Genomic DNA, 112854 nt, shown 5'->3' with positions numbered 1-112854 from the left:
CCGCCTGCTGCTCCGGGCGGGCTTCGTCCGGCAGCTGACCGCCGGCCACTACTCGCTGCTGCCGCTGGCCGTGCGCGTCCGCTCGAAGATCATCGGGATCGTCCGCGCGGAGATGGACGCGATCGGGGCGCAGGAGATGCTGCTGCCCGCGCTGCACCCGGCGGAGCCGTGGCGGCGGTCGGGCCGCTGGGAGCTGATGGGCCAGGAGATGTTCCGGCTCCGCGACCGGCGCGGCGCCGACCTCGCCCTCGGCATGACGCACGAGGAGATCTTCGCGACGGTCGCCCGCGAGCTGAGCTCCTACAAGCAACTGCCGCAGCAGTGGTACCAGTTCCAGACCAAGTTCCGGGACGAGCCGCGCCCCAAGGGCGGCCTCATGCGGACCCGCGAGTTCACCATGAAGGACGCCTACAGCTTCGACATCGACCGTCCCGGCCTGGACGCGTCGTTCGAGTCCTACCACGGCGCCTACACGCGGATCTTCGCCCGGCTGGGGCTGCCGGCGCTGGCGTGCGAGGCGTCCAGCGGGACGATGGGCGGCTCCGGCTCGACGGAGTTCATGTGCCCGGCCGACGTCGGCGAGGACCTGGTCGCCCGCTCCCCGGCCTGCGGGTACGCGGCGAACATCGAGCGGGCGACGTCGGCGCTGCCGCCCGCGTCCGACGGCCCCGGCCTCGCGTCGCCCGAGCGTTTCGACACGCCCGGCGTCCGCACCATCGAGGACCTCCTCGCCTACGGCGCGCCCGGCGACCGGCAGGTCAAGACGCTCGTCTACCTCCTGGACGGGACGCCGACGCTCGTCCTGCTGCGCGGCGACCACCCGCTGAACGAGCAGAAGCTGGTGGACGCGACGGGCGCGGCCGAGATCCGCCCCGCCGAGCCGGCCGAGATCCAGGCGGCGCTGGGCGCGCTCCCCGGCAGCCTCGGCGCGGTCGGCGCGGCGCTCCCCGTGATCGCCGACGAGGCGCTGCGCGGCCGCCGCGGCATGTTCACCGGCGCGAACACCGACGACGTCCACCTGCGCGGCGTCGACGTCGACCGCGACATCGAGGTGGGCCTGTGGGCGGACCTGCGCGAGGTCGCCGCCGGGGAGCCCTGCGTCCGCTGCGGCGAACCGCTGGAGATCGTGCGGGCGATCGAGGTCGGGCACATCTTCAAGCTCGGCGACCGCTACGCCCGCGCGCTCGGCGTCGAGGTCCTGGACCCGGACGGCAGGCTCGTCCCGGTGGTCATGGGCAGCTACGGGATCGGCGTCGAGCGCGCGATGGCCGCGATCGTCGAGACCCACCACGACGAGCGCGGCATCGTCTGGCCGGTGTCCGTGGCCCCGTTCGAGGTCGTGGTCGTCGCGGCCCAGTCCGACGACGCCGAGGTGGCGCGGGCGGCCGAGGACGTCTACGCCGCGCTCGGGTCGGCGGGGGCCGAGGTCGTGATCGACGACCGTCCCGAGCGGGCGGGCGTCAAGTTCCGCGACGCGGAGCTGACCGGCATCCCGTTCCGCGTGACGATCGGCCGGCGCGGCCTGGCCGAGGGCGTCGCGGAGGTCACCGCCCGCGCCACCGGCGAGACGTCCAAGATCGCCCTGGACGGGGTCGCCGCGCACGTCGGGTCGCTGCTCGCGAAAACCCGTTGACGCCCGCGTCCTCCCTTCCGGAGACTCGGTGGGTCATCGAGGGGGAACCGTGGGACACGTCGAAGTCGGCCATATCGGCCATGTGCTGCCGGACGGCCGGAGGCTGCTGGACGACGTCTCCTTCCGTGTCGGCGAAGGCGTCACGGCCGCCCTCGTCGGCCCGAACGGCGCGGGCAAGACGACGCTCCTGCGCCTGATCGCCGGGGATCTCGCGCCCCAGTCCGGGACGGTGGGGCACAGCGGCGGCATCGGCGTGATGCGCCAGTTCGTCGGCAGCGTGCGGGACGACTCGTCCGTCCACGACCTGCTGCTGTCCCTGGCCCCGCCCCGTGTCCGCGAGGCGGCGGCCGCCGTGGAGTCGGCCGAGCTGGCGATGATGGAGCGCGACGACGAGCCCACGCAGCTCCGCTACGCCACGGCCCTCACGGGCTGGGGCGACGCGGGCGGGTACGAGATCGAGGTGCTCTGGGACGCCTGCTGCGTCGCGGCCCTCGGCGTCTCCTACGACGGGTGCCGCTGGCGCGAGGTGCGCACCCTCTCCGGCGGAGAGCAGAAACGCCTGGCGCTCGAAGCCCTCCTTCGCGGCCCCGACGAGGTCCTCCTCCTGGACGAGCCCGACAACTACCTCGACGTCCCGGGCAAGCGGTGGCTCGAAGAGCGGCTCCGGGAGACGCCCAAGACCGTCCTGCTGGTCTCCCACGACCGTGAACTCCTCGACCGCGCCGCCGACCGGATCGTCACCGTCGAGGCGTCCCGCGTCTGGATCCACGGCGGCCGCTTCGCCACCTATGCCGCCGCCCGCCGCGACCGCAACGAGCGGCTGGAGGAACTGCGCCGCCGCTGGGACGAGGAGCACGCGAAGCTCAAGGAGCTCGTCAACACCCTGCGGAACAAGGCGGCCTTCAACGACGGCCTCGCGTCCCGCTACCAGGCCGCCCAGACCCGCCTGCGCAAGTTCGAGGAGGCGGGCCCGCCGGAGATCCCGCCCCGCGACCAGAACCTCACGATGCGCCTGCGCGGCGGCCGGACCGGCAAACGCGCGGTGATCTGCGAGAACCTCGAACTGACCGGCCTGATGAAGCCCTTCGACACCGAGGTCTGGTACGGCGAGCGCGTCGCGGTCCTCGGCTCCAACGGCTCCGGCAAGTCGCACTTCCTGCGCCTCCTCACGGCCGTCGCCGAGGCGCTCCCGCGCGGCGCGACCCCGGCGAGGCCCGTCGCCCACACCGGTGTCGCGCGGCTGGGCGCCCGCGTCGTCCCCGGCCTCTTCGCGCAGACCCACGCGCGCCCCGACCTGGCCGGACGCACAGCGTGCGAGATCGTCATGACCGAGCACGCGCGCCTCCGCAACGACGCCATGAGCGCCCTGAGCCGCTACGAGCTGAACGTCTGCGCCGAGCAGCCCTTCGAGACGCTCTCCGGCGGCCAGCAGGCGCGCCTGCAGATCCTGCTCCTGGAGCTCGGCGGCGCCACGCTCCTCCTCCTGGACGAGCCGACCGACAACCTCGACCTGGCCAGCGCCGAAGCCCTGCAGGAGGGCCTGGAGTCCTACGAGGGCACGGTCGTCTCCGTGACCCACGACCGCTGGTTCGCCCGCGCCTTCGACCGCCACCTCATCTTCGGCTCCGACGGCACCGTCTACGAGTCCCCCGACCCCGTCTGGGACGAGACCCGGGTGTCCCGCCCCCGCTGACCGGGGACGGGCGGCCGCCGATGAGTTTCGCGGCGGGCGGGAGTCCGTATCGGGGCGAAGGTATGCCCGAGGCTCTCGGAGGGAGCGGTCATGAGCGGAGTGCGGGTCCTGGTCGGGACGCGGAAGGGCGCGTTCATTCTCACGGCGGACGGTGCGCGCAAGGACTGGGCGGTCAGCGGCCCGCACTTCGGCGGGTGGGAGATCTACCACGTGGCGGGGTCGTCCGCCGACCCGTCGCGGCTGTACGCGTCGCAGTCGACGGGGTGGTTCGGGCAGGTGATCCAGCGGTCCGACGACGGCGGCGGGACGTGGCGGCCGGTCGGGAACGAGTTCGCCTACGAGGGCGTGCCCGGCACGCACCAGTGGTACGACGGGACGCCGAAGCCGTGGGAGTTCAAGCGGGTCTGGCATCTGGAGGCGTCGCCGAACGATCCGGACACCGTGCACGCCGGGATCGAGGACGCCGCCCTGTTCCGCACGGTCGACGGCGGGGCGTCCTGGCAGGAGCTGCCGGGGCTGCGCGAGCACGGGTCGGGGCCGTCCTGGCAGCCGGGCGCGGGCGGCATGTGCCTGCACACCATCGTGCGGGATCCGGTGGACGCCGCCCGGATGTACGTCGCGATCTCGGCGGCGGGCGTGTTCCGGACGGACGACTCCGGCACGTCGTGGCGCGCGATCAACCGCGGGCTCCGGTCGGAGGGCATCCCCGACCCGGACGCGGAGGTCGGGCACTGCGTGCACCGCATCACGATGCACCCGTCGCGTCCCGAGGTGCTGTTCATGCAGAAGCACTGGGACGTCATGCGCAGCGACGACGCGGGCGAGACGTGGCACGAGATCAGCGGCGACCTGCCGAGCGACTTCGGGTTCCCGATCGCGGTCCACGCGCACGAGCCCGACACCGTGTACGTCGTCCCGATCAAGAGCGACTCCGAGCACTACCCGCCGGAGGGCAGGCTGCGCGTGTACCGCAGCCGCACCGGCGGCCACGAGTGGGAGCCGCTGACCCGCGGGCTGCCGCAGAGCCACTGCTACGTGAACGTGCTGCGGGACGCGATGGCCGTCGACTCGCTCGACGCGTGCGGCGTCTACTTCGGCACGACGGGCGGGCAGGTGTACGTGTCGGCCGACGCAGGGAACGGCTGGGAGCCGATCGTCCGCGACCTCCCGGCCGTCCTGTCGGTGGAAGTCCAGACGCTGCCATGATCCGCGTCGTGCTGCCCGCGCATCTGCGGGTGCTCGCCGGTGCGCGGGGCGAGGTGGAGCTGGACGTCCCCGAGCCGGTCACGCTGGGCGCCGTCCTGGACGTCCTGGAGGTCCGGTTCCCGGTGCTGCGCGGGACGATCCGCGACCGCGACACCGGGCGGCGCCGCGCGTTCGTCCGGTTCTACGCCTGCGAGGAGGACCTCTCGCACGACCCGCCAGGCACGGCGCTCCCGGAGCCGGTGGTCCGGGGGGCCGAGCCCTTCATGGTGGTCGGCGCCATGGCGGGCGGCTGACATCGCGGACGGCTGGCATCGCGGACGGCCGGGGGCCCGGGGGCGGCGACCGCCCCCGGGCCCCGGATCGGGCCCGGTCAGCAGCGGCTGACCTTGCCCTTCACGATCTTGACGTAGGCGCCCGAGACGTAGTCCTTCGGGCTGCTGTAGCCCATGCGGTACCAGACGCGGGTGTGGCGGACCTTCTGCCCGCGCGTCCAGCACTTGATGTAGAACCTCTGGCCGGGCTTCAGCCAGCCGACCCGCTTCGAATGCGTGGTCGGCTTCGACCGGATCGCGAGCTTGTGGCGGCTGGTCACCTTGCCGGTCGCGTACTGGTAGCCGGCCGCGTACTGGTGGCCGGCCGCCGAGGCGCTCGGCCCCGCGGCGGCCGGCGGAGCCGACGCCTGTGCGGCGGGCACGCCGGCGAGTGAGGCGCCGACGGCGCCCACGAGCACCAGGGTTGCGAAACTATCGCGCAGTTTCACGAACTCTCCTCTTCAAGAGTGTGTTGACAGGCATGAACCTCCTGCCCGTCTGTAACTGAAAACTAACCCTAAGTAACGACAACGGAGAGCTGTGTCCGCTTTATCCGCCGGAGCGCCGGAGCGTCCCAGAGCGTCCTGGAAAAAGTCCTGGTTGAGCTGGGACGGGAGTCCTCTCCCGATTCGGGGCCGTGCCGGATAAAGTGCCCGCGTGCGGGTGGTCGTTACGGGTGCGGCGGGGTTCATCGGGAGCCACGTGGCCGATGCGCTTTCGGGCGCGGGCCACGAGGTGCTCGCCGTCGACGCGCCCGCGCGCTCGCTGGCGCCCGCGGTGGCGCGGCGGGCGTGGGCGGAGGTCGCGGCACGGCCCGGGGTCGCCGCCGCCGAGATCGACCTCGCGGTCGACGCGCTCGACGCCGTCGCCGCCGCCGACGTCGTCGTCCATCTGGCGGGACGTCCGGGCGTGCGGGACTCGTGGGGGCCGGGACGGGCCGTCGCCGAGCGGGACAACGTGACGGCGACGCGGCGGCTGCTCGCGGCCTGCGCGCGGGCCCGGCGCAGGCCGAAGGTCGTGATCGCGTCCAGCTCGTCGGTGTACGGGTCGGCGAGGAGGCGGCCGAACCGGGAGGGCGATCCGCTGAACCCGGCCAGTCCGTACGCGGTCAGCAAGGTCGAGGTGGAGCGGCTCGGCCGGCTCGCGGCCGATGACGGGCTCCGTGTCGTCCTGCTCAGGTACTTCTCGGTCTACGGGCCCCGCCAGCGGCCCGACATGGCGTTCCACCGTTTCGTGGAGGCCGCGCTGGACGGGCGGCCGCTGCCGGTGTTCGGGGACGGGCTCAGGTCGCGCAGCTTCACGCATGTGCGGGACGTGGTCACGGCGACGCTCGCCGCGGCGGCGGCGGATCTGCCGCCCGGCATCGCCGTCAACGTCGGCCATCCCGACCATGTCGCCGTGCGGGACGCGATCGCGATGCTGACGGACGCGCTGGGCGTGCGGCCGGAGATCCAGCGGGCGGCGCCCGTGGCCGGTGACGCCACCCGGACGTGGGCCGACATCGCCCGCGCCCGCGATCTGCTGGGCTGGACGCCCTCGATCGGCCTCCGGGACGGGCTCGAAGACCAGATCTCCTGGCACCGGGCGCTGCGGACGACGGCGGAGGTGCGGGTCGGGTGAGGCACAGGGCGGCCTATGTCGCGTTCGACCGGTTCCCGTCCAGCAAGGGCTCGGCGGTGCACATCGCGCAGATGGCCGACGAGCTGTTCGCGCACTACGGCGGCGGGCTCCTCGGCGTGCTCGGCGGCGGCGACCTGCCCCGCTACCAGCGGGAGGGGACGCGGGAGATCGCGCGGTTCGGCGCGCGGATCCCGAATCTGATCGACCGGGCCGAGGCGTTCTCCGAGTGGGTCGCGGACCATCTGGCGCCGCACTGGGAGACGCTCGAGGTCTGCCACGTCCGCGATCCGTGGAGCGCGCTCCCGGCGGTCGCGGACGGACGCCGCCACAAGGTCGTCTACGAGGTCAACGGCCTGCCGTCCATCGAGATGGGCCACACGTGGCCGTGGGCGGCGCCGACCACGCTCGGCAAGATCCGCGAGCTGGAGCGGCGCTGCCTGGAGCGCAGCGACGCCGTCGTGGTGCCGTCGCGGGTGATCGGCGACGCCGTCCGGGAGCGGGGCGTCCCCGAGCACAGGATCCACCTGGTGCCCAACGGGGCCGGCGTGCCCGGTGAAACCGGACGGCCGCCGGGCGCGCCTGAACGGTATGTCGTCTATGTCGGCGCGATGCAGCCGTGGCAGGGCCTGGACGTGCTGATGCGCGCGTTCGCCCGCCTCGCCGACCTGCCCGAGCTGCGGCTGGTGATCTGCGCGTCCGTCCCGGAGCGGCGGGCGAAGCCGGTGCGGCGGCTGGCCGAGCGGCTCGGCGTCGACGGCCGGATCGAGTGGCGGTTCACGCTGCCGCACCACGAGGTCGCCGCGTGGCTGGCGCACGCCGAGGCGTCGCTCGCGCCGCTGACCGGCTGCGCCCGCAACCTCGACCAGGGCTGCGCGCCGCTGAAGGTGATCGAGTCGATGGCGGCGGGCGTGCCGGTCGTCGCCTCGGACCTGCCGGCCGTCCGCGAGCTGATGGCGGACGGGGTGCACGGCCGGCTCGTCCCGGCCGACCGTCCGGCCGAGCTGGCGAGGGCCGTCCGCATCCTGCTGGAGTACCCGGAGGAGGCCGCCGCGATGGGGCGGAGGGGCCGCGAGCACATCGAGGAGAGCCTGACCTGGGCGCGGTCGCGCGCCCGGCTGGCCGAGGTCTACCGCACGCTAGATCGATAGGTGGTGCGCCATGTTCTGGCGTAGGCAGAAGGCCGCGATCGAGCGGTTCCATCCGCTGCACAAGGCGCTGACCCTGGACAGGGGCTTCTCGGTGTCGCTGCGGCGCGACGACTGGGAGCCGGTGATCCAGAGCCTCGCGGGGCACCGCGCCGCCGTCAAGCGGCGCAAGTGGCAGCTGTCCGGGCGGGTGCCCGCGGTCCTCGTGCCGCTGCTGCGGGTGCTGGCCGCCGACATGCCGCCGGACGGGGTGCTGTCCGTCGCGGCGGACCTGCGCGGCTCCGGGCTCCCCGAGAAGTGCGGGCCGCAGCAGGACGTGCCCGTCCAGCGGCCGGTCATCTCGCTGAAGCAGTGGTACGCGGTCGACCCGTGGCTGCGGGTCCGGGCCGAGCTGCGGGACGGCAGCGTCCTGGAGCTCGCCATCACCGACCGGGTCCGCTACCGCAGGCGCAAGAAGCGCAACCCGCGCGGCAAGATCAAGGTGAAGACGAAGACGAAGACCACGCAGCTGGTGCGGGTCACGCGGCGGCTGGGCAAGGACGCGGCCGTCCAGCGGCCCGCGTCGCCGCCGCCGCGCTGGCTCAAGGTGCAGGTCAAACCCGGGAGGCGCACGGTGATCCGGGTGAACGGGAAGCTCAGCGGCGTGCAGGAGGGCAAGGCCATGCTCGACCGGATCCTGGACGTGTCGACGGAACCGTTCCGGTGGACGCCGCCCGGCACGGCCGCGAGGAGGGCGAAGTGACCCGCTGCACCGTGACCACCGGCTTCTTCGTGCTCGGACGCTGCGGGCAGGCCGCGACGGCGTCCTGCCCGCACTGCGCGCGTCCCGTCTGCGCGGCGCACGCGGCGCCGGGCGGGCTGTGCCCCGAGTGCGCGGCGGCGCGCGGCTACCGGACGCAGGACCCGCACGACCCGTCGTGGGTGGGCGGCCGCCGGCGCGAGTACTACCAGCGCAGCTCGCGGACCTACCAGGACACGTACTGGTACTCGTCGTTCGACGCCTACGACCGCGGGGCGTTCAACCCCGGCGACGACTACTCGTACGGAGGCGACTGGGGGCCGGACGACGACACCGGCTTCGTGGACAGCTGATGCCCCGCGTCCTGTGGATCACCGAGCACTACCCGCCGAGCCAGGGCGGCATGGCGCAGTCCTGCGACCGGATCGTGCGGGGCCTGCGCGGCGCGGGCGCCGACGTCGACGTCGCCCACCTGACGCGCCGGGCCCGCCCGTGGGGGGTGCGGCGCGAGCACGGCGGGCGGCTGCTGACGGCGCCGCTCGGCGACGACTCCGAGCACGCGCTGCGCCGGCTGTGGACGACGATCACCGCCGAGGGGCTCACCGGCTACAGCCATGTCGTCGCGTTCGGCGGGGTGCACGCGATGCTCGCCGCGCCCGTCCTGTCCGCGCTGCTGGACGCGCCGCTCGTCACGCTGCTGCGCGGCAACGACATCGACGTCGGCGCCTTCTCGATGCGGCGGCGCGGGGTGCTGGCGGACGCGCTGCGCGCCTCGTCCCGCGTCTGCGTCGTCGCCCGGTCGCACGCGCCGCTGGTGTCGGCGCTGGCCCCGGACGCCGCCGTCACGTTCGTCGCGAACAGCGTCGACACGGCGCAGTGGCGGATCCTGCCGTCCGAGCGGGAGCAGGGCCGGGCGTGGCGGGCGGCGAACGTCGAGCCGGGACGCCGGACGATCGGCCTCATCGGGCAGCTCAAGGTCAAGAAGGGCGTCGGCTTCTTCCTGGACGCGCTGGCCGCGTCGGGGCACGCCGGGGCGTTCCATCCGCTGCTGGTCGGCGAGGTCGAGGAGTCCGTGCGCGCGACGCTGGCCGAGCGGGAGATCACGCACTCGCTCCTGCCGTTCATGGAGCGCTACGACCTGCCGGCCGTCTACGCGAGCTGCGACCTCGTGGCCCTGCCGTCGTTCTACGACGGGATGCCGAACGTGGCGCTGGAGGCGGCGGCGCTCGGCGTGCCGCTGATCGCCTCGGACGGCGGCGGGCTCGCGGACGTCGCCGACGACGAGATCGGGTTCACCTTCCCGGCCGGGGACGCGCACGGCTGCCGCGCGGCGATCGACCGGGCCGCGCGGGCGGGCGCCGAGGAGCTGGCGAAGCTCGGCGCGGCGGGCGCGGAGCGGATCCGCCGCGACCTCACCCCGGCCGCCGAGACCGCCGGGTACCTGGCCGTCCTCGACGCGGTCCGGTGATCGTCTGCTTCGCGGCCGGCGACGGGCTGGGGCACCTGACGCGGCTCCGGTCCGTCCTGCACACCCTGGCCCTGGACGGGCCGGTGACCGTGGTGACTGGGTCGCCCTTCAAGGACGATCCGCGCGTCACGGGCGGCTGGCGGGTCGTGGAGAGCGCGGCGGACGCGGCGGGCCCGGCGCCGGACGAGGTGATCGTGGACGCGTTCCCGGCCGGCCTCAAGGGCGAACTCGCCCGCTTCCCGTCCGGGACGAGGGTCACGCATCTGGCGCGGCTGCTGCGCTGGGACGCGTACGCGCCCCTCCTGCCCGCCGATCCGCCCCGCTTCGACCGGACGTTCGTCCTGGAACCGCTGCACCCCGCCCATGAAGCGTTCCTGCGCGAGGTCTCGGACGAGGTCTCCCCGCTGGCCCTGACCGATCCCCCCGCAGAGCCGATCGACGTGGACGGCTGGCTCATCGTCCACAGCGGCCCCGCCCCAGAGACACTCGAACTGGTCGCCTACGCACAGGACATGGCGTCCGCCGAACGGGTCTCCCCGCCCATGACCCTGGTGTCGCCCCAAAGGCCGGACGGCCTGCCCCCGGGCATCACCCACCTGGACGTCTACCCCGCCCACACGCCGGGCCCGAACGTCGAACGCATCGTCACGGCGGCCGGTTTCAACGCCGTCCGCCAGTACGCGCCCTGGCGCGAGCGTCACCGCATGCTGCCGTTCCCTCGCAGCCTCGACGACCAGTACGCGCGCGCGGCCCGCGCTAAGCGGGGAGCTTGAGGTCGAACTCGACCTCGACGTCGTCGGCCAGCCGCAGCGCCCCGAAGAACGCCGTGTACGGCTTGATGCCCCAGCGGGTCTGCGTCACCGTCACCGAGCCCCGCACGCGCCCGTCCTCCAGCGCGGCGGCGATCCGCACCGGCTTCGTCCGGCCCATGATCGTCAGGTCGCCCTCGACGAAGCCGTCGCCGACCGCGGTCGAGGCGAACGTGATCCGCGGGTGCCGCGCCGCGTCCAGCGTCTTGCGCAGGTTCTTCCCGATCTCGGCGCGGTCCCGGTCGGACAGCGGCATCGCGCCGCCCGTCCCCTCCCGGACCTCCAGCGCGTCCACCTCGACGGTCACCGCGACCGACGACGCGCTCAGCGGCTCGCGCGCCTCGGCCTCCGCCGACCACCGGGCCGCCTCGATGGTCAGGTCGTGCCCCGCCCGCCGGCCGAGCCCGCTGCGGCCCGTGCGGAGCAGCAGCCGCCCGTCGCCCGGTCCCAGCTGAAAATTTCCCTCCATGCGTCCCACCCTGCCACGCGGTCCGCGCGGCCCTACAGGCACTCCACCTTCGGCTGCGGGCTGTACTCGGTGTGGAACTTCTCGCGGCGCACCTCGCGGCCGGCGGCGTACAGCGTCCGCCAGACGTCGATCTCGAAGCCTTCTCTGCCGACCGTGGGGACGCACCTGCGGCCGTGGCCGACGCCCGTCCCGTAGGGCTCGAACGCGTACCGCCCCGACGCCAGCGACCGCACCTCGTACTTGCGTTCGCCCCACAGGTTCACCGTCAGCGACGACCCCGTGTGGACGACCTGGACGCGCACCGGGCGGTCGGTGTCGTTCCTCCAGGTGAAGTCGAGCTTGGGATAGGAGACGGCGGCCTCCCGCCCCTCCGGGTACTCCGGCATCCACATGGTGTGCGCGCGAGACCTCCGGATGTCCAGCCCGGCCCGGAACACCGCGTTGAACAGCGTCGTGGACACCTGGCAGATGCCGCCGCCCACGTCCTTCACCAGCCGCTCCCCCATGATGGCCGGGGCGGGCACGTAGCCGCGGCTCCTGGTGCGCGGACCCACGACGTCGTTGAACGAGAACGTCGTCCCCGGCGCGACGACGTGGCCGTCCAGGATCCGGGCCGCGAGCTCGATGTTGCGGACGCGCGGCTCCCCCGGGGCGAAACGCGTCGTATAGCTGCTCATCGGCGGCTCCGCCGGCCGCTCGGCGGGACGGTCCGGGACGGCCAGCTCCGCCGACGCGCCCCGCTCGCGCGGAAGCTCCAGGTAGGCGCCGAGCAGCAGCCCGGTCGTCGCGAGGACCGCCGCCACGATCGGCCACCACTGCCGGACGCACTGGCGCAGCTGCGGCTGATGCCCGCGGCATCGCCGGCGCCGGTCCGGCCGGGTCCGCCCCACGACTCACACCCCCCGAAGATCCCCCACGGGATCCTCCACCGGACTCTGCCGTCCGCCGGGGGCCGGCCCCCGCGTTTTACCCGAAGAAGACCGGCACCCGGCCGTCCCGGGCACCGGCCTTGACCTCCGGCCGCGGGCGGGCCGCTATCCGGCGGCGGGGCGGAACACCGCGAGCGCCCCCGCGTGCTTGCCGAACCGGACCGCGGGCGGCAGCGTGGAGACCTCGCCGTCGCGCGCCAGCCGCAGCTCGCCGTCCGAGGCGACGACCTCCAGCCCGCTCGTCCGCCACGCGCGGTAGCCGGGCGTGACGTGCAGGTGCCCGGCCAGGATCGCGGCGACCGCGCGGACCCGCGGCACGCGCCGCCCGGTGACGATCATCCGGACGTCGAGCCGACCGTCGTCGAGCCGGCCGCGCCACGTCGGGGCGGCGCCCCGCGAGCCGAACACGCCGTTGCCGACGAACGCCAGCCAGACGCGCCGCGGGTGCCCGTCGACCCGCAGCTCGACCGGCTCGGAGTGCCGCAGCGTGCGGACGGCGGCGACCGCGAGCGCCGGCCACTTCCCGATCCGCCCCTCCAGCCGCTCGCGCCGGTCGACCAGCTCGGTGTAGGCGCCGAAGCTCGCGGTGTTCAGGAACAGCCGCTCCTCGTCGCGGCCCGCGCCGCCGTCCGCCGGGGCGGCGTAGGCGACGTCCACCCGGCCCAGCTCGCCGCTCCGGTACGCGGCGACCGCCTGCGCCGCCGACTCCACGCCGAGCGCGCGGGCGAAGTGGTCGAACGTCCCGCCGGGGACGACCAGCAGCGGGACGCCGTGCCGCAGCGCGGCGCCCGCGGCCGCGTTCACGGTGCCGTCCCCGCCGACGACGCCGAGCACGTCGGCCCGCTCGGCGGCCTCGTCGAACGCCTTGTCGACGTCCGCGTCCGGGTCCAGCCGGACGATCTCCGCCGCCGGCAGCTCCCGGCCGAGCAGGGCCAGCGCCACCTCCGGGCGGCCGGGGAGGGAGATCCCGGCGGGCGCCTCACCGCCCGCGCCCGAGCCCGAGTTGGCGACCACGACGAGCCCGCGCCCGTCATCGGCGGCCCTGGCCCGCTCGCCGGACCGCCCGACCTGGGCCACCGGAGGCCGCGCGGGCCACACCACGCGCGTCCCGAGCCCCGCGAGCGCGCCGATCCCGAGGCCGGCGAGGACGTCGCCCGGGTAGTGGGCGCCGGTGTAGACGCGGGCGAAGGCCACCGCGGCGGCCGTCGCCGCGACCGGGCCCGCCACCGGGCGGGGCGCCTCCAGCGCGACGCCCGTCGCGAACGCGGCGGCGGACGCCGAGTGGCCGGACGGGAAGGCGTGCGAGGTCGGCAGCTTCCACCGGATCCGGATCGGCGGCACCAGGTCCACGACCGGGCGCTTGCGGCGGAACGCCTGCTTGCCGAGGATGTTCACGGCCGGGCTCGCCACCGCGATCGCGATCGAGCCGCGCAGCGCCGCGCGCCGCAGCCGGGCCCGTCCGGTGAGGCCCATCACCCCGGCGGCGGTGAACCAGAGCACCCCGTGGTCGGCGAACCGCGACAGCCTCGGCAGGACGTACTCCAGCCCGCGCAGCCGCGCCGCCGCCACCCGGTCGAACGCCCACCGGTCGGCCCGCCCCAGCCGGCGGAGCACGCGGGCCCCGGGGGGCGGGACCGGCTCGTGACGACGCCTTATGGCGATACGCGACGGCACGACTCTGCTTCGTGAGTGGTTGACCCGCATGTCCGGGGTATCCCCAGGGACGCCGACATGATTCCGTAAAGATCTCAAATCGGGGGTCACATGCGGGCGAACGTCACTCTCGACTCACCGACTGCAATAGGCTTCGCGACATGAGTCACCCGGAACGGCTCGGTTCCCCGGGTGGCGAGTCGGTCGGGACGATCGCGGAGCCATTTCACGTGAACGGGACCCTGGCCGACTACGCCGCACGACACGGGCTGAGGCAGAGCGCTGCGCGCCCCCCGCTGCGCAAGTACGTCCAGGATGTGTGGGCTCGCCGCAACTTCATCTGGGCGTTCGCGTCCGCCAAGAACATCTCGATGTACACCGACTCGCGCCTGGGTCAGGTATGGCAGCTGCTGACGCCGCTGCTGAACGCGGCGGTGTACTACCTGATCTTCGGGCTGCTGCTCAACACCAGCCGCGGCGTCCCGGACTTCATCCCGTTCCTGGTGACCGGCGTCTTCCTGTTCGGCTTCACGCAGCGGTCCGTCACCTCGGGCTCCAAGTCGGTCGGCAACAACCTCTCGCTGATCCGGGCGCTGCACTTCCCCCGGGCCACGCTGCCGCTCGCGATCGCGATCGTCGAGTTCCAGCAGCTGCTGCTCGCGCTGGTCGTGCTGTTCGCGATCATCTTCGCGTTCGGCGAGCCGCTCACCTTCAACATGGCGCTCTTCGTCCCCGTGGTGGCGCTGCAGCTCATGTTCAACGTCGGCATCAGCATGGTGATGGCGCGGCTGGGCGCGTTCAACCGCGACATCACCCAGCTCCTGCCGTTCGTCATGCGGACGTGGCTCTACATGTCCGGCGTCATCTTCAGCCTGCCGTCGCTGATGAAGCCCGGCTCCAAGCTCGCCGAGTACCCCATCCTGGGTGAGCTGCTGAAGGCCAACCCGGCGTACGTGTACGTCGAGCTGAGCCGGCACGTCCTGCTCGGGGAGTACCGCGACCACGTCGAGAAGGATCTCGGCATACACTCGACGGGCCAGCTGTGGCTTTACGCCGTCCTCTGGGCCGCGGTGATGCTGGTCGGGGGATTCACGTTCTTCTACCGTGCCGAGGAGCGATACGGCCGTGGCTGACACGAAGGTGCGCATGAACCCCGCCACGAACAAGGTCCAGATCGACCCCTCCCGGGAGCCGATCGTCGTCGTGGACGACCTCCACATCGTCTACCGCGTGTACGGCGCCGGCGGGAAGGGGAACGCCGCGAGCGCGTTCTCCCGGGTCCTCCGCCGCCGGCACCGTCCCACGATGACCGAGGTCCACGCGATCAAGGGCCTGTCGTTCGTCGCGTACCGGGGCGAGGCCGTCGGGATCATCGGCACCAACGGCTCCGGCAAGTCGACGCTGCTGAAGGCCATCGCCGGGCTGCTGCCCCCGCACCGCGGCGGCGTCTACACCAACGGCCAGCCGTCCCTGCTGGGCGTGAACGCCGCCCTCATGAAGGACCTCACCGGCGAGCGCAACATCGTCCTCGGCTGCCTGGCCATGGGCATGTCCCAGGCGGAGACCAGGGCCAAGTACCAGGAGATCGTGAGCTTCGCCGGGCTCAAGGAGGGGTTCATCCAGTACCCGATGCGGACGTACTCGTCCGGCATGGGGGCCCGGCTCCGGTTCGCGATCGCGGCGGCCAAGACCCACGACGTGCTGCTGATCGACGAGGCCCTCGCCACCGGCGACGCCAAGTTCCGGCGCAAGAGCAAGGCCCGCATCGACGAGTTGCGCAAGGACGCCGGCGCGGTGTTCCTCGTCGCGCACCAGCTCGACACGGTCAAGGACATGTGCGACCGCGTCATCTGGATCGACGAGGGCCGCATGCACATGGACGGCGACCCCGAAGAGGTCATCGCCGCCTACACCGAGGCCACCGGCAAGTAGGGCCCGCAGGCGGCCGCCGCGCGTCACGGGGGGACACCGCCGTGACCGCTGTGGCCGGTGAGGGCAATGTGACGCGGAGTTACCGGATCGTCTCTGGATGAGACGTCCTCGCCGATCTACCTTCGAGGGGAGACCTTCAGCGGCGAGGGAGACCCCCATGGCCGAGCGGCGTGCCCCCCGAGGGGGGACGACCCCCCACATCCCCCGGACCGACTCCGTCGGGATCAGCAGACGAGGCTTCCTGTCCTCCACGGCGCTCGCGGCGGGCGCGGCCGGCGTCCTCGCGGGATGCGCCAGCGAGTCCAGCGGCCCGCAGGCGAAGAACACCGGGGACGCCCCGAAGGAGGTGTTCACCGCCCCCGCGAAGAAGCTGAGCGGCTCGCTCAGCATCCTGATGTGGAGCCATTTCGTCCCCCGGCACGACAAATGGTTCGACAAGTTCGTCGCCGACTGGGGCAAGAAGGTCGGAGTCGAGGTCCGGGTCGACCACATCAACACCGTGGACGTCCCCCGGCGGGCCGCGTCGGAGATCCAGGCGGGGCGCGGCCACGACCTCATCCAGCACATCGCGCCGTTCTCGCAGTACGAGCCGTCCGTCCTCGACATGGCCGACGTCGTGCAGGAGGCGACGCGGCGCTGGGGGCAGCAGCTGGAGCTGTGCCGCAAGTCGAGCTACAACCCCAACACGAAGAAGTTCTACGCCTACTGCCCCGGCTGGGCGCCCGACCCGGGCGACTACCGCAAGTCGATGTGGCAGCAGGCCGGGCTGCCGAACGGCCCCGCGAGCTGGGACGACCTGCTCCGCGGCGCCGCCGAGATCAAGAAGCGGACCGGGGTGCCGTGCGGCATCGGGCTGTCGCCGGAGACCGACTCGAACATGGCGGCGCGGGCGCTGCTGTGGTCCTACGGCGGCTCCGTCCAGGACCAGAACGAGCGGGTCGTGATCAACTCGGACGCGACCGTCGCGGCCGTGGAGTACATGGCGCGCCTGTTCAAGGAGGCGGAGACCAGCGAGGTCTTCTCCTGGACGCCCGCGTCCAACAACCAGGCGCTCATCGCCGGCAAGTCGTCCTACATCCTGAACTCGATCTCGGCGTGGCGCACCGCGATGGGCACCAACCGGACGATCGGCGACGACATCTTCTTCGTGCCCGCGCTGCGCGGCCCGAAGGCGGCGATGGCGGCGCAGCACGTGATCCAGCAGTGGATCGTGCCGAAGTACGCGGGCAACGCGGACGCGGCGAAGGAGTTCCTGCTGCACTACACGGCGAACTTCCGGTCGGCGACGTACTTCTCGGAGATGTACGACCTGCCGGGCTGGCCGTCGCTCGTCCCGCAGCTGAACGGCTGGCTGGACGACGACCCGTGGGGCGCGAAACCGGCGGACAAGCTGAGCCTGCTGAAGACGGCGACGTCGTGGAGCGCGAACATCGGCTATCCGGGGCCGTCCAACCCGGCGATCGGCGAGATCTTCAACACCAACGTGCTGCCGACGATGTTCGGCCGGGCGGCGCGCGGCCGGACGTCCCCCGGGCAGGCCGTGGCGGAGGCCGAGGACCGCATCAACGCGATCTTCGAGAACTGGCGCGGACGCGGCCTGGTGGGTGGCTGAGCCTTGAACACCGTTGAGGTGAAGGGCCTGGTCAAGACCTTCGACGGGCATGTGCGGGCGCGGCGGGGCCGGGCGGAGCACGTGCGGGCGCTGGACGGCGTCGATCTCGCGGCGGAGCCCGGCGAGTACCTGGTGCTGCTGGGGCCGTCCGGGTGCGGGAAGACGACGCTGCTGCGCACGATCGCGGGCCTGGAGCAGCCCACCGAGGGCGAGGTGCTGATCGGCGGGAACGTCGTGAACGGGCTTCCGCCGCGGGTGCGGCAGATCGCGATGGTGTTCCAGTCGTACGCGCTCTACCCGCACAAGACGGTGCTGGACAACATCGTCTTCCCGTTGCGGGCGGAGGGCATGGCCCGCGACGAGCGGGAGAAGAAGGCGCGCTGGGCCGCGGAACTGCTGGAGATCGAGCCGCTGCTGCGCCGCAAGCCGCGCCAGCTGTCGGGCGGCGAGCGGCAGCGGGTGGCGCTGGCCCGCGCGCTGGTGCGCGACCCGGCGGTGTTCCTGCTGGACGAGCCGCTGTCGAACCTCGACGCGAAGATGCGCGCGACGGCGCGGGACGAGCTGAAGCGCTTCCAGGAGCGCGTCGGCACCACCACCATCTACGTCACCCACGACCAGGCGGAGGCGATGGGCCTGGGCGACCGGATCGCGGTGCTGGAGCGCGGCCGCGTCCGGCAGGTCGGGACGCCGCGGGAGGTGTACGACGACCCGTCCGACACGTTCGTGGCGACGTTCATCGGGTCGCCGCCGATGAACCTGGTCGAGCGCGGCGACGTGCTGGTGGGGTTCCGTCCCGAGCACCTGCTGCCCGTCGAGGACGTCGCGTCGCGGGAGCGGCTGGCGATGCCGCTGCGGGTGGAGCGGATGGAGTACCTGTCCGGCGACCGGCACGTGTACGGGACGGTGACGGGGATCGGCGCGGAGACCCGCGTCATCGCCCGCCTGCCCGCGACCGTGGGCACGCCGCTGGAGGCCGGGGAGACCCGCGAGTTCGCGGTGCCGACGGGGCGGCTCCGGTTCTTCGACGCCGCGGCGGGTACCCGGCGGGCCGCCGTCCCGATCGGGGAGGCCCGATGACCGCGGCGAGGCGAGGATCATCGGGCCCGCCCGGGGGTCTGGGGGTCGCCCCCCGGAAAGGCGGGACGCCGTGACGCAGGCGCGGACGGCCCCGGAGCCAGCCGCCGCCCGGACCACGCCGAGGCCGAAGGCGGGGCTCGCCGACCGGGACGGCTTCCTCGCCTGGGCGATGCTGCTGCCGTCCGTCGTCTACATCGCCGCGCTGGTCGGCGTCCCGTTCCTGCTCGCCATCGCGTTCGCGTTCTCGGACGTGACGACCGGCGACCCGTCGTTCGACTTCGCCGGGTTCCGGAACTTCGACGCGGTGTTCGCGGACGACGTGTTCTGGCGGGCGCTGCGCAACACGCTGCTGTTCACGCTCGTGAGCATGGTGCTGATCGTCCTGTTCGGGAAGATCCTCGCCAACATCCTGGTCGCCGACTTCCGCGGCAAGTGGTTCGTCCGGTTCCTGGTGCTGCTGCCGTGGACGACGCCGGTGGCGCTGTCCACGATCTCGTGGCTGTGGTTCCTCGACTCGATCTACTCGCCGGTCGACTGGGTGCTGCGCCATCTGGGGCTGATCGACGCGAACATCGTGTGGCTCGGGCAGCCGGGGACCGCGATGGCGTCGGTGATCGCCGTGCAGACGTGGCGGCTGACCCCGCTCGCCGCCGTGATCGTGATGGCCGGGCTGGTCGCGATCCCCCGCGACATCGACGAGGCGGCGCGGATCGACGGCGCGGGGTTCTGGCGGCGGATGTTCGAGGTGACGATCCCGCTGACGCTCCCGGTGATCGCGGTCGCCGGGCTGTTCGGCGCGATCATGACGTTCACCGACATGACCGTCCCGTACGTGCTGACGCGGGGCGGCCCGACGCACTCGACGGACGTCCTCGCCTCGTGGGCGTACTTCCGCGGCATCGAGGGCGGGGACGTCGGCCAGGGCGCGGCGATCGCGCTGTTCCTGTTCCCGCTGCTGCTCGCCGGCGCGGTCGCGATCCTGCGCGCCGTCCGAAGGCTGGAGGCCGGATGAGTACCGATGTCGCGGCGTTGCGGCGGAAGTACGCGCGGCGGCACGCCGCGGCGCGGTGCGGGGTGTACGGGGCGGCGGTCCTGGCGGCGCTGGTGTGCGCGCTTCCGTTCCTGTGGAGCGTGATCAGCGCGTTCAAGCAGAACCAGGACCTCTACGACCCGGAGAGCAACCCGTTCTTCTTCAACAAGCCGGCGACGCCCGACCATGTGACGTTCCTGTTCACCGACACGCCGTTCCTGACGTTCGTGGTGAACACGCTGGTCGTGGGCGCGGCGGTGGTGGCGGTCACGCTGGTGCTGGCGCTGCCGGCCGCGTACTCGCTGGCCCGGCTGGACCGGCCGTGGGGCACCCCGATGGGCATCGCGATCTTCATGGTGTACCTGGTGCCGCCGTCGCTGCTGTTCCTGTCGCTGACCCGCGTCGTGGTGGCGCTGCACCTGGAGGACACGCTCTGGTCGATGATCGTCGTGTATCCGACGATCACGGTCCCGGTGTCGGTGTGGCTGCTGATCGGGTTCCTGAAGGCCGTCCCGAAGGACGTCGAGGAGCAGGCCATGGTGGACGGCCACAGCCGTCTCGGCGCCTTCCTGCGGATCGTCCTGCCGCTGGTGTTCCCGGGGATCGTCGCCGTCGTGGTGTTCAGCTTCACGCTCACGTCCAGCGAGTTCGTGTACGCGCTGGCGTTCGTGTCGGCGAGCCCGGAGATGGTGGTGAGCACCGGCGTGCCGACGCAGCTCGTCCGGGGGGACGTGTTCTTCTGGCAGTCGCTCCAGGCGTCCACGGTCATCACGGCGGTGCCGATCGCGTTCCTGTTCAACCTGTTCCTCGACCGTTTCGTCACCGGATTCACGATGGGCGCCGTCAAGACGTGATCCGCCCCTGATAGAGATGGGAGTGGCAGTCCGATCCGTGACTCCGATCCCCGATGAGGAGGCCGACATGCCCGGCAAGCCGCCGCTTCCGAGCGAGTTCCTGCCCGAGGTCCCGTCGTTCACCGTCACCAGCGACGACGTCGCCGAGGGCGAGATCTTCGGCGACAAGCACGTGTACAACGACTGGGGCTTCGACGGCGCCAACCTGTCCCCGCAGCTGAGCTGGTCGGGGTTCCCGGCGGAGACCAAGAGCTTCGCGGTGACCTGCTTCGACCCGGACGCCCCGACCGGCAGCGGCTTCTGGCACTGGCTGCTGTTCGACATCCCGGCGGACGTCACCGAGCTGGCCACCGGCGCCGGCGCCGCCGACAGCAAGATCGGCGTGCACACCCGCAACGACTTCGGCACGAAGGAGTGGGGCGGCGCGGCCCCGCCGCCCGGCGCCCCGCACCGCTACGTCTTCACCGTCCACGCGCTGGACGTGGAGTCGCTCGGCCTCGGTTCCGACGCGATGCCGGGCGCCGTCGGCTTCAACATCACGGCGCACACCCTGGCCCGCGCCACGATCGTCCCGCTCTTCGGCCTCTGACCCGGCTCACCCCGCGGCGTCCGGGACGATCATCGGGGTGCCGGTGACCGGGTCGGGGACGATGACGCACGACAGCTCGAACACCTCCTTGATCAGGGCCGTGTCGACGACGTCGGCGGGCGCGCCCGCGGCGACGACCCGGCCGTCGCGCATCGCGATGAGGTGGTCGGCGTAGCGGCACGCCTGGTTGACGTCGTGCAGGACGGCGACGATCGTCCGCCCTTCGTCGCGGAGCCGGGCCAGCAGGGCGAGCAGCTGGTACTGGTGGGTGATGTCGAGGAACGTGGTGGGCTCGTCCAGGAGGAGGTAGGACGTCTCCTGGGCGAGCACCATCGCGACCCACGCGCGCTGCCGCTGCCCGCCGGACAGGCTCTCCACCGGCCGTTCGGCGAGGTCGGCGACGCCGGCGGCCTCCATCGCCGCGGCGACGGCCCGCTCGTCCTCCCGCGACCAGGTGGACAGCAGCGTCTGGTGCGGGTAGCGGCCGCGGGCGACGAGCTGCCGCACCGCGATGTTCTCGGGCGCGACGAGGCCCTGCGGCAGGAACCCGACCTCGCGGGCGATGGCCTTCGGCCGGTAGTCGCGGACGTCGCGGCCGTCGAAGGCCACCCGGCCGGACGACGGCGCCAGCAGCCGCGCGAACGAGCGCAGCAGCGTCGACTTGCCGCAGGCGTTGGCCCCGACGACGGCGGTGAACGCCCGGTCGGGGACGTCCACGGTCAGGTCCGCCGACACGACCCGGTCGCCGTAGGCGAGGGTGACGGCGGCGGCGGTCAGACGTCCGTTCACGGCCTTCTCATCTCCATGATCAGCAGCCAGATGAGGTAGCTGCCGCCGATCGCCGTGGTGACGACGCCGACGGGCAGCTGGACGGGGGCCAGCACCGTCTGGGCGGCGAGGTCGGCGGCGAGCAGCAGCAGCGCCCCGGTCAGCGCGGCGGGCAGCGCCGGGGTCCCGGCCGCGGCGGCGAGGCGGCGGCCGATCTGCGGCGCGGCGAGCGCGACGAACACGATGGGCCCGGTCGCGGACGTGACGGTCGCGGTGAGGCCCACGCCCGCGAGGACGACCAGCAGCCGGTAGCGGTTCAGCGCGACGCCCGACGTGGCGGCGACCTCGTCGCCGAGCGCGGCCTGGCCCATGGTCCGGGCCAGCGCCGCCAGCAGCAGGCCCAGCGCGGCGATGACGAGGAACGGGATGCGGACCTCGTCCCAGTCCAGGCCGTTGAGCGAGCCGGCGCTCCAGCCGGTCGCGGCGATCGCCACGTCCAGCTGCACGCGCAGGATGATCCACGAGTTGACGGCGGTCAGCATCGCGTTCACCGCGACCCCGATGACGACGAGCCGCAGCCCGCTGAGCCCGGACCGCAGCGACAGCGCGTAGACCGCGGCGGCCGCCGCGAGCCCGCCGGCGAGGGACCCGGCGGCCAGGCCCCCGGCGGTCCCGCCGAACGCGGTGATCGCGATGAGGACGCCGGTGTAGGCGCCCGCGTCCAGGCCGATGACGTCGGGGCTGCCGAGCGCGTTGCGGGTGACGTTCTGGAAGATCGCCCCGGCGGCGCCGAGGGCGGCGCCGAACACGAGCGCGGCGGCGACCCGGGGCAGCCGCCACTCCTGGACGACCAGCACCGCGTCCCCCCGTCCGGCGAGCGCCGCGAGGACGTCGCCGGGCGCGTCCCAGGTGTCCCCGCGGCACAGCGCGGCGAAGGCGAGCACGAGCGCCGCGCCGGCCAGCGCGAGCGACGCCGCGGCGGTCCGCCGCTCGACCTGCGCGGACGCCCGGCCCGCGCGCAGCACCAGCGGGGTCACAGCCGCACCGCCCCGTACCGCCGGACGACCCGGATCAGCGCCGGTCCGCCGAGGAACGCGGTGACGACGGCCACCGGCACCTCGCCGGTCGGCAGCAGCACGCGCGACCCGATGTCGGAGACGAGCAGCAGGGCGGGGCCGAGCAGCATCGTGTAGGCGATCAGCCACGGGACCGACCCGCGGGCGGCGCCGCGCGCCAGATGCGGCACGATCAGCCCGACGAACGCGATCGGCCCGGCGACGGCGGTCGCGGCGGCGGCGAGGACGGTGACGAGCGCGAACACCGCCGTCCTGATCCGCGCGACGCGGGCGCCGAGCGCGTGCGCGACGTCCTCGCCGAGCGCCAGCCCGGACAGCGGGCGGGCGACCAGCAGGGCCCCGGCGAGGGCGACGGCGATGACCAGCATCAGCGCCGCGCTGGGCGCCTGCTCGCGCCCGGCGAGCGACCCGACCGCCCAGAACCGGTACCGGTCCAGGACGTCGGGGTACAGCAGCCGCAGCGCGAGCGACAGCCCCGACAGCACGAAGCCGAAGGCGACGCCGGCGAGGACGAGCCGCAGCGGGACGGTCCTGCCGACGCCGTAGACGACCAGCGCCGCGGTCACCGCCCCGGCGAGCGCGAGCGCCAGCCGCGCCGGCTGGGACCCGCTGACGCCGAGCACGGTGCCGGCGGCGATCGCGAACCCGGAGCCGGCGGTCCAGCCGAGGAGGCCGGGCTCGGCCAGCGGGTTGCGGGTCAGCGTCTGGACCAGGGCGCCCGCGGTGCCGAGGGCGGCGCCGACGCCGACGGCGAGGATCGTCCGCGGCAGCCGGATGTCGCGGACGATCACCTGCTCGTTCGTTCCGGTGTAGCCGGTCAGCGCGTCCCAGACCGCGGACGGCGGGGCCGTCCCCGCGCCGACGGCCAGGCTCGCGCCCATGAGGACCACGAGGAGCACGGCGGCCCCCAGCAGGAGCGCGGCCCGTCCCCCGGCGGGGCCGGGCCGCGTCCCCTCCTTGACCGGGCCCGGATCCTTGACCGGGCCCGGACGTGCCGGAGCGTTCATTCCTCGAGCCCGGCCACGCCGAGTTTCCAGTATCCGGTGAACAGCGCGTCCACCCCGGTCGCGGCCTTGAGGTCGCGGGCCCAGGACCGCAACGGCTTGATCGCGCCCGTCTCGCCCGCCGCGAACAGGAACGTCCGGCCCGCGGGCAGGTCGAGCGAGCGGACGGCGGCGGCGAGCGGCGACCGCCCGCCGTCCCGGACGAGCCAGGTGACCTCCGCCCCGGCGCGGGGGGCGAGCGGGTAGGCGTGGTCGGCGGCGTCCGCGGTCTCGACGACCAGCTGGGCGGACACGTCCTGCGGGGACTCCTCCAGCCACCGCGCGGCGGCGGGCAGGGCGGTGGCGTCGACCGCGAACACGTAGTGGTCGTAGTTGTGCGGGAACGCCTTGGCGCCGGGCGGGCCCGCGACCGCGGCGTCCTCCCCCGGCTCGGCCGCCGCCGCCCACTCCGAGGCCAGCCCGCCGGGGTGCAGGACGAAGTCCATGTCGAGTTCGCCCGCGTCCGCGTCGTAGCGGCGGATCGTGTACCTGCGGCTGGGCGGCGACGGCTTCGGCCAGTCGAGGTCCATGTCGGCGGTGGGGGCCGGGAGGCGGACGGCGCCGTCCGCGTCCGGGAAGATGATCTTGATGTGGTCGTCGGCCTGGTAGGTGTGGAACCCGGCGAGTTCCGGGCCGCCCAGGGTCAGCCGGACGATGTTCGGCGTGACCTGTTCGCGGCGCAGCACCCGGAGCGTCCGCACGCCGATCGGGTACCCGATGCGGCGGACGTCCGTGCCCGTCCGGTGGTGCTCCAGGACGCGTCCGCGCGGATTGCGGCGTTCCATGTGCGCGCTCCCTACTTGTCCAGCAGCGGCGCGAGCGCCCGGTCGATCTCGTCGAGCGTCTTCATCGCGGACTCGTACGTCGCCGCCTCGGTGTAGCGGAGCGGGAAGACCTTGCCGTCCTTGACGGCGGGCAGCCGCTTCCACAGCTCGGAGTCGAGGACGTACTGGACCTCGGGGGCGGGCTCGCCGTCGGGCTGGAGCGTGTAGGTGATGGCGTCGGCGTCGCCGAAGCTCTCCGGCAGCTCCTCCAGGGACGGGGTCTCGCTGACGTCCTTCGAGCCGCCGCCCTTCTTCGCGACCTGCCCGTAGTACTTCACGCCGACGTCCTGGGGGATGTTGGTGCCCCACGAGTCGGTGAACTCGCGCAGGAACGTCCCGGCGGACCGGTCGCCGTAGGCGCCGAGGTGCCCGAACTCCAGCCCGCCGAGGGCGTCCGCGTACTTGGCCCTGAGCTCCCCGGCCTTCTTGTCGTAGGCGGCCTTCGACTGGGCGAGCTGCCCGGCCCGCCCGGCGGCGTCGGCCTGCCGGTGCGACAGCCGCCGCCACGAGTTCGGCAGCGTGGGGCCGATGACCGCCACCGGGGCGATCGACTGGAGGCGCTTCATGTCGAGGTCGCCGAGGACGGGCATCGGGACGCCGACCACGATGAGGTCGGGGTCGGTCTCGGCGATGGCCTCGTAGTTGGTCTCGGCCGCCGCCTCGCCCGCGATCTTGGCGAGGCCGTCGTAGACCGCGCGGTCCGCGGCGCTCATCATCGGCAGGCCGCGCTTCCACGACGAGATCCCGACGAGCTTCGCCCCGGCCTCGATGAGGACCGGCACGGCGTACCCGGTGGCCACGACCCGCTGCGGGTCGGCCGGGATCGCGACCTTGCCGTTGTCTGCCGCGAAGACCCGCGTCGCGGCCGGCTCCGCGTCCGTGCCGGAGGAGCCGCAGGCGGTCGCCAGGACGAGCGCGGCGGCCAGCGCGCCGGCGAGTCTCCAGGGCTTACGAGAATGCATGGTCGGGTTCCTTCACGGGGTTTTCCAGGGGGTGCGCGGGGTCGGCGCCCCGCTGACGTAGTCGAATGCAAAGTTAGGTTAGCCTTACTTAAATCCGGGCTCATAGCGCTGGGAGGACAAGCTGTGCCGGTGACGAGTCACTACGGGAACGACCCGGAGACCTGCGAGGAGTACGGCTACGGCCTCGGCGACCCGGGCGGGATCCTCGTCCTCAAGTACCGCTCGGCGGGCGCGCTCGCGATCGGCGAGAGCCGCCAGGACTTCCTGCACCAGCTCTACTGGTCGCCGGACGGACCGCTCGCGACGCTGCACGGCCCGTCCGTCCGGTTCACCGGCGCGGGCGAGGCGTTCTGGGTGCGGCGCGCGGTGAGCCACGAGGTGCACGCGAGCGGCCGGCAGACCGTCTACCGGGCCTGCCTGCGCGAGGTCCCGCCCGGCTGCGCCGGGCTGCGCGCCGGGCCGGTGGCCATCGACGGCGAGGCCCGGCGGCTCATCGAGGCGATCGCCCGGCGGGGGTGCGGCGAGGCGGCCGCGCTCACCGCCCGCCGCCGCATCCTCGCCGGGCTCGGCGCGCCCCGCGCGGAGCCCGGCCGGGACGCGCAGCCCGGCCGGGAGCCGGCGCCCGCGGCGGTCCGGGGCGCGGGCTTCGCGCTCACCGTCGCCCGCGCCCTCGCCCGCGAGCCCGCCGACCCGACCCGCCTCGACGAATGGGCCGACCGGCTCCGGGTGAGCGCCAAGACCCTGCAGCGCGACTTCCAGCGCGAGTACGGCATGCCCTACACCCGGTGGCGGACGCTCCTGCGGCTGCGCGCCGCCCGCGTCCTGCTGGACTCCGCGCCGGTGACCAAGGTCGCCCACCAGGTCGGCTACGCGAGCGCGTCCGCGTTCATCACGGCCTTCGCAAAGGAGTACGGCATGACCCCCGGCGACTACACGGCGCGGAACCCGCCCGCGAGGACGTCCCCGACGGCCGTCCGCCGGTAGAGGACGGACCGGCCGCTGCGCTCCCGCGCCACCAGGCCGGACCCCAGCAGCACCGCGAGATGGTCGCCGACCCCGCCGACGCTCATCCGCAGCCGGACGCTCAGCCAGGTCGTCGTGGCCGGCTCGGCGAGCAGGCGCAGCAGGTCGGCGCGGGTGCGTCCGATCAGCTTGGCGAGGGCGTCCGCGTCGCGCGGCTCCCGGCTCTCCCAGAGGGCCGCCACGCCCCTCGCCCGGTACATCAGCGTGTACGGCCAGTCCTGGTCGAGGGCCGCGCCGAGTTCGGAGAACACGACGGGCACGAACGTCAGCCCGGCGCCGCCCAGCCGGTAGGCGCCGTCGGCGCCGATGTCGGCCTCGATCACGCCGTCCCGCCAGCGCACCTGGCGGGACAGGCCGTCCAGCGCCTCCGCCCAGCCGTAGGCGGCGAGCCGGCCCGCGCGGTGGACGATGTCGCGTTCCAGGATCGACCGCACCACCGCCCAGTCGGGCTCCAGCAGGGCGCGCCAGGCGGTCTCCAGCCCGGCGGCGAGCCGCTCGACCATGTCGGGGGCGTCCAGGACGTCGCGGACCGCCGCGTCCGGCTCCGGCAGGCCCTCCAGGTTGCGGGCGATCTCCCGGCGCGCCTGGTCGAGCGGCGTCGCGCGCACGGTCGCCAGCTGGGCGGCGACGGTGAGGTTCGGCCGCGCGGGCGGCGGGACGACGAAGTCGGCCATGTAGCCGTGCGGGCGCCGCAGGAAGGCCAGCGTCCGGACGGCCGGGTCGCCCGCGACCTCGCGGTACGCCGGACGGGCCCGCGCCGCCCAGGGGCCGAGCGGACCGACCGGCATCCGGCCGGCGAGCAGGCCGATCGCGCTGTGCACCTCGATCAGCGGCGCCACCCCGAACCGGCTCGCCGCGAGATCGCCGGGCCCCACCTCGATCCGGTACATGTTTCGCTCCTCCCCGAAACATTATCCGGGGCCGGGGCCGCCGCCGCAGAGTCACGGTCATGACTGCTCCCACCGCGGCCTCCGCGCGGTACCGCGACGTCTTCGGCGTCCCCGAGTTCCGGACGCTGTTCTCCCTGCAGACGCTGCAGGTGGCGGGCGACTCCGTCCGGACGATCGCGCTGTCGGTCCAGACGTACGAGCGGACGGGGTCGTCCGTCTGGGCGGCGCTCGTCTTCGCCGCCGGGATGATCCCGTACGTGATCGGCGGCGCGCTGCTGCTCTCGCTCGCCGACCGCGTCCCGGGCAGGCGGCTGCTCACCGGCTACCACCTGCTGCGCTTCGCGGTCACCGCCGTCCTCGCGCTGGGCGGCCTGCCGCTGCCCGTGGTCCTGGCGCTGCTCGTCGCGGTGGGGCTGTTCGCGCCGGTCGGCGGCGCGGCCGTGCAGGGCCGGCTGCCCGCGCTGCTCCCCGGGGACGGCTACGTACTGGGCCGCTCGCTGTTCGGCATGACGAGCGCGGGCGCGCAGATCGCCGGCCAGGCGGCGGGCGGGCTGCTGCTGTCGGCGCTCACCCCGGCCGGGACGCTGTGGCTCGCCGCGGCGAGCGCGGCGCTGGCCACGGCGCTCGCCCGGCTCCGCCTCCCGGACGTCCCGCCCGCGGCGCGGGAGTCGTCGGGCCTCGCGGGCGAGACGTGGCGGACGAACCGCTCGCTGCTCGGCACCCGCCCGACCCGCGGGCTGCTGCTCGCCGCGTGGCTGCCGATCTCCCTCTCGGTCGCCGCCGAGGGCGTGGTGGTCCCCTACGCGGCCGGGGCGGGACGTCCGGACGCGGCCGGGCTGCTGCTGTCCGCCGCGGCCGCCGGGATGCTCGCGGGCAACTTCGTGGTGGGCCGCCTCGTCCCGCCGGGACCGCGCGAGCGCCTCACGCTCCCGCTGGCCCTGCTGACCGGCGCGCCCCTCCTGGTGTTCGTGTTCGAGCCGGGCCTCCCGGCGGCGTGCGCGCTGATGGCGGCCGGGACGTTCGGGCTGGGCTACGAGCTGACCGTCCAGCGGCGCCTCGTGGACGCGGTGCCGGAGGAGATCCGCGGACGGGCGCTCGGCCTGTCCGGCAGCGGCCTGATGACCGGCCAGGCGGCCGGCATCGGCGCGGCGGGCGCGCTCGGCGAGTTGCTGGCGCCCGGCCACGTCATGGCGCTGTGCGGCGCCGCCACCGTCGCCGCCTGCCTGTGCCTGACCCGCTCGCTGCGCTGACCCTCCGGGAGGAGGACCACATCAGCCATGCCTGACCCCTCCGCGAAGAGCATGACGGCGTACTCGGCCGAGGCCGGCCACGTACTCGACTCGTCCGTGGCCGGCTCGGCTTCGGCTCAGCCCTCCCAGGGGAAGCGGTCGGCGAAGGCGGGCTTCAGGTCGTCCAGCCAGACCGCGTTGGGGTCGTACTTGGCGAAGAAGGGCTTGCCGACGAGGTCGGCGTCGCGGCACTGGATGAAGTGCAGCGCGAACACCTGCTCGCCCATCAGGTCGACGACGCCGTCCACGCAGACCTTGCCCGGAGTCGCCGACATGGACGGGCCCCGGACGGTGCGGGAGAGGCCGGACACGCTCTTGTACGCGTCCCGGAAGATCTCGTACGCCTGGGCGAGCGGGACGGCGAAGTAGTCCTGCGGCCCCGTGTCGCGCTCGACGAACATGTAGTACGGGACGAGGCCCATCCGCGTCTGGACGCGCCACATGGTCTCCCACGTCCGGGCGTCGTCGTTGATCGTGCGGATCAGCGGGGCCTGGGTGCGGATGACCGCGCCGGTGTCGCGGATGCGGCGGCACGCCTCGGTGACCATGAGGGGCTCGAGCTCGCGCGGGTGGGTGAAGTGCGCCATGAACGCGAGGTTCTTGCCCGACTCCACGACCTGTTCGAACAGGCGGAGCATGTCGTCGGCGTCCGGGTCGGTGACGAACTTCTGCGGCCAGTAGGCGAGCGACTTCGTGCCGATCCGGATGGATTCGAGCTGCTCCAGGTCGAGCAGCGGCTCGACGTAGCGGCGCAGCACCGACTCGCCCATGATCATGGCGTCGCCGCCGGTGAACAGGACGCTGGTCACCTCGGGGTGGGAGAGGAGGTACTGGCGGAGGGCGGCGGGCTCGTCGCCGGCCATCTTCAGGTCGGCCTCGCCGACGAACTGGGCCCAGCGGAAGCAGTACGTGCAGTACGCGTGGCAGGTCTGCCCCTGCTTGGGGAAGTACAGCACGGTCTCGTCGTACTTGTGCTGCATCCCGGGGAGCTTGCCGTCGCCGAAGGTCGGGATGTTCAGTTCCATCTGACCGGCGGGGTGCGGGTTCAGTTTCATCCGCACGCGGTGGGCGGCGGCCTCGATCTCGGCCTTCGGGGCCTCGCGGCGCAGCAGGTCCGACAGGTGCGCGACGTCCTCGGCGGGGAGCATGTCCTCCTGGGGGAAGACGAGCCGGTAGATCGGGTCGTCGGGCGCGGCCGACCAGTCGATGAGCTCCTCGATGACGTAGGCGTTCGTCCGGAACGGCAGGACCGTCGCCACCGCCCGGGTCGCGAGCCGCTGCGCGGGCGACAGCCCGGCCCGAGCGGTGAGCTCGTCCAGGTGCTTCGCCGTGAAGGCGCGGAACTTGCGACCGGAGGATCGCATCGCGGGAGCCGCGTCGTTCACCAGTGTCACGTGTTGGTACTCCTTGCTGTCAGCGGGGAAGCGCACCCCGGCGCGTCGTCACGGACGGTGATCAAAGGTGCCGGGGGCACCCCCATTCAACCCTTTGGGACGGGTTCATGCCGAATTCATACCCTCTACCCGGTGAGGGCAAAGGCTGGTCAACGGACGATCCAGGCAAATCGCCTGGACATCATCGTTGACGGCCCCTCCCTTCTACAACGACTACGGGACGTCAACTACTCCGTCAGCGGGAGGCGAAGTTCCGCCCATCGACACTGCCAGCGGATACACCGGAACCCGCACCCCGGTCCCCGGCGGCCCCGATCTTCGGAAATACTGGGCGGGGCGGAACCGAGCGGCCTGATCGGCGCGCGCGACAGGGCGCGGGTGCGATCCGGCGGTGTGAGGGGGCCGGGTGGACTCAGACGTACGGGACGAGCCGGGCGTCGTCCCCCTGCGCGTGGTCGTCCTCGCGACCGTGGCCGCGATCACCTACGCGACGTTCGTGCTGGAGAACGTCCTCAGCCCCAAGCTCGACTTCTTCAACGGCTACGTGAGCGAGCTGTCGGCCTCCGACCAGCCGTTCCACCTCGTCTACAGCGCGGGCGACTTCATCACCGGCGTGCTGTCGATCCTGGTGGCGGCCGGGACGCTCCGCAGGCTCTCCCGCAAGCCCCTCGCCACGGCCGGGTGGGCGTTCCTCGGGCTCTTCGGCGTGTGCGCGATCGGCGACGCGTCCTTCCCGCTCGACTGCGCGCCGAGCCTGGAGACCTGGTGCGCGCTGCGGGAGCGCTCGGAGCACGTGTCGTTCTCCCACGAGTTCCACTCGTTCACCAGCAGCGCCGTGATCGTCTGCGGGGTCGCCGCGCTGCTGCTGCTGTCGCTCGCCGCCCGCCGCTACGGCTGGTGGCCGGCGCTCGCCCGCTGGGGCTGGCTGCTGGCGCTCGCCGAGTCGGTGTCCGCGCTGAGCACGCTGGCGGCGATGTACCTGGGGCAGTGGCTGGGGGTCGTCCAGCGCGTCCAGATCGGCATCCTGTGCCTGGGGCTGCTGGTGATCGCGTGGGCGCTGTACGCCGACCGGCGGGACGCGGCGCGCGCCGCGCGCGGCGCCGCCGCCGCGACCGAGGAGGCGTGCGTATGACCGGCAGCGGAGCCCGTCGGTCCGACGGTGAGATCGTGAACGTCGGGCGCGAGCAGGTGCACGTCGTCCGGTCCGGGCCGGCCGGCGGGCCGCCGCTGCTGCTGGCGTCCGGGCTCGGCGGCGCCTGGTTCGACTGGACGCCGACGGTCGGGCTGCTGCGGCACGGGCACCGCGTGACGGTCTTCGACCGCCCCGGCCTCGGGCTCAGCCCGGCCGGCGTCGCGCCGCCGTCGCTGCGCCGCGACACCGCGATCCTGGAGGCCCTCGCTACGCGGGCCGGGCGGCCGGTGGTCGTCCTCGCGCACTCGATGGCCTCGTTCCACGCCGAGGCGCTGGCCCGGCTGCGGCCCCGGCTCGTCCGGGGCCTGGTGCTCGTCGACCCGAGCTGCGAGCACGACCCGCGCGTGCGGGTGCGGGCCGCCGCCGCGCTGACCCCGCTCGCCGCGGCGGCCGGCGCGCTGCTCGGCGCGACCCGGCTGGCGCGGGTCGCCGGGCCGTTCGGGCGGCGGCAGGTCCTCAGGCGCACGAGCCGCCGCGACGAGGCCGTCCCCGGCGGCGTCGTCCGGTCGGTGTACGGGCGCGGGACGGTGATCGGCACCGTCGTCGCGGAGGAGCTGGCCTACCGGGAGATGGCCGCCGACCTGGCGCGGTTGCGGGAGCGGCGCCCCTTCCCGGACGTCCCGCTGGTCGTGGTGACCGCGCTCGGCGATGTGGACGGCCCGGCCCGCAAGCGCGAATGGGCCGGGGGGCACGAGCGGCTCGCCCGGATGAGCCCGCGCGGCAGGAGGATCGAGTTGCCGGACGCCCTGCACATGGTCCCGCTCGACCGTCCCGACGTCGTGGCCGACGCCGTCGACGACGTCCTCAAGGCGGAGACGACCGGCGGGGGATCGTCGACCCACGGGGAGCGCGCATGAGGAGGGCGCCGGCGGCCGCCCTGGCCGTGCTGCTCGCCGTGACCATGTCGGGCTGCAAGGTCATGCAGCGCATCTCGGAGGGCGCGTACCAGAACGCCGTCACCGACGGCACCATCGACGAGCTGAAGGTCCGCGGCATCGAGCTGCGCGAACGCCCCTCGTGCGAGTCGCCCGTGCCGAGCACCGACTCCGTGGTGCGGGTCGACTGCACGGCCCGGACGCGCGGCGGGGAACCGGTCACCGTGGAGGGCGTCGCGTACGACGCCGACACCGACCGCCCCCGCGAGACCTACGTCATCACCGTGGGCGGGCGCGAGGTGCTGCGGAAGAACTGCCTCGGCCTCGGCTGCGGCGATCCGGGCGCCTGAGCCTGCCGCACGGCAACGAATCCGCCTACGGAACGGAAAAACCGAACACCCAACGCATACGTTCCCGTACCGTCGGTGACGTAGCCGGTGTGAAGATGAATCGCAAGAAGGCCCTGATCCTGGGCTCCGCCGCGTTCGTCGCGCTCGTGCTCGCCGGTGGCGCCGCGTTCCTGGTGCTGGCCGGCGGCAAGGAGCTGAAGTACCAGTCGCAGGCCGCGCTCCGCAAGGCGCTGCCGGTGACCGCCGCCGCCGAGCTGCACCAGCGCGGCGTGGCCCTGGCGGCGCCGCTGAAGTGCGCGGACCTGCCCGGCTGGACGAAGGAGAAGCTGCGCGTCTCCTGTACCGGCACCACCTCGGACAAGAAACCGGTCCAGGTCATCGGCAGCGGGGAGAAGGAGACGCACGAGGCGTCCTACACGATCCTCGTGGACGGGCGGCCGGTCGTGCAGAACGCGTCCTGCCTGGGCGCCGACTGCCGGTCCGGGGAGGCGAACGGCGGGGGCTGACGCCGGGGTGATGATCGCCACTCCAGGCGGGCGCAGCCGAGGCAGGTGAGAGGACGCCATACGATGCGATGAGCTGCGTTCTTGCGGCGCACCGCATTTCCTTTCAGCCTCCTGGAGCTGCCATGACCGGCACGGGCGAGCCGTCGCGCGCCGCGGCGCCTCGCCGCGTGCCGCCGCGTCCGCTGCCGGTCGCGGTCGACACGATGGGCGGCGACCACGCCCCCGGGGAGATCGTCGCCGGGGCGGTCGAGGCGGTCCGCGAGCACGGCGTCCGGCTCGTCCTGGTCGGGCAGGCCGCGCGGATCCGGCGCGAGCTGGACCGGTACGGCTATGTCGGCAAGATCCCGATCGTGCACGCCGACGAGGCGCTCGACATGGGCGAGGGCGCGCTCGCGAGCTGGCGCAAGCCCCGCTCGTCCATCGCGATCGCCTGCCACCTGATCCGGCAGGGGCGCGCGTCGGCGCTGGTGTCGGCGGGCAGCACCGCCGGCGTGGTGGCGACGTCGCGGCTGCGGCTGAAGGGCCAGCAGGGCGTGATGCGGCCGGCGATCGCGGTGACGCTGCCGACCCGCCCGCGCCCGACGATCCTGCTGGACGCGGGCGCCACCGCGGACGTCAAGCCCGAGACGCTCGTCCAGTTCGCCGCGCTCGGCACCGCCTACGCGCAGATCCTGCTGGGCCCCGACCGTCCCACGGTGGGGCTGCTCAACATCGGCGCCGAGCCGGGCAAGGGCAACAAGCTCACCAAGCGGGCCCACGAACTGCTCGCGGGCGGCAGCCACGGCATCGAGTTCGCCGGCAACGTGGAGGGCCACGACCTGCTGCGCGGCCGGGTCGACGTCATCGTCGCGGACGGCTTCACCGGAAACGTCGCGCTCAAGACGATGGAGGGGACGATCGGCACCGCGTTCACCGAGATCCGCGACGCGATGACGTCCAGCGCGGCGGCGCGGATGGGCGCGCTGCTCCAGCGGCGCCGCCTCCAGGACCTCCGCGACCGGCTCGACCCCGACACCTACGGCGGCGGCGTCCTGCTCGGCCTGAACGGGACGGTCGTCATCGCGCACGGCGCGTCCCGGGCCCGCGCCATCACCTCGGCGTGCGAGCTGGCGCACCGCCTCGCCGCCGGGCGGATCGTCGAGCGGATCCGGGAGCAGGTCGCCGCGACCCGCACGTCCCGGTTCGGACGCTGGACGCACGGGGAGCGCGACGGCGCCGACCGGCCCGAGGAGAGGCCCCCCGAGAAGCCGCCGGAGGGCCCGCCGCCGCCCCGGGAGCCGGCCGGCGACACCGTCCCCGACCGCAAGGAACCGCCCGCCGCGCCGTAGGCCGCGCCGAAAACCGGGTCCGGCCGAGGGCGCGACGCCGATAACCTTGGGACATGCCCGATCCGCAACTCGTACTCGCCTCCCAGGTCCAGGCCGCGCTGAGCGCCGCCTTCGGACCGTCGTACGCGGACGCCGACCCGGTCATCCGGCCGTCGCAGTTCGCCGACCTTCAGGCCAACGTGGCGCTGCCGCTGGCCAAGAAGCTGGGCCGCAAGCCGCGAGACGTGGCCAACGCGATCGTCGCGAACCTCGACACCGCCGACGTGGTGTCGGAGGTCCAGGTCAGCGGGCCGGGCTTCATCAACCTGACGCTCAGCGACGCGTGGATCGCCGCCGAGGCGCAGCGCGCCCTGGAGGACGAGCGGCTCGCCGTCCCGCCGGCCGACCGGCCGCAGAAGGTCGTGGTCGAGTACTCCTCGCCGAACGTCGCGAAGGAGATGCACGTCGGCCACCTGCGGACCACGATCGTCGGCGACGCCATCGCGCGGATCCTCGCGTTCCTCGGCCACGACGTCGTCCGCGACAACCACGTCGGCGACTGGGGCACCCCGTTCGGGATGCTGATCGAGCACCTGCTCGACCTCGGCGAGGACGCCGCCGCGCGGGACGACTCGTCCGTCAGCGACCTGACCGCGTTCTACCAGGCCGCGCGGGAGAAGTTCGACGGCGACGAGGAGTTCGCCGACCGGTCCCGCAAGCGGGTCGTCGCGCTCCAGGCGGGCGACGCCGAGACGCTGCGGCTGTGGAACGTCCTCGTGGACGTGTCCAAGCGGTACTTCAACGCCGTCTACGGGCGGCTCGGCGTCACGCTCACCGACGCCGACATCAAGGGCGAGAGCTTCTACAACGACCTGCTGGCCCCGACCGTCCGGGAGCTGGAGGACAAGGGCATCGCGGTCGTCAGCGACGGGGCGCTGTGCGCGTTCCCGCCCGGCTTCACCGGCCGGGAGGGCGAGCCCCTCCCGGTGATCATCCGGAAGAGCGACGGCGGCTACAACTACTCCTCCACCGACCTCGCCACGATCCGGTACCGGGTCGACACCGAGCACGTCGACCGGATGGTCTACGTGGTGGGCGCGCCGCAGTCGCTGCACTTCCAGATGGTGTTCGCCGTCGCGCGGATGGCGGGCTGGCTGGACGACGCCGTGCAGGCCGACCACGCGCAGATCGGCAACGTCCTCGGCACCGACGGCAAGATCCTGCGGACCCGGGCGGGCGGCACCGTCAAGCTCGCCGAACTGCTGGACGAGGCCGTCGAGCGGGCCGGCGCCGTCTTCGACGAGATCCAGCACGACGAGCCGTTCGACGACGAGACGCGGGCCGCGATCGTCCAGGCGGTGGGCATCGGCGCGGTGAAGTACGCCGACCTGTCGGTGGCCCTCGACAGCGAGTACGTCTTCGACTTCGACCGGATGATCTCGTTCCACGGCAAGACCGGCCCGTACCTCCAGTACGCGGCGGCCCGGATCCGGTCGATCTTCCGCAGGGGCGGCGTCTCCGTCGCGGACGCGACCGGCCCGATCACGCTGGGCCATCCAGCCGAGCGGGCGCTCGCCCTGGAGCTGCTCGGGTTCGGGGCCGTCCTGAAGCAGGCCGGCGACACCGCCGAGCCGCACCGGCTGGCGTCCTACGTCTACGCGGTCGCCGACGCCTACACCACGTTCTACGAGAACTGCCCCGTGCTGAAGGCCCCGGACGAGGAGACGAAGGCGTCGCGCCTGGCGCTGTGCGCGGCGACCCTGCGCACCCTCGAAACCGGCCTGCACCTCCTCGGCGTCCCCACCCCGGAACGCATGTAAGGCCCGAACCTCAGCCACCGGTTCACGGGCATGCCCGCCGAGCCGGTCGACCGCAGCGACACCGGCAGACCCGCACGGTCACAACACGCCCGAACTGTGGCGTGAGGATCGACCGGCTCGTGACGGGGGTTCCAGGGGGTCGCTCCCCTGGGTCGACACAGCCCGCTCGCGCGTGATCTGCTCGCGGACTGCGGGGACGACCTCCAGGGCGAACACCGGGAGGTCCTCCGGGTCGCCGGCGTAGAGGAACGAGTCGACGCCGTGGCCGATGGCCAGTTCCGTCAGCTCGTAGATCCACTGGCGGGGCGGGCCGTGCAGGAAGCCGCGCGAGTCCGTCCCGTCCAGCGCCCCTTCGCAGACGTAGACGCGGCGGATGTCGGCCGGGTCGCGGCCGGCGCGCGCGGCGGCGTCGTCCAGGCGGCGCTGGCCGTCGGCGAGCCGCTTCGGCGGGACGGCCGACGACGGCGCGATCCAGCCGTCCGCGACCCGGCCGGCGAGGTCGAGCCCGCGCGGCCCGGTGACGCCGAGCCAGATCCCGATCCGGTGCGCGGGCGCCGGGCCGGCCTGCGCGGCGGCGAACCGGTAGTGCTCGCCCTGGAACCGGAGCCCGGACTGGTCGCTCCAGTGCAGCCGGATGATCTGCACGGCCTCCTCCAGGGCGCGCCGTGCCGCCGCGCGGCCGAGCCGCGCGCCGCCGTACGCCTCGATGCCGTCCGGTACGGCGCCCGCGCCGAGGCCGAGTTCGACGCGTCCGCCGCTGAGCCGGTCCATCGTCGCGACCGCCTTGGCGAGCGCGGCGGGCGGGCGCAGCGGCAGGCACGCCACCGCGGGCAGCACCCGGATGCGGGACGTGCCCGCCAGCACGGCCGCCAGCAGCGCCAGCGCGTCGGCGGTGCCGCGCCGGTACGGCTGGTCGCGGACGCCGAGGAGGTCGAGCCCGAACCGGTCCGCGTCCTGCGCTATGCGTATCAGCGGGTCGGACGCGGCCGGGGCGAGGCAGGCGCCGAACCGCAGCGGCCCGCGCGGCCGGGACGGCGACGTCATTGCAGGTAGCCTTCGACCTCGTCCGGCGGCCGGACGCCCGGCTCGCCGGGGTCCTCGCCGGCCTCCAGCCGGGCCCTGCGGCGGCGCAGCAGGTCCCAGCACTGGTCGAGGGCGACCTCCAGCTCCGCCAGCCGCCGGTGCTCCTCCTCGCGCCCGAGCCCGTCGCGCCGGTACCGCTCGCGGAGCCGCTGCTCCTCGCCGACGTACTCGTCGATGCGCGCCAGGATGCCCTTCTCGTCCATCGGCTCTCAGCGCTCGCGGACGGCGTTGGTGAGCCCGCTGAGGAACCCGCCCTCGCTTCTGGTCGAGTGCTGGAACGGGCCCGTCTTCGGCTCGACCGCCGGGGACGCGGGCGGCGCGGTCGCGGCGGCCCGGCCGGCCTCCTCGCCGGCGCGGCGGGCGGGCGCCTGCCGGGCCGCCGCGGACTTGGCGGACGTCCCCGTTCGGGTGCTCGCGCTCGTCCGGGACGAGGTGGTCTTGCGGGCGGCGCTCGTCCGCGACTTCGGCGTCGCGGTCGACTTCCTCGCCGTGCTCGACGGCTTGGACTTCGACGCCGCCGACGACTTGCTCGTCCGGGCCGACGTGGTCGGCCGTGAGCGGCTCGACGCGGCCGAGGTCGTCTTGCGGGCCGTCCCCGCCTTCGACGTGCCCGCCCTGGACGTGCTCGCCTTCGTGCTCGCCTTCGACGTGCCCGACTTGGACGTGCTCGCCTTCGAGGTGCTCGCCTTCGCGGACGAGCTCTTGCCCGACGGCGTGCTCTTCTTCGCCGTGCTGCTCTTGGCGTTCGACTTGGCCGTGGTGGTGATGACCTTGGCCGCCGCGTCCATCGCCTTGGCGGCGTCGGACATGGCCTTGGTCGCGCTGGTCATCGCCTTGGTCATCGCCGTCATGGCCTTGGCCGACGAGGACGCCTTGGTCGCCACCGACTTCATCTGCGTCGCGGCGGTCTTGGCCTGGCTCGCGGCCTTGGTGACGCGGGTCGCGGCGGCCGACGACGTCCGGCTGGACGCCGTCGACTTCTTCGCCGTGCTGCTCTTCGTCCCCGCCGACCTACCGGCCGACTTGCTTGCGGTCGACCTGCTCGTGGTCGATCTGCTCGTGGTCGATCTCGAGGACGAGCTCGCGGCCGACGTGCGCTTGGCCGCCGGCCTCTTGGCCGTGGTGGACTTGTTCGCTGATGTGCTCTTCGCGCGACCGGCCGTACCTCGGCTCGTCGTCGTGCGCGATGCGGTCTTGGTAGGCACTGATCTCCCCCCAGTGATGATCAGTTACGGGGAGATCTATTCCACACTTTGTGACCCTCTACACACGGTGCGTCAAATCGACTTAGATGCCCACCGGGTGCCAGACGGTCTTCGTCTCCAGAAATGCCGTCATACGGGCGGTTCCGGGCTCGTCCGCCCAGTCGGCGTCCTGCGGGCGGAGGACGCGCTTCAGGTTCCCGGCGGCCTTCTCCTCCAGGTCGCGGACCTGGTCGTGCGCGACGCCCGCGAGGTCGATCGCGTTGACGTCCATGTGCGCGGCCAGCCAGGGCGCGACCTCGGCGCGGCGTCCGGTGAGGACGTTGACGACCCCGCCCGGCAGGTCGGAGGTGGCCAGGACCTCCGCCAGGGTGATGGACGGCAGCGGCGCCGGTTCCGACGCGATCGCCACGACGGTGTTGCCGGACACGATCGCGGGCGCCACCACGGAGACCAGCCCGAGCAGCGGCGAGTCGGGCGCGACGGCGGCGACGACGCCGGTCGGCTCGGGCGTGGAGAAGTTGAAGAACGGCCCGGACACAGGGTTGGCGGCGCCCGCGACGGCGCTCAGCTTGTCGGCCCAGCCCGCGTACCAGACCCAGCGGTCGACGGCCGCGTCCGCCTCGGCCCCGGCCGCGCTCTTGGACGCGCCCGCCCGACGCAGCTCGTCGACGAACTGGTCGCGGCGTCCCTCCAGCATCTCGGCGACGCGGTAGAGGATCTGCCCGCGGTTGTAGGCGGTGCGCCCCGACCAGCCGGGGAACGCCTTGCGCGCGGCGACGACCGCGTCCCGGGCGTCCTTGCGGGACGCCTGCGAGGCGTTGGCCAGGAACCGGCCCTTGGCGTCGGTCACCACGTACGACCTGCCAGACTCCGAGCGCGGGAACGCGCCGCCGATGAACAGCTTGTAGGTCTTGCGGACGGCGAGACGGTCAGGCATTGAGGTAGGCCTCCAGTCCGTGGCGTCCGCCCTCGCGGCCGAACCCCGATTCCTTGTAGCCGCCGAACGGGGAGGCCGGGTCGAACTTGTTGAACGTGTTGGCCCACACCACCCCGGCGCGGAGCCGCTGCGCCGTCCAGAGGATCCGCGAGCCCTTCTCGGTCCAGATGCCGGCCGAAAGCCCGTACGGGGTGTTGTTGGCCTTGATGACCGCCTCGTCGGGGGTGCGGAACGTCAGCACCGACAGGACGGGCCCGAAGATCTCCTCGCGGGCGATCCGGTGCGACTGCGCGACCCCGGTGAACACCGTCGGCGCGAACCAGAACCCCTGGGACGGCAGCTCGCAGGGCGGCGACCACCGGTCGGCGCCCTCCTGCTCGCCCGCGTCCGCCAGCTCCTTGATCCTGGCGAGCTGCGCGGCGGAGTTGATCGCCCCGACGTCGGTGTTCTTGTCGAGCGGGTCCCCGACCCGCAGCGTCGCCATCCGGGCCTTCAGCCGCTCCAGCACCTCGTCCGCGACCGACTCCTGGACGAGCAGCCGGGAGCCCGCGCAGCACACGTGGCCCTGGTTGAAGAAGATCCCGTTGACGATGCCCTCGACGGCCTGGTCGAGCGCCGCGTCGTCGTAGACGATGTTGGCGGCCTTCCCGCCCAGCTCCAGGGTGAGCCTCTTGTCCGTCCCGGCGAGGGTGCGGGCGATCTCTCGTCCGACCTCGGTGGAGCCGGTGAAGGCGACCTTGTCGATCCCCGGATGGGATACCAGCGCGCGGCCCGTCTCGCCCGCGCCGGTGACGATGTTGACGACGCCGGGCGGCAGTTCGGCCTGCCGGCAGATGTCGGCGAACAGCAGCGCGGTCAGCGGCGTCGTCTCGGCGGGCTTGAGCACCACGGTGTTGCCGCAGGCCAGCGCCGGGGCGATCTTCCAGGCCAGCATCAGCAGCGGGAAGTTCCACGGGATGACCTGCCCCGCGACGCCGACCGGCCGCGGGTCCGGCCCGAACCCGGCGTGCGGGAGCTTGTCGGCCCATCCGGCGTAGTAGAAGAACCAGGCGGCGACGAGGGGCACGTCCACGTCCCGCGACTCGCGGATGGGCTTGCCGTTGTCGATCGACTCCAGCACCGCCAGCTCCCGCGACCGCTCCTGGACGATCCGGGCGATCCGGTACAGGTACTTGGCGCGCTCGCGGCCCGGCATCGGGCCCCACACCTTGTCGAACGCGGTGCGGGCGGCCTTGACGGCCCGGTCGACGTCGGCCTCGTCGGCGCACGCGACGTCGGCCAGGACGCTCTCGTCCGCCGGATTGATCGACTTGAACGGCTCGCCGTGCCCGTCGGTGAACTCGCCGCCGACGAACAGCCCGTAGGAGGCGCGGATGTCGACGACCGCCCGCGACTCGGGCGCCGGCGCGTACTCGAAAACCATGATCAGTCCAGCGTGAAGTAGTCGGGACCGGAATAGACGCCGGTGGCGAGCTTGCGGCGCTGCATCAGCAGATCGTTCAGCACACTGGACGCGCCCAGCCGGAACCACTCCGGGGTCAGCCAGTCCGGGCCGGCGGTCTCGTTCACCAGCACCAGGTACTTGATCGCGTCCTTGGTCGTCCGGATGCCGCCGGCGGGCTTGACGCCGACCTGCCGTCCGGTGGCCGCGCGGTAGTCGCGGACGGCCTCCAGCATCACCAGCGTGACCGGCAGCGTCGCCGCCGGCGACACCTTCCCGGTCGAGGTCTTGATGAAGTCGGCCCCGGCCCGCATCGCCAGCCACGACGCCCGCCGCACGTTGTCGTACGTCGCCAGCTCGCCCGTCTCCAGGATCACCTTCAGGTGCGCGTCCCCGCAGGCGTCCTTGACCGCGACGATCTCGTCGAACACCTTGGCGTAGTCGCCGGACAGGTACGCGCCCCGGTCGATCACCATGTCGATCTCGGCCGCGCCCGCCGCCACCGCCGCCCGCGTGTCGGCGAGCTTCGCCTCCATGGGCGCCCGCCCGGACGGGAACGCCGTCGCCACGCTGGCGACGCCGATGCCCGTCCCCTTGAGGGCCCGGACGGCGACGTCCACCATGTCCGAGTAGACGCACACCGCCGCGACCTTCGGGACGGACGCGTCCCCCGGATCAGGCTGGGCGGCCTTGGCGCACAGCGCCCGCACCTTGCCCGCCGTATCCGCGCCCTCCAGCGTGGTCAGGTCCACCATCGAGATCGCGAGGTCGATCGCCTCGGCCTTCGCCGTCGTCTTGATCGACCGCGTGGCCAGCCGCGCCGCCCGCTCCTCGGCGCCCACCCGGTCCACGCCCGGCAGGCCGTGCAGGAAGGCGCGCAGCTCGGCGGCGCCGTTCAGAGTCTCCGTTGACACGTCCCCAGCATCGCCGAACTACGCCCCAGGCACAAAACAGACACCTAACGAAGCGGTGTCGTCGTCCAGTGCGCGGGGTCGGCGCCGAGCGGCGTGATCCGCCGGAACAGCCCGGTCACCCCGCCATCGGCCTGAAGCCGCCGCAGCGGCTCACCCGTCGCCTCGATGGCGATGTCGTATCCGCCCACCCCGAACACATGGAGCGATTGGGACTTCGACGCCGGCACCCTGCCGATCGTGGGGCCGGGATGCGGAAGCCGCGTGTCGAACGCCGGGTGCCCGTCGACGCTCGTGTTGGGCTTGAAGAAGTTCCTGACCCGTTCACTGGCCGTGTTCATCGTGATCAGCAGGTCACCGCGCCCGCCCGGGATTCCGAAGGAGAAACAGACGTCCGAGCCGAGGCCCAGCCACACTCGCCCGGCCTCCAACCCCTGCGGAAGCCCGGTCACCCGCACCGGGAACGCCATCGGCTCGTCCCCGCCGAACCGCACCCCCGCCGCGATGCGCTGGACGGTCGCCGCGTCCGCGACACCGCGATCGTTGACCGACAGCAGCGCCCAGGTCTTCGGCCGGTACTCCCACCGGAACTCCGCCGGGACCTGCTCCGACCCGGGACCGCCCGGTTTGATCGACCAGTAGGCGGGACGCCCGTTCACCGGCGCCGCCTTCGTCAGATGCCCCTTCCGGGCTCCCGGCAGCATCGGGACGCCCGGCCGGATCCCGGCAGGGAGCAGGGTCAGCTCGATGGACAGGTTCTGCGGCCCGCGCCCGGCGTTCACCTTGTAGACGGGGTGAGGTCCGCCGTCATGCGTGACCCGCGTCCGCACGAAACCTGGAGGCAACCACCCGAACCTGGCCTTCTCGATCAGCGGGCTCGGATACCTCGACGGCTCCACCGCCTTGTCGGGACGCTCGTCGTGGGACGACGGCAGCACCGCGACCCCCGCCACGGCCGCCGCGACCCCCGCGGCCACGGCGACGGCCGCCGCCTTCCTGGCCCGCCTGGTCCGCCGTCCCCTGGCCATGGCCGCCGCGACGTCCACGGCGGACGCCGGGCCGGGGGCACTCGCGAGGCCCTCCAGCCGCTCCTTGAGGTCGTTCATGTCCGCCTCTCCCCCTCCGGTACCGGATCGAGGACGCGCCGCAACGCGTCCAGGCCGCGGGCGGTCTGGCTCTTGACCGTCCCGGCGGAGCACCCCAGCACGCCGGCGGTCTGCTCGATCGAGAGGTCGCAGTAGAACCGCAGCACCACGGCGGCCCGCTGCCGGGGCGGAAGGCCCGCCAGCGCCGCCCGCAGATCCACGCCGCCCGCGTGGTCGGCGGGCTCGACGAGGACGTCCGGCGGCCGCTCGACGACCCGGACCCGCTGCCGCCACCCGCCCCGCTGCTCGGCCAGGAACACCCTGACCAGGACCGTCCGGGCGTACCCGTCCACGTTGTCCGCCGCCGACGCCCGCCGCCAGTGCACGTACAGCCGCGTGATCGCCGTCTGGACGAGGTCGTCCGCCCGGTGCCAGTCCTGGCACAACAGGAAGGCGACCCGCCGTAACCACGGCGTCCGGGCCGTCACATAAGCGGTGAACTCCGCATCACGCCCCGCCATCCGCACACTCCTCACCTGGCCCACACCCCCCTGATGCGCCAACCCCCACAAAAGGTTGCACGCACCGGCCATAGGCCACACCGGACCACCAGGGACGGCGGACGCGAGGCGACGGCATCCGGCAGACGCGCCAGGCATGAGCGTGCGGGTGTTCGGTCAGGTCCACTCGCGGCGCGCGAACAAGCGGTGTTTGAGGACGAGGTCGAGAGCTTCGGCCGCCGCCCCGACATCACCGCAGGGACGGACGAACCCGTCCCGCCCGTTGCCGGCCTCGAAGTATCCCCATCTCTCGCCCGGCAATGCCCGCACCGTGATGACGGCGCCGACGTCGTAGGCATGCCCGCTGGCATACACCCACAGCAAAGGCACCGGAAACCGAAACTCGCGCCGGTCGTACAGCCCGACGCACCGCCACCCCAGCGGCAGTAGCGCGAACCGCAGGCCCTCCAGCCGCCGCACGGCCGCCTCATGGCCGACCAGCGTCCGCGCCTCCAGAACCAGTCGCCACCGGCCGGCCGCCCGCATCAGCCCACGCACCGCTCCAGCCGTCACTGCGCACCATTCCCGTGCATGAGGTATTCGACCTGCTGACGGCTGAACCGGCGGACGCGACCGAGCGTGCGAATGGACGCCAGCTTGCCGTCATCGGCCCATCGAGTGACGGTCTTGGGATCGACGCGGAACATCGTGGCCACATCACCAGGCGTCATCAGCTGCCCGGCACCGAAGTCCCACCCATCGATGATCACCGGCTCGCGGCTGCTCACCAGGGCTTTCCGTCTCGGCGACGGTGATTTCGGGGTGCGGACGACCCATTCGGCGAAAACGGTCTTGCCACCCGCCACGTCGCGCAGCGTGCCCCAGCGAGTGACCAGCTCTCCGACGATCATCAGCCCGCGGCCCCCCACCGCGTCAGGTCCCGGGGCTCGCGGCACCGGAAGCCTCCCGTCGCCGTCCCAGACCTTCACCACGTGCATGTCACCGTCCGAGCAGGCGTCCACCCGGATCTCGTCGGTCCGCGCGTGCCGTATCGCGTTGGTGACCAACTCCGATACCACCACCCGCACGTGATATCCGTCGACAGGCCATTCGGCGGCGATCTCCGCAACATAATCCCGCGCCGCTTTGATAATTTCGACGTCCGGCTTGAACGCGAGCATCTCGCTCCCTCCTTGCCCGTTTTCTGGCCACAGCGTGACGGCCCGCGCTAGGGTTCAATTCGTTCAACCACGTAATCTGTACTTGGGGGATCATTAATGGGCGCTCGGAATGATCTCGATTCAGACCACGATCATTGGCATTGGCTGGCGGCTGACCTGCGCGTATGGCGCATCGAACGAAACATGACGCAGACCGATGTGGGCAAGATCCTCGGCGTCACAAAAACTCAGGTTTCGAACTGGGAATCGGCTCGCGAGAACCTTCCTTTGAAGCACGCCGAAACTTTGGACAGAGTTTGGCGTACATATGGGCATTTCACCCGACTTCGCCGTTTGGCGGAGCGCGCTCACGACCCGGGCTGGTGGAACCAGTACACGCCGATCGAGGCGCAGGCGTCCCGCATCTGCTACTGGGCTCTCGCGATCATCCCGGGATTGCTCCAGACGCCGGACTACGCCCGAGCTCTCCTGGAGGGCGGCCAGATCATCGAGGACGTGGAGGCCACGGTCGACGCTCGCATGGCCCGGCAAGCGGTACTGAGCCGGGACAGACCGCCCGAACTGCGTGCACTGGTCAACGAGTCGGCACTCGACCAGCCCGTCGGCGGAACGGAGGTCATGAGAGAGCAGCTCGCCCACCTCATCACGCTCAGCCACCGGCGCAACATCATCCTGCGCGTCGTGCCCCGCAGTGTCGGCGCGCACATCGGCCTCGACGGCTCGTTCGCAATCCTCGATGGGACAAAGGATTCCGCGGCCTACATGGATGCAAACACCGGTGGCAGACTGACCCAGGACTCGACAAGGCTGGACGACCTCCATTAGCGCTTCGACCTCATCGGCTCCGAAGCGTTGTCCGCGTCCGCCTCACGTGTCCACATCGCACAGATCATGGAGGCCATGCAGTGATCGAGTGGCGCAAGTCCAGCCGCAGCAACGCGTCCGGTGAGGAGTGTGTGGAGGTCGCGGCGCTCGCCGCCGGGCGCGGCATCAGGGACAGCAAGGCCCCCGATGCCGGATATCTGACCCTCACCGCCTACGGTTTCACTCAGCTCCTCACCCACATCAAGCAGGACGAGCTGAACCCCGGCATCAGACGATAGTCGGGGGTGGCGTCACCCCCAGTCGTAGTCACAGGAGTCTTGCGGCCGATGCCGCGTCCGTGTCGGCGGATCCACTCTTGAGGTCCGTCGAGCGAGGAGGACCCCCGTGCCTTACGGCTATCTGATCAGTACGGTGCTCGCGGCGGGCGCCACAGCGATCGCGCTGGCGCCGCCGCGCAGGCCGCGCGGGCTCGTCAACTTCGGCTTCCGGATCAGCACGGTGCCGAACGAGGTGCCGTTCCTGGTGTTCTTCCTGGTGCTCGCCTCGACGCTGCTCGCCGCCGCGCAGCGGGACCTGGGGTCGCCGGGCGCCCTGGCCGTGCTCGGACTCGCCGTCCTGACCGCCGCAGGTCTGGTGGTCGTCGTCCGGCGGCAGCTGGCGGCCGGTCCCGCGCTGGAGCGCGCCATGACCGAAGGCTTTGGACCGGAATGGCGCACCCCCGGGCTGCGTCGCCGCCTCCCCTTCGGCCGCATCCTCCTCGGCGTGCACGTCCGGCGCCGGGACGTCGAGCGGATCGCCGACCTCCCCTACGGCGACGACCGGCGCCACCGCCTGGACGTCTACCGCAACCGCTCCGCCCCGGAGGGCGGGCCCACGCTCATCTACTTCCACGGCGGCGGCTACTTCAGCGGCCACAAGAACCGCGAAGCCCGGCCGCTGCTCTACCGGCTGGCGAGCCAGGGGTGGGTGTGCGTGAGCGCCGACTACCGCCTCCGTCCGGACGCGGGCCTCCTCGACCATCTGGCCGACGCCAAGAAGGTCATCGCGTGGGCGCGCGAGCATGGCCGCGCGTACGGCGCCGGCGGCGGCACTCCGGTCATGGCGGGCAGTTCCGCGGGAGCCCACCTGGCCGCGCTGTGCGCGCTCACCCAGAACGACCCCGCCTACCAGTCGGGCTTCGAGTCCGCTGACACGTCCGTCGCCGCCGCCGTCTGCCTGTACGGATACTTCGGCGCCTACTACGGGCACGGCGAAGGGACCGGCTCGTCGCCCCTCGACCACGTCCGCGCTGACGCGCCGCCGTTCCTCGTCGTGCACGGCGACGCCGACACGCTCGTCCCCGTGCGGGAGGCGCGTCACTTCGCCGACGCCTTGCGCGACGCGTCCGAAGGCCCGGTCGTGTACGCCGAGTTGCCCGGCGCGCAGCACGCGTTCGACCTGTTCCACTCGCTGCGCTTCGACCTGGTCGTGGACGCCGTCGAGGCGTTCGCCACGCGGCTCGTGTGCCGTCCCGCCGGGCGGCGAGGTCGTCTTCAATCACCGCCCGCGTAGCGGAGGTCGGCCGGTCAGCGTGGCACGAGTTTGAGCGTCGTGTCCCTGGGGCCGGGGCGGGTCATCGGCTCGGCGTGGGGCGTGCTGCCGTACTTGGCCATGTAGGCGGCGTCGACCTGCTCGTTGACGGCCGGGTCGCCCTCGTCGACGAACGCCACGTCCTTGGTCGTACCGTTCGCGCGGATCTGGCCTCGGTGGGTGTTCTCGGCGGTCTGGTACCAGTGGCCTCCGGGGCCGTTGACCGAGCGCACGTACATCTCCTCGCCGCTGCGGACGATCCAGATGGTGGTCGGGCTCCGCAGCGTGCCGTCGCTCTCCTCCGGCGCGATCTGGATCTCGTCGGCGCCGCCGAGGCGGGCCAGGTCGTCACTGCTCCATGTGGACATGCCGGGGTCATGCCCGGCGAGCCGTCCGATGCGTCCCGCGTTGCTCGAATTTGGCGATGTCCGGGGCGTCTTCGTCCCGTCGCATTGACATCGGGGAGGATCACCCATCTAAAGTACTAGCATGCTAGTTAAATGGAGGTAGCGATGATCGAGTTCCATCTGGACTCCGGGTCGGGGGTCTCGCCGTACATGCAGCTCGTCCGGCAGGTGCGGCACGCGCTGCGGCTCGACCTGCTGCGGGTCGGGGAGCAGCTGCCCACGGTCAAGGACGTGGTGGCGCAGCTCGCGATCAACCCGAACACCGTGCTCAAGGCGTACCGGGAGCTGGAGCACGAAGGGCTCGTCGCGCCGCGTCCGGGGGTCGGGACGTTCGTGACGCGGTCGCTGGCCGGCGGGTCGCTCGCCGCGCACGGGCCGCTGCGCAAGGACCTGGAGCGCTGGCTCGCCAAGGCGCGGATGGCCGGGCTGGACGACGAGAGCATCGAGGCGCTGTTCATGACCACATTTCGGTCCGCCCGCGAGGAGGGCATAGCGTGACCGCCGTTCTGGAGGCCCGAGGGCTGGGCAAGAGGTACGGGCAGCGCTGGGCGCTGTCCGACTGCACGCTGGACATCCCGGCCGGACGGGTCGTGGGGCTCGTCGGGCCGAACGGAGCGGGGAAGAGCACGCTGCTGAACCTGGCCGTCGGCCAGCTGGCGCCGACGGCCGGGAGCATCCGGGTGCTCGGCGGACGGCCCGCCGCCGGTCCGGAGCAGCTCGCCAAGGTCGGGTACGTCGCGCAGGACACGCCGACGTACGCCGGGCTCAGCGTCGGCGACCACCTGAAGCTCGGCGCCCGGCTCAACCCCCGGTGGGACGAAGCCGTCGCGCGGAAGCGCGTCGAGCGGCTCGGGCTCGGCCTCGGGCACAAGGCGGGGAAGCTGTCCGGCGGGCAGCGCGCCCAGCTCGCGCTGACGCTGGGCATCGCCAAGCGGCCCGAACTGCTGATCCTGGACGAGCCCGTCGCGGCGCTCGACCCGCTGGCCCGGCGCGAGTTCCTGCAAGGTCTGATGGAGGCCGTCGCCGAGCACTCGCTGAGCGTCGTCCTGTCGTCCCACCTGGTGTCCGACCTCGAACGGACGTGCGACTACCTGATCGTCCTGGTGGAGTCGCGCGTCCGGGTCGCCGGGGACGTCGACGACCTCCTCGCGACCCATCACCGGCTGACCGGGCCCCGGCGGGACACGCTGCCGTCCGACCAGCACGTCGTGTCCGAGAGCCACACCGACCGGCAGAGCACGTTCGTCGTCCGGTCGGACGGCCCCGTCCACGACCCGGCCTGGACGGTAGGGCCGATCGGCATGGAGGACCTCGTCCTCGCCTACATGGCCTCGGCCCCGAGCCGTCCCACGCTGGAGGCGATCCGATGATCTGGTTGACGTTCCGGCAGTTCCGCGCCCAGGCCGCGGTGGTGTTCGGCGGGCTCGCCGTCCTCGGCGCGGCCCTCGCCGTCAGCGGGCCGAGCCTGGCCGACCGCTACGCCGGCGGGCTCGCGTCCTGCCGCTCGGAGGACGCCTGCTCGCGCTTCGCCACGACGTTCTTCAACGACCACCAGGTGCAGTACGGCGCCGTGATCGCGATCGTGATGGTCCTCCCGGCGCTCATCGGGCTCTTCTGGGGCGCGCCGCTCATCGCCCGGGAGCTGGAGAGCGGCACGCACCGGCTCGCGTGGAACCAGAGCGTCACGCGGACCCGCTGGCTGGCCGCCAAGCTCGGGCTCGTCGGGCTGGCCGCGATGGTCGCCGCCGGGCTCGCCGTCCGCATGGCGAACTGGTGGTCCGGCCCCCTGGACGAGGCCGTCGCCGACCGGTTCCCGCGGATCGCCCCGGTGGCGTTCAGCGCGCACGGCATCGTCCCGATCGGGTACGCGGCCTTCGCCTTCGCGCTCGGCGTGACGGCCGGCGTCCTCACCCGGCGCACCCTGCCGGCCATGGCGATCACCCTCGCCGTCTTCGTCGGCGTCCAGGTCGCGATGCCGCTGTGGGTCCGCGCCCACCTCGTCCCGGCCGAGACCGCGACCGTGGCGATCACGTCGAAGAACCTGTCGCAGATGACGCTGGACCAGGGCTCCGAGGTCATGACGGTGCAGACGGACGCGGCGCCGGGGGCGTGGACGCTCGCGAACCGCACGGTGGACGCGTCCGGGCGCGAGGCCGCGCTGCCCGCCTCCCTGATGACGGGCGCGTGCGCCCCGCCGCGGGTGTCCCCGGGCCCGCCGGGTCCGGGCGCTGAACCCGAGCCTCCCGGCGGGCCCGGCGAGGAGTGCTTCGCCGAGATCGGGCGGCTCGGGTTCAGGCAGGAGGTGGTCTACCAGCCCGCCGACCGCTTCTGGCGGCTCCAGTGGGCCGAGAGCGGGCTGTTCGCCGTCCTCGCCCTGGGCCTGTCCGGCGTCTGCTTCTTCTGGACGCGCCGCCGCCTGTCCTAGGAGTTGCTCACCGCCGCCGGCGCGTCGTTCGCGCGGCCCACGCCCCAGATCGTGGACGCGCCGGTGGCGGTGATGTCGGTCAGCGCCGTCCCGGCGGGGACGGCGACGGCCTGCCAGGCGCCGCCGCTCAGCCGGTACAGCCGTCCCTCCGCGCCGTACGGGGTGGCGGCCCACAGCGTCCCCGAGCCGTCCACGGCGATGTCGGAAACGGGGCCCGGCGACGCGGTCACCGTCCAGCCGTCGCCGTCCCAGTGCGCGACGTGGTCGGCCGCGGCCACCCAGACGTCGTCCGGCGCGAGCGGCAGCACCTCGGCGATGTTCGTCACGCCGGACGGGAGGGCGGGCGTGGGCGCCCACGTCCAGGCCGTCCCGTCGAAGCGCGCCACGACGGGCCGCCACGGGCCGGTGCCGGACTCGGACGGCCGGCTGCCCACCGCCCACACGTCGGTCGCGCCGGTGCCCTGCACGTCGTCGACGACGGTCCTGATGTCGGGGAGGTCCCGGGCGGTCCAGCCGGAGCCCTCGCGCTTGAGCAGGCGCGGCTGCGTCCCGTCGGGGAAGACGGCCTGGGAGACCCACGTCCCGCCCGGTCCCGTGCTGAGCATGCCGACCGACGACGCGGACGGCTTGTCGACCTTCTGGAACGCCGTGCCGTCGAACACGAACAGCTGGTCGAGGTATCCGGAGTCGTACGCGCCGCCCCCGAGCCACGTCTGCCCGCCGCCGGACACGACCCGCCCGATCAGGCCGTTCCCCGTCCAGCCGTTGATCGGGAACTCCTTCCAGGACGAGCCCGTCCAGCGCCGCACGACCGGGTTGCCCGCGCTGTAGAGGCCGCAGGAGTCGATCCACGGGACGCAGTAGGCGCCCTGCCCTCCGCCGATCCACACTCCGCCGGCGCCGTCGGGCGCGACGTCGTCGATCTCGGCCCTCGGCCAGAGGAACGGCAGGGACACCGCGTGCACGCCGCCCTCGGCGGCGTGCGCGGTCACGGGAAGGGCGAGGAGGACGGCGCCCGCGAGCGCCGCGGTCACCAGTGATCGGCTCATGCGAGCACTATGGAGCACCGCCGCACATTGCGCCAGTGTTGACTGGCATGGTTTTCAGCCGGAGAGGGCGAGCGTGAGCTGGATCCGCTCGGCGGTGGCGTGCATCCGATCGGCCGACTTCTCGATCCTCGGCAGCTTGCCGGGCCGGCACGAGATCGCGAGCGCGCCCGGCACCGAGCCCGAAGGGTCCGCGACCGGGACGGCGGCGCACCCCGTGCCGAGCGCGTACTCCTCCCGGTCGAACAGCAGGCCGCTGGACGGGCGGAGCGAGCGCATCAGCCGCCCCGGCTCGGTGATGGTGTGCGGGGTCAGGTCGTGCAGCGGATGCCGGGACAGGTAGTCGCTGCGGCGCTCCTCGTCGAGCTGGCTCAGCACGCACTTGCCCAGCGCGGTGGCGTGCGCGGCGTCCTCGAAGCCGACCCACACGTCGACGCGGGGGGCGCGCGGGCCGTCGGCGACGTCGATGAGCCGGATCTCGCCGTCCACGTGCATGCTGAAGTAGGCCGCGACGCCCAGCGCGTCCCGCAGCTCGATGAGGAGGGGACGCAGCCGGGCCAGCAGCTGCTGCGCCCGGCTCTGCCCGTGCAGGGCCTCGACCCGCTCGCCGAGCACCCACGCGCCGTCCGGCAGCCGGGTCGCGTAGCCCTCGTGGGCGAGGGTGCGCAGCAGGTGGTAGGTGGTGGCGAGCGGCAGCCGCGCCTCGCGCGCGAGTTGTTTGGCGGGCGCGCCGCTCGGATGGGACGCCACCGCCTCCATGAGGCGCAGAGCGCGCTGGACCGAGGCGATGAGAGTCGGCTTGCGTGTCTCATCCATTACCCGCGGCGAACCCCTCTGGCCCGATCCGGTCAGACCTCCGGCGACGATCCGTCCATTGGATCACCTCCCGCGCACCGAACGGTCGGGTTTTCCCGATCCGGTCACGGGAAATGCGATCAGCATGAGCCAGCACACCCAGACGCACGTCGACGAGCGGACGGCCCGGAAGGTCGCCGAAGAGGCGCGGGAGACCGAGTGGCGGCTGCCGAGCTTCGGCAGGCAGCTTTTCCTCGGTGATTTCCGGCTCGACCTGATCCACCCGCATCCGCGCCCGGAAGGGGAGCCGCGGCGCAAGGGCGAGGAGTTCCTCGCCCGGCTCACCGAGTTCTGCGCCACCCGGGTCGACGCGGCGCTGATCGAGCGCGAGTCGCGCATCCCGGACGACGTCGTCGCCGGCCTGCGCGACCTCGGCGCGCTCGGCATGAAGATCCCGGAGAAGTACGGCGGGCTCGGGCTCAGCCAGCTGTACTACGGCCGCGCCCTGATGGTGGTCGGGTCGGTGTGCCCGGCGCTCGGCGCGCTGCTGTCGGCGCACCAGTCCATCGGCGTCCCGCAGCCGGTCAAGGAGTTCGGCACGCCGGAGCAGAAGGACGAGTGGCTGCCGCGCTGCGCCCGCCAGGTCAGCGCGTTCCTGCTGACCGAGCCCGACGTCGGCTCGGACCCGGCGCGGCTGCGCGCCACCGCCGTCCCGGACGGCGACGGCTACGTCCTCAACGGCGTCAAGCTGTGGACGACGAACGGCGTCATCGCCGACCTCGTCGTCGTGATGGCGCGCGTCCCGAAGTCGGACGGGCACCGCGGCGGCATCTCCGCGTTCGTCGTGGACATGGGCACGCCCGGCATCACCGTCGAGAACCGCAACGCGTTCATGGGGCTGCGCGGCATCGAGAACGGCGTGACGCGGTTCCACGACGTCCGCGTCCCGAAGGCGAACCTGATCGGCGCGGAGGGCGCCGGGCTGAAGATCGCGCTCACCACGCTGAACACCGGCCGGCTGTCGCTGCCCGCGATCTGCGCGGCGAGCGGCAAGTGGGCCGCCAAGATCGCGCGCGAGTGGTCGAAGGAGCGGGTGCAGTGGGGCCGGCCGGTCGGCGAGCACGAGGCCGTGTCCCGCAAGATCGCGTTCATCGCGGCGACCGCGTACGCGATGGAGGCGATGCTCGACCTGTCCAGCCAGCTCGCGGACGACGAGCGCAACGACATCCGGATCGAGGCGGCCCTCGCCAAGCTGTGGTCGTCGGAGATGGCGTGCCGCGCCGCGGACGAGCTGATGCAGGTGCGCGGCGGGCGCGGCTACGAGACGGCCGAGTCCCTCGCGGCGCGCGGCGAGCGCGGCGTGCCGGTGGAGCAGGTGGTGCGCGACCTGCGCATCAACCGGATCTTCGAGGGCTCCAGCGAGATCATGCACCTGCTGATCGCCCGCGAGGCCGTGGACGCGCACCTGTCGGTGGCGGGCGACATCATCGACCCGGACGCCTCCACCGGGCGGAAGGCGCGGGCGGCGGCGAAAGCGGGCGGGTTCTACGCGCGGTGGCTGCCGACGCTCGTCACCGGCCCCGGGCACCGGCCGAACTCCTACGCCGAGTTCGGGACGCTCGCGCGGCACCTGCGGTACGTGGAGCGGGCGTCCCGCAAGCTGGCCCGGTCGATCTTCTACGCGGCCGGGCGCTGGCAGGGCGGCCTGGAGCGCCGGCAGGGGTTCCTCGGCCGGATGGTCGACATCGGCGCCGAGCTGTACGCGATGAGCGCGGTGTGCGTGCGCGCCCACGCCGACGCGTCCGCGGACGGCGGCCTCGGCGGCGCGGCGCCCGGCAAGTCGGCGCTGCTGCTCGCCGACGCGTTCTGCGGGCAGGCGCGCGTCCGCGTCGAGGAGCTGTTCGACGGACTGTGGCGCAACACCGACGCGGTGGACGTGAAGCTGGCGCGGGCCGTCCTCGCCGGCGACTTCGCCTGGGTGGAGGAGGGCGTCCTCGACCCGTCCATCCCGGGGCCGTGGATCGCGCCGGCGGAGCCGGGCCCGAGCGAGCGGGAGTCCGTGCACCGGACGATCGGCTGAGCCCGCCGACCAGGCAGCGGACCAGGCCGCCGACCAGGCGACACACCGTGCGGGCGCCCGCGGTGCGGTCACGGCGGGGCGTCCGGCGTGCACGCATGGGTAGACTGACCCGACCTTCGCGCCAGAGATCGGACGCGCCCCGTGCGGGCCGGGTCTTCGGTCCGGCGAACGAGAAGCCGAACGCCAACGCACCCAGCGAGCGGGAAGTATGCAGTCACCTGGTCAGAAGAAGTCCATCGCAGGCACCCTCCTCAACCTCCTCGGCAGCGGCCCGAAGAAGGCCGCGCCGGCCGCCGGGCCGGCGCCGGACGGGGACGTGGTCCAGCCGGCCGCCGGAGAGGGCGCGCTGGAGAACCACCTGGGCGGGGACGAAGCCCGCAACTACCGCAAGTACGAATACGAGACCATCGCGCCGCACGTGGGCCGGTCCATGCTGGAGGTCGGCTCCGGCCTCGGGCACTTCTCCGAGCAGTTCGCGGGCCGCCTCGACTACCTCGTCGTCAGCGACAACGACCCGTACTGCGTCGGCGAGCTGCGCAAGCGCTACGACGGCAACGACGACGTCGAGGTCATCGACCTGGCCCTGCCGGCCGACATCGTGATCCGGCAGAAGGTCGACACGGTCGTGATGATGAACGTCCTGGAGCACATCAAGGACGACGTCCAGGCCCTGCGCGACCTCGCCGCCGTCACCGAGCCCGGCGGCCGCATCGTCATCTGGGTGCCCGGCTACATGCAGCTCTACGGCGACTTCGACCGCAAGGTCGGGCACGTCACCCGGTACACGCCGGCGACGCTGGAGGCGTCCGTCCGGGAGGCCGGGCTCGTCCCCGAGGTGCTCAAGCCGATCAACTTCCTCGGCGGCATCGCCTGGTGGTTCGCGGTCCGCCGCGGCGGCGCCGGCTACCCCGACCCGAAGCTCGTCAAGATCTACGACCGGACGGTCGTGCCGCTGACCCGCACCATCGAGCGGTTCGTGAAGCCGCCGTTCGGGCAGACGGTCATCTGCGTCGCGCGCGTCCCGCGCTGACGACCCGGCTTCGGCGACGGCGACGGGTCACGGAGAACGGCCCGTCGCCGTCGCTTTTTTCTGTCCCGCCGAACGGTATGTCTCGCGCGCCGCCGGGGCCCCGCGGGCACGACACTGGGCAGTGGCCGGACGGGTCGCCGACCGCCTCTCCGCACGGAGAAGCACCGCCTGCTCCCGCGGGACGCGTCCCGGACGGCCGGCCACGAAGTTCCCGTGTGGTCCGACGGTTCGGAGGCGGGGGGTCCGGGAGGGGAGATCCCCCGCCGCCGAATCAGACCCGCGTCTTGGGCTCGGCGAACAGGGCGAGCCGGTGCGCGGTCGCGGCGGCCTCGCCGCGGCTCGCCACCTCCAGCTTGCCGAGGATGTTCGACACGTGGACGCTGGCCGTCTTCGCCGAGATGAACAGCGCCTCGGCGATGTCGCGGTTGCTGCGTCCCTCGGCGACCAGGCGCAGCACCTCGTACTCGCGGGGCGTCAGCCCGAGCGGCGCCGGCGCGTCGCTGCGCCGCGGCGTCCGGGTGCGGCGCGACAGGTCGGCGATCTGCTCGGCGAGCAGCCGGGCGCCCAGCCCGGCGGTGAGCTCGGCGGCGGTGCTCAGCGTGGCCGCCGCGGCGTCGTGGCCGCCGCCCGCGAGCGTCGCCTCCGCGAGCCGGAGCAGGGCGCGGGCCCGGTAGTACGGGTTGCCGAGCTCCTCCCACGCGGCGGCGGCCTCCTCCCACGCGGCCGCGTCGAGGACGCCGCGGGCGCGGGCCAGCTCGGCCGCGAACGTCAGGCACTGCGCGTACTGGAGCGGCCCGGTCGACCGCAGCCCGGCGGCGCGCTCCTCGATCCGGCGCAGCTCGCCGGCGGCGGCGTCGCCGAGTTCCGCGCACGCCGCCGTCCCCGCGATCAGCGCGGGCCACGCGTAGCGGGCGTCGTCCGGCAGGCCGCCGTGGGCGAGGACGGGCCGCACCGCGTCCAGCGCGGCGGCGGGACGTCCTTCGGCGAGCGCGAGGTTGGCCTCCAGCCACACCGTGCTGAAGTAGTCCTGCGTCTTCAGCCACTCGGCCTTCAGGTTCTTGATCTCGCGTGAGGTGCCGAGCCGCTCACGCGCGGTCGCCAGGTCGCCGCGCGCCAGCGCGATCCAGCCGGTGAGGACGAGCAGCGACGTCCGGGTGGTGATGGCCGGGTCCTGTTCGAGGGCGTGGTTCATCACGGCCATGGCCTCGTCCCACCGGCCGAGCGAGACCAGCGGCTCGGCCTGGTTGATGCACAGGAACGTGCCCTGGGTGCGCGCCACCCCGTACTCGCGCGCCAGCTCCTGGCCGCGCGCCGCGACGGCGGCGGCCTCGGCGTGCCGTCCGGAGCCCTCCAGGAAATGCGACTTGATCACGTAGTGCCGGAGCAGCACCGGATGGTTGCCGGCGCGGTCGGCGGCCGCCTCGACCTCGGTCAGGTGGTCGTCGTGCCCGTAGTCCATGTCGGCGCAGAACAGCGTGATGAGCGCCTCCGCCTCCGCGACGGGGTCGCCGAGCTTGCGCGCGATCGCCAGCGACTCCCGCGCGGCGTCGCGCGCGGCGCCGATCTCGGAGGTGACGCGCACGTAGTTGCCGAGCGTCGACAGGGCCCGCGCCCGCAGCACGGTCGGCGGTTCGGCCGGGAGCGCCCCGACGGCGGCGCGCAGATCCTCGACGAAGCCCGGACGCGCCATCTGGTACCGCATCTTGGCCCGCAGGACGAGCAGCATCGCCCACCGCTCGGTGTCGCGTTCGCCGTCGGCGGCCTCGACCTCCTTGAGCGCGGCGGTGACGAGCTTGATGCCGCGGTCGTACTCGCCGGCCAGTTCGGCGGCGGTCGCGGCGTCCACCAGGACCTTGGCGTAGTTCGCGCCGGTGCGGTCGGCCGCGTCGGGGACGAGGTCCCAGAGCTGGAGGACGCGTTCGAGCATCGCGAGGCACTCGGCGTAGGCGAGCGCCTTGCGCGCCTCACCGGCGGCGCGCCAGGCCGCGACCAGCGCCCACGTGCTGTTGTGGGCCTGCTTCCAGTGGTAGCTCAGCTCGACCCACAGCCGCCCGGCGGGGACGAGCGAAGGGTCGTTCTCCATGGTCTCGGCGTAGCGGGTGTGCAGGCGCGTGTGCTCGCCGGGCAGCAGGTCGTCGTGGACGGCCTCGCGGATCAGCGCGTGCCGGAACGCGTAGCCGTCGCCGTCGACGACCAGGACGTTCGCGGCGACGGCGGGCCGCAGCACGCGGGTCAGCGCGGCGTCGTCGAGCCCGGACACGGCCGCGAGCAGCGCGTGCTCGATGCGGGTGCTGCCGCCGCTCGCGTCGCGCAGGACGTCCTGCGTCTCCTCGGGGAGCCGCTGGACGCCGGCGAGCAGCAGGTCGCGCAGCGACTCGGGCAGCTCGCACACCAGCCCGCCGTCGTCGCAGAGCAGCGCCTCGACGAACAGCGGGTTGCCCTCGCTGCGGGCCTCGATCCGCTCGACGATGCCGGGCGGCGGCGTCTGGCCGAGCAGCTCGGTGACGAGCGCGGACACGTCGGCGCGGGTCAGCTTGCCGAGCTCGCTCCGGCGGACGCGGTCGAGCCGTTCCAGCCCTGCGAGGAGCTGGCGCAGCGGATGGGTGCGGTGCAGCTCGTCCGTCCGGTAGGTGAGGACGATCAGCACCGGCCCGGTGCCGAGGTTGCGGACCAGGAAGGCCAGCAGGTCGCGGGTGGACCGGTCAGCCCAGTGGGCGTCCTCGATGACGAGGACGACCGGGCCCTTCTCGGCCAGCCGCTCCAGCAGCGTCAGCACGACCTCGAACAGCCGGGCGCGCTCCTCCCCCGACGCGGCGTCGGACTCCGGTTCGCCGAACTCCGGCAGCAGCCGGGCCAGGCTGCCGGTGTCGCCGCGCGGCACGAGGCCCGCGACGCCGTCGATGCCGATGTCGCGCACGAGGCCCCGCAGGACGGTCGTGAACGGCGCGAACGGCAGGCCGTCGGAGCCGAGCTCCAGGCAGCCGCCGACGAGGACGTCTGCCCGCCCCTCCACGGACCGGGCGAACTCCCGGATCAGGCGCGTCTTGCCGAGCCCGGCGTCACCGCCGACGAGCACCGCGCCGGGCGCGGCGGCAAGGGCGTCCCGCAGTCCGCCCAGCTCCGCCGCCCTGCCGATCAGGACGGGACTCATCGCACGCGCATTCACGTACCAAGCATGCCAAACGGGTACGACGTTCCCACCTGAATATCACTGTGTGAGACGCCAGGTCTGGCCCCGGTGCTCGTCCAGCCCGGCGACCGCCCCCTCCCCCAGCGGCGGATGGACGGTCGTCCTGACCGGTCCCCGGTCCTGGATCCCGCGCTGCCGGAAGTGGTCGAGGTCGAGCATCTCGGCGTGCGACAGCAGCGGCGCGACCGGAGCTCCGGCCGCGCTCAGCCGCTCGATGGCCTCGGCCTGGGAGAGCTTCGCCACGGCGGCGGTCACCGCCCCGTCCAGCTCCCCGATCCGTCCGAGCCGCTCGGCGAACGGCACCGCGGCGTGCTCGCCGATGCCGAGCGCGTGGCAGGTCGCGGCCCAGAGCTTCTCCTCCGACACGACGCCGAGGGTGATCTTGCGGCCGTCCTTGGTCGGGTAGACGCCGTAGCCGGGGACGGGCCCGGCGCCCGACCGCGCGGTCGCCTCGGGGACGGTGCCCACCCAGTGCGCCAGGACGTCCGCCATGCCGAGGTCGATCCGGTCGCCGACGCCCGTCGCACGGGCCTTGAGGCAGGCCGCGGTGATCGCGAACGCGGCCATCGTGGCGGCCGCCATGTCCGCGAGGGGCAGTTCGTCGGCCTCCGGGGAGACGGCGTCGGGCGGCAGCGCGGCGGCGTACGCCCGGTAGTTGACGTCGTGCCCGGGGACGTCCGACAGCGGCCCGTCCGCCCCGTATCCCGAGATGGAGCAGTAGACGAGGCGCGGGTTGAGCGCGCGGAGCGTCTCGTGGCCCGCCCCGAGACGCTCGGCGACGCCGGGCCTGAACCCCTCGACGAAGACCTCGGCGTCCTCCGCCAGCCGCGTGAGCGCCGCGCGCCCGTCCGCCGACTTCAGGTCGAGCACCATGCTGCGCTTGTGCCGGTTGAGGACGTCGAAGTGGTCGCGGAACATCCGCATCGGCTCCCCGCCGGGCGGCTCCACCTTGATCACGTCGGCCCCGAGCTGGGCGAGCAGCTGCGTGGCGTACGGACCGGGCCGCCACATCGTCAGGTCGAGGACGCGCAGTCCGTCCAGCGGCGCCATGGGGCTCCTCCCGTGAGTCCCCCGGAACGTACCGCGTCCGGGCCCGCACGTGTTCCCTCGGACACCACGGAAAGGCGACCGGACGGGCCAGGCGTTCGAGATCGGGGCGAACAGGTACACCATCGGGCCTTCCGGCCCTATCGGACGTCCCGGGCGAGCCGTTGACGGGACGTCCAATTCGGGTGATGCTGGCCGTGCGGGGGCCGGGTCGCCGCCCGTTCTCGCTGGTCACGAGGGGTGGAGGTGGTTGAGATCAGGTTCTCGCTGTTCTACGAGCACCAGTTGCCGCGGCCGTGGAGCGACGGGCAGGAGCTGAAGCTCTACCAGGACGCGCTCGACCAGATCGAGATCGCCGACCGGGTGGGCTTCGACATCGTCTGGGAGGTCGAACACCACTTCCTTGAGGAGTACTCCCATTCGTCGGCGCCGGAGGTCTTCCTCGCCGCCGCGTCGCAGCGGACCAAGCGGATACGGCTCGGGCACGGGATCGTCCAGCTGCCTCCGGCGGTCAACCATCCGGCGCGGGTCGCCGAGCGCATCGCCACGCTCGACCTCGTCTCCAACGGGCGGGTCGAGTTCGGGACGGGCGAGTCCAGTTCGAGCGCGGAACTCGGCGGGTTCGGGGTGCGGCGCACCGAGAAACGGGGCCAGTGGCAGGACGCGATCGACGCCGTCACCCGCATGTTCGTCGAGGAGCCGTTCGCGGGATGGTCGTCCGAGTACGTCCAGATGCCGCCCCGGAACGTGCTGCCGAAGACCGTGCAGAAGCCGCACCCGCCGCTGTGGGTGGCGTGCTCGCGGCGCGAGACGATCCAGTTCGCGGCCCGCAACGGCATCGGCGCCCTGTCGTTCTCGTTCGTGGAACCCGAGGACGCCGGGAAATGGGTGGACGAGTACTACCGCATCCTCGCGTCCGACGAATGCGTCCCGGCGGGGTTCGCGGTGAACCCGAACGTGACCGTCGTCCTGCCGATGATGCTGCACGCGGACGAGGCGACGGCCATCGACCGGGGCATCGACGGGGCGCACTTCTTCGCGTTCGCGCTCGCGCACTACTACGGCCCCACCCCGCACGATCCGGGACGCACGAACGTGTGGGAGGAGTTCCAGGAGCGCCGGAACGCCAAGGGGTTCTCCCGCGAGCAGATCATCGCCAACGCGGAGTCGCTGCGGGTCAACGTCGGCTCCCTGCGCGGCGCCGTGGGTACGCCCGAGCAGGTCATCGACCTGATCCGGCGCTACGAGTCGGTCGGCGTCGACCAGATCGCGTTCGTCCTGCAATCGGGGCCGAACCGGCACGAGCACATCTGCGAGTCCCTCGAACTGTTCGGGGAGGCCGTCCTGCCGCACTTCACCGAGGGGCGCGAGGAACGCGAGGCCGCCAAGGCCGAGCGGCTGGCGCCCGCCGTCGTGGCCGCCCTCGCCCGCCGCGCCCCCGCCCGGACCGCGCCGCCCGGCTACCGCATCGACGAGGACGCGGAGGTCGCCCGGTCGCGCCGTTCGCGCGGCCCGCTCCGCGAGGACATCCGCTCCGCGAGCCGGAGGCGGTTCCGGCAGGGTTTCTACAAACTCGTCCACGGCCGGACGGACGAGCAGATCGAACGCCGCTTCGGCCCGAGCGCCCAGCGCCTCTTCTTCGCCGGGATGGCCCGCGCCTACGATCCGGCCGCGGCGGGCGGTTTCACGGGCGAACTGGAGTTCCGCCTCACCCGCACCACGTGGACGCTCGTCATCGGCAAGAGCCGGGCCCGCGCCCGCCCCGGGCCCGCCGAGGACCCCGCCCTCACGCTCATCGTGAAGACGGCGGACTTCCTGCGGATGATCGCCGGTGACGCCAACCCGGCCACCCTGCTCATGGACGGCGAACTCGAACTGCGCGGCGACTACGAACTGGCCCCGCGCCTCAGCGAGATGTTCGGCGGACCGTCCCCGTACTGACCCGGCCCCCGTAGAGCTTGGCGGTGGCCGTAGTCCCCCGATGACCACGGCCACCAAATAGTCAGACGTGCACACCCCCCGCGAGAGTTCGCGCCCCGGCGAAAAACCTCCATCGGCACTACGACTTGATGGACGGACGGCCGGCGATCAGGTCGCTGAGCCAGTCGCCGAGGCGCTGCACGGGCCGCCGGTACCGGCGCTCGCGCTTGACGGCGCGCCGCTCCTTGCGCGATCCCGGCTGGTATCTCCGCCGCGCCCAGGGCGAGTCGGGCCGGGCCAGCCGGACGGCCCCGACCAGCGCGACCACACCGATGAACAGGCCGATCAGCCCCGTCCAGATCTTGCCCTTGAGCAGGGCGACCAGCGCCACCAGCATGTCGAGCACGATGATGGCCGCGATCGCCCACAGGCCGTCCCCGGCCACGTCGTCCAGGCCGAGGGGCCGCAGGCCCAGCAGCATCAGCCCGCACAGCGCGATCGTGATGAACACGACCTCGACCGACAGACGGCCCTGCTCGCTCCAGTAGACGTCCTCCAGGTGCAGGACGAGCGCGAACTCGTCCAGCACCAGCGCCGTCCCGACCCCGAACACGGCGGCGGTGGCCGCCGCCCACCCGGACGCTTCGTCCTTGACGGCGAGCCCGCTCACACCGCCCACGCACATGAACACCAGCCCGAACACGACGTGGTGGATGTGGTGCCCGCCGGGCGTGACGTTGCCCGGCCACCACTTCACCTGCCGCCGGATCATCCGCACGCTGAACCGGATGAACAGGAACCCGGCGATGAACGCCACCAGGAAACAGGCCAGCCGGAGCCGCCCAGTGTCCGCGATCTCCCGCGTGTACCAGTCCCCCACACCGGCCCTCTTCCCAGGGCTGGGCAAAACCCACATCATGTCGGCGAGCGAAGCTCAGCCTTCAGCACCGCCCACACGCTCTTGCCGTCGAACTCAGCCCGGACCCCATGTTGCATGGACAGGAATTCCACAATTCCCAGCCCCCACCCACCCGGATCAGGAACGTCGTCGGGTAGAGGCTTTTCCGGCATCGAAAGGTCCGGCACGGATGCTTTCGGCCTTACCGGCGACGTGTCCCAGACCTCCACCCGGAGCCCGTCCCCGTCGAGCGCCATCCGCAGCGACACGGGCTGATAAGGCGCGGCCCGCACGGCGTTGGTCAGCAGTTCGGAGGCGACCAGCACGGCGTTCTCCACCGTCTCCTCGGCCAGCCCCCACTGCAACGCCTGCGACTCGACGATCAGCCGTCCCTGCTGGACGACCTCGGGCAGGGCCAGAAACCCTCGCCGCAGAGCCCGCGGCCCGGCCGCCGTCCTTTCCATTCGAACCGAACAGCCCGTTTTGTCGAACCCACCCTTCCGCCGGCCCCGTCCGAAGATCATTACCCTCACCACTTTCGTCGCTCGATGTGCGTGATTCGACGCACATCGTGTGACGTCTCGACTACCGTCGGAAGTGGGGCGAGCTTTCCCCAACTCGATACTTCCGGAGGGCGACTCATGGTGAATCGAAAGCGACTCGACCCGACCGAGTCGACGGCCGCACTTTTCGGGGCAAAGCTCCGGAAGCTTCGGGACAAAGCCGGACTTTCCCAAGCACAACTCGCGGAGACGATCGGCTACTCCCACGACACGATCTCCAAGGTCGAGACCACCGCCCAGGCCCCGTCCCCCCAACTCGCCGAACTCCTCGACGCCCACTTCGGCACCGACGAGCAGTTCCAGGAGCTCCAGCCCCTCGCCGCCAAGGAGGGCATCCCCGTCTTCTTCCGCCCCTACGCCGACCTGGAGAGCACCGCCGACGCACTCCGCGTGTACGACCACGTCGTCATATCCGGTCTTCTCCAAACTGAGGACTACGCGCGTGCAGTGCTACGTCCTGGGCAACGACCGAGCGCCCTCGAACAGGCGGTTTCCACTCGGCTGAGCCGCCAAGAGATACTTTGGAGAGACGAGCCCCCGTGGGTGGTCATCCTCTTGCAGGAGAGCGCGATTCGGAAGGTGATCGGCGACATGGAGACGACCAAGGCACAACTCGGACGGCTACTGGAGCTTCTCGCCGAGCCTCACATCAATATCTTGGTCGTACCAGACGACGCTGCCGTATACCCCGGTGGCGGCTTTGCCCTCTTCAGCCATGAGGACGAACCTGACGTCGGCTATTCCGAGGGCGCTGGCAGCAGTGGCCACGTGATCACACAAAGCTCTAAAGTGGAAGAGTTTCGACGGTTGTGGGACATGCTCAACCATGCGGCCTTGAGCAACACAGCCTCTGAAGCTTTGATCCAGGAGGTGATGGAGAGCCTGTGAAGGACTCAACACGTGTCGCGTGGCGCAAGAGCAGCTACAGCACCCAGGAAGGCGGTGCCTGTGTGGAACTGGCCAACCTGACATCTGCCGTGGGAGTCCGCGACAGTACCGACCCCGACGGGCCCGTCCTCCAGTTCGGACGCGACGCCGTAGCCGGTCTTCTCAACCTCATCAAGACCGGCGAACTCGACCGGTAGCTGTCCCCCGGCAGCAGGGCCCCCTCTCCGGAGGGGGCTTTCTGCGTTTTTCGGCCACCCAGCAGCACCGTCCGCCCTCGCCACCCCTCCCCAAAACGCACAACATCTAAGTGCAGGACCGCCCACCACCGGAGGCCCCATGAAAGTCGAACCACACACCACCTGGCGCAAGAGCAGCCACAGCACCCAAGAGGGCGGGCAGTGCGTCGAGATGGCCGACCTGGCAGCCACTCTTGGCGTCCGCGACAGCACCGACCCCAACGGCCCCATCCTCCAGTTCGGACGCAACGCAGTAGCCGAGCTACTCAACCGCATCAAAACCGGCGAACTCGACCGCTAGTGCGGCCTCCACCACGTTGATCTGCGGCGTGTTGTTGCTATGGCAAGCCCGATAACAACAACACGCCGCAGATCAACACAGGGGTGGCCCGGCTGACGTTCGTGGTCACCGTCTCCCCTGCACGGGCCTCTCCGGAGGGGCCTACTCGGCGTGGCAGGGCGTCCCCTCACGCAACCGCCGCTCACCGTCGAGCCTCCACTTCCTGGGCCCGGCCATCACTCAACTCCTCTCGTAGACGTGACCAGCCGGCCCTGTGCAGGACGACTCGCAGACCCGTCGCACGTTCACCGCTCGCCCACACCACCGCGACCACACCACACCCGCCAGCCGCGCCCCCAACCTCACAACGCAACCCACCTAGTGCGGCCTCCACCACGTTGATCTGCGGCGTGTTGTTGCTATGGCAAGGCCGATAACAACAACACGCCGCAGATCAACACGGGGGTGGCCCGGCTGACGTTCGTGGTCACCGTCTCCCCTGCACGGGCCTCTCCGGAGGGGGTCTCCGCGTTTTTCGGGCGCTCCGTTGTAGCTTCCGCCCTCGTCATTCGTCCGGAAAAGAACAGCGTCTGAGGGCAGAGCAGCGGCCCACTGGTGGAGGCACCGTGAAGGACGGATCACATGCCGCCTGGCGCAAGAGCAGCTACAGGTTCCGCAGGAGGGTGGCGGCGGCTGCGTTGAGCTGGCCGACCTCGGCGCTGGCATGGGCGTCCGCGACAGCATTGACCCGGGCGCGCCCGGCCTTTGAGTCGGGCGGGACGTCGTCAGCGGGCTCGCGGCGCGTATCAAGGCGGGCGGTCTGCGACTTCGTCAGTCGCGGCGGAGGATGCCGGTCAGGCCGGCTATTACGGCGGTGCTCAGGATCCAGCCGGCGGCCATGAACGTCCACGTCCAGAACTGGGCCGCGCCGGTGGGTTGCCAGGACTTCTGCTGGCCCAGGTCGCCGATGGGCAGCAGCACGTCCAGGGTGTAGCCGAAGGCGTTGAAGGACGGTGCGGTCGTCGCGGCTCTGGCCATCTGGTCGGCGTCGAACAACTGGGTGCCCAGGGCCAGTAGCGCGGCAAGCCAGATCGCGGCCAGCCAGGTTCGGTAGCCGTAGCCGACGGTCAGGTACAGCAGCCAGTTGGTCAGCTTGCCCGGTGGGCTGAGCACCTTGCGGCGGTGCCACTGCTTGGCGATGGCCACCCGCCGGGCGGACGCCTCGTGCCCGGTGCGGCGGTAGGCGGCGGCCAGCTGGTCGTAGATCTGCGGGGTGTAGCCGCCGCCATGGCGGGACGCCCAGCGGAGGCGTGCCCGCACATCGGCGTCGCCGCCCGACAGGGCGTCGTAGGCGAAGCCCTGGAGGAGGAGGTCGTCGGGCCATGTCCGCCGGTCGTCCTCGAAGATCCCGACCTGGGCGTTGGTGAGGTTCACCCGTCCCTCGGGGGTTTGGCGGGGGCGCAGCACCAGTTCCTGCGCGGTCGCCGCGGTCAGGTCGAGGGCCTGGCGGCGGGGTCTGGTGAGGACGGCATCGGCGATCTCGATCTGGCCGCCGACGCGGGCGCCCGACAGCTGGAGTCCTCCTTCGGCGGTGAATCCTCGTCGGAGCATGAGGTCGCCCTCGACGGTCAGGCGCACGGCGTACAGTGCGCGCCGTCCCGGGTTGGCGAGGCGGGCCCCGGTGAAGTCGGCCACGCCGCCGATCCGGGCTCCGATCAGGCGGATCTCGCCCTCGGCGGTGAGGCCCCGGCAGTAGGCGGACTGTTCGACGATGAGCGCGTCGGCGGACAGGGCCGTCCGGCCGGGGTCGGTCAGTGCGGCGCCGTCGAGGTTCAGTGCGCCGCCGACGCGGGCGCGGACCAGCCGGGTCTCGCCCGCGACGGTGAGCCCGCCCGCCTGGACGTCCTGGTCGACGACGAGGCCGTCGCCGTCCAGTGCGAGTGCGCCCGGATTGGACAGGCGGGCGCCGGCCAGGACCAGCGTCCCGCCGATGCGGGCGCCGGGCAGCCGGACCTCGCCGTCGCAGGTCATCCCCTCGGCCAGCACGCCGTCGTCGACGGTGAGCCGGTCGGCGGTGAGCGCGGCTGCGCCCGGGTTGGACAGGCGCGCCCGGGACAGGTCGAGGCGGCCGCCGATGCGGGCGCCCGGGAGCCGCACCTCCCCCTCAGCGGACAGGTCGCGGCAGAAGGCGTCGTGGCCGACCGTGAGGCGGGCGGCGGCCAGCGCGTCGGCGCCGGGTGCGTCGAGGCGAGCCCCGTCCAGGGCCAAGGTGCCGTTGACGGCGGCCCCGCGCAGGTGCACTTCGCCGTGGGCGGTGAATCCGTCCCGGCAGGACATCGACTGCTCGACGGTGAGGCCGTCCGCGGTGAGCGCCGCCCCGTGCGGGTTGCTGAGCGTGGCGCCGTCGAGGGTCAGGACGCCTCCTACGCGGGCGGCCGACAGGCGGGTCTCTCCCTCGGCGGTGAGATTCCGGCAGATCATGTTCTGGGCGACGGTGAGCCCTTCGGCGAGCAGCGCGGGCGCGCCTGGATTGCTCAGTGCGGCATCAGTGAGATCCACGGTTCCGCCGATGTCGGCGCCCATGAGATGGATCCGGGCGGCCGTGAAGCCTCTGTTCAGCTCCAGGTTGCCGGTGGTCCGCAGTTGATCGGCGAGGAGGGCGGGGACGTGGCAGCCCGGCAGGCGAAGGGACGGGGCCGTCGCCTCGCTGAGGACGACCGGCTCCTCGAAACGGGTGTCGGCCAGCAGTAGCGGGCAGGCCAACTCGGCCGCCTCCAGGTCGAGGACGCCGGTGACGCGCGCGCCGCGCAGCTTCACCGACCTGGGCCGGCCGGTCTCCGAGGTGCGTCCGCCCGTCAGCAGCTCGGCGAGCAGACCGGCCCGCACCCGGCGGTCGGCGTCCGTCCCGGCGGCTCGGACGTCGGCCCACGCGCCGGTGGCGGCGGCTTCGAGGAGGGCGCGTTCGGCCTCGCTCAGCTCCCCGAACCGCGGATCAGGATCGGTCATCGCGTTCGCGCGCTCAGGCGCAGCCTTCGAACTGGGGGACGGTGAGGGTGATGTCCAGGCCCGAGGTGGCGAACCACTGGTTGAGGAGGGTTTCGGCGGCGCCGTCCTGGTACATGCCGGTGAGGATCTGGTTGACCTCGCGGCAGCCCTTCAGGTCGCCCTTGGGGAGACCGATGCCGTACCGCTCGTCGGAGAACGGCGCGTTCACCACGGTGACGCCGGAGTCGGCGGCGGCCGCGAAGCCGGCGAGGATCAGGTCGTCGGTGGACACGGCGTCGAGGCGTCCGGCGGCCAGCGCCTGGACGCACTCGCCGTAGGAGCGCGCCGGGACCATCGCGGCCGCGACCTTGCGCTCCTCGGACACCCGCCGCCAGGAGTTCGACCCGGGGACCTGGCAGAGCCGCCTGCCCCGGAGGTCGCGCACGTTCCGGATGGACGGGTCGCCCCGCCGGACGAGGATGTCCTGGTGCGCGACGTAGTACGGCCCGGCGAAGGTGACCTGCTCCTTGCGCTCGGGCGTGATCGAGTAGGTCGCGATCACCATGTCGACCTTGCCGCTGCGCAGGGCGTCCTCCCTCTCGTCCGAGGACACCGGACGGAAGCTCACCTTCTTCGACGGGACGTGGAGCCCCCCGGCGACGTAGTACGCGACGTCGACGTCGAAGCCTTTCGGCTCGCCCTTCCGGTCCCAGAGGGACAGGCCCGGCTGATCGTCCTTGACCCCGATCACGAGGGAGTCCCGGTCGGTGACGGACTTCGGGGCGTCGGCGCCGTCCACCAGCGGCGCCGTCGCCACGGTCACCACCAGGACCAGCACGGCCAGCCCGGCCAGGACGGCCGTGGCGGCGAGGGTCAGCGTGCTGCGGGCGGTCTGCACGGGCGGCTCCCGTCTCTCGGTGTCAGCGGTACTCCGACAGGCGCGGCCAGACCCCGGCCACGATGAGGGCCGCGATGGCCAGCGCCGCGGCGGGCGGCAGCCACGTCCACGGGTCCAGCGCCCGGTCGCCGTCGGCCACGCCGCGGGCGCGGAGGAAGTCGCGGTGGGTGATGCGGGCGTCGAGTTCCTGGTCGTGCGCCCGGAACATCGGGTGGGGCAGGGGCGCCCAGCGGGGGTCCAGATGGGCTTGGACGGCGGCGGCCCGATCGCCGCGCTCGGCCAGGCCGCGGACGGCCTCGTCGTGGTCCTGGTAGCGGCGGTAGGACGCCAGCAGCGCACCGGCGTCCCCGGCGGCGAGCCGCGCCCGGGTGCCGTAGAACCCGCCGAAGTCCACGGGCCGCCCGCCCCGGCCGGCGCCGGCCACCCGCCGGTCCAGTTCGCGGTAGTAGTCGGTCAGGCTCGTCGCGCCCTCGATGTAGAGGATCGTCTGGGCCTTGTCCAGGTACATCTGGTCGTAGCGGTCGGCCTGGCCGGGGTCCAGGAGCTGCCGGGCCCGGTCGGTGTCGAGGCCCTTGCCGATCGCGCGTGCGCGGGTGAGGGTGAGCGTCGGGTCGAAACCCCCGGTCTTGGCGGCCCGCATGTGGTCGGCCTCGGTGGCCAGCAGCGACGCGCCCGCCACCGTCAGCACCAGCGCGCCGGCGAGCGCCGCGGCCAGCGGCAGGCTGAGCAGGCGCCGGAACCGGCGCGCCAGATACACCTGGAGGGCGCCCAGCGCCGCCAGCAGCGCGATCCCGGCGCCCAGCACGCGGAACCACCCCGCGCGGACGGCCGAATGCTCGTCCCGGTAGGCGGTGTCGACGTCCCCCGCGCCGTCCAGCGTCAGGTTGTACGCCTTCGGCAGCAGGTCCCCCGTCATCAGGGCGGTCGCCGCCCGGTACCGCCGGATCCCCTCCGCCGGCAGCGGCCCCTGCGGACCGGCCCGCAGCCGCCCCGACTCCATCGCGGCCTGGACGTTCTGGTCGTAGGCGTGCAGCCCGTCCAGCACGGACTGGACCGTCCCCTGCCGCTTCAGGTCGTCGCGCGCCAGCAGCACGGCCTTCAACGCGGCCCGCTGCGCGTCCTCGCGGCGGATGTCGTACACGTAGCGTTCGCCGCTGCGCTCGCAGTGCTGCTTCTCGTCGTCCGGGTCGCACAGCCAGCCGTCCTCGCCCCCGGTCAGCAGGACGTTGGTGACCTGCGCGTCCATGTCGCTGAGCGCGAGGTACATGTCGCTGGTGGCCACCACCATGGGGCCTTCGCGGTGCCCGAGCGCGCGCAGCCCCTCCCGCGCGTCCACGACCCCGACGGCCAGCACGGTGAGCAGCACGGCGAGGGCCAGCAGCACCAGGGCGGTCAGCGCCCGGACCCGCCCCGCGACGGTGCGGAGGCCGAAGAACTTGGAGGGCACGCTCGGCTCTTCTCCTTCGAGGGGGCTCCGGGGACCGGCGTCCAGTCTCGGGGGAACCCGATGACCAAGGCAAGATCGTTTCACTGCGGGGCCGGTTGCGGCCTGCGGGGCGGGAGTTGCGCCGCCGCCCGCCCGCAGGCCGCTCAGCGGAGCATCGGGATCTCCACCGGGGGCCGGGTGTCGCTCACGAGGTAGGCCGAGTGCGCGCCGATCAGGGCCGTGCCGCTGCGGCCGTGCGCGATCTCCTCCGTGCTGGCGCAGATCACGTCGGGCACGGCCGCGTCCATGCCGGACTCGATCAGCGAGCGGCAGAGCCGCGCGACCGCCGTGCCGTTCATCGCGGGTTCGTACACCTCCAGGCGCCGCAGCTGCCGGTACGGCTTGCCCGGCACCGCGTACGGGCCCTCGACGACCGTCCGCACGGGGGCGAACTCGGCGCCGAGCGTGTCGGGCACCAGATGCGGCAGCCCCGACTCCACGAGCTCCTCGGCCAGTTCACGACGCAGGCATTCGGTGGCGTCCTCCCGGTAGGCGCCGGTGGCGAACCAGCGCTGGAAGCTGCGCAGAGACGAAGCCGGCAGGAATCCGCGCAGGTCGGAGTGCATGTCCTCGGCGAGGGGGGCGGCGCGGTCGGCGCGGAACCCGAGCGGCTCCAGCAGCCGCACCGCGGGCGGGAAGCTCTTGTAGACGCCCCCCGGCGGGCCGAAGGACCCCGGACGGCTCGGCGAGTGCAGCAGCACATGCCGGTCGTCGTCCCTGATCCGCACCAGCGCCGCGAACGAAACCCGGACATCCCGTCGGCCAACCGCCATCTTCGCGCCTCCCGCCCGCCATCATGCGCCCCGGCGCCCCAGGACTCTGTGCCTCCTGCCGCAAACTCCGCGGCCGGTCGGAACCGGTGACGGCCGCCCGCAGCCCGGCGCTCCCCACGTCCGGCGACCGGCGGGGGTCAGCGGCCCTGGAAGTCGGGGGGACGGTTCTCCAGGAAGGCCGTGATGCCCTCCTTGGCGTCCTCGGTGGCGGCGAGCGCGACGAGTTCGCCCAGCAGGTGGGCCACCTGGTCCTCCAGGGGACGGCCCTCGATCGCGAAGAAGGCGTCGCGGCCCCGGCGCAGGCCGAGGGGGCTCTTGGACGCGATGGCGCGGGCCAGTTCGTCGACGCGGGCGTCCAGGTCGGCGCGCGGGACGACCTCGGTGACGAGGCCGATGTCGCGGGCCTCGGCGGCGGTGACGCGGGCGCCGGTGTAGTAGAGCTTGAACGCGTGCTTGGGGGCGACGTTCCGGTTGATGATCGCCATGATCATCATGGGCCAGAGGCCGACGTCGACCTCCGGTGTCGCGAGCTTGACGTCGTCGGCGGCGATCACCAGGTCGCAGGCGGCGGCGAGGCCGAGGCCGCCGGCGACGGCGTGCCCCGCCAGCCGGGCGATGATCGGCTTGCCGAGCTTCGGGAAGGCCGTGAACAGGCGGAACGGGGCGCTGTCCCGGATGGCGTCCGCGTCCGCGACCGAACGGCCGCCGGCCTGGGCCTCGCCCAGGCCGCCGAGGTCGGCGCCGGCGCAGAACGCCCGGTCACCGGCGCCCGTCAGGACGATCACCCGGACGCCGGGGTCCGCCTTGGCCCGGTCGAACGCGTCGAGCAGCTCGTCCGTCATCCGGTCGCTGAGCGCGTTGCGGGCGTCGGGACGGTTCAGCGTGATCCGCGCGACCCGCTCGTCCACCGCGTAGATGATCGTCTCGTACATGCCCCTCATCCCGGTCGGAACGGCGTCTGCCCCCGGAGCGGGGCTCCAGGGGCAGACTACGCGGCGAGATCGTCAGAGACGCTCGATGATGGTGGCGTTGGCCTGGCCGCCGCCCTCGCACATGGTCTGGAGGCCGTAGCGGCCGCCGGTGCGCTCCAGCTCGTGGAGGAGCTTGGTCATGAGCACGCCGCCGGTGGCGCCGAGCGGGTGGCCGAGCGCGATGGCGCCGCCGTTGGGGTTGGTCTTCTCCAGCGAGGCGCCGGTGTCGGCGGCCCACGCCATCGGGACCGGGGCGAACGCCTCGTTGACCTCGAAGACGTCGATGTCGTCGATCTTCAGGCCGGACTTGGCCAGCGCCTTCTCCGTCGCCGGGATCGGGCCGGTCAGCATGTAGACCGGGTCGGAGCCGCACACCGCGAGGGTGTGGATGCGGGCCCGCGGGGTCAGGTTGTGCTGCTTGACGGCCTCTTCGGACGCGATGAGCAGCGCGGACGCGCCGACCGAGATCTGCGAGGCGACGGCCGCGGTGATCGCGCCGCCCTCACGCAGGGTCTTCAGGCCCGCCATCTTCTCCATGGTGGTGTCGGGGCGGGCGCCCTCGTCCTTGGAAAGGCCGGCGAGCGGCGCGATCTCCCGGTCGAAGTAGCCGGCCTCGATGGCCTTGGCGGCGCGCTGGTGGCTCTCCAGCGCGAACTTCTCCAGGTCCTCGCGGGTGAAGCCCCACTTCTCGCACATCAGCTCCGCGCCGCGGAACTGGGAGATCTCCTGCATGCCGTACCGCTCGGCCCAGCCCTCGCCGTACGGGAAGGGCATGCCCTTCTCCATCGCCATCGCGACGGACGAGCCCATCGGGACGATCGCCATCTGCTCGACGCCGGACGCGACGACCAGGTCCTGGGTGCCGGACAGGACGCCCTGCGCGGCGAAGTGGATCGCCTGCTGGGACGATCCGCACTGCCGGTCGATGGTCACGCCGGGCACGTTGTCCGGCAGGCCCGCCGACAGCCACGCGGTGCGCGCGATGTCGAGGGACTGCGGGCCGACCTGCATGACGCAGCCCATGATGTTGTCCTCGACCGCGGACGGGTCGACGCCCGTGCGGTTCACGAGCTCCTTGAGCACGTGGGCCCCGAGGTCGGCGGGGTGGACGTCCTTCAGTGCGCCCTTCTTGGTACCGACGGGGGTACGGACCGCGCCGACGATGTACGCCTCGGCCACTACGCCTCCAAGTTGTGGGGTGGTTCCGTCCCGAAACCGAGTGAGATTCGGTTAGTCAGTATGAGATTACATCCATCATGGCGCAACGCCATGTGAGCTGAGTCTCCGGCTACCCCGTGCGGCCGGAGCCCCCGGGCACCGCGCGGAGGAGGCCGCCGTCCTCGTCGTCGCCGAGGGACGTCCGGGCCAGTCTCGTCAGCAGGTCCGCCAGCTCGGGGTGGTCCTCGGGGTCCCAGCCGTCCACGTGCCGGCACAGTCCCTCGCGGCGGGCGGCGAAGAGGCGGTCGGCCACCAGCCGGCCGGACGCGGTGACGGCGAGCGTCCCGTCCTGCCGGGTGACGTACCCGGCCGCGACCAGGCGGTCGACGTACGGGCGGCCCTGCTCCAGCGTGACGCCGGCGCGGTCGGCGAGGTCCTGCCGGACGACGGTGCCGTCCTTGGCGATCCGGCACAGCGCCCACACGCTCCCGGCCGGCAACTCCACTCCGCAGAGGACGGCCAGCCGGTTGTACATTTCGGCGGCCTTCGGGTCCCTGCGCATGAGTTCGCTCAGGGCACGCTCTATCTCGTGCCTGGACGAACGGACGGTCGGCGCCGCGCCGAAGCCCTCGCCGTAGTCGGTCGTCCGCGAGGTCTCCCGCAACGGGACCTCGCGCAAGAACCACGTCAGCACGAACGCGGCCGCCGCCACCGGCACCGCCCACAGGAAAACGGAGTCGATCGACTGCGCATAGGCGTGCAGGACGCTTCGCTTGACCTCCGCCGGGAACCGATCGAGCAACTGGGGGTTCCCCTGGACGGCCGCCGGGTCGAACCCGCGCGGCAGGACCCGGACCAAGTCCTCAATGTGCGAAGCGAGCTGGTTGCTGAAAATCGAGCCGAACACCGCGACACCGAACGAACCGCCGATCTGCCGGAAGAACGTGACCCCGGACGTGGCCGCCCCGAGGTCCTCGTACGACACCGCGTTCTGCACGGCGATGACGAGCACCTGCATCACCAGGCCGAGCCCGAACCCGAGCAGCGCGAACCGCAGGCTCATGCTCAGCGTCGACGAGTTCTCGTCCATCTGCGAGCACAGCCACATCGCCACCGCGATGATCGGCGTGCCGAGCACCGGGAAGATCTTGTAGCGGCCGTAGTGCGTGATGAGCTGCCCGGACCCGATCGAGCTGAGCAGCATCCCCAGCATCATCGGCAGCAGGTAGACCCCCGACAGCGTCGGCGACACCCCGTGCACGATCTGCAGGAAGATCGGCAGGAACGTCAGCGCGCCGAACATCGCGAAGCCGACCGCGAAGCTGATCGCCGCGCCCAGCGCGAACACCCGGTTCACCAGCAGCTTCGGCGGCATGACCGGCTCGGCGGCACGCCGCTCCACCAGCACCCACACGACGATCAGGACGAGCGAGCCGGCCAGCAGCCCGATGATCGGCGCGGAGATCCAGTCGTAGCGCGTCCCGCCCCAGGTCGTCATCAGCACGAGCCCCACGGCCCAGCCGACGATCAGCAGCGTGCCGAGGTAGTCGATGCGGTGCCGCTCGCGGTCCCCCGTCGCGGGCAGGACGGCGGCGACCACGAGCAGCGCCAGCACGCCGATCGGCAGGTTGATGTAGAAGACCCAGCGCCACGACAGGTTGTCGACGAACCAGCCCCCGAGCAGCGGCCCGCACACGCTGGACACGCCGAAGACCGCGCCGAACAGGCCCTGGTAGCGGCCGCGCTCGCGGGGCGGCACCACGTCCCCGACGATCGCGACGACGAGCACCATCAGCCCGCCGCCGCCGAGGCCCTGCAGGGCGCGGAACACGATCAGCTCGAACATGTCCCGGGACAGCCCGCACAGCGCCGACCCGATCAGGAAGATGACGATCGACGCCTGGAACAGCCGCTTGCGCCCGTACTGGTCGCCGAGCTTGCCCCACAGCGGCGTCGAGGCCGTCGAGGCGAGCAGGTACGCCGTCACGACCCACGCCAGGTGGTTGAGCCCGCCGAGATCGCTGACGATCGTGGGCAGCGCCGTGGAAACGATCGTCTGGTCGAGCGCCGCCAGCAGCATGGCGAGCATGAGGGCGCCCAGGATGACGTAGAGGTCGCGGCCCTTCGGCATGGCCCGCTCGTCCTGCGCCGCGCCCTTCACCGTCGTCATGCCTCGCCCCCGCCCAGAAGGTGCCGCATCCGTGCGGGGGAATGCCTACCCAGCGGCCGGACGAGATCACCCGGCGCCGGGCGGCAAGGTGGTGCGGGGGGTCAGCGCAGGATGTCGGAGGCGACCTTCGCGGCGCCGATCCCGGCGGCTCCGGCGGCGATGCCCACGGCCCCGGCGGTGACCCACAGCGGCAGGGCCTTGCGCGTCCGCAGTCCGCTGGTGACGTCGATCGAGTCGACGGCGAGGCCGAGCCGCGCCCACAGCCGGCGCCCGTCGTCGTCGCTCAGCAGGTAGCCGGCGCCGAGGGCGACCTCGCGGGCGCCGAACATCCGGGCCACATAGTCGCGGCCCGGGTCGGCGGCGCCGCCCAGGCCCATCAGCTTCACGGTCAGCTTCGGCGCGGCGATGGCCGCGAGGCCGAGGGCGACCCGCCCGCGCGCCAGGTTCACCATCAGGCCGTCGACCTTGTCCCGGCCGTCTACTTCCTTCGCATCTGCCACAAAGAGAGATTATCGGTCACCGCCCGGACTCCGACCGGCGGGTAACCCGACCCTTACGGGGCTATCGTGCGGAGAGGCGGCACTCCCCCGGCCCGGAAGGTGACCCATGGAAGGCATCCTCGCCCTCGTCGTCGTGTCGCTCCTCGCCGCGTTCTGCGTGCGCTGGGCCGCGGTACGGCTCCGGATGGCCATGCCCACCCGCGTCGCGGTGATCATCGTGTTCGTGCTCGTCGTGCTCGCGCTGTACGGGCAGCACCTGCGCGGCTGACCCGGCATCGCAATTCCCTCGGCGCGGGTCCGAACCAACTCCCCCGGCAGTGAGTCATAACTGACGAAACCCGGCTTCACGCCCCGCCCGGCGCGCCCGACCAGGGGAGCCGGCCCGAGCCGAGGGAGTGCACCAGTGCCGCACCCGGTGCCCGCCGTCCAGCGCAGCGGCGGCACGATCGCCCCGCACCTGAGACGCCTGCTGGAGTTCGTCGAGCCAGGCCGCGACGACGTCTGCCTCGACGTCGCGCGGGGCCGGGGCCCGATGCCCGCGGCGCTCGCTCCCACGGTGCGGCACCTGACCGCGGTGGACGCGATGCCCGAGCCGCCCGCGCGCTCCGGCTCGTGCGGGCGGATGTCCACGGTCGAGTTCGGCACCGGCCCGGTCCGCATCACCGGCGACGGCGCCGGACCGGACGGCGACCGCCGCCAGGCCGCCACGACGCGCGAGGACCACGTGCCGCACCCGATCGGCCCGGACCGTCCGACGATCAAGGCCGACGCCACCGCACTGCCCTACCGGGACAACGCGTTCTCCCTCGTCACGGCCCGGTTCTCGCTCTACAACCTGGGCGACCCGGACGACGTGCTGCGCGAGCTGCTGCGGGTCTGCCGGCCGGACGGGCGGGTGGTCGTCGCCGACCTCGTCCGCGGCAACCTCGCCGGCCCCGAACGCGACCGGATCGAGCGGATCCGCGACCCCGACCATCCCGGCACCCCGTCCATCGCCCGGCTCACCGAGATGATCACCTCGGCGGGCGGCAGCATCCGCCGGCTGGACGTGTTCACCGTGGAGCGCCCCATCGAGCCGTGGCTCGCCGGGGCCTGCGACGACGCGGCCGCCGACCGCATCCGCGAAGCCCTCATCGACGAGGTGGACGGCGGCCCCAAGACCGGCACCAAGCCGCGCATCATCGGCGGCGAACTGTGGTTCACCCAGACCTGGGCGCACGTCGCCGCCGAACCGATCCCCTAGGGCGCCGCCCTACGGGACGAGGACGGCCGCTCCGGTGAAGCGGTCTGCGGCGAGGTCGGCCAGCGCACGGTCGGCCTCGCCCAACCCGTAGCCGCGGGTCGTGACGGCGACGTCCAGCCGCGCGGCCAGCCGCAGGAACTCCTCGCCGTCGGCGCGCGTGTTCGCCGTCACCGACCGGACCTCGCGCTCCTGGAACAGGTAGCGCCGGTAGTCCAGGGACGGGACGTCGCTCAGATGGATGCCCGCGATCGCGCACGTCCCGCCGCGGTCGAGCCGTTCCAGCGCGGCGGCGACCAGTTCCCCCGCCGGCGCGAAGACGATCGCCGAGTCGAGGAGGGCGGGCGCGGCGTCGAAGGAGTCGCCCGCCCACGACGCGCCCAGGTCGCGGGCCAGTTCCCGGGCGGCCGGGCTCCGGGTGTAGACGTGCACGTCGGCGCCCTCGGCGAGCGCGATCTGCGCGGCCAGGTGGGCGGAACCGCCGAATCCCCAGACGCCGAGCCGCCCGCCCGGCGGCAGGGCCGCCCGGCGCAGCGCCCGGTAGCCGATGATGCCCGCGCACAGCAGCGGCGCGGCGCGGACGTCGTCCAGCTCGGGCGGCAGCGCGTAGGTGTAGGCGTCGACGGCCAGCGTGTACTCGGCGTAGCCGCCGTGCGCGTCCCAGCCGGTGTAGACCGACGCCGGGCAGAGGTTCTCGGCGCCGCGGCGGCAGAACCGGCACGCGCCGCACGTCCCGCGCAGCCACGCCGCGCCGACCCGGTCACCGGCGCCGTGCAGGCAGCCGGGGCCCGCCTCGACGACCTCGCCGACGATCTCGTGGCCGGGCGTCACCCCGGGCAGGTGGACGGGCAGGTCGCCCTCGGCGACGTGCAGATCCGTCCGGCAGACGCCGCACGCCAGCACCCGCACCAGCAGCTCGCCGGGGCCGGGCGACGGCACGTCGCGGTCGGCGCGCCGCAGCGGCCCCGACGCGATCGGGGCCGGCTCCACCACCGCCCACGCGCGCATCGCTACGGCGTCAGCGGCAGCTCGAACCAGACGGCCTTGCCGTCCGGCGTGGGCCGGGCGCCCCACCGGGTGGCGAGCTGGTCGACCAGGTAGAGGCCGCGGCCGCCCTCGTCGGTCTCGCCCGCGCTGCGGATGCGCGGCAGCCGCATGTCGGAGTCGAACACCTCGACCCACACCATGTCGTGGCCGCGCCGCAGCCGGAGCCGGAACTCCTTGGTCGGCGGCTCGCGGCGGCCGAGGTCGGCGCCGAGGTTCCAGTCGTCCTCGTCGAACTCGTCGCCGCCGAACTCGTCGCCGTCGAAGCCGTCCAGGGCGGCGCCGAACTCGGTGTTGAACTGCACGGGCGGCGGTGCGCCGAGCGGCTCGCCGCCGCGTCCCGGCGGCCCGGCGGCCACCGGGACCACCATCTCCCGCCGCGGCGCCGGCGTGGCGGTGGCGTGCAGGACGACGTTCGTGACGACCTCGGAGACCAGCAGGCACGCGAGTTCGGCCTGCTCGTCGAGCATCCCCCAGCCCGCGAACGTGTCGGCGGCCATCCGGCGCGCCTCCGACACCATGATCGGCTCGGCGGTGAAGGAGCGCTCCTCGACGGCCAGCTCGTCGGCCGCGGTGCGGATCACCACGATCGCGACGTCGTCGTCGATGTCGCCGGGCACCGCGTCGTAGGCGGCGTTCGCGATCGTCTCGACGCCGCCGCCCGCGGCCTTGGCGACGGCGGCGCGGACCATCTCCCGCGACTCCTCGCGGGTGTAGTAGTCGCCGTCGTCCTTGGGCCTGCGGTCGATGAGGCCGTCGGTGTAGAGGACGAGCGTGGAGCCCGGCTTCAGCTCGGTCGTCTCCTCGTTGAAGAGGATCTCGCCGCCCATGCCGGGGGCGCGCAGGCCGAGCATGCCGCCCTCGCTCTCGAACGTCAGCTCGCGGACCTCGCCGTCCATGACGAGGAGGGGCGGGTCGTGCCCGGCGTTGGCGAACTCCAGGACCCGCGACCACGCGTCGTACACGAAGTAGGTGCAGGACACGAGCGGCGGGCGGACGAGGTCGTCGCTGTTCCAGCCGGACCGCATCCGCTCGGGGCGGGTCATCGTGCGGACCCACTCGTCCAGCTTGCGGAGGATGTCGGCGGGCGGCTTGTCGTCCTGCGCGAAGGCGCGCAGCGCGGCCCGCAGCTGGCCCATGACGGCGGCGGCCCGCGCCCCCCGGCCCTCGACGTCGCCGATGACGAGGCCGACGCGTCCGGCCGAGAGCGGGATCACGTCGTACCAGTCGCCGCCGACCTGCGTCTGGATGCCGTGCCCGTGCGACTCCAGCGGACGGGCCGGCTCGTACCGCCAGGCGATCTGCAGGCCGTCCAGCGGGGGCGGCCGGTCGCCGGGCAGCAGGTGCTTCTGGAACGCGAGCGCGGTGTCGCGCTCCTCCTCGAAGAGCAGCGCGTTGTCGACGGCGAGCGCGACCCGGCTGGCGATCGCGCCGAGCAGGTCGCGGTCGAAGCCGTCGTAGTGCGGGTCGGGCCGCTTGGACAGGTTCGACAGCGCGAGGCTCATCACGCCGAGCATCTCGCCGCGCACCAGCAGCGGCGCCGAGATCACCGAGGTGATGCCCATCTCGACGCCGAGCCGCTTGGACGACTCGGTCGGCGCCGCGAACCGGTGCTGGATCATGTCCTCGACGAGGACGGCGTCGCGCCGGTCCATCGCCTTGGCGCTGAAGTGGCCGGGCGGGTAGGAGACGGGCTCGCCGACCTCCGCCCAGGTGCCGGGCGGCGGCTCCCAGTTCCCGGCGTGCCGCGACACCCGCCGGTAGAGCCGGTCGCCGCTGTACAGGTCGATGAAGCAGTGGTCGGCGAACTGCGGGACGAGCGTGTCGGCGACCCGGCGGAGGGTGCTCTCCAGCTCCAGGGACCCGGCGAGCCGCTCGCCGATCCGCTCCATCAGCCCGTAGCGCTCCTGCTCGCGCTGGTTGGAGCGGAGCGCCTCCCGCGCGAAGATCACGACGCCGTCCACCGCGCCGGACGGATGCCGCAGCGGCACCGCGTGCGCGCGCGTGTAGACGGTCGTCCCGTCGGCGCGCAGGTTGCAGAACGTGCCCTCCCAGACGCCGCCCTTGAGGACGTGCTTGGCGAGCTCCGTCGCCTGCTCGTGGTCCTCCTCGGCGATGCCCAGGGAGAGGATCGAGTGGCCGATCACCTCGTCGCCGCCGAACCCGAACAGCTGCCGCGCGAACGCGTTGCCGTAGATGACGTTGCTGAAGCGGTCGCAGACGATGACCGCCATCTCCATCTGGCTGAGGACGGTCTCGGGCGGCAGACGCGCCTCGTCAGGCGCTTCCCCCCAGTGGTTCATCTCCCCATCCCGATCCTGATGCCGGCCGCCGCCCCCGGCCTGACGGTCGCCGGGCGTCGCGGCGGGGCCGGCGCGTGAGTTCGCCTCGTCGTATTGAACGACGAACCCGCCGCCGGGATACGCCCGAAAGGCGCGATGGTATGGAGATCTTCGGTATAGACCGTCGGAACCGGTGTTCGCACGCCGACCGTGTCAGCGTCTGCTGACGAAGACGTGTTCGGCGATGTCGCGGGGAAGCTCCGTCGCGGGCCCCTCGTCCTCGTCGTCACTGATCACCCGTACCCCGTCATCGGTCGCCCGGAGAATCACCTCTCGTCCCGGTTGTATCCCTATCTGCTTGAGTCTAAGCATCAGGTCGCTGTCGCTCTGCACCTGCTCGCTGATCCGCCGGATCACCGCGTCGGCGCCGCCGGGGCTCGCCACGGCCGTCATGACCGACAGCGGCGCGTGCTCGGCGGCGTCGCCGTGCCCGCCCAGCTCGTCCAGGCCGGGGATCGGGTTGCCGTGCGGGCAGGTGGTCGGGTTGTCCAGCAGCGCGACGAGGCGGCGCTCGACGTCCTCCGACATCACGTGCTCCCAGCGGCACGCCTCGATGTGGACGTCCTCCCAGGGCAGTCCGATGACGTTGACCAGCAGGCATTCGGCGAGCCGGTGCTTGCGCATGACGCGCGTGGCGAGACCGCGACCGCTGTCGGTCAGCGCGAGGTGCCGATCGCCCTCGACCCGGAGCAGGCCGTCGCGCTCCATCCGCGCGACCGTCTGGCTCACCGTGGGGCCGCTCTGGGAGAGCCGCTCCGCGATGCGCGCACGGAGGGGAATGATCCCCTCCTCTTCGAGCTCGAAAACCGTGCGGAGGTACATCTCCGTGGTATCGATAAGGCCGTGTGAGGTCACAGCTCCCTCCAGTCTTATGGGCAGGAGTCTACTTGCTCGGACCCCGCACCGCCGGGCCCTGCGAATATCCCCCTGCAGCCGGGTAAGGGGAACGCGAGATGAACGCGAAACCTTCCCCGGACGCGGAACCGTTCCTGCCCGACTCCCCCGCCGAGCGCACCGATCTGGACGCGCTGCGCCGCGCCGCGGCCGGTTGCCGCGGCTGCGGCCTCTACGCGAACGCCACGCAGACCGTCTTCGGCGAAGGCTCGGCGGGCGGGCGGATCGTGCTCGTGGGCGAGCAGCCCGGCGACCAGGAGGACCGCAAGGGCCACCCGTTCGTCGGCCCCGCCGGACGCGTCCTCGACCGGGCGCTGGAGGAGGCCGGGATCGAGCGCGGCGACGTCTACGTCACCAACGCCGTGAAGCACTTCAAGTTCAAGCGGCAGGAGGGCGGCAAGCGGCGCATCCACGAGGCGCCGAACGCGGGCGAGATGCGCGCGTGCCGCCCCTGGCTGCTGGCGGAGCTGCGGACCCTGGACCCGGACGTCGTCGTCGCGCTGGGCGCCACGGCGGGCAAGGCGCTGCTCGGCTCGTCCTTCCGGGTGACGAAGCAGCGCGGCCGCCTGCTGCCGCTCCCCGATCCGGAGGCGATCGGCGCCCCGGCCGCCGGGCGGGAGGCCGTCGATGAGCCGCCGGAGCAGGCCGGGGCGCGGCTGCTCGCGACGATCCATCCGTCCGCCGTCCTGCGCGCCGAGGACCGCGACGCCGCGTACGCGGGCCTGCTGGACGACCTCAGGATCGCCGCCTCCGCCCTCCATTGACCTGCGGCGTGTTGTTGTAATGGCGCACCTCATAACAACAACACGCCGCAGGTCAACGGAGCGGTCAGGGGGTGACGGCCTCGGTCGCCTGGGCGTCGTAGCGCAGCAGGGCCGGGACGGCGAACGCGGCGACGATCACCAGCGCCGCGCAGGCCAGCCCGCCGCCCACCCAGGACGCGGTGGCCCCGGCGACGCTCGCGGTCGCGCCCGCGCGCACGTCCCCGAGCCGGGGGCCGCCCGCGACGACGACGGTGAAGACGCCCTGGAGCCGGCCGCGCAGCTTGTCCGGCGCGTACGTCTGGAGCATCGACTGGCGGAACACCGCCGACACCAGGTCGGCCGCGCCGCCCACGGCGAGCAGCACCACCGCGAGCCACAGCTGCCCGGCGAGCCCGGCCGCCGCCACGGCCAGCCCCCAGATCACGATCGACGCGACGAGCGCGATGCCCTGCCTGCGGACCCGTCCGATCCAGCCGGACGACAGCCCGCCGAGGAACGCTCCAATCGCGATCGCGGCGAACAGCCAGCCGACCGCGCCGCCCCCGCCGAACCGGGTCTCGGCGACCTCGGGGAACAGGGCGCGCGGCATCGCGACCGCCATCGCGATGATGTCCACGACGAACGACATCAGCAGCACCGGCTGCGTGGCCAGGTAGCGCAGCCCGTCGATCACCGACCGCAGGCCCGGCGCGCCGGTGACGTCGCCGAGCGGCGGGATCGGCGGCAGCCGCAGCGCCGCGTACAGGACGACGCTGAACAGCACGGCGTCCAGCGCGTACGCCGCCGCGTAGTGCCAGTGGGCCAGCAGCACGCCGGCGAACAGCGGCCCGGCCAGCATCCCGAACTGGCCGGCGGTGAAGTTGAGGGTGTTGGCCGCCGGGACGAGCGGCCGGTCGACCAGCCGGGGGATGATCGCGCTGCGGGTCGGCGAGGCCACCGCGAACCCCATCGCCTGGACCGCGACCACCGCCATGATCAGCGCGAGGCTGCCGACGCCGAGCAGCGCCTGGACGAGCAGCAGCAGGGTCGCCGCCCACATCACGCAGGACGAGGCGAACAGCAGCTTGCGCCGGTCCATGTGGTCGGCGACCGCGCCGCCCCACAGCCCGAACACGATCAGCGGGACGAGGTTGACGAAGCCGAGCACGCCGACCCACAGCGACGACCTGGTCATGTCGTACACCTGGACGGGGACGGCCACGGCGGTCACCTGGAACCCGACGAACGACACGCCCTGCCCGAGCCACAGCCGCCGGTACGCGGGCAGCGCCAGGGGCCGGGTGTCGATGGCCAGCCGGCGCAGGCTGGCGCGCGCGCCCTTGCGGGGTTTCGCCGGGTCCTCGGGCTCGGCGGGGTCCTCGGGCTCGGCGGCGTCGTCGGCCTTCTCGGCGCCGGGGGTGTCGGGAGTGTCGGGGGCGCCGGCGGGGGGCGGGTGCTGTTCCGGTGTCACGGGGACAGTCTCTCCGCCGTCCACTCCCCGAAGCCGTCCGCGCCCCCCGCGACCGCTTCGCGGCGGTAGCGGATCCGGTCGTGCAGCCGGTCGCGGCGCCCCTGCCAGAACTCGATCGACTCGGGGACGACGCGGTACCCGCCCCAGAAGCCCGGCAGCGGGACGACGTCGGCGTCGTCCCCGCCCGGCGCCCCCGGCGGCTGCCCGGCGGCCGGATCCGGCCAGCGCGCCGCCACCTCGGCGTAGCGGCGCTCCAGCTCGTCCCGTCCGCGGATGACGCCCGACTGGTGCTCGCTCGCCCACGCGCCGAGCCGCGACCCGTACGGGCGGGTCCGGAAGTAGGCGGCCGACTCGTCCCGCGTCAGCTCGGCCACCGGGCCGGCGACCCGCACCTGCCGGTAGAGCGGATGCCACGGGAACACCAGCGCGGCGCGCGGGTTCTCCGCGAGGTCGTGCCCCTTGTGCGAACCGAGGTTCGTGAAGAAGCGGAACCCCTGCGGCCCGTATCCCTTCAGCAGGACGAGCCGGGCGCTCGGAACGCCGTCGCCGGACGCCGTCGCGAGCACCATCGCGTTGGGTTCGGCGAGCCCCGCGGCGTGCACGTCGGCGAACCACGCGGCGAACAGCGCGAGCGGATCCGAGGGGAGCGCCGACTCGGACAATTCGCCCGACTCGTAAGATCTCCGGAGCCGCGCGGGATCGGGCGTTGGGGAATCCACAGCGTCAGAGCCTCTCACCTGGGAGTTGTGCAACTCGCACGACCCCTGGGTACTGGTCAGTAAGGCGGACAGGGTTCAATGGCACGGCACCGCCTTATCACTCTTGGGGACGAAAGGCAGGACGACATGTCCGACTTCAAACCTGGTCTCGAGGGGGTCGTGGCCTTCGAGACCGAGATCGCCGAACCGGACAAGGAGGGCGGCGCCCTCCGCTACCGGGGCGTCGACATCGAGGAACTCGTCGGCCGCGTCTCCTTCGGCGACGCCTGGGGCCTGCTGGTCGACGACAGCTTCACCCCCGGCCTGGCCCCCGCCGACCCGCACCTGCTCCCGGTCACCTCCGGCGACGTGCGGGTGGACGTCCAGAGCGCGCTCCCCACGCTCGCCCCCGCCTACGGGATGAGGCCCCTGCTCGACATCACCGACGAGGAGGCCCGCGCCGACCTCGCCCGCGTGTCCGTCACGGCCCTGTCGTTCGTGGCGCAGTCGGCGCGCGGCGTAGGCGTGCCGATGGTCCCGCAGAAGCGGATCGACGAGTCCGGGACCATCACCGAGCGGTTCATGGTCCGCTGGCGCGGTGAGCCCGACCCGAACCACGTCCGGGCCATCGACGCGTACTGGGTCTCCGCCGCCGAGCACGGCATGAACGCCTCCACCTTCACCGCCCGCGTGATCGCCTCCACCGGGGCGGACGTCGCGGCCAGCATGTCCGGCGCCATCGGCGCCATGTCGGGCCCCCTGCACGGCGGCGCCCCCGCGCGCGTGCTCCCGATGATCGAGAAGGTCGAGCAGCTCGGCGACGCCCGCAAGGTCGTCGCCGACATCCTGGACTCCGGCGACCGGCTGATGGGCTTCGGCCACCGCGTCTACCGCGCCGAGGACCCCCGCGCCCGCGTGCTGCGGCGCACCGCCAAGGAACTGAACGCCCCCCGCTACGAGGCCGCGAAGGCCCTGGAGGACGCCGCCCTCGCCGAGCTGCGCGAGCGCCGCCCGGACCGCCCGATCGAGACGAACGTCGAGTTCTGGGCCGCGGTCATCCTGGACTTCGCCGACGTCCCGACCGCGATGATGCCCGCCATGTTCACCTGCGGCCGCACCGCCGGCTGGGCCGCGCACATCCTGGAGCAGAAGCGCACCGGGCGCCTCGTCCGCCCGAGCGCCAAGTACACCGGCCCCGGCAGCCGCTCCCTCGACGACGTCGCCGGAGCCGCGGACGTCCTCAAGGGCTGAGAGACCTCCCCCCGACTCCCCCGCAACGACGCGTCGTGAGGCCCCCGGACCGGTCCGGGGGCCTTTCGCGCGCCTAGCGCGGCGCGGTCGCGGCCCCGCCGCCGGCGGGCGGGCAGGACGCCCTGCCCTGGTCGCCCGCGATGAGGCGGCCGCAGACCTGCTTGACCTCGCTCGTCCCGTCCGCCTTGATCGTCGCCAGCATGACCGGCTTGTCGACGACCTGGTGGCCCATGCCGCGCGGGCCGAACCGGATCACGCCGCTCGCCCCGTTGCGCAGGACGTCGTGGTCGGGGTCGTTCAGCGCGGCGAACACCGACCCGGCGGACGGCAGCGCCTGCTCCTGCCAGTAGACCTTGCTCGCCACGGTCGCGACGAGGGTCACGGCGTCGTAGGCGACGGCGGCGCGGGTGATGGACGGCCGCCGGCCCGGCGCCGCGCCGTCGTCGGTCATCACGCGGACGGCCGGGTCGTAGTCGGAGTAGAAGGTCTGCGGGGCCTGGTCGCCGATCCAGCGCCACGTCCACGCCTCCCGCGCGGCGAGCGGCGTGAAGTACAGGTCGAAGGTGTCCTTGCGGCCGATCTCGTCGGCGTTGTCGCTGACGTACTTGGCGATCTCGTCGTCCGCCATGACCAGCGGGCGCTTGGGGCACGACAGCTCCAGCACGTTGATGAACGAGCGGAACTCGTCGGAGCGCCCGGCGTAGTAGAACATGCCGGGCTGGTCCTGGCACGCCTCCCGGACGGACTTGTTCAGCTCGCCGGGATTCCGGTACGGCCGCATCAGCGCCCTGCCGGGGCGGAACGCCTGCTCGAAGTCCGCGGCGAGGTTGCCGCTGTAGAGGTCGTCGGGGTCGCCGTCGTAGATCACGACCGCGTCGTCCACCTTCCGGCCGCCCACGTCGCCGTGCCGCGCCCAGTACGCGGCGTGCTCGGCCGTCCGCGCGTTCGGCGACGCGAGCCGGAAGTAGTAGGGCGAGAAGCCGGCGTCGCCGTCCAGCAGCGCCGTCCCGTCGTAGCTGTTGGCCGTGCCGACCAGGGGCAGCGCCGACTTGGCCAGCAGCCTGATCGCCTCCTGGGTCTGCCGGCGGCTCTGCTCGAACCCGACGACCGCGACGACGGAGCGGTCCTCCAGCGCGCGCCTGCGGATCTGCTCGGCGACCTGCTCGGCGAAGCGGAACCTGGCGCCCGCGTTGGCGATCAGGACCCGCAGCCGCAGGTCGTCGCCCTCGGCCGCGTCGTTGAACCGCTTCTGCGCGACCGCCAGCCCGATCAGCTCGCCCTGCACCCCGGCGAGCAGGTCGATCCGCCGGTTCTCGATGGACGGGTCGGCGGTCACCGGGCCGAGGTAGACGACCGTCGCGTACGGCTTGCCGGACTCCTTGACGTGGTCGTTCAGCGCCTGGATCTGGTCGAGGACCTTGTTCAGCCGGTTGTCGTTGTTCTTGCCGCCGGAGTCCTCGCCGAAGCGGAACGAGCCGTCGGTGATGCCGACGCACTCGCCGTTCGCCATCCGCCTGATCCCGAACGGCGAGCAGTACTTCACCACCTGCACCGAGATCACCGTCACGGACGCCGCCGCGACCGCGACCATCGCGATCCACGGCAGCGCCGGGTGCGCGAGCCGGGGGCGGCGCCGCACCGGCCGGACGGGCGGCAGGTCGCCGCCCGGGTCGCGGGTGATGTCGACGCGCAGCTCGCGGCGGGAGCCGAGCGCGCCGACGCGGCGCTGCTCGCGGGTGTAGCGGTCCCACAGGCCGCGCGCGGCGATGACGCTCTGCGGCTCGCCCGACGACACGTCCACCCGGACGGCCTGCGCGAGCCGCTCGACGAGCCGCGGCCCGGACGGCGCGGACGGGTCGTCGTCGGCGGGCGCGTTCGGGTCGACGCCGGCGACGACGACGAGCGGGTCGAAGCCGGGCGGCCGGCCGCTCGCCTGGCCGTCGGCCCGGACCCGCTCCACCAGCTCCACGAACACGACCCCCGGATGCCGGGCGGACAGATGCTCGAAGATCAGCACCGGGTAGCGGACGCGGGCCCAGGCGGCGCGCCGGTAGTCGCGCCGGTAGTTGCGGCGCAGGTCCTCCAGGAACGCGGCGACGAGCAGCAGGTCGAGCTGCTCGCCGTGGCCGTCCGGCTCGACCGGGCGCGGGTCGAACACGCCGAGCGCGAAGCCGAGGAAGCCGGTGGAGTCGCGGTCGACGTAGGGCTGGCGCAGGAACCAGCCGTACCGGCGCACCCCGTACCAGCCGCGCGTCCGGGCGACGATCTGCACGGTGACGAACGCCAGCCCGACGACGGCGGCGAGGACCGCCGAGGCGAGGTCGAGGGCCGCCGCCGTCCCGGCGCTGATCAGCGCGACGACCGCGATCCCGATCGGGGCGATCTGCTCCAGGAACGACAGGAACGTGGCGGGCCGGCCGCGCACCTCCTCCAGGTCGCGCAGGACGTCCCGGCCGCGGCGGCGGATCACCCGGTTCAGCTCGCGGCGGCGCGCGTTCTCGTTGTCGCCGACGGGCGGATGCGTGAGCCGCCGGATGAGCTGGTGGTTCTCCCGCTCGGCGGACGAGGCGCCGCGCGGCGGCGGCCGGTCCCCGGCGAGCCGGATCTCCCGCAGGTCGCGCAGCCACAGCGCCATCTCCAGCAGCGGGAACCGCAGCCCCGGCTCGCCCCGGGCCCGGCTGCTCGGCTGCGACAGCTCCCGCTTCGCCTCCCGCAGCACGCCCGCGACGTCGGTGGCGGGCGTCTCGGCGGCGATGTGCGACACCGGGGCGCGCTCGTCCTCGCAGCGGGACTTGAGCAGCTCGGCGGCGTGCGCGGCGGCGCGGCCGGGGCCGAGGAGCAGCAGGAGCGGTCTGAGCCGCGCCCGCCATCGCCACGGCGGCCGCTCCCGCAGCCGTTCGAAGAGGTCGAGCACTCCGCGCAGCCGATCCTCGCCCAGGATCCTGTCGCCCTCGCCCGCCATGCGTCCCGCCTCGCTTCCCGGCTCGCCGCTCCCCGCCTCGCCCGTCCGCCGCCCTCTCCGAGGTTGGACGCACCGGCCCCCCGAGTGGATCGAAACTTTTCCAGCATCGCGCGGCCGGGCACGAAAACCGGCCACTTTGTCATTATTGGACGCATGACCCAAGACCCCGACGAGCCGCTCGACGGCGACATCGGCCCCGCGCCCGTCCTGGAACCGGCGGCGGCGCGGGCCGACACCGCCGCGGAGCTGCGGCGGTACGAGGCGGAGCGCGAGGAGCGCCGCCGCCGCACCAACGCCGTGTCCGGACGGATCGCCGTGGCGGCCGCCGCGCTGTTCCTGGGCTTCCTCACCTACGACTCCGTCAACACGGCCGTCGAGGCCCACGCCAAGGGCGACGACTGGGTCTATCCGCCCGCCGTCGTCGCCGCCGTCTGCACGGTGGCGCTGGCGGCCCTGCTGACCTGGGCCTGGCGGCGCAGGCGTCTCGGCATGTGAACCCGGCCGCGATCTTCGCCGCAGGTCAGATAGCCTTCTGCGAGTGACCGACAGCGCGAATCCAACCATTGACATTCCAGCCGATCTCAAGCCCGCGGACGGCCGTTTCGGGTGCGGTCCGTCCAAGGTCCGCCCCGAGCAGCTCGCCGCCCTGGCGGAGTCCGGGTCGGCCTACATGGGCACCTCGCACCGCCAGAAGCCGGTGAAATCCCTGGTCGGGCGCGTCCGGGAGGGGCTGTCCCAGCTGTTCTCCCTGCCCGCGGGGTACGAGGTCCTGCTCAGCAACGGCGGCACCACCGCGTTCTGGGACGCGGCCGCGTTCGGGCTCGTCCGGCAGCGCTCGCAGCACCTGACGTTCGGTGAGTTCTCCAGCAAGTTCGCCAAGGTCACCACGGGCGCGCCCTGGCTGGGGAACCCCACCGTCATCAGCGGCCCGCCCGGCACGCACCCCGAGGCGTCCGCCGAGGAGGACGTCGACGTCTACGCGCTCACCCACAACGAGACCTCGACCGGCGTCGCGATGCCGATCAGGCGTCCGGCGGGCACGATCGCGCGCGAGGGTCTCGTCCTGGTGGACGCCACGTCCGGCGCGGGCGGCCTGCCCGTGGACGTGTCGGAGACCGACGTCTACTACTTCGCGCCGCAGAAGTGCTTCGCGGCGGACGGCGGCCTCTGGATCGCGCTCGCGTCCCCGGCCGCGCTGGAGCGGATCGACGAGATCGCCATGTCCGACCGGTACGTCCCGGAGTTCTTCAACCTGAAGACGGTCGTGGACAACTCCGCCAAGGACCAGACGTACAACACCCCGGCCGTGGCCACCCTGCTGCTCCTCGCCGAGCAGATCGAGTGGATGAACGGCCAGGGCGGCCTGGAGTGGACGACGTCCCGCACGGCCGACTCGTCCCGGCGGCTCTACACCTGGGCGGAGAAGACCTCGTACACGACGCCGTTCGTGGTCGACCCGGCGCAGCGCTCCCAGGTCGTCGGCACGATCGACTTCAACGACGACGTGGACGCGGCCGCCGTCGCCAAGACCCTGCGCGCCAACGGGATCGTCGACACCGAGCCGTACCGCAAACTGGGCCGCAACCAGCTGCGCATCGGCATGTTCCCGGCCATCGACCCCGACGACGTCGAAGCCCTGACCGCCTGCATCGACCACGTCGTAGAGCGGTTGTAGAGCGGCGGTTTCAATTCCTGGGGGGCGACCCCCAGGAACCCCCGTTGCGACGCAGGCGATGCTCGGGCCGGGTCAGGCTACGGTCATCAGGCCGCCGGTGCCGCCGGTGCCCTGGACGGCGCGGTGGAGGAGGCCGGCGCGGTCGACGTCGCGGTCGTCGGCGGTGAAGCCCGTCCAGACGCGGGGGTCCATGTCGGTGTGGCGGGCCGTGGGCAGGAAGTTCGCGCTCTCGAGCACTTCGGGCCGGTCGCGGCGTCCGGGGCGGCGCTCCATGCCGATCTTCGCGTAGGTGCCCTCGCGGAGCATCACAACGGAGGCGAACTCCACGCGCGTGTGCCGCTCGGCGTCCCGGAACCAGCGCGGGTTGGACGCCCAGTAGATGTTCTGGTCGGTGTCCACGGCGACGGTCAGCGGGCTGAGCGCGCCGCGGGCCAGATGCACCTCGGTGGGACGGTCGCGGTGGACCCAGGCCAGCGCGACCCGTCCGACCACGGCTTCGAGGACGGCGGTCACGTCGGACGGCCCCCGGCACCCGGCCAGCAGCTGGAAGAGCGGCTCGCTGTCGGTCGTCCCGGACGCGGGCGGCAGCGGGAACCGGCCCCGCAGGCCCGCGGCGTCGATGTCCCCGTTGTGCGTGGCGACGACGTCCTGGACGGCCATCGGGCTCGCGTTGCGGGGCTCCAGCGGCGTCCCCTGCGTCGCCCAGCGGGTGTGGCCGAGCGCCACGGGCGAGCGGTCCAGCTCGGGGACGTACGCCGGGCGCCAGACCCCGGAGAAGCGGCCCCGCCCCCGCACCACCCGGCAGCCGCCCGCCGGGCCGCCGAGGCTCGGCCAGCCGCCGAGGCCGGGCCACGCGCCGAGGAGCGCGAGGCCGGCCGAGTCCGTCCCGCGCTCCTCCGCGAGCATGCCCAGCGTCACGAACACGTCCGACGCCCGCCCCGGGTCGTCGGCGAACGGCGAGCGCACCATCCCGAACAATCCGCACATGTCTGATGAGATGCAGATCATGGGCGGGCGGTTCGACCCGCGCACGAGTCCGAATAGGCTCGGGGCGTGAACCGCGCGCCCCAATGGCTGCTTCCCACCGTGCTGACCGCGCTCGTCCTCGCCGTGGTCGTCGGTGCGCTGCTGAGCTGACCGGCGCGGGTCATATGATCGACGGGGCGCGGAACGGGGATGATCAGGCCATGTCAGCTAGCCGCGTCGCCGCCCGTGCCGGGGCCGCGACGGTCCTCGCGGGCGCGTCCGTCGCCGTCTTCTCTCCCGCCGCACCCGCCGCCGCCATGCCCGCCGCCGCGCCGGGTGCCGGGAAGGACGACCGGGTGGCGTTCACGATCAGCGATCCGCGGATCAACGAGTCCAGCGGCCTCGCGGCGAGCGCCCTGCATCCGGGCGTCGTCTACACCCACAACGACTCCGGCGGCGTCCCGAAGATCTTCGCGCTCGGCCCGGACGGGCGGGTCAAGGCCGTCCTCACGGTCGGCGGCGCCAGCGCCCGCGACTGGGAGGGCATGGCGCTCGGCAAGGACGCCCGGGGCCGTCCGGCGATCTTCGTGGCGGACATCGGCGACAACCTCGGCGGCGCCTGGCCCTACGTGACCGTGTACCGGATCCCCGAGCCGTCCCGGCTCAGCAGCCGGACGCTGCCCGCCACCGCGTTCAGGATCAAGTACCAGGACGGGCCGCGCAACGCCGAGACGCTCATGATCAACCCGCGGACCAACCGGCTGTACATCGCCAGCAAGCTGTTCGGCGGGAAGATCTACGAGGCGCCCGCGAAGCTGAGCACGAGCGGGTTCAACGTCATGCGCAAGGTCGGCGACGCCCCGGCGATCGCGACCGACGGCGCGTTCTCCCCCGACGGCCGCACCTGCGTGATCCGGACCTACTTCGGCGCCCGGCTGTACTCGGTGCGGCCGGACGGCCGGCCCGGGAAGACGCTGAAGTCGCTCGACCTGCCCATGCAGTCGCAGGGCGAGTCGGTGACCTACACGCCGGACGGCAGGTCGCTGCTCGTGGGGTCGGAGGGCGAGGACCAGCCGGTGTACCAGGTGCCGCTGCCCGAGGAGGCGCTGCCCTCGGCGTCGCCGGCCGCCGCGCCGGAGAACGCGGGGGCGGGCGACGCCGAGAACGGCCGCAGGGACGCCACCGGCACCCGGGCCGGCCTGTTCCTCGTCCTGGCGATCGCGGGAGCGGTCGGCTACGGCCTGATGCGGGGGCGCCGGTGACGCGCGGGAGCATGGTGACGCGCGGGAGCATGGTGACGGGCGGGGCCGGGGGGACGGGAGTCCACCGTCGGACCTGACCGGCACGATGGAAAAGGCTTTCGGAGGACGATCGGATCGCGGAAGGAGGCGACGGTCCCGCGGGGACCCGTGTGAGGATGCGGACTGTGGAGCATGAGCTGGTGGGCCTCGCGGGCTCGGGTGGCCGGTGGCGCCCCGTCGCCGCGGGCCCGTTCACCGTCCTCGCCGTGGCGCTGGCGCTGCTGCCGATCCGCCCGGTGTGGCTGTGGGCCGCGCTGATCGGGGCCGTCGCCGCGATCCCGTGGCTGCTGGGCGCCGTCCCGGACGCGCGCCGCCGGCGTCCCCGCCCGTACTGGCGGCTGTCGGCGGCGGGCCTGGAGCGGATCGGCCGCGGCGGGCTGGTCATGGTCTCCTACGAGCGGTCCCGGATCGACGGGCTGGCCATCACCACCGGCGACGGTGTGCTGACCGTCTTCCACCGGTTCGGGCGGACGGCCGTCGGCGGCATGACCGCGATGGGCCTGGAGCCGCTGGCCGTGTTCGTGACGGCCCGGCGGCTCGGCATCCCCATGCACGTCCTGGACGGCGAGGCGACCGACCTGCTCGACCCGGCGCTCGACGAGGCGCTGCGCGCCTCCGGGCTGGAGGACGACATCCCGGGCGGCGGCCCGCTGCCGCGCGACCACGCGGCCGAGAAGCGGCTCCTCGACCAGGAGGCCGCGCTGCTGGCGGCGGCGTACGAGCCGCCCGCCGAGCCGTCCACCGGGGACCGTCCCGCCCGCGGCCGGGGCAGGGGGCCCGTCGAGCAGCGGCTCGACACGCCGGAGCCGCTGCCGAGCCGCCGCCGGATCCTGGCGCTCGGCGCGCTGACCGCGCTGCTCGGCGCCATGATGATCGTGCGGATCGGGCTGGACGGCACGAACGCGTTCGGCGCCCGGCTCGCGGCCGGCTGCTGGGCGCTCGCCGCGATCGCGGGCGTCCTCGCGGCGCGCCGCCGGCTGCTGCGCGCCGCCCAGGTCCGCTGGACGATCACCGCGGAGCGGCTGCGGGTGCGGGCCAGGCCCGGCCGCCGCCGCGAGGCCCAGGACCTGCGCGCCCTGGACGTCGCCGCGGTCGTCGTCGGCCCCGGCCTGCGCCTCGACCCGGTCAGCGGGGAGCCGCGCCGCGCCGACCTCGCCGCGCTCGCGTTCGGGCACCGGCTGGAGCTCGTCGCCCGGCTGCCCGCGCACGGCCTGGACGGCTTCCAGCTCGCGCACGCCCTCGACGACCACGGCTACCGGGTGATCACGCCGGGGGCGCGGGCGCCGCGCCGTCCCGACTACGGCCTCGAAGGGCTCCCGGAGATCTTCGCGCAGGTGCCCGGCGGCCGGCTCGTCGTCGCCGACGGCGGGCTCGGCTGGGCGGACGCCGCCGGCGACGTCGTGCTGAAGATGCCCGAGGACCGCATCGGCGGCATCGAGCTGCTGACCATCGGCGGGCACGCGTGGGTCCGGCTGTACGACTCCGACGGCGACGAGTTCTTCGCCGCGCCGCTGTCGGCGCTGCGGATCTCCCGCACCGACCTGCGCGAGTCGGCCCGGCGGGCCGGCCTGCCGGTCACCGACGCCGAGTACGACGCCTACCTGAGCGCCGCGTTCCATTCGGCCGTGTCCACGCTCGCCGCGCCCGAGCCCGAGCGGGCCCCGGCCGTGCTGCCCGCGCCGGTCATGGGCCCGGACGGGGCGGCCCAGGACGTCCCCCTGCCCCTCCCGGAAGACCCCGGCGGGCAGGACTTCACCTTCCCCGTCTCCGCGCCGCCCAGCCCTGCCACGGCGCCGGGCGCGCTCCTGGACGCCACCCGCCGCTCCCGTATCGGGACGTACGGCATGAGCGTGCTGCTGTGCGAGGCGGTGGCGCTGCTGGGCGCGGTCTGGCTCGGCCCCGACCTGGGCGGCTTCAACACCACGGCGAGCTGGTCGATGCCCGCCGGGCTGGTGGTCGGCCTCGTCGGCTACTGGCTGTACGACCGGAACCGTTCGCAGCTTCGCGTGACGTCCGCCGGGCTCGCGGTCGTCACCCGGCGCGGCAAGGTCGAATGGGACCTGACCCGCGACCGCGTCGGCGGCGTCGGCATCGACGAGTCGACGGAGCGGATGCCGCGGCTGGTCGTGTGGGCGCCGTCCGGGCGGGTGCTGCGGCAGATCGCGTTCCCGCCCGACCTGGACGAGCTGCGCCGCGCCTGCGAGCGCTACGGCGTCCCGTGGGGGCCGCCGGACGCCGACCGTCCCGCGCCGCCCCCGCCCGAGCTGTGACCGCCCGAGCCGTGGCCATCCGAGCCGTGGCCGGATGAGCCGTGGCCGGATGAGCCGTGGCCGGGTGAGCTCTGCTTCAGCGACCAGGTCTTGAGCGGCTCGTAGGAGACCTGGCTGTAGTCCTTGCCGGGCAGGTGGCTGCGCACCAGCTGGATGGAGTCGGCCGTCCAGGGGGCGCCCGCGAACGCCGACAGCGGCTCGACGAGCGACCGCACGTCCACCGGCAGCCGGGACCGCGCCAGCGTCAGGTGCGGGCGGAAGCCGCGGTGCTTGTCCGGGATCGTCCCGACGCGGCGCCCGGCGGCGGTGGTGGACGCGGCGAGCCGCGCCAGGCGGCGCCGGTCGCCGTACAGGCCCGTCCACAGGACGCGGGCGTGCGTGCCGCTGCCCGGGAACGCGCCCGCGCCCGCCAGCGACAGCGTCATGCGCTCGTGCCGTCCGACGGCGCGCTCCAGCCGGGGCAGCAGCCGGTCGAGGGTGCGGTCGTCGACCTCGCCGAGGAACGTCAGCGTGACGTGCAGCAGATCGCGCCGGACCCAGCGCAGCTCGGGCACCGCGTCCCGATGCGGGCGGACGGCCTCCTCGAGCTCGTCGAGGATGTCCGGGGGCGGCACGAGCGCCACGAAAAGCCTCATGGGAGCGTCCGGAGGGCCACCCTGCCAGCCTCTCAGCAGACGGCACCCGTTGTCACGCGGATGGGCCGGTCGCCCGGCGGCCGGTCATCCTCCGGCGGGACGCGCCCGCCGGAGCCCCGCCCCGCCCGTCCTGCCGCGGGCGGCCACCGCCCCCACGGCGAGCGCGGCGAGGACGGACACCAGCCCGCCGAGGACGAGGCTCGTCCGCGCGCCGAAGGTCTCGGCCAGCCAGCCGATCGCCGGGGCGCCCACCGGGTTCGTGCCGAGGAACACCAGCATGTAGAGGGCCATCACCCGGCCGCGCATCTCCGGGGAGACGCCGAGCTGCATCGTCGCGTTCGCCGCCGTCGTGATCGTCATCATCGCGACGCCGGTCGGGACGAGCATCGCCAGGAACAGCCAGTACGTCGGCATCAGCCCGGTGGCGGCCTCCAGCGTCCCGAACACCAGGCCCATCGCCACGAGCAGCCGCAGCCGCGGCCTGGCGACCCGCCTGGCCGCCAGCAGGGCGCCGCTGAGCGCGCCGAGCGCCAGCATGCTGGACGCGAGCCCGAACGCGGACGCGTCGGTGTGGAAGACCTCCTTGGCGACCAGCGCGACCGTCGTGTTGAAGTTCATCCCGAACATGGCGAGGAAGCCGATGAGGACCAGGACGAGCATCAGGTCGCGGCGTCCGCGGACGTAGCGGAGGCCCTCGCGGAGCTGCCCCTTGGCGCGCTTGACCGGCGGGGCGTCGTGCAGCTCGGCGGCCCGCATCGCGGACAGGCTGAACAGGACGGCGCCGAACGACGCCGCGTTCACCAGGAAGACGGGCCCGGTGCCGATCAGCGCGATGAGCACCCCGGCGACGGCGGGGCCGAGCAGCCGCGCGCCGTTGAACGTGGCGCTGTTCAGCGCGATCGCGTTCGGCAGGTCGCGCTTGCCGACCATCTCGACCACGAACGACTGGCGGGCCGGGTTGTCGACGACGGTGGCGACGCCGAGCCCGAACGCCAGCACGTACACGTGCCAGACCTGCGCGCTGCCGCTCACGGCGAGCACGCCGAGGACCAGCGCGAGCACGCCCATCGACACCTGCGTGAAGACCAGGATGCGGCGCTTCGGGTAGCGGTCGGCGATGACGCCGCCCCACAGCCCGAACAGCAGCATCGGCAGGAACTGGAGGCCGGTGGTGATGCCGAGCGCGGTGCCGCTGCCGTGCGCGAGTTCGAGGACGAGCCAGTCCTGCGCGACGCGCTGCATCCAGGTGCCGGTGTTGGAGACGACCTGGCCGGCCGCGTAGATCCGGTAGTTCCGGACCCGCAGCGACCGGAACATCCCGCCGCTGCGCGCGTCCTCGGCCCCTTCGTCGGGCTCCTCCGGAGCAGCGCTTTGGACCGTTCCGCCGGACGCCGCGCCGGCGGTGTCCTGCGGGGGTTCGCCGGGGGTCGCGGGCGGGAGGTCCGTGCGGATGGCGGGGTGGGCGGGGGTGTGCGCGGCGGGCCGGGACGGCGCGGGACGGCGGCGGGCGCGCGCCGGGGCCGCCGTCTTCGGGGCGGCGGTCTTGGGGGGTGCGGGGGTGCGGGGACCGGCGGCGCGGGCCGGGTGTGCGCGCCGCCGCCCGAGGGGGCCGCGTGCCGCGGCCCCCTCGGGTTCGTCAGGGCCTTCGTTAGCAAAAGTCATTACCGAAGCTAACGGTAATCGGAGGCCCGGCATTCCGGCAAGGGAACATGAGCACCGGCACAGGGCCAGCATCGGCCGGACCGCTCGACGATCGGTTCAGGACCGGCTGAGCCGGTCGATGATCGGCGCGGCCTGGCGCAGGGTCTCCCGCTCGTCGTCGGTCAGCTCGGCGAGCCGCCGGGCCAGCCACGCCTCCTTGCGGCGCCGCTCGTCCGCGAGCAGGGCGGCGCCCTCCGCGGTGGCGTTCAGCATGACCTGCCTCCCGTCGGTCGGATGCGGGCTGCGGACGAGGAGGCCGCGCTCCTCCAGGTAGGCGATCACGCGGGTCATCGAGGGCGGCTGCACCTTCTCGTGGTCGGCCAGTTCGCGCGGCGTCATCGACCCGTGCCGCTCGACGGCGGCGAGCGCGGCGAACTGGGTGAGCGACAGCGGGCGGCCGCCGTCGCCCGCCGCGGGCGGGCGCAGCGTGCGCAGCCGGCGGGTCAGCCGCGCGATCGAGATGCGCAGCTCCTCGGCCAGCCCCGGCGCGGACGCCGTGCGGCCCCGGATCGGTGGCGTTGTCATCGTGATTGGTCTCCTGGTGCTGCCGCCCATGCTGCCACGCCGCCGTTTGACACCGACACTAACCCCATTAGCCTACTGGCTATCGCCAACCAAGGAGGTCGCATGCCCCGTGCGGGACTGTCCCCGGACGCCGTCGTGGACGCCGCCGTCGCCGTGGTGGACGCCGGCGGCCCCGGCGCCCTCACGCTGGCGGCGGTGGCGGGACGGGTCGGAGTCGCGACGCCCTCCCTCTACAAGCATGTCCGCAATCTCGCCGAGTTGCGACACCTGGTCACGTCCCGCGTGCTGGATGACCTCGCCGAACGGCTCGGCGAGGCCGCGCTGGGACGGTCCGGCGACGACGCCGTCCGGGCGCTGATGCGCGCCTACCGGTCCTACGTGGTCGAGCATCCGGGCCGCTACGGCGCGATGGAGCAGACGGCGACGCCGGAGGGCGACGCGGCCGCGGAGCGCCTCCTCGGCATCCTGTACGGGGCGTTGCGCGGCTACGAGCTGGCGGGGCCCGACCTCGTCCACGCGGCCCGCTGCCTGCGTTCGGCCGTGCACGGGTTCGCCGTCCTGGAGGCGGCCGGCGGTTTCGGCCTGCCCGCCGACCTGGAGGCCAGCTACGAGCTGCTCATCTCCATGGTCACCGGAGGACTGTCCCGGCCCCGGGCCGGGTGACCCGGCCCGACCCGCCGGTAGCCTGGGCCCCATGAGCCGACAGCGCCTGCCGGATCCCCCGCCGATGCAGACCAACGACGTCCGCATCGCGGCCGCGGGCACCGCCGCCTGGGCGATCGCGCTCGTCGTGCTGCTCATCGCCGGGCTGCCGTCCGAGGACCGCTGGTGGCTGTGGGTGTGCGTCACCGGCATCGGGATCGGCGTGTTCGCCATGTGGTACACCCCTCGGCTCCAGGCCGGGCGCGCCCGCCAGGAGGCCCGGCGCAACGGCGACTAGGGCTCCAGGTCGGCCTCGGCCAGCAGCACGGGCACCGACTCCGGGTCGCGCAGGACGGCCTCGACCAGCAGCCGTGCGGCCCAGTTCCCCGTCGACCAGGCGAGCGCCCGCGCCAGCCCGTGGGCTCCGCTCGCGTGGACCTCGCCGTCCCTCGTCCACCACGGGACGACCTGGCCGTCCACGACCAGGCGGTCATGCGCGAGGTAGCCGGCGGGAGCATCCGGCAGGACGGCCCTGACCGCCTCCGGGACGGGACGCTTCTCGCCGCCCGGCTCGACCTCGCCTTGAACCTCGTCCCCCGCGGGCGGAAGGTCGAGAAGCTCGGTGAGCCGCGTGTCGCGTCCCTGCGCCGCGATGACGAGCGGCTGCCCTTGCAGGAGCGGCAGGAGGTCGGGACCGTCCAGGACGAGGGCGTCACCGGCGTCCACGACCTCGACCTCGCCGTCGACGATGGCGCGCACATGGTCGGGTGGCTCGATGTCCACGTCGGGGGCGTCGGCCAGGGCCGTCCAGAGGCCGCCCAGCTGACCGCGGGTGACGGACCGGGCGGGATCACCGAGCCGCTCCAGTAGCTCTTGGGCGCCGCCGGGTTCGTCGAGCAGCTCCTCCAGCGACGTACGGACGCCCAGGGCGAGAAGTAGCCGCTCGTCCAGGCCCTCTGGCGCGACGTCGTAGAGACCGGCCAGCGCCTCGTCCCCGCCCAGCCGGAACTCGCCCGGCCTCCGACCGTCCAGTACCGGGCGCCGTCCCAGCCACCACGCCGTGTACGAGGGCACGGCGACGCGCCTGCCGTTGTGCAGGGTCACATGGGCGGGATCGACGATCGCGGCCCGCCACGGCGGCCCGGCGAGCACCTTCAGCGCCGCCGCCCAGTCGTCGACGAGTTCCAGGTCGCGGACGGCGGCGAACTCCGGGACGAGCGGCGGGAGGTCCTGCGGCCCGATCCGCCTCAGGGCGTCGTCGGCCCACAGGTCCTCGTCGTCGAGTTCGAGGGTCTCGGCCTCGTCGGCGAGGCCCATGAGGTTGACGTCCTCGGCCTTGGCGAGGGCGAACCCGTCCAGGACCCCGACGGCGGTGAGCGCCTCCGCGCCCCACCGCTCCAGCACCTCGGCGTCGACCACGCCGAACGGCGCGTCGTCCGCCATGAGGTTCCGCAGCGGGCTGCCGGGCAGCAGCAGCTCGCCCGCCGGGTAGAGCTCTCCGTCGTCGCCGGGCAGCGCCAGCTCGGCCAGCCAGGGCTCCTCCCCCGGATCGAGGTGCGCGCCCGCGACCAGCCCCAGCACGGCCTCCGCGACCGCGTCCGGGTCATCGGCCTCGAACGACTCCTCGACGGCCGCGCGCACGGCGGCGTCGCCGAGCACGGCCCGCGGCCCCGCCTCCATCGCCCCGAGCCGCGCCAGCAGCGGGTGCACGGCCTCCGGGTGGACGAACCGCAGCCCGAGCGCGTCCAGGCCCGCCGGGTCGACGCCGTCGGCGATCAGCAGGCCGCGCGGCCCGCGCACCACGCGCCCCGCCTCGCCCGCCAGCGGCACCGGCAAGGCCCCCAGCGCGTCTGTGGCGGCTCCGCCGAGCGACTCGTACACCCGGTGCCACCACGCCGGTTCCCGGTCCACAGCGGCCAGCTCATCGATCACGTCGGCCAGCTCGACCCGCCGGACCCCGAGGGCCGCCAGCGCCGGGCTCCGCGCTGGCCACTCCGCCGGGAGCAGCCCGCCGACCACGGCGTCCGCGCCGCCGAGCACCTCGACGAACGGCGCAGGCGCGTCCACGGCCAGCGCGTCCCGGCCGCGCGTCCGGTGCGGCAGCACGGGCGCGTCCGGCAGCCGCTCCCGGATCGCCCGGCGGATCCGCGCGTCCAGTTCGCCCGCGCCGACCGGCCCGGGCACGAGATCGAGCACGCGCGGCGACACCGGCAGCTCGCCCAGCAGCCGCACATACGCCTCGGCGGCCCGCTTCACGAGGAAGCCGGTCAGCGCTCCCGGCGCGACGTGCCGCCGGTCAGGCGCGAGCGGGAACGACGCGATGAGCAGGGCGGGCAGATCCAGTCGCTCATCGCTGGGCGTGGGCGCATGCACGACCCCGGACACGTCGCCGGGCAGCCCGTCCTCTGGCAGGGCCCACCGAACCTGCCAGAAAGGCCGCGCCCGTTCCTCCACAGGACGGTCTTCCAGAAGCGCCCCGGGGATCTCCCCATGCGCCTCGACCGTCCGCCACACGCTCCCGTTGAGGACGACCTCGCCGACGCGCCGTTCAGCGGTCAGCGCGCGCACATCGCCATCGACGTCGATCTCGACGTGCTCCAACGCCGGCAGAGCCAGCATCAGCGCCGCGCCGACCTCCGCGAGCTGCCGCCGGACGGACGCGACCGCGTCCTCCCGCAGCGGCAGGCGCACGACGGTGTCGAACCCGTCCGGCACCTCCGGCACGTCGTCCAGCGCGAACGGCAGCCGCAGCAGCGGCACATGCCCGCCCCGCCGCCGGACCTCGTCGCCGACGCCCGCCAGCCCCTCCACCAGCCCACGGGCCCGCTCGACCGACCACCCGACACCCGCCGCGCCCGCTCCGGCGCGCCCGGCGACGGACGCGGACGCGATGGCGGGATCGTCGGTCACGGAGGCGACGGCCGCGAAACCCACGCCGAAGCGGCCGGTCGCGGCGGTCTCGTCGCGTTTGGCGGAGGCACGGAGGGTGGAGAGGGCCTCGACCCCCTCCGCGTCCAGCGGCGACCCCGTGTTGGCGGCGGACAGGACGGCGCCCGAGGGCGACGTCCGCAGCGTCAGGCGGAGACGGCCGGGGACGGCGGCGCGCAGGGCCGCGTCCGCCGCGTTCTGGGCGAGCTCCACGACCACGCGGTCGCGGTAGCCGCCGAGGGCGTAGTCCTCTTCGGCGTTGGCGTCCTCGCGGAAGCGCGCCGGGGACTCGGCCCAGGCGCGCAGCACACGTTCGCGCAGGGCGCCCGTGCCGAAGGTATCCGGAGTGTCCGGCATGGCGTCAGCTGTGGCCGAGCGCCTCGTCGTCCAGGGACGCCGTGTCGTCGTCACCGGACGGGACGATCTCGTAGCCCAGTTCGTCGATCACCGGCGGGTTGTGCTCGGACGCGGCCGGGATCGAGACGGCCTCGGAGTGCGCGCCGCAGCCGTGGTCGGCGGAGACGACGCGGCCGTCGTCGGGGGCGTACTCGTTGGCGCAGACCCCGAAGACCTGCCGCAGCTCGCCCGCCAGGACGACGAAGAAACCGCAGGTGGAGCACTGGGCGGGAGCGGACGCGGCGATCGGCGCGCGCGGCCCGGCGACGCCCTCGTACCAGCGCGTCGCGGCCTCGTCGCGGCCCTCCCGCGACAGCACTCGGACGCGGCCGAGCCCGAGCTCCCACTGGGCCTCGCGGTCGGTGGAGTCGTCCACCTGGGTGAAGCCGGGGGCGAGCCGGACGTCGTCGGGCGCGGTCGGCAGCAGGTCGCCGGGGCCGAGGTCGCCGGGGCGCAGCCGCTCCAGCCACGGCACCCACGGCGGCGCGAGCAGCGCCTCCTCGCCCGGCAGCAGGACGCATTCGCTGACCGTGACGTTCCTGGCGCGCGACGCCCGGGTCACCGTCACCGACCAGCGCCAGCCCCGGTAGGCGGGGTCGAGGCACTCGAAGGAGTGCGTGACCACGCGGTCGGCCTCGGCGCGGTAGCCGAGATGCTCGCCGACCGGGGTCGGGCGGGCGGTGTCCTCGGCGGCGGCGCGGGCGAGGTCGACGGCCTCGGCGCACGCCGCGTCGACGGCGGGCGTGCGGGTCCGGCGGGCGGGCCCGGACGTGGTGCGCGCGGCGGCGGGACGCGCGGGGCTGGACTGGCGCTGTGGGCTCACACGTCAATTCTCGCCCATGAAAGGACGTGGCCGGGCACATGGCCGGGCATACGGCGGGGCATACGGCCGGTCACGCGCGGGCGGCACGGCGCCGCACCGCTCGGGTGAGCCTCCATTCCAGCGGGGAACGTAGTCTCAATCGAACGACTCCGATGGCCGTGCCCCGGTGGACATCCGGCACGGCCGCTGGGAGAGACCGGGGCGCATGGCAGACCGCACGAGGCTGGGACGGCCCGTACGCGCCGCCGCCGGAGCTGCGGCGCGGGCGGGCCGCGGCGCGCGCTCGGCCCTGCTCGGGACGGGCCGCCTCACCCGCCGCGTCACGCACGCGCAGGGCGCCGGGCGCAGCGGCCTCGGCAGCCTGATCGAGGCGTCCGCGTTCAACTCCGCCGGCGACGCCATGGTCACGGTCGCGCTGGCCGGGACGCTGTTCTTCGGCCTGGACGTCAACCAGGCGCGCGGCCAGATCGCCCTCTACCTGCTCGTCACGATGGCGCCGTTCGCGCTGGTCGCCCCGCTGATCGGCCCCGCGCTGGACCGGGCCCGGCACGTCCGCCGCTACGCGATCGCGAGCACGTTCGTGATGCGGGCGCTGCTGTGCTGGGCGATGGCGGGCGCGCTCCCGCACGGCGACCAGGTCACGTTCCTGCCCGCCGCGTTCGGCGTGCTGGTGCTGTCCAAGGCGTTCGGGGTGCTGCGGGCGGCGGTCACCCCGCGCGTCCTGCCGGACGAGATCACGCTGGTGACGGCGAACGCGCGCGCCGCGTTCGCCGGGCTGATCGCGGCATCGGTCGCCGCGCCGGTCGCGGCCGGCCTCGCGGTGCTCATCGGCCCGGGGTGGGTGCTGCGCATCGGCACGGCGGTGTTCCTGCTCGGCGTCGTGTTCACCATGCGGCTGCCGGGGCACGTGGACGTCCCCGAGACCGCGCCGCAGCCGGAACCGGCCGCCGGACGGCCGCGCCGCCGGCGGGTCCTGCCCCGCGTCGGACCCGTCGTCGCGGAGGCGATGGAGGCCAACGCGGTGCTGCGGGCCTTCTCCGGCTTCCTGATCATCTACCTGGCGTTCCTGCTGCGGCAGGAGCGGTTCGACCCGGTGTCCCACCATGTCGCGCTCGGCCTGCTGGCGGCGTGCGCGGGCGCGGGCGGGCTGATCGGCACCGCGCTCGGCGCCTGGATGAAGGCGCGGGCGCCCCGGTTCATCGTGTCCGCGACGCTCGCCGCCGTCACCGCCGTCACCGCGGCGGGCGCCGCGTTCTTCGGGCTGTGGGCGGCGCTCGCCGTGGCGACCGCGGCCGGTCTCGGCCAGGTGCTCGGCAAGCTGTCCATGGACGCGGTCGTCCAGCGCGAGATCGGCGAGGAGATGCGCTCGTCCACGTTCGCGGTGTCGGAGACGCTGCACCAGCTGAGCTGGGTGCTGGGCGGGCTGCTCGGCCTCGGCATGTCGATCGTCGCGGACGGACGGGTCGCGCTCGCGACCGTCGCCGCGGCGCTCGCCGTCGCGTCCGCGCTGCTCGTGTCCCGGCAGGCCGGGCCGCGGCGCCGCGGCCGCCGGCCCGCCGCGCAGGCGAACATCACGGACGCGCACCCGGAGATGCGCGCCTGACCCGCCAGGGGACGGTCAGGGCGACAGGTCGTCGGCGACCGCCCGCAGCACGATGGCGATCTTCTTCGACTCCGCCGGGGCCGGGTGCTTGCCGCGCCGGTAGGTGTTGGAGATGTCGTCCAGCAGCTTGATGAGGTCCTCGGTGATCACGACCATCTCGTCCGGCTTCTTGCGCCGCTGCTTGGCGATGGTCTTCTCGACCGACGGCAGCGACTCCAGCACCCGGACCTGGAGGGCCTGCTGGCCGCGCCGCCCCTCGACCACGCCGAACTCGATGCGCTGACCGGGCTTGAGCGCCGTGACGCCGCCCGGCAGCGCCGATGAGTGCACGAAGACCTCCCCGCCGTCGTCGCGGGTGAGGAAGCCGAACCCCTTGTCGGAGTCGTACCACTTGACCTTGCCAGTCGGCACCGGAGACCTCGTTCAGTAATCGTCCTGAATCGCCCTCAAGATTAGTGCCTCGCCGCGGGCCGGTGAACACGCCGGGTACCCCCGCGACGCCTGCGGGGCAACGCCTCAGACGCTATCCCGGACGTCCGGGAACGGCACCTCGGTTTCGCGGCGCGGATCAGCCCGCCGGGAACCCGCCGAGCCACTGCGGGAAGGCCAGCAGGTCGGGCAGGACGACGTCCGCGCCGTACGCCGCGAGCGCCGCCGAATCGAACGGGCCGGTCGCCACGGCCACCGCCACCGCCGACGCGGCCCGAGCCGCGTCCACGTCGCCGGTGTGGTCGCCGATGTAGGCGCCCGCGCCGTGCTCGCGCAGCGCCGCGCCCTTGTCGGCGCCGAACAGGCCGCCCACCACGGCGTCCGGCCGCAGCCCCAGGAACCGGACGGTCCGCTCGGTGTCGGCCTGGTTCTTGCCCGACACGACGACCACGCGCCCGCCCCTGGCCCGCACCGCGTCCAGCGCGGCGGCGGCGCCCGGCATGAGGACGGTCGCCGGGACCGCGATGTCGGCGTAGACCGCCCGGTAGCGGGACGCCATCGCGGGCACCTCGTCCGCCGGGAACCAGTAGGCCAGCTCCTCCTCCAGCGGCGGCCCGATGCGCCGCACCACGAGCTCCGTGTCGATCGGGACGCCCGTCTCCGCGGCGAGGAACGCGTACACGGCGCTGATGCCGGCGCGCGTGTCCGCCAGGGTCAGATCGAGGTCGAAGCCGACGGCGAAGGCCGCGCCGGACGATGCGGGAGGATCGAGATCGAGCACGCCCCACAGGGTAAGGGGCTGGACACATGAGAGGACCCGCGCTCTCCTGGTAGTGGCGATGCGACGGGATCCGAGTAGGAGAGCACGGGACCGTGATCCAGATATACCCGGCCCCCCGGCCACAAACCCGCTGACCAGGGAAAACGCAGCACCCGAACACCCCACCCCGACCCCAAGGACGATCACCCGCCGGCCGCCCCCCGGCACGGCCCGGTGAAGGAGGCCACCCATGGCGCACGACCCCGACCCGCCGGTCGACCAGGCCCCGCCCCCGCCCCCGCACGAGCACGCCATGACCCGCACGGAGCCCGGCGGCGAGCACCGCGCCCCGCGTGCCCGGCGCTCGTTCACCGACCGCGCCGGGGCGGCCCGCCGCCGCGCCGTCGACGGCGCGGCCACCGCGATCTCCGTCGTGACCACGCTCGTCGTGCTGGTCCTGGCCGTGCACATCGTGTTCGTCGCGTTCGAGGCGAACACGGCGAACGACCTCGTCCGCTGGTTCGGCGACCGGGCCACCGACCTGTGCTGGCAGTTCAAGGACGTCTTCCAGCCCGAGAGCCACAAGACGGAGGTCGCGGTCAACTACGGCCTGGCGGCCCTCGTCTACCTGGTGATCGGGCGGATCCTGGTCGGCATCGTCCGCCGCTTCGCCTAGCCGTCCGCCGCTTCCTCAGCCGTCGGAGGCTTCGCCCAGCCGTCGGAGGCTTCGCCTAGTCGCGGCCGGGGAAGCGGACCGCGTCGAACGGCCAGGCCGTCGTCATCCACTGGCGGACGAACGTCTCCAGTTCCTTCTCCAGGACGGAGTTCTCCTCGTCGGCGCGGACCCAGAACACCACGACGGCGTCCGAGCCCGGCTCGTCGGACGGGGCCACGTGGATGCGGCCGAGCTGCCGCTCCCCGTCCGGCGTGATCACCACGTAGCTGAACGAGCGCCGCAGCTGCCCCTGCTTCTGCAGCCACGCGACGTCGATCAGGGCCTGCTCGAACGTGAACTCGCTGTCCGGCCAGCCCCACTCGGGCCCGAACCGGCCGGCCAGGCGGTCCAGGCTGCCGATCACGGCGCCGTAGTCCTTGACCACGTCGTGCACGGTGATCGGGCGGATCTGGAAGTCGGGCCCCGCCACCAGCGTGGGCACCACGAAGTCCTCGGGCAGGAACGCCCCGCTCGCCGCCTTCTGCGGAGACTTGAACATCGTCGACCTTTCCAGCGACGCCCCTTCCGGCGACGGGGCATGCGGCCTCGAACTCTAGTCCTCCCGGCCCCCCGACGAGACGCATCACGGATTCGGGCGCGCCGCGGCGGCGGCCCGGCAGTGGCTCAACGGCGGCGCGGTGGCGGCGGGCCGCGCGCCGATGCCTTAGTGTTCTTCCGGAGGAATTCATCACCATGACGCCACCCACGCGCGACCGCATCGTGTCCGAGTCGCTCCGGTTGTTCGCCGACCGGGGCTACGCGGCGACGTCGGTCGCGGAGATCGAGGCCGCGGCGGGCCTGTCCCCCGGCGCGGGCGGGCTCTACCGGCACTTCCGGTCGAAGGAGGAGGTTCTCGCCTCCGCCATCCGCGAGCACATCGAGCGGACCCACCGGCAGATCAGCGACGTCCTCACCCAGGCCTCCGTCTTCGAGGACCGCCCCCTCGAGATCCGGCTGCGCATGACGTGCCAGGTCGGCCTCGCCAAGATGCGCGAGGAGCAGGACCTCATCCGGGTCCTGTTCCGCGACCTCGACCAGTTCCCGAACCTGGTCGCGGAGATGCGCGAGGGCATCGTCAACCCGCTCTACGACGGGATCGCGACCTGGCTGTCCGCGCAGCCCGAGTTCGAGGGCTCCGACGAGGACTGGCCCGCGATCGCCTCCATCCTCGGCGGCGCCGTGGTGAACTACTGGCTGGCGAACGAGTCGATGTACGAGCCGCCGACCCGCATCGACGAGAAGCGCTTCGTGGAGAGCTGGGCGCGGCTCGGGCTCGGGCTCGTGCACCTGGAGCGCACACCCGCGACCTGACCTGCGGCATCCTGGGTTCCCCACCCCGCGCGGGCCCCTACCCTTGAGGGCCCGCGCACCTGCGGCGTGCACGCGACATAAAGTTGGGGACCGGCATGGAGACGTACGCGGACTGGCTTCGCGCGCGAGGCGACGACGAGCTTCGCGCGCTGCTGACCGCGCGTCCGGAGCTGCTCGCCCCCGTCCCCGCCGACCTGACCGCGCTCGCCGCCCGCGCCGCCACGCCCGCCGCCGTGTCCCGCGCCCTCGACCGGCTGGACCGGTTCACCCTCGCCGTCCTCGAAGCCCTCCTCGTCCTGCCCGCGCCGGGCCCCGCCGCGCTCGCCGCGGCCCTCGGCGCGACGCCCGCGCAGATCGAGCGCGCCCTCGACACGCTGCGCCGCTACGGGCTCGCCTGGGGCGACGGGACGCCGCCCGCCGCGCCCGGCGTCCGGCAGGTCCTGCCGCACCCGGCCGGCCTCGGCCCGCCCGTCCCGGAGGTCTTCGCCGGCTACTCCGCCGAGCGGCTCACCGACCTCGTCACCGACCTGGAGGGCGAGGCGCCGCGCGGGTTCCCCGACTCCGGGCGGCTGCTGCGGCGCCTCGCCGAGCTGCTGGCCGAGCCCGGGGACCTCATCGAGGACGCCGGGCCCGAGGCGCGGGCCGCCCTCGACCAGCTCACCTGGGGGCCGCCCGTCGGACGGGTCGCGGACGCGCGCCGCCCCGTCCGGATCGACACCGCGACCACCCCGATCGAGCGGCTCCTCGCCCGCGGCCTCCTCGCCGCCGAGGACGACCGCACCGTCACCCTCCCCCGCGAGGTCGCGCTGCACCTGCGCGGCGACCGCCTCTTCCGGGACGTCCCCGCCGAACCGCCGCCGCTCCCCGCCGGGGCCCGGCGGCCGCGCGGCGACGACCTCGTGGTGCGCGCCGCCGCCGGCGAGGCGTACAACGCCGTCCGGCTCATCGAGGAGCTCCTCGAACGCTGGGGCCTCGATCCGCCGCCCGTCCTGCGCAGCGGCGGCCTCGCCGTCCGCGACCTGCGCGCCGCCGCCTCCCTGCTGGACGTCCCGGAGTGGAAGGCGGCGCTGCTCGTCGAGGTCGCCTACGCCGCCGGGCTGCTCACCCGCAGCGGCGACCTCGACGGCGAATGGCTGCCCACCCCCGCCTACGACCTGTGGCTGATGCGCGACACCGCCGGCCGCTGGACGGAGCTCGCCCGCGGCTGGCTGAAGTCCGACCGCGCCGCCGGGCTCGCCGGCGAGCGCGACGACCGCGACCGGCTGATCAACGCGCTCAGCGAGGCGATGGTGCGCAGCAGCGCCCCCGCCACCCGCAGCGAGATCCTGGAGATCCTCGCCGGCGCCGAGCCCGGCGCCGTCGTCGACGCGGACGCCCTGCGCACCCGGCTCGGCTGGCTGCGGCCCCGCCGCGGCGGCCCGACCCGCGAGCGGCTCCTCGGCTGGACGCTCCGCGAGGCCGCCGCGCTCGGCCTCACCGGCTTCGGCGAGCTCGCCGGGTTCGGCCGCGACCTCCTCGCCGGCGACGACCCCGAACCCGCCCTGGAGAAGTACCTCCCGGCGCCCATCGACGAGATCCTCATCCAGGCCGACCTGACCGCGATCGCGCCCGGCCCGCTCGTCACCGACCTCGCCCGCGAGCTCGCGCTCGCCGCCGACGTCGAATCCACCGGCGGCGCCACCGTCTACCGGTTCACCCCCGAGTCGGTCCGCCGCGCCCTCGACGCCGGACGCTCCGCCGCCGACATCACCGACCTGCTCACCCGGCACTCCGCGACCCCGCTGCCGCAGCCGCTCGGCTACCTCATCGACGACGTCGCCCGCCGGCACGGGCACCTGCGCGTCGGCGCCCTCACCTCCTACGTCCGCACCGACTCCGCCGCCACCCTCGACGAGATCCTCGCCGACCGGCGCGCCGAGCCGCTGCGCCTGCACCGCCTCGCGCCGACCGTCCTCGCGTCCGGGCTGCAGCGCGCCGACCTGCTCGACGGCCTGCGCGCCATGGGCCTCGCGCCCGTCGCCGAGGCCCCCGGCGGCGGCGTCATCGTGACCCGGCCGGACGCGCAGCGCGCCGACCCGCCGCCGACCGCCGAGATCGTCCGGCTCCGTCCCGGCACCCGCACCGACGCCTCGATGATCACCGCCGCCGTCCGCGCCCTGCGCGCGGGCGACGAGGCGTCCCTGCACGGCGCCGAACACGCCCGGCAGGCGCCCTCCGGAGAACCGCCCCGCTCCCCGGCGATGGCCACCATCGAGCTCCTCCGCGCCGCCGTCGACCGCGGCTCCCGCGTCTGGATCGGCTACCTCGACCAGCAGGGCCAGGCGTCCAGCCGCATCGTCGAACCCGTCCGCGTCGAAGGCGGCTTCCTCACCGGCTACGACGCGACCCGCGCCGCCGTCCACCGCTTCGCCCTCCACCGCATAACCGGCGTCAGCGAGTTGAGCTGACCGCCGCCTCGGCGCGGGCGTCGAGGGCGATCGCCGCGACTCGGGACGGCGATGGGGGTTATGGAACGCGCGGCAGCCCTCTGGAGTCCTAATCTGGAGGCCCCGTGTCGCGTTTGTGAAGGAGGCCGCGTGTGAGCGGATATGGCGGCACGCCGCCCGGCTGGCAGGACCCTTACGGCGGGCAGGGCTGGAACCAGCCGCCGTACTCCGGCGCCCAGCCGCCGCCCGGCTACCCCTACGCCTACGGGCCCCCGGGCGTCCCGGTCCGGCCGACGAGCAGCGCCTCCACCACCGCCTGCCTGGTCTGCAACATCGCCAGCGTGCTGCTGTGCTGCGGCGTGCTGGGCATTCCGGGCGCCATCGTGTCGGCGATCGCGATGGGACGCGTGCACACCGACCCCGAGTCCGCCCGCAAGCTGACGATCGCGGGCTGGATCCTGTTCGCCCTGTCCATCGTCTGCGGGATCATCATCGCCATCATCTACGTCGTCGTCATGGTCAACGCCGACACCGGCTACGACTCCGGGTCCGGCATCTAGCCGTCCCGGGAAGAGCACGGCCCCCGCCGCCGTTGAAGCATGCGTTCCCGTCCGGATCGCACGACGCGCCGCCCTGCCTCGGGTAGCGTGCGGCGACGGTGTCCGGACGCGGCATCGATCACTGACATCGCGACGGGGGCTCTGCTTTGACCGACGGTCCGCTCATCGTCCAATCCGACAAGACCCTGCTGCTGGAGGTCGACCACGAGCTGGCCGGCGCCTGCCGCAAGGAGATCGCCCCGTTCGCCGAACTCGAACGGGCGCCCGAGCACGTCCACACCTACCGGGTGACGCCGCTCGCGCTGTGGAACGCCCGCGCCGCCGGGCACGACGCCGAGCAGGTCGTCGACACGCTGATCAGGTACTCCCGCTACCCCGTCCCGCACGCCCTGCTGGTGGACGTCGCCGACACGATGGCGCGGTACGGGCGGCTGCGGCTGGAGAAGGACCCCGAACTCGGGCTCGTCCTGTCGTCCTCCGACCGGTCGGTGCTGGAGGAGGTCCTGCGCGCCAAGAAGATCAAGGGGATGATCGGGGACCGGGTCGGCGACGACGCGGTCGCCGTCCACCCGAGCGAGCGCGGCGCCCTCAAGCAGGCCCTGCTGAAGCTCGGCTGGCCCGCCGAGGACCGGGCCGGCTACGTGGACGGCGAGGCCCACGGCATCTCCCTCGTCCAGGACGGCTGGGAGCTGCGCTCCTACCAGGACGAGGCCACCGACGCGTTCTGGCACGGCGGCTCCGGCGTCGTCGTCCTGCCGTGCGGCGCGGGCAAGACCATCGTCGGCGCCGCCGCCATGGCGCGTGCGCAGGCGACCACTCTGATCCTCGTCACCAACACCGTGTCGGCGCACCAGTGGAAGCAGGAACTCCTCCGGCGGACGTCCCTCACCGAGGACGAGATCGGCGAGTACACCGGCACGAAGAAGGAGGTCCGGCCGGTCACCATCGCCACCTACCAGATCATGACGACCCGCCGGAAGGGCGCGTACACGCATCTGGAGCTCTTCGACGCCCGCGACTGGGGCCTCGTCGTCTACGACGAGGTGCACTTGCTGCCCGCGCCGATCTTCCGGATGACCGCCGACCTCCAGGCGCGCCGCCGGCTCGGCCTCACCGCCACCCTCGTCCGCGAGGACGGCCGCGAGGGCGACGTGTTCTCCCTGATCGGGCCGAAGCGCTACGACGCCCCCTGGAAGGACATGGAGTCCCAGGGCTGGATCGCGCCCGCCGACTGCGTCGAGGTCCGCGTCACCCTCACCGACTCCGAACGCCTCGCCTACGCGACCGCCGAACCCGAGGAGCGCTACCGCTTCTGCGCCACCACGGACACGAAGACCAAGCTCATCCAGGCCCTGGTCGACCGCCACCGAGGCGAGCAGACGCTGGTCATCGGCCAGTACATCGACCAGCTGGACGAACTCGGGGCCTTGCTGGACGCCCCCGTCATCAAGGGCGAGACCAGGGTGCGCGAACGGGAACGCCTTTTCGACGCGTTCCGCTCTGGCGAGATCAACGTGCTGGTCGTGTCGAAGGTCGCGAACTTCTCGATCGACCTGCCGGAGGCGTCCGTCGCCGTCCAGGTGTCCGGGGCCTACGGGTCGCGGCAGGAGGAGGCCCAGCGCCTCGGACGGCTGCTGCGGCCCAAGGCGTCCGGCAGCGGCGCCCGGTTCTACGCCGTCGTCGCCCGCGACACCCTCGACCAGGACTACGCCGCCCACCGGCAGCGTTTCCTGGCCGAACAGGGCTATGCCTACCGCATCGTGGACGCCGACACCGTCTTCGCCGGCAACGACTTCTAGCCGGCGGAGGCCGTGTCCGGCGGTCGGCTGCGAGTCGTCAGGCGGGCGGGGGCCAGTGCCGGAGGGCGCTGTCGAGGGCGTCCAAGGTCCTGGCCCAGGACGCGTCCGCGTCGCGCGGGTGGTGCTGGAAGGCGCCCGCGGTCTCCAGGCTGACGTAGCCGTGGAACACGCTGCCCAGCATCCGCACCGCGTCCGTCTGGTCGGGCTCCGCCAGCTCGTAGCCGCGCAGGATCGCCCGCGTCATCTCCGCATGCCGGACTCCCGCGCTCCGGAGGGCCGTCTCGCGGTCCAGCTCCATCCGGGCCGCCGCGTACCGGCCGGGATGCCGCTTGGCGTAGCTCCGGTACGCGCCGGCGAAGGCGACCAGCGCGTCCTTGCCGGCGCGTCCGGCCACCTCGGCCGCGACCTCGTCGGCGAGTTCGGCCAGCGCCAGCAGCGCCACCCGGGTCTTCAGGTCGTGCGCGTTCCTGATGTGCGAGTACAGGCTGGCTTCCTTGACGCCGAAGCCGCGCGCGAGCGCCGCGACGGTCACCTTGTCGAAGCCGACCTCGTCGGCCAGCTCCGCCGCCGCGCGCGTCAGGCGCTCGACGGTCACTCCGGCGCGAACCATGGGCCCCCTCCCGTCCACCTAGGCCATTAAAGCATTTGCCTAGGGGTATTAGGAAGACTAGCCTCGGCGCTCATGAGGCCCATCACCGAACGCGACCTTCGCGCGTCCTTCGTCAACTGCTCCAAGGGGGAGGCCAAACGCCTCGACCTCCCCAAGGACTTCGCCGACCTGCCTTGGGACGACCTCGACTTCCTGGGCTGGCAAGACCCCGGCGCGCCCGGACGCGCCTACCTCATCGCCGAACGGGACGACAGCATCGCCGGCATCTCGCTGCGGGTGACCGCCGGCACGGCCCGCGGTTTCACCTCACGCAGCATGTGCTCGCTGTGCCTGACCACACGCACCGGCGGCGGCGTCGCGCTGATGACCGCGCGCCGGACCGGTGACGCAGGCCGCCAGGGCAACTCGGTCGGCCAGTACATGTGCGGTGACCTCGACTGCTCCCTCTACGTGCGAGGGAAGAAGCAGTCGGTCGCCGGGGGCGGGCTCGACGAATCCCTCACCCTGGACGAGAAGGTCGCGCGCGTCCTCGGCAACCTGCATTCGTTCCTGGACAAGGTGACCCGATGAACCGCCCTCACGCCGCCGACACGGGCGAACAGGAAGGGCACTCTTGCGGGCATCAGCCGCCGGGAGAATGGCCGTATGGCGACTGTTGAACTGCGTGACTTGACCGTTCACATCGACACCGGCCGCTGGAACGAAACCGTCCTCGACGGAATGGACCTGGTCGTCCCGGAGGGGCAGCTCACTGCTCTGCTCGGCGAATCCGGCTGCGGCAAATCCATGGTCGCCGCGGCGCTCACCGGCCTCCTGCCAGGTTCGGCCCGCCGCACCGGCCAGGTCCGCGTCAATGGCACTTCAGTGGACGACGAGCGTCAGTGGCGGCGCCTCCGAGGCCGCACCGTCGGGTTCGTGCCCCAGGACGGAGTCACGGCCTTCGCCCCGTCCGAGACCGTGGGCGCGCAGTTGCGCGAACTGGAACGCCGACACCGGCAATGGAGCCTGGACCGCGCGTGCACTGCGGCGCGCTACCCGACCGAGTTGTTCGACCTGCTGCCTGACCAGCACTCCGGCGGCCAGATCCAGCGGGCCGCCCTCGCCGCCGCGCTCCTGCCCGCGCCCGGCATCCTCATCGCCGACGAACCGGCCGGTTCCCTGGACGTCGACACGGCCTACGCGGTGTGGACCACCCTGCGCAGGTACGCCGACGCGGGAGCGGCCGTGCTGGTGATCACACACGACGTGCCCATGCTCACCGCCACCCGCGTCGCAGACCGGATGGTGCTCATGCGCGGCGGCAAGGCCGTCGTCACCGGCACCACTCCCGAACTCGCCGCTCTGACCGACCCATACGTGCGCGGCTTCTTCCAGCCCCAATGAGCGCATGCTCGTCAGTTCTCAGACCCGTTAAATGAGAAAGGGCCCCGCCGTGTGGCGGGGCCCTTCCTGCAATATGAGTCCGGCGGTGTCCTACTCTCCCACACAGTCTCCCATGCAGTACCATCGGCGCTGAAGGGCTTAACTTCCGGGTTCGGGATGGGACCGGGTGTTTCCCCCTCG

Annotated in this window: 107 protein-coding genes, 1 rRNA gene and 1 pseudogene (1 of these 109 only partly in view); 55 read left to right on the top strand and 54 right to left on the bottom strand. The window is 73.1% G+C overall.

The annotated features are described in order from the left end of the window. The 4 genes from ACA511_RS39270 to ACA511_RS39255 all read left to right on the top strand — a co-directional run. Positions 1-1633, top strand: partial view of a proline--tRNA ligase gene (locus tag ACA511_RS39270; protein ID WP_375029827.1) — the 3' portion only. The gene continues 68 nt to the left of window position 1, outside the view; the window shows 1633 of its 1701 coding nt (coding positions 69-1701); the start codon falls outside the window, past its left edge; its stop codon occupies positions 1631-1633. A gap of 49 nt (positions 1634-1682) precedes the next feature. Further along, positions 1683-3326, top strand: a complete 1644-nt coding sequence (locus ACA511_RS39265) for an ABC-F family ATP-binding cassette domain-containing protein (RefSeq protein ID WP_375029826.1) — start codon at positions 1683-1685, stop codon at positions 3324-3326. Between the two features lie 90 nt (positions 3327-3416). Continuing rightward, on the top strand, positions 3417-4532 hold the full coding sequence (locus tag ACA511_RS39260) for a WD40/YVTN/BNR-like repeat-containing protein (RefSeq protein ID WP_375029825.1): 1116 nt from the start codon (positions 3417-3419) through the stop codon (positions 4530-4532). Between the two features lie 8 nt (positions 4533-4540). Next, positions 4541-4825 carry a MoaD/ThiS family protein gene (locus tag ACA511_RS39255; protein WP_375029824.1) on the top strand — a complete coding sequence of 95 codons (285 nt, stop codon included), beginning with the start codon at positions 4541-4543 and terminating at the stop codon, positions 4823-4825. Between the two features lie 77 nt (positions 4826-4902). On the opposite strand, the gene ACA511_RS39250 is transcribed toward ACA511_RS39255, so the two are convergent. After that, positions 4903-5292, bottom strand: a complete 390-nt coding sequence (locus ACA511_RS39250; protein ID WP_375029823.1) for a hypothetical protein — start codon at positions 5290-5292, stop codon at positions 4903-4905. A 208-nt stretch (positions 5293-5500) separates the two neighbouring features. Between ACA511_RS39250 and ACA511_RS39245 the strand changes: the two genes are divergently transcribed. The 6 genes from ACA511_RS39245 to ACA511_RS39220 are packed head-to-tail and all read left to right on the top strand — an operon-like array spanning position 5501 to position 10588. Then, on the top strand, positions 5501-6463 hold the full coding sequence (locus ACA511_RS39245) for an NAD-dependent epimerase/dehydratase family protein (protein WP_375029822.1): 963 nt from the start codon (positions 5501-5503) through the stop codon (positions 6461-6463). After that, a complete protein-coding gene (locus ACA511_RS39240; RefSeq protein ID WP_375029821.1) occupies positions 6460-7611 on the top strand; it encodes a glycosyltransferase family 4 protein in 1152 nt (383 codons plus the stop codon). The genes ACA511_RS39245 and ACA511_RS39240 overlap by 4 nt, the downstream gene beginning before the upstream one ends. Positions 7612-7621: 10 nt before the next feature. Beyond that, positions 7622-8350: a hypothetical protein gene (locus ACA511_RS39235; protein ID WP_375029820.1), complete on the top strand. Its 729-nt coding sequence runs from the start codon at positions 7622-7624 to the stop codon at positions 8348-8350. Beyond that, the gene (locus ACA511_RS39230) at positions 8347-8700 is read left to right on the top strand and encodes a hypothetical protein (protein WP_375029819.1); all 354 of its coding nucleotides are present in this window, start codon (positions 8347-8349) and stop codon (positions 8698-8700) included. Before ACA511_RS39235 ends, ACA511_RS39230 begins: the two co-directional genes overlap by 4 nt. After that, positions 8700-9815: a glycosyltransferase family 4 protein gene (locus ACA511_RS39225; protein ID WP_375029818.1), complete on the top strand. Its 1116-nt coding sequence runs from the start codon at positions 8700-8702 to the stop codon at positions 9813-9815. Before ACA511_RS39230 ends, ACA511_RS39225 begins: the two co-directional genes overlap by 1 nt. After that, positions 9812-10588 carry a hypothetical protein gene (locus ACA511_RS39220; protein ID WP_375029817.1) on the top strand — a complete coding sequence of 259 codons (777 nt, stop codon included), beginning with the start codon at positions 9812-9814 and terminating at the stop codon, positions 10586-10588. The genes ACA511_RS39225 and ACA511_RS39220 overlap by 4 nt, the downstream gene beginning before the upstream one ends. Here ACA511_RS39220 and ACA511_RS39215 read toward each other — a convergent pair. The 3 genes from ACA511_RS39215 to ACA511_RS39205 all read right to left on the bottom strand — a co-directional run bounded on the left by ACA511_RS39215 (position 10572) and on the right by ACA511_RS39205 (position 13636). Beyond that, positions 10572-11093, bottom strand: coding sequence for a YceI family protein (locus tag ACA511_RS39215; RefSeq protein WP_375029816.1), 522 nt, complete (start codon positions 11091-11093; stop codon positions 10572-10574). The two genes, ACA511_RS39220 and ACA511_RS39215, sit on opposite strands and share 17 nt — an antisense overlap. A 32-nt stretch (positions 11094-11125) precedes the next feature. Further along, complete coding sequence (locus tag ACA511_RS39210) at positions 11126-11896, bottom strand: VanW family protein (RefSeq protein WP_375029815.1); 771 nt, start codon at positions 11894-11896, stop codon at positions 11126-11128. A gap of 231 nt (positions 11897-12127) precedes the next feature. After that, positions 12128-13636, bottom strand: a complete 1509-nt coding sequence (locus ACA511_RS39205) for a bifunctional phosphatase PAP2/diacylglycerol kinase family protein (protein WP_375029814.1) — start codon at positions 13634-13636, stop codon at positions 12128-12130. Between the two features lie 269 nt (positions 13637-13905). Here ACA511_RS39205 and ACA511_RS39200 point away from each other — a divergent pair, with 269 nt between their 5' ends. From ACA511_RS39200 to ACA511_RS39170, 7 genes are all read left to right on the top strand, one after another. Further along, positions 13906-14808, top strand: coding sequence for an ABC transporter permease (locus ACA511_RS39200; protein WP_375029813.1), 903 nt, complete (start codon positions 13906-13908; stop codon positions 14806-14808). 13 nt (positions 14809-14821) lie between these two features. Further along, on the top strand, positions 14822-15607 hold the full coding sequence (locus ACA511_RS39195; RefSeq protein WP_375029843.1) for an ABC transporter ATP-binding protein: 786 nt from the start codon (positions 14822-14824) through the stop codon (positions 15605-15607). 157 nt (positions 15608-15764) lie between these two features. After that, positions 15765-17219, top strand: coding sequence for an ABC transporter substrate-binding protein (locus tag ACA511_RS39190; RefSeq protein WP_375029812.1), 1455 nt, complete (start codon positions 15765-15767; stop codon positions 17217-17219). Positions 17220-17222: 3 nt separating this feature from the next. Then, a complete protein-coding gene (locus tag ACA511_RS39185) occupies positions 17223-18296 on the top strand; it encodes an ABC transporter ATP-binding protein (RefSeq protein WP_375029811.1) in 1074 nt (357 codons plus the stop codon). A 70-nt stretch (positions 18297-18366) separates the two neighbouring features. Next, entirely contained in the window at positions 18367-19308 is a 942-nt protein-coding gene (locus ACA511_RS39180; protein WP_375029810.1) for a carbohydrate ABC transporter permease, read from the top strand. Continuing rightward, positions 19305-20180 (top strand): carbohydrate ABC transporter permease, encoded by an 876-nt coding sequence (locus tag ACA511_RS39175; RefSeq protein WP_375029809.1) that lies wholly within the window; start codon positions 19305-19307, stop codon positions 20178-20180. Before ACA511_RS39180 ends, ACA511_RS39175 begins: the two co-directional genes overlap by 4 nt. Positions 20181-20247: 67 nt before the next feature. After that, positions 20248-20769, top strand: a complete 522-nt coding sequence (locus ACA511_RS39170) for a YbhB/YbcL family Raf kinase inhibitor-like protein (protein WP_375029808.1) — start codon at positions 20248-20250, stop codon at positions 20767-20769. A 6-nt stretch (positions 20770-20775) separates the two neighbouring features. On the opposite strand, the gene ACA511_RS39165 is transcribed toward ACA511_RS39170, so the two are convergent. Genes ACA511_RS39165 through ACA511_RS39145 form a run of 5 tightly spaced genes read right to left on the bottom strand, consistent with a single transcriptional unit; the run spans position 20776 to position 25442 of the window. After that, positions 20776-21558, bottom strand: a complete 783-nt coding sequence (locus ACA511_RS39165) for an ABC transporter ATP-binding protein (protein ID WP_375029807.1) — start codon at positions 21556-21558, stop codon at positions 20776-20778. Further along, entirely contained in the window at positions 21555-22574 is a 1020-nt protein-coding gene (locus ACA511_RS39160; RefSeq protein WP_375029806.1) for a FecCD family ABC transporter permease, read from the bottom strand. Before ACA511_RS39160 ends, ACA511_RS39165 begins: the two co-directional genes overlap by 4 nt. Continuing rightward, positions 22571-23620 carry a FecCD family ABC transporter permease gene (locus ACA511_RS39155; RefSeq protein ID WP_375029805.1) on the bottom strand — a complete coding sequence of 350 codons (1050 nt, stop codon included), beginning with the start codon at positions 23618-23620 and terminating at the stop codon, positions 22571-22573. Before ACA511_RS39155 ends, ACA511_RS39160 begins: the two co-directional genes overlap by 4 nt. Next, positions 23617-24441 (bottom strand): siderophore-interacting protein, encoded by an 825-nt coding sequence (locus ACA511_RS39150; protein ID WP_375029804.1) that lies wholly within the window; start codon positions 24439-24441, stop codon positions 23617-23619. The genes ACA511_RS39155 and ACA511_RS39150 overlap by 4 nt, the downstream gene beginning before the upstream one ends. Positions 24442-24452: 11 nt before the next feature. Then, the gene (locus ACA511_RS39145) at positions 24453-25442 is read right to left on the bottom strand and encodes an ABC transporter substrate-binding protein (RefSeq protein WP_375029803.1); all 990 of its coding nucleotides are present in this window, start codon (positions 25440-25442) and stop codon (positions 24453-24455) included. Between the two features lie 129 nt (positions 25443-25571). Between ACA511_RS39145 and ACA511_RS39140 the strand changes: the two genes are divergently transcribed. Further along, entirely contained in the window at positions 25572-26426 is an 855-nt protein-coding gene (locus tag ACA511_RS39140; RefSeq protein WP_375029802.1) for a helix-turn-helix domain-containing protein, read from the top strand. On the opposite strand, the gene ACA511_RS39135 is transcribed toward ACA511_RS39140, so the two are convergent. Then, positions 26372-27355, bottom strand: coding sequence for a DUF5937 family protein (locus tag ACA511_RS39135; protein WP_375029801.1), 984 nt, complete (start codon positions 27353-27355; stop codon positions 26372-26374). The genes ACA511_RS39140 and ACA511_RS39135 overlap by 55 nt on opposite strands. Positions 27356-27414: 59 nt before the next feature. On the opposite strand from ACA511_RS39135, the gene ACA511_RS39130 reads away from it, so the two are divergent. Then, positions 27415-28605 carry an MFS transporter gene (locus tag ACA511_RS39130; protein WP_375029800.1) on the top strand — a complete coding sequence of 397 codons (1191 nt, stop codon included), beginning with the start codon at positions 27415-27417 and terminating at the stop codon, positions 28603-28605. Positions 28606-28721: 116 nt separating this feature from the next. On the opposite strand, the gene ACA511_RS39125 is transcribed toward ACA511_RS39130, so the two are convergent. Next, positions 28722-30008: a KamA family radical SAM protein gene (locus ACA511_RS39125; RefSeq protein ID WP_375029842.1), complete on the bottom strand. Its 1287-nt coding sequence runs from the start codon at positions 30006-30008 to the stop codon at positions 28722-28724. A gap of 436 nt (positions 30009-30444) precedes the next feature. Between ACA511_RS39125 and ACA511_RS39120 the strand changes: the two genes are divergently transcribed. The 6 genes from ACA511_RS39120 (at position 30445) to argS (ending at position 36088) form a co-directional block, all read left to right on the top strand. Then, positions 30445-31170, top strand: coding sequence for a DUF998 domain-containing protein (locus ACA511_RS39120; RefSeq protein ID WP_375029799.1), 726 nt, complete (start codon positions 30445-30447; stop codon positions 31168-31170). Next, on the top strand, positions 31167-32087 hold the full coding sequence (locus tag ACA511_RS39115; protein WP_375029798.1) for an alpha/beta fold hydrolase: 921 nt from the start codon (positions 31167-31169) through the stop codon (positions 32085-32087). The genes ACA511_RS39120 and ACA511_RS39115 overlap by 4 nt, the downstream gene beginning before the upstream one ends. Beyond that, positions 32084-32455: a hypothetical protein gene (locus ACA511_RS39110; RefSeq protein ID WP_375029797.1), complete on the top strand. Its 372-nt coding sequence runs from the start codon at positions 32084-32086 to the stop codon at positions 32453-32455. The genes ACA511_RS39115 and ACA511_RS39110 overlap by 4 nt, the downstream gene beginning before the upstream one ends. 95 nt (positions 32456-32550) lie before the next feature. Next, complete coding sequence (locus ACA511_RS39105; RefSeq protein ID WP_375029796.1) at positions 32551-32961, top strand: hypothetical protein; 411 nt, start codon at positions 32551-32553, stop codon at positions 32959-32961. 122 nt (positions 32962-33083) lie between these two features. After that, a complete protein-coding gene (plsX, locus tag ACA511_RS39100) occupies positions 33084-34289 on the top strand; it encodes a phosphate acyltransferase PlsX (RefSeq protein WP_375029795.1) in 1206 nt (401 codons plus the stop codon). Positions 34290-34342: 53 nt separating this feature from the next. Then, positions 34343-36088, top strand: coding sequence for an arginine--tRNA ligase (gene argS, locus ACA511_RS39095; protein ID WP_375029794.1), 1746 nt, complete (start codon positions 34343-34345; stop codon positions 36086-36088). A gap of 78 nt (positions 36089-36166) precedes the next feature. Here argS and ACA511_RS39090 read toward each other — a convergent pair whose 3' ends face one another. The 11 genes and pseudogenes from ACA511_RS39090 to ACA511_RS39040 all read right to left on the bottom strand — a co-directional run. Next, a complete protein-coding gene (locus ACA511_RS39090) occupies positions 36167-37132 on the bottom strand; it encodes an LLM class flavin-dependent oxidoreductase (RefSeq protein ID WP_375029793.1) in 966 nt (321 codons plus the stop codon). Further along, positions 37129-37374, bottom strand: coding sequence for a DUF2630 family protein (locus ACA511_RS39085; protein ID WP_375029792.1), 246 nt, complete (start codon positions 37372-37374; stop codon positions 37129-37131). Before ACA511_RS39085 ends, ACA511_RS39090 begins: the two co-directional genes overlap by 4 nt. A 6-nt stretch (positions 37375-37380) precedes the next feature. Continuing rightward, positions 37381-38376: a hypothetical protein gene (locus tag ACA511_RS39080; protein ID WP_375029791.1), complete on the bottom strand. Its 996-nt coding sequence runs from the start codon at positions 38374-38376 to the stop codon at positions 37381-37383. 82 nt (positions 38377-38458) lie between these two features. Then, positions 38459-39313 (bottom strand): aldehyde dehydrogenase family protein, encoded by an 855-nt coding sequence (locus ACA511_RS39075; RefSeq protein WP_375029790.1) that lies wholly within the window; start codon positions 39311-39313, stop codon positions 38459-38461. Next, positions 39306-40736 carry an aldehyde dehydrogenase family protein gene (locus ACA511_RS39070; protein ID WP_375029789.1) on the bottom strand — a complete coding sequence of 477 codons (1431 nt, stop codon included), beginning with the start codon at positions 40734-40736 and terminating at the stop codon, positions 39306-39308. The genes ACA511_RS39075 and ACA511_RS39070 overlap by 8 nt, the downstream gene beginning before the upstream one ends. Positions 40737-40738: 2 nt before the next feature. Next, a complete protein-coding gene (deoC, locus tag ACA511_RS39065; protein ID WP_375029788.1) occupies positions 40739-41668 on the bottom strand; it encodes a deoxyribose-phosphate aldolase in 930 nt (309 codons plus the stop codon). Positions 41669-41712: 44 nt separating this feature from the next. Next, complete coding sequence (locus tag ACA511_RS39060; protein ID WP_375029787.1) at positions 41713-42771, bottom strand: hypothetical protein; 1059 nt, start codon at positions 42769-42771, stop codon at positions 41713-41715. Beyond that, the gene (locus ACA511_RS39055; RefSeq protein ID WP_375029786.1) at positions 42768-43271 is read right to left on the bottom strand and encodes a SigE family RNA polymerase sigma factor; all 504 of its coding nucleotides are present in this window, start codon (positions 43269-43271) and stop codon (positions 42768-42770) included. Before ACA511_RS39055 ends, ACA511_RS39060 begins: the two co-directional genes overlap by 4 nt. A 156-nt stretch (positions 43272-43427) precedes the next feature. Continuing rightward, complete coding sequence (locus tag ACA511_RS39050; protein WP_375029785.1) at positions 43428-43823, bottom strand: hypothetical protein; 396 nt, start codon at positions 43821-43823, stop codon at positions 43428-43430. Beyond that, positions 43820-43981: a BldC family transcriptional regulator gene (locus ACA511_RS39045; protein ID WP_375029841.1), complete on the bottom strand. Its 162-nt coding sequence runs from the start codon at positions 43979-43981 to the stop codon at positions 43820-43822. The genes ACA511_RS39050 and ACA511_RS39045 overlap by 4 nt, the downstream gene beginning before the upstream one ends. A gap of 126 nt (positions 43982-44107) precedes the next feature. Then, positions 44108-44431 (bottom strand): annotated as a pseudogene (locus ACA511_RS39040) (ATP-binding protein); the annotation flags it as partial. A gap of 96 nt (positions 44432-44527) precedes the next feature. On the opposite strand from ACA511_RS39040, the gene ACA511_RS39035 reads away from it, so the two are divergent. The 3 genes from ACA511_RS39035 to ACA511_RS39025 all read left to right on the top strand — a co-directional run bounded on the left by ACA511_RS39035 (position 44528) and on the right by ACA511_RS39025 (position 46807). Continuing rightward, positions 44528-45256: a Scr1 family TA system antitoxin-like transcriptional regulator gene (locus ACA511_RS39035; RefSeq protein WP_375029784.1), complete on the top strand. Its 729-nt coding sequence runs from the start codon at positions 44528-44530 to the stop codon at positions 45254-45256. Positions 45257-45336: 80 nt separating this feature from the next. Beyond that, complete coding sequence (locus ACA511_RS39030; protein ID WP_375029783.1) at positions 45337-45534, top strand: DUF397 domain-containing protein; 198 nt, start codon at positions 45337-45339, stop codon at positions 45532-45534. Positions 45535-45640: 106 nt separating this feature from the next. Then, positions 45641-46807: an alpha/beta hydrolase gene (locus ACA511_RS39025; RefSeq protein ID WP_375029782.1), complete on the top strand. Its 1167-nt coding sequence runs from the start codon at positions 45641-45643 to the stop codon at positions 46805-46807. Positions 46808-46821: 14 nt separating this feature from the next. Here the strand turns inward: ACA511_RS39025 and ACA511_RS39020 are convergent, their stop codons facing one another. Beyond that, entirely contained in the window at positions 46822-47193 is a 372-nt protein-coding gene (locus tag ACA511_RS39020; RefSeq protein WP_375029781.1) for a DUF2255 family protein, read from the bottom strand. Positions 47194-47325: 132 nt separating this feature from the next. Here ACA511_RS39020 and ACA511_RS39015 point away from each other — a divergent pair, with 132 nt between their 5' ends. The 3 genes from ACA511_RS39015 to ACA511_RS39005 are packed head-to-tail and all read left to right on the top strand — an operon-like array spanning position 47326 to position 49657. Continuing rightward, positions 47326-47730: a GntR family transcriptional regulator gene (locus tag ACA511_RS39015; RefSeq protein ID WP_375029780.1), complete on the top strand. Its 405-nt coding sequence runs from the start codon at positions 47326-47328 to the stop codon at positions 47728-47730. Further along, entirely contained in the window at positions 47727-48602 is an 876-nt protein-coding gene (locus ACA511_RS39010; RefSeq protein WP_375029779.1) for an ABC transporter ATP-binding protein, read from the top strand. Before ACA511_RS39015 ends, ACA511_RS39010 begins: the two co-directional genes overlap by 4 nt. Beyond that, on the top strand, positions 48599-49657 hold the full coding sequence (locus ACA511_RS39005) for an ABC transporter permease subunit (protein WP_375029778.1): 1059 nt from the start codon (positions 48599-48601) through the stop codon (positions 49655-49657). The genes ACA511_RS39010 and ACA511_RS39005 overlap by 4 nt, the downstream gene beginning before the upstream one ends. On the opposite strand, the gene ACA511_RS39000 is transcribed toward ACA511_RS39005, so the two are convergent. Continuing rightward, a complete protein-coding gene (locus tag ACA511_RS39000) occupies positions 49654-50706 on the bottom strand; it encodes a hypothetical protein (protein ID WP_375029777.1) in 1053 nt (350 codons plus the stop codon). The genes ACA511_RS39005 and ACA511_RS39000 overlap by 4 nt on opposite strands. A 54-nt stretch (positions 50707-50760) precedes the next feature. Beyond that, positions 50761-51519 carry an IclR family transcriptional regulator gene (locus ACA511_RS38995; RefSeq protein WP_375029776.1) on the bottom strand — a complete coding sequence of 253 codons (759 nt, stop codon included), beginning with the start codon at positions 51517-51519 and terminating at the stop codon, positions 50761-50763. A gap of 124 nt (positions 51520-51643) precedes the next feature. Between ACA511_RS38995 and ACA511_RS38990 the strand changes: the two genes are divergently transcribed. Then, on the top strand, positions 51644-53578 hold the full coding sequence (locus tag ACA511_RS38990) for an acyl-CoA dehydrogenase family protein (RefSeq protein WP_375029775.1): 1935 nt from the start codon (positions 51644-51646) through the stop codon (positions 53576-53578). A 208-nt stretch (positions 53579-53786) separates the two neighbouring features. Further along, positions 53787-54608 carry a methyltransferase domain-containing protein gene (locus tag ACA511_RS38985; protein ID WP_375029774.1) on the top strand — a complete coding sequence of 274 codons (822 nt, stop codon included), beginning with the start codon at positions 53787-53789 and terminating at the stop codon, positions 54606-54608. Between the two features lie 271 nt (positions 54609-54879). On the opposite strand, the gene ACA511_RS38980 is transcribed toward ACA511_RS38985, so the two are convergent. Both ACA511_RS38980 and ACA511_RS38975 read right to left on the bottom strand, forming a co-directional pair. Next, positions 54880-57759 carry an AAA family ATPase gene (locus ACA511_RS38980; protein ID WP_375029773.1) on the bottom strand — a complete coding sequence of 960 codons (2880 nt, stop codon included), beginning with the start codon at positions 57757-57759 and terminating at the stop codon, positions 54880-54882. A 57-nt stretch (positions 57760-57816) separates the two neighbouring features. Then, positions 57817-58848: a CaiB/BaiF CoA transferase family protein gene (locus ACA511_RS38975; protein WP_375029772.1), complete on the bottom strand. Its 1032-nt coding sequence runs from the start codon at positions 58846-58848 to the stop codon at positions 57817-57819. Positions 58849-59091: 243 nt separating this feature from the next. Between ACA511_RS38975 and ACA511_RS38970 the strand changes: the two genes are divergently transcribed. Next, on the top strand, positions 59092-60786 hold the full coding sequence (locus ACA511_RS38970) for an LLM class flavin-dependent oxidoreductase (protein WP_375029771.1): 1695 nt from the start codon (positions 59092-59094) through the stop codon (positions 60784-60786). A 118-nt stretch (positions 60787-60904) separates the two neighbouring features. On the opposite strand, the gene ACA511_RS38965 is transcribed toward ACA511_RS38970, so the two are convergent. Together ACA511_RS38965 and ACA511_RS38960 are read right to left on the bottom strand one after the other, a co-directional pair. Continuing rightward, the gene (locus ACA511_RS38965) at positions 60905-61645 is read right to left on the bottom strand and encodes a hypothetical protein (RefSeq protein ID WP_375029770.1); all 741 of its coding nucleotides are present in this window, start codon (positions 61643-61645) and stop codon (positions 60905-60907) included. Between the two features lie 35 nt (positions 61646-61680). After that, positions 61681-62187, bottom strand: a complete 507-nt coding sequence (locus ACA511_RS38960) for an ATP-binding protein (RefSeq protein WP_375029769.1) — start codon at positions 62185-62187, stop codon at positions 61681-61683. 117 nt (positions 62188-62304) lie between these two features. Between ACA511_RS38960 and ACA511_RS38955 the strand changes: the two genes are divergently transcribed. From ACA511_RS38955 to ACA511_RS38945, 3 genes are all read left to right on the top strand, one after another. Further along, on the top strand, positions 62305-63114 hold the full coding sequence (locus tag ACA511_RS38955; RefSeq protein ID WP_375029768.1) for a Scr1 family TA system antitoxin-like transcriptional regulator: 810 nt from the start codon (positions 62305-62307) through the stop codon (positions 63112-63114). After that, complete coding sequence (locus ACA511_RS38950; RefSeq protein WP_375029767.1) at positions 63111-63311, top strand: DUF397 domain-containing protein; 201 nt, start codon at positions 63111-63113, stop codon at positions 63309-63311. The genes ACA511_RS38955 and ACA511_RS38950 overlap by 4 nt, the downstream gene beginning before the upstream one ends. Positions 63312-63450: 139 nt before the next feature. After that, positions 63451-63651, top strand: coding sequence for a DUF397 domain-containing protein (locus ACA511_RS38945; protein ID WP_375029766.1), 201 nt, complete (start codon positions 63451-63453; stop codon positions 63649-63651). 810 nt (positions 63652-64461) lie between these two features. Here the strand turns inward: ACA511_RS38945 and ACA511_RS38940 are convergent. The 8 genes from ACA511_RS38940 to ACA511_RS38905 all read right to left on the bottom strand — a co-directional run bounded on the left by ACA511_RS38940 (position 64462) and on the right by ACA511_RS38905 (position 74571). Next, positions 64462-66636: a hypothetical protein gene (locus ACA511_RS38940; protein ID WP_375029765.1), complete on the bottom strand. Its 2175-nt coding sequence runs from the start codon at positions 66634-66636 to the stop codon at positions 64462-64464. A gap of 13 nt (positions 66637-66649) precedes the next feature. Further along, positions 66650-67513: a glutamate ABC transporter substrate-binding protein gene (locus ACA511_RS38935; protein ID WP_375029764.1), complete on the bottom strand. Its 864-nt coding sequence runs from the start codon at positions 67511-67513 to the stop codon at positions 66650-66652. 22 nt (positions 67514-67535) lie between these two features. After that, complete coding sequence (locus ACA511_RS38930; RefSeq protein ID WP_375029763.1) at positions 67536-68960, bottom strand: hypothetical protein; 1425 nt, start codon at positions 68958-68960, stop codon at positions 67536-67538. A gap of 143 nt (positions 68961-69103) precedes the next feature. Further along, positions 69104-69772 carry a hypothetical protein gene (locus ACA511_RS38925; protein ID WP_375029762.1) on the bottom strand — a complete coding sequence of 223 codons (669 nt, stop codon included), beginning with the start codon at positions 69770-69772 and terminating at the stop codon, positions 69104-69106. 137 nt (positions 69773-69909) lie between these two features. After that, entirely contained in the window at positions 69910-70704 is a 795-nt protein-coding gene (locus ACA511_RS38920) for an enoyl-CoA hydratase/isomerase family protein (protein WP_375029761.1), read from the bottom strand. A 72-nt stretch (positions 70705-70776) separates the two neighbouring features. Then, on the bottom strand, positions 70777-71922 hold the full coding sequence (locus ACA511_RS38915; RefSeq protein ID WP_375029760.1) for an acetyl-CoA C-acetyltransferase: 1146 nt from the start codon (positions 71920-71922) through the stop codon (positions 70777-70779). A 109-nt stretch (positions 71923-72031) separates the two neighbouring features. Further along, the gene (locus tag ACA511_RS38910; protein WP_375029759.1) at positions 72032-74071 is read right to left on the bottom strand and encodes an MFS transporter; all 2040 of its coding nucleotides are present in this window, start codon (positions 74069-74071) and stop codon (positions 72032-72034) included. A 101-nt stretch (positions 74072-74172) separates the two neighbouring features. After that, positions 74173-74571, bottom strand: a complete 399-nt coding sequence (locus tag ACA511_RS38905) for a hypothetical protein (protein ID WP_375029758.1) — start codon at positions 74569-74571, stop codon at positions 74173-74175. Between the two features lie 106 nt (positions 74572-74677). On the opposite strand from ACA511_RS38905, the gene ACA511_RS38900 reads away from it, so the two are divergent. Together ACA511_RS38900 and ACA511_RS38895 are read left to right on the top strand one after the other, a co-directional pair. After that, positions 74678-74839, top strand: a complete 162-nt coding sequence (locus ACA511_RS38900; RefSeq protein ID WP_375029757.1) for a hypothetical protein — start codon at positions 74678-74680, stop codon at positions 74837-74839. Positions 74840-74974: 135 nt separating this feature from the next. Next, entirely contained in the window at positions 74975-75814 is an 840-nt protein-coding gene (locus ACA511_RS38895; protein WP_375029756.1) for a class I SAM-dependent methyltransferase, read from the top strand. A gap of 9 nt (positions 75815-75823) precedes the next feature. On the opposite strand, the gene ACA511_RS38890 is transcribed toward ACA511_RS38895, so the two are convergent. From ACA511_RS38890 to ACA511_RS38880, 3 genes are all read right to left on the bottom strand, one after another. Continuing rightward, a complete protein-coding gene (locus ACA511_RS38890; RefSeq protein ID WP_375029755.1) occupies positions 75824-76819 on the bottom strand; it encodes a zinc-dependent alcohol dehydrogenase family protein in 996 nt (331 codons plus the stop codon). Positions 76820-76821: 2 nt separating this feature from the next. Then, positions 76822-79158, bottom strand: a complete 2337-nt coding sequence (locus ACA511_RS38885; RefSeq protein WP_375029754.1) for a SpoIIE family protein phosphatase — start codon at positions 79156-79158, stop codon at positions 76822-76824. A gap of 192 nt (positions 79159-79350) precedes the next feature. Next, positions 79351-80052, bottom strand: coding sequence for a metal-dependent transcriptional regulator (locus ACA511_RS38880; RefSeq protein WP_375029753.1), 702 nt, complete (start codon positions 80050-80052; stop codon positions 79351-79353). Between the two features lie 98 nt (positions 80053-80150). Here ACA511_RS38880 and ACA511_RS38875 point away from each other — a divergent pair, with 98 nt between their 5' ends. Continuing rightward, positions 80151-80855: a UdgX family uracil-DNA binding protein gene (locus ACA511_RS38875; protein WP_375029752.1), complete on the top strand. Its 705-nt coding sequence runs from the start codon at positions 80151-80153 to the stop codon at positions 80853-80855. A gap of 64 nt (positions 80856-80919) precedes the next feature. On the opposite strand, the gene ACA511_RS38870 is transcribed toward ACA511_RS38875, so the two are convergent. Both ACA511_RS38870 and pdxH read right to left on the bottom strand, forming a co-directional pair. Beyond that, positions 80920-82305, bottom strand: coding sequence for an MFS transporter (locus ACA511_RS38870; RefSeq protein ID WP_375029751.1), 1386 nt, complete (start codon positions 82303-82305; stop codon positions 80920-80922). Then, positions 82302-82967 (bottom strand): pyridoxamine 5'-phosphate oxidase, encoded by a 666-nt coding sequence (gene pdxH, locus ACA511_RS38865; protein WP_375029750.1) that lies wholly within the window; start codon positions 82965-82967, stop codon positions 82302-82304. Before pdxH ends, ACA511_RS38870 begins: the two co-directional genes overlap by 4 nt. A gap of 183 nt (positions 82968-83150) precedes the next feature. On the opposite strand from pdxH, the gene ACA511_RS38860 reads away from it, so the two are divergent. After that, entirely contained in the window at positions 83151-84254 is a 1104-nt protein-coding gene (locus tag ACA511_RS38860) for a citrate synthase 2 (RefSeq protein WP_375029749.1), read from the top strand. A 73-nt stretch (positions 84255-84327) separates the two neighbouring features. Here the strand turns inward: ACA511_RS38860 and ACA511_RS38855 are convergent, their stop codons facing one another. Next, positions 84328-87216: an ABC transporter substrate-binding protein gene (locus ACA511_RS38855; RefSeq protein ID WP_375029748.1), complete on the bottom strand. Its 2889-nt coding sequence runs from the start codon at positions 87214-87216 to the stop codon at positions 84328-84330. Between the two features lie 153 nt (positions 87217-87369). Here ACA511_RS38855 and ACA511_RS38850 point away from each other — a divergent pair, with 153 nt between their 5' ends. Together ACA511_RS38850 and serC are read left to right on the top strand one after the other, a co-directional pair. After that, positions 87370-87711 carry a hypothetical protein gene (locus tag ACA511_RS38850; protein ID WP_375029747.1) on the top strand — a complete coding sequence of 114 codons (342 nt, stop codon included), beginning with the start codon at positions 87370-87372 and terminating at the stop codon, positions 87709-87711. 43 nt (positions 87712-87754) lie between these two features. After that, on the top strand, positions 87755-88891 hold the full coding sequence (gene serC / locus ACA511_RS38845) for a phosphoserine transaminase (protein ID WP_375029746.1): 1137 nt from the start codon (positions 87755-87757) through the stop codon (positions 88889-88891). A 72-nt stretch (positions 88892-88963) separates the two neighbouring features. Here serC and ACA511_RS38840 read toward each other — a convergent pair whose 3' ends face one another. Continuing rightward, on the bottom strand, positions 88964-89860 hold the full coding sequence (locus ACA511_RS38840) for a hypothetical protein (RefSeq protein ID WP_375029745.1): 897 nt from the start codon (positions 89858-89860) through the stop codon (positions 88964-88966). Between the two features lie 218 nt (positions 89861-90078). Here ACA511_RS38840 and ACA511_RS38835 point away from each other — a divergent pair, with 218 nt between their 5' ends. Together ACA511_RS38835 and ACA511_RS38830 are read left to right on the top strand one after the other, a co-directional pair. Further along, on the top strand, positions 90079-91119 hold the full coding sequence (locus ACA511_RS38835) for a hypothetical protein (protein WP_375029744.1): 1041 nt from the start codon (positions 90079-90081) through the stop codon (positions 91117-91119). 164 nt (positions 91120-91283) lie between these two features. Next, positions 91284-93428 carry a hypothetical protein gene (locus ACA511_RS38830; RefSeq protein WP_375029743.1) on the top strand — a complete coding sequence of 715 codons (2145 nt, stop codon included), beginning with the start codon at positions 91284-91286 and terminating at the stop codon, positions 93426-93428. Here ACA511_RS38830 and thpR read toward each other — a convergent pair. From thpR to ACA511_RS38815, 3 genes are all read right to left on the bottom strand, one after another. Continuing rightward, a complete protein-coding gene (gene thpR / locus ACA511_RS38825; protein WP_375029742.1) occupies positions 93365-94063 on the bottom strand; it encodes an RNA 2',3'-cyclic phosphodiesterase in 699 nt (232 codons plus the stop codon). The two genes, ACA511_RS38830 and thpR, sit on opposite strands and share 64 nt — an antisense overlap. 84 nt (positions 94064-94147) lie before the next feature. Further along, positions 94148-95380 (bottom strand): MFS transporter, encoded by a 1233-nt coding sequence (locus ACA511_RS38820; protein ID WP_375029840.1) that lies wholly within the window; start codon positions 95378-95380, stop codon positions 94148-94150. 441 nt (positions 95381-95821) lie between these two features. Next, positions 95822-96289 carry a MarR family transcriptional regulator gene (locus ACA511_RS38815; protein WP_375029741.1) on the bottom strand — a complete coding sequence of 156 codons (468 nt, stop codon included), beginning with the start codon at positions 96287-96289 and terminating at the stop codon, positions 95822-95824. Positions 96290-96391: 102 nt separating this feature from the next. On the opposite strand from ACA511_RS38815, the gene ACA511_RS38810 reads away from it, so the two are divergent. Both ACA511_RS38810 and ACA511_RS38805 read left to right on the top strand, forming a co-directional pair. Continuing rightward, the gene (locus ACA511_RS38810) at positions 96392-96952 is read left to right on the top strand and encodes a TetR-like C-terminal domain-containing protein (RefSeq protein WP_375029740.1); all 561 of its coding nucleotides are present in this window, start codon (positions 96392-96394) and stop codon (positions 96950-96952) included. A 31-nt stretch (positions 96953-96983) separates the two neighbouring features. Then, the gene (locus ACA511_RS38805) at positions 96984-97229 is read left to right on the top strand and encodes a DUF2530 domain-containing protein (RefSeq protein ID WP_375029739.1); all 246 of its coding nucleotides are present in this window, start codon (positions 96984-96986) and stop codon (positions 97227-97229) included. On the opposite strand, the gene ACA511_RS38800 is transcribed toward ACA511_RS38805, so the two are convergent. Further along, a complete protein-coding gene (locus tag ACA511_RS38800) occupies positions 97226-100216 on the bottom strand; it encodes a sacsin N-terminal ATP-binding-like domain-containing protein (RefSeq protein ID WP_375029738.1) in 2991 nt (996 codons plus the stop codon). The two genes, ACA511_RS38805 and ACA511_RS38800, sit on opposite strands and share 4 nt — an antisense overlap. Positions 100217-100220: 4 nt before the next feature. Next, on the bottom strand, positions 100221-101078 hold the full coding sequence (locus ACA511_RS38795; RefSeq protein ID WP_375029737.1) for a DUF3027 domain-containing protein: 858 nt from the start codon (positions 101076-101078) through the stop codon (positions 100221-100223). A gap of 205 nt (positions 101079-101283) precedes the next feature. Between ACA511_RS38795 and ACA511_RS38790 the strand changes: the two genes are divergently transcribed. Next, a complete protein-coding gene (locus tag ACA511_RS38790) occupies positions 101284-102681 on the top strand; it encodes an MFS transporter (protein ID WP_375029736.1) in 1398 nt (465 codons plus the stop codon). A gap of 15 nt (positions 102682-102696) precedes the next feature. Here the strand turns inward: ACA511_RS38790 and ACA511_RS38785 are convergent, their stop codons facing one another. Then, positions 102697-103092, bottom strand: coding sequence for a cold-shock protein (locus ACA511_RS38785; RefSeq protein ID WP_375029735.1), 396 nt, complete (start codon positions 103090-103092; stop codon positions 102697-102699). 157 nt (positions 103093-103249) lie between these two features. Next, a complete protein-coding gene (locus tag ACA511_RS38780) occupies positions 103250-103891 on the bottom strand; it encodes an HAD family hydrolase (RefSeq protein ID WP_375029734.1) in 642 nt (213 codons plus the stop codon). Positions 103892-104120: 229 nt separating this feature from the next. On the opposite strand from ACA511_RS38780, the gene ACA511_RS38775 reads away from it, so the two are divergent. After that, positions 104121-104546, top strand: a complete 426-nt coding sequence (locus ACA511_RS38775; protein WP_375029733.1) for a hypothetical protein — start codon at positions 104121-104123, stop codon at positions 104544-104546. Between the two features lie 55 nt (positions 104547-104601). Here the strand turns inward: ACA511_RS38775 and ACA511_RS38770 are convergent, their stop codons facing one another. Beyond that, entirely contained in the window at positions 104602-105084 is a 483-nt protein-coding gene (locus tag ACA511_RS38770) for a GNAT family N-acetyltransferase (protein ID WP_375029732.1), read from the bottom strand. A 194-nt stretch (positions 105085-105278) separates the two neighbouring features. Here ACA511_RS38770 and ACA511_RS38765 point away from each other — a divergent pair, with 194 nt between their 5' ends. The 4 genes from ACA511_RS38765 (at position 105279) to ACA511_RS38750 (ending at position 110681) form a co-directional block, all read left to right on the top strand. Then, positions 105279-105896 carry a TetR/AcrR family transcriptional regulator gene (locus ACA511_RS38765; protein WP_375029731.1) on the top strand — a complete coding sequence of 206 codons (618 nt, stop codon included), beginning with the start codon at positions 105279-105281 and terminating at the stop codon, positions 105894-105896. Between the two features lie 95 nt (positions 105897-105991). Then, on the top strand, positions 105992-108343 hold the full coding sequence (locus ACA511_RS38760) for a helicase-associated domain-containing protein (protein ID WP_375029730.1): 2352 nt from the start codon (positions 105992-105994) through the stop codon (positions 108341-108343). 131 nt (positions 108344-108474) lie between these two features. Beyond that, positions 108475-108882, top strand: coding sequence for a hypothetical protein (locus ACA511_RS38755; RefSeq protein ID WP_375029729.1), 408 nt, complete (start codon positions 108475-108477; stop codon positions 108880-108882). Positions 108883-109028: 146 nt separating this feature from the next. Then, positions 109029-110681 carry a DNA repair helicase XPB gene (locus ACA511_RS38750; protein WP_375029728.1) on the top strand — a complete coding sequence of 551 codons (1653 nt, stop codon included), beginning with the start codon at positions 109029-109031 and terminating at the stop codon, positions 110679-110681. Positions 110682-110718: 37 nt separating this feature from the next. Here the strand turns inward: ACA511_RS38750 and ACA511_RS38745 are convergent, their stop codons facing one another. Then, positions 110719-111291, bottom strand: coding sequence for a TetR/AcrR family transcriptional regulator (locus ACA511_RS38745; protein WP_375029727.1), 573 nt, complete (start codon positions 111289-111291; stop codon positions 110719-110721). A 72-nt stretch (positions 111292-111363) separates the two neighbouring features. Here ACA511_RS38745 and ACA511_RS38740 point away from each other — a divergent pair, with 72 nt between their 5' ends. After that, positions 111364-111861, top strand: coding sequence for an FBP domain-containing protein (locus ACA511_RS38740; RefSeq protein WP_375029726.1), 498 nt, complete (start codon positions 111364-111366; stop codon positions 111859-111861). A 99-nt stretch (positions 111862-111960) separates the two neighbouring features. Beyond that, entirely contained in the window at positions 111961-112674 is a 714-nt protein-coding gene (locus ACA511_RS38735) for an ATP-binding cassette domain-containing protein (protein WP_375029725.1), read from the top strand. 77 nt (positions 112675-112751) lie between these two features. Here the strand turns inward: ACA511_RS38735 and rrf are convergent. Beyond that, positions 112752-112854 (bottom strand): 5S ribosomal RNA (gene rrf / locus ACA511_RS38730); the annotation flags it as partial.

This window comes from Actinomadura sp. GTD37, assembly GCF_041951365.1.
Taxonomy (GTDB): Bacteria; Actinomycetota; Actinomycetes; order Streptosporangiales; family Streptosporangiaceae; genus Spirillospora.
Note: the sequence above shows the minus strand (reverse complement) of the source record. Positions and strands in the feature narration are given on the sequence as shown.

Coding starts and splice junctions, on each gene's coding strand:
- ACA511_RS39260 (WP_375029825.1), top strand. CDS start 3,417: ATGAGCGGAGTGCGGGTCCTGGTCGGGACGCGGAAGGGCGCGTTCATT.
- ACA511_RS39235 (WP_375029820.1), top strand. CDS start 7,622: ATGTTCTGGCGTAGGCAGAAGGCCGCGATCGAGCGGTTCCATCCGCTG.
- ACA511_RS39225 (WP_375029818.1), top strand. CDS start 8,700: ATGCCCCGCGTCCTGTGGATCACCGAGCACTACCCGCCGAGCCAGGGC.
- ACA511_RS39215 (WP_375029816.1), bottom strand. CDS start 11,093: ATGGAGGGAAATTTTCAGCTGGGACCGGGCGACGGGCGGCTGCTGCTC.
- ACA511_RS39195 (WP_375029843.1), top strand. CDS start 14,822: ATGAACCCCGCCACGAACAAGGTCCAGATCGACCCCTCCCGGGAGCCG.
- ACA511_RS39190 (WP_375029812.1), top strand. CDS start 15,765: ATGGCCGAGCGGCGTGCCCCCCGAGGGGGGACGACCCCCCACATCCCC.
- ACA511_RS39175 (WP_375029809.1), top strand. CDS start 19,305: ATGAGTACCGATGTCGCGGCGTTGCGGCGGAAGTACGCGCGGCGGCAC.
- ACA511_RS39170 (WP_375029808.1), top strand. CDS start 20,248: ATGCCCGGCAAGCCGCCGCTTCCGAGCGAGTTCCTGCCCGAGGTCCCG.
- ACA511_RS39155 (WP_375029805.1), bottom strand. CDS start 23,620: ATGAACGCTCCGGCACGTCCGGGCCCGGTCAAGGATCCGGGCCCGGTC.
- ACA511_RS39150 (WP_375029804.1), bottom strand. CDS start 24,441: ATGGAACGCCGCAATCCGCGCGGACGCGTCCTGGAGCACCACCGGACG.
- ACA511_RS39145 (WP_375029803.1), bottom strand. CDS start 25,442: ATGCATTCTCGTAAGCCCTGGAGACTCGCCGGCGCGCTGGCCGCCGCG.
- ACA511_RS39135 (WP_375029801.1), bottom strand. CDS start 27,355: ATGTACCGGATCGAGGTGGGGCCCGGCGATCTCGCGGCGAGCCGGTTC.
- ACA511_RS39130 (WP_375029800.1), top strand. CDS start 27,415: ATGACTGCTCCCACCGCGGCCTCCGCGCGGTACCGCGACGTCTTCGGC.
- ACA511_RS39125 (WP_375029842.1), bottom strand. CDS start 30,008: ATGCGATCCTCCGGTCGCAAGTTCCGCGCCTTCACGGCGAAGCACCTG.
- ACA511_RS39115 (WP_375029798.1), top strand. CDS start 31,167: ATGACCGGCAGCGGAGCCCGTCGGTCCGACGGTGAGATCGTGAACGTC.
- ACA511_RS39110 (WP_375029797.1), top strand. CDS start 32,084: ATGAGGAGGGCGCCGGCGGCCGCCCTGGCCGTGCTGCTCGCCGTGACC.
- ACA511_RS39105 (WP_375029796.1), top strand. CDS start 32,551: ATGAATCGCAAGAAGGCCCTGATCCTGGGCTCCGCCGCGTTCGTCGCG.
- plsX (WP_375029795.1), top strand. CDS start 33,084: ATGACCGGCACGGGCGAGCCGTCGCGCGCCGCGGCGCCTCGCCGCGTG.
- argS (WP_375029794.1), top strand. CDS start 34,343: ATGCCCGATCCGCAACTCGTACTCGCCTCCCAGGTCCAGGCCGCGCTG.
- ACA511_RS39090 (WP_375029793.1), bottom strand. CDS start 37,132: ATGACGTCGCCGTCCCGGCCGCGCGGGCCGCTGCGGTTCGGCGCCTGC.
- ACA511_RS39085 (WP_375029792.1), bottom strand. CDS start 37,374: ATGGACGAGAAGGGCATCCTGGCGCGCATCGACGAGTACGTCGGCGAG.
- ACA511_RS39075 (WP_375029790.1), bottom strand. CDS start 39,313: ATGCCTGACCGTCTCGCCGTCCGCAAGACCTACAAGCTGTTCATCGGC.
- ACA511_RS39070 (WP_375029789.1), bottom strand. CDS start 40,736: ATGGTTTTCGAGTACGCGCCGGCGCCCGAGTCGCGGGCGGTCGTCGAC.
- ACA511_RS39060 (WP_375029787.1), bottom strand. CDS start 42,771: ATGAACGACCTCAAGGAGCGGCTGGAGGGCCTCGCGAGTGCCCCCGGC.
- ACA511_RS39055 (WP_375029786.1), bottom strand. CDS start 43,271: ATGGCGGGGCGTGATGCGGAGTTCACCGCTTATGTGACGGCCCGGACG.
- ACA511_RS39045 (WP_375029841.1), bottom strand. CDS start 43,981: ATGACGCCTGGTGATGTGGCCACGATGTTCCGCGTCGATCCCAAGACC.
- ACA511_RS39035 (WP_375029784.1), top strand. CDS start 44,528: ATGGGCGCTCGGAATGATCTCGATTCAGACCACGATCATTGGCATTGG.
- ACA511_RS39020 (WP_375029781.1), bottom strand. CDS start 47,193: ATGTCCACATGGAGCAGTGACGACCTGGCCCGCCTCGGCGGCGCCGAC.
- ACA511_RS39015 (WP_375029780.1), top strand. CDS start 47,326: ATGGAGGTAGCGATGATCGAGTTCCATCTGGACTCCGGGTCGGGGGTC.
- ACA511_RS39005 (WP_375029778.1), top strand. CDS start 48,599: ATGATCTGGTTGACGTTCCGGCAGTTCCGCGCCCAGGCCGCGGTGGTG.
- ACA511_RS39000 (WP_375029777.1), bottom strand. CDS start 50,706: ATGAGCCGATCACTGGTGACCGCGGCGCTCGCGGGCGCCGTCCTCCTC.
- ACA511_RS38995 (WP_375029776.1), bottom strand. CDS start 51,519: ATGGATGAGACACGCAAGCCGACTCTCATCGCCTCGGTCCAGCGCGCT.
- ACA511_RS38990 (WP_375029775.1), top strand. CDS start 51,644: ATGAGCCAGCACACCCAGACGCACGTCGACGAGCGGACGGCCCGGAAG.
- ACA511_RS38985 (WP_375029774.1), top strand. CDS start 53,787: ATGCAGTCACCTGGTCAGAAGAAGTCCATCGCAGGCACCCTCCTCAAC.
- ACA511_RS38980 (WP_375029773.1), bottom strand. CDS start 57,759: ATGAGTCCCGTCCTGATCGGCAGGGCGGCGGAGCTGGGCGGACTGCGG.
- ACA511_RS38975 (WP_375029772.1), bottom strand. CDS start 58,848: ATGGCGCCGCTGGACGGACTGCGCGTCCTCGACCTGACGATGTGGCGG.
- ACA511_RS38960 (WP_375029769.1), bottom strand. CDS start 62,187: ATGATCTTCGGACGGGGCCGGCGGAAGGGTGGGTTCGACAAAACGGGC.
- ACA511_RS38955 (WP_375029768.1), top strand. CDS start 62,305: ATGGTGAATCGAAAGCGACTCGACCCGACCGAGTCGACGGCCGCACTT.
- ACA511_RS38945 (WP_375029766.1), top strand. CDS start 63,451: ATGAAAGTCGAACCACACACCACCTGGCGCAAGAGCAGCCACAGCACC.
- ACA511_RS38940 (WP_375029765.1), bottom strand. CDS start 66,636: ATGACCGATCCTGATCCGCGGTTCGGGGAGCTGAGCGAGGCCGAACGC.
- ACA511_RS38925 (WP_375029762.1), bottom strand. CDS start 69,772: ATGGCGGTTGGCCGACGGGATGTCCGGGTTTCGTTCGCGGCGCTGGTG.
- ACA511_RS38920 (WP_375029761.1), bottom strand. CDS start 70,704: ATGTACGAGACGATCATCTACGCGGTGGACGAGCGGGTCGCGCGGATC.
- ACA511_RS38910 (WP_375029759.1), bottom strand. CDS start 74,071: ATGACGACGGTGAAGGGCGCGGCGCAGGACGAGCGGGCCATGCCGAAG.
- ACA511_RS38900 (WP_375029757.1), top strand. CDS start 74,678: ATGGAAGGCATCCTCGCCCTCGTCGTCGTGTCGCTCCTCGCCGCGTTC.
- ACA511_RS38890 (WP_375029755.1), bottom strand. CDS start 76,819: ATGCGCGCGTGGGCGGTGGTGGAGCCGGCCCCGATCGCGTCGGGGCCG.
- ACA511_RS38885 (WP_375029754.1), bottom strand. CDS start 79,158: ATGAACCACTGGGGGGAAGCGCCTGACGAGGCGCGTCTGCCGCCCGAG.
- ACA511_RS38875 (WP_375029752.1), top strand. CDS start 80,151: ATGAACGCGAAACCTTCCCCGGACGCGGAACCGTTCCTGCCCGACTCC.
- ACA511_RS38860 (WP_375029749.1), top strand. CDS start 83,151: ATGTCCGACTTCAAACCTGGTCTCGAGGGGGTCGTGGCCTTCGAGACC.
- ACA511_RS38855 (WP_375029748.1), bottom strand. CDS start 87,216: ATGGCGGGCGAGGGCGACAGGATCCTGGGCGAGGATCGGCTGCGCGGA.
- ACA511_RS38850 (WP_375029747.1), top strand. CDS start 87,370: ATGACCCAAGACCCCGACGAGCCGCTCGACGGCGACATCGGCCCCGCG.
- ACA511_RS38840 (WP_375029745.1), bottom strand. CDS start 89,860: ATGGTGCGCTCGCCGTTCGCCGACGACCCGGGGCGGGCGTCGGACGTG.
- ACA511_RS38835 (WP_375029744.1), top strand. CDS start 90,079: ATGTCAGCTAGCCGCGTCGCCGCCCGTGCCGGGGCCGCGACGGTCCTC.
- thpR (WP_375029742.1), bottom strand. CDS start 94,063: ATGAGGCTTTTCGTGGCGCTCGTGCCGCCCCCGGACATCCTCGACGAG.
- ACA511_RS38820 (WP_375029840.1), bottom strand. CDS start 95,380: ATGTTCCGGTCGCTGCGGGTCCGGAACTACCGGATCTACGCGGCCGGC.
- ACA511_RS38815 (WP_375029741.1), bottom strand. CDS start 96,289: ATGACAACGCCACCGATCCGGGGCCGCACGGCGTCCGCGCCGGGGCTG.
- ACA511_RS38810 (WP_375029740.1), top strand. CDS start 96,392: ATGCCCCGTGCGGGACTGTCCCCGGACGCCGTCGTGGACGCCGCCGTC.
- ACA511_RS38805 (WP_375029739.1), top strand. CDS start 96,984: ATGAGCCGACAGCGCCTGCCGGATCCCCCGCCGATGCAGACCAACGAC.
- ACA511_RS38800 (WP_375029738.1), bottom strand. CDS start 100,216: ATGCCGGACACTCCGGATACCTTCGGCACGGGCGCCCTGCGCGAACGT.
- ACA511_RS38790 (WP_375029736.1), top strand. CDS start 101,284: ATGGCAGACCGCACGAGGCTGGGACGGCCCGTACGCGCCGCCGCCGGA.
- ACA511_RS38775 (WP_375029733.1), top strand. CDS start 104,121: ATGGCGCACGACCCCGACCCGCCGGTCGACCAGGCCCCGCCCCCGCCC.
- ACA511_RS38770 (WP_375029732.1), bottom strand. CDS start 105,084: ATGTTCAAGTCTCCGCAGAAGGCGGCGAGCGGGGCGTTCCTGCCCGAG.
- ACA511_RS38765 (WP_375029731.1), top strand. CDS start 105,279: ATGACGCCACCCACGCGCGACCGCATCGTGTCCGAGTCGCTCCGGTTG.
- ACA511_RS38760 (WP_375029730.1), top strand. CDS start 105,992: ATGGAGACGTACGCGGACTGGCTTCGCGCGCGAGGCGACGACGAGCTT.
- ACA511_RS38745 (WP_375029727.1), bottom strand. CDS start 111,291: ATGGTTCGCGCCGGAGTGACCGTCGAGCGCCTGACGCGCGCGGCGGCG.
- ACA511_RS38740 (WP_375029726.1), top strand. CDS start 111,364: ATGAGGCCCATCACCGAACGCGACCTTCGCGCGTCCTTCGTCAACTGC.